We start from the raw sequence: 115,343 nt of genomic DNA, 5'->3' as shown, positions 1-115,343 counted from the left end.
GCGCGCCCGGGGACGTGCCGCCGCTCATGACCACGCACAACGCCGACTTCCTGGCGCGCACCGAGGCCTTCGACCGGGCGGCGGACGTCGTCGAGGTGTGGGCCGACGAGTACCGCCGGGCCTGAGGCTCACGGGAGACATCACGTCGAAGGGGCCGGTCCGCACGGGGTGCGGGCCGGCCCCTTCGACGTACGACCGGGTCAGGCTTCCAGGGTCCGGCCCTCGTGGAGGGCGATGGCCCGTTGCATGGCCTTGCGGGCGCGCGGGGTGTCGCGGGCGTCGTGGTAGGCGACGGCGAGGCGGAACCAGCTCCGCCAGTCGTCCGGGGCGTCCTCGGTCTCGGCCTTGCGGCGGGCGAAGACCTCGTCGGCCGAGTCGCGGTCGATGCGGCCGCCCTCGGTGCGCCGCAGTTCGTCGACGGGCAGTCCGCCCTCGGCGTCGAGCACGACGGCGAGCCGGTTGGCCTTCCGGACGAACTGGGTGTTCTGCCAGAGGAACCAGACGCCGATGACCGGCAGGATGAGCACCGCGACACCGAAGGTGACGGTGATCAGGGTGCCGTTCTGGATGAGCAGCACGCCCCGGCTGCCGACCAGGACGAAATAGACGACCAGGACGGCGGCCGTGATGGCATAGGTGATCTTCGCGCGCATGTCTGCCGGCTAACTGTCGTACGTCCCCGGCTCAGCCGAGGTCGAGGAAGTGTTCCAGGCCGAAGGTGAGGCCCGGGGTGGTCACCACGCGGCGGGCGCCGAGCAGGATGCCCGGCATGAAGCTGCTGTGGTGGAGGGAGTCGTGGCGGATGGTCAGGGTCTCGCCCTCGCCGCCGAGGAGGACCTCCTGGTGGGCCAGGAGGCCGCGCAGCCGGATCGCGTGCACCGGGACGCCGTCGACGTCGGCGCCACGGGCGCCGTCCAGGGCGGTGGCCGTGGCGTCGGGCTGCGGGGCGCTGCCCGCGCGCTCGCGGGCCGCCGCGATGAGCTGAGCGGTGCGCGTGGCGGTGCCGCTGGGCGCGTCCACCTTGTTCGGGTGGTGCAGTTCGACGACCTCGACGGACTCGAAGTACGGCGCGGCGGCCTCGGCGAACTTCATCGTCAGGACGGCCCCGATGGAGAAGTTGGGGGCGATGAGCACGCCCGTCTCCGGGGACGCGGCGAGCGAGGTGCCGAGCTGCGCGAGGCGCTCCTCGGTCCAGCCGGTCGTGCCGACCACGGCGTGGATGCCGTGCCGGACGCAGAAGTCGAGGTTGCCCATCACCGAGGCCGGGGTGGTCAGCTCGACCACGACCTGGGTGCCGGCCTCGACCAGCGTCTCCAGCTTGTCGCCACGGCTCAGCGCGGCCACCAGTTCCATGTCGTCGGCGGCCTCGACGGCTCGTACCGCCTCGGCTCCGATCCGGCCCTTGGCACCGAGGACCGCCACGCGCAGCTTGCTCATTGCTTCGTTCCTTACCGAGACGGGATTTACGCGACCGCGTCGTGCAGTCGGGACGCCTGCTTGTCCTTGACCGGACCGATGACCGCCAGCGAGGGCCGCTGTCCGAGGACGTCCCGGGCGATGGAGCGGACCTCGTCCGGGGTGACCGACGCTATCCGGGCGAGCATGTCGTCTACCGACATCTGCTCGCCCCAGCACAGCTCGCTCTTGCCGATCCGGTTCATCAACGCCCCGGTGTCCTCAAGGCCGAGGACCGTGGAGCCCTGGAGCTGGCCGATGGCGCGGCCTATCTCGTCGTCCGTGAGGCCGTGCTCGGCGACCTGGTCGAGCTCGTCGCGGCACAGCTTGAGGACGTCGTGGACCTGGCTCGGGCGGCAGCCCGCGTAGACGCCGAAGAGGCCGCAGTCGGCGAAGCCCGAGGTGTACGAGTACACGCTGTAGGCCAGGCCGCGCTTCTCGCGGACCTCCTGGAACAGGCGCGAGGACATGCCGCCGCCGAGGGCGGTGTTCAGGACGCCGAGGGCCCAGCGGCGGTCGTCGGTACGGGCCAGGCCCGGCATGCCGAGGACGACGTGGGCCTGCTCGGTCTTGCGGCCGAGGAGCTCGACGCGGCCCGCGGTACGGATGCTGCGCAGGCCGTCGCGCGGGGCGATGGGGGCGGCCGTGGCGTTCTTGAAGGCGCCGGCATTCTCGAAGGCGGCACGGACCTGACGTACGACCTTGTTGTGGTCGACGTTGCCCGCGCAGGCCACGACGAGGTGCGTCGGGTCGTAGTGCTTCTTGTAGAAGCGGCGGATGCGGTCCGCGGTGAGGGCGTTGACGGTGTCGACCGTGCCGAGGACCGGGCGGCCGAGGGGGGTGTCGCCGAGCATCGTGTGCGCGAACAGGTCGTGCACGCAGTCGCCCGGGTCGTCCTCGGTCATCGCGATCTCTTCGAGGATGGCACCGCGCTCGACGTTGACGTCGTCCTCGAGGATGAGCGAGCCGGTGAGCATGTCGCAGACGACGTCGATGGCCAGCGGCAGGTCGGTGTCGAGCACGCGTGCGTAGTAGCACGTGTACTCCTTGGCCGTGAACGCGTTCATCTCGCCGCCGACCGCGTCGATCGCCGAGGAGATGTCCAGGGCGGACCTGCGGCTGGTGCCCTTGAAGAGCAGGTGCTCCAGGTAGTGCGTGGCGCCGTTCAGGGACGGCGTCTCGTCGCGGGAGCCCACGTGCGCCCAGATGCCGAACGTGGCGGAGCGCACGGAGGGGAGCGTCTCGGTGACGATGCGCAGGCCGCCGGGCAGGGTGGTCTTGCGGACCGTGCCGATGCCGTTCGCACCCTTGATGAGGGTTTGGGTACGGGCGACGGCCCGCGCCTCCGAAGAGGTGCGGGCCGTCGTCGTGGAGCTACTCGACGTCACTGGTCGGTGTCGTCCTTCTTCTCATCGTCGCCTTCGCCCTCGATCACGGGGATCAGGGAGAGCTTGCCGCGGGAGTCGATCTCGGCGATCTCGACCTGGACCTTGGAGCCCACGCCGACGACGTCCTCGACGTTCTCCACGCGCTTGCCACCGGCGAGCTTGCGGATCTGCGAGATGTGCAGCAGACCGTCCTTGCCCGGGAGCAGCGACACGAACGCACCGAAGGTCGTCGTCTTCACGACGGTACCCAGGTAGCGCTCGCCGACCTCCGGCATGGTCGGGTTGGCGATCGAGTTGATCGTGGCGCGCGCGGCCTCGGCCTGCGAACCCTGGGCGGCACCGATGTAGATGGTGCCGTCGTCCTCGATCGTGATGTCGGCGCCGGTGTCCTCCTGGATCTGGTTGATCATCTTGCCCTTCGGGCCGATGACCTCACCGATCTTGTCCACGGGGATCTTGACGGTGATGATCCGCGGGGCGTTCGGGGACATCTCGTCCGGCGTGTCGATCGCTTCCATCATCACGTCGAGGATGTGGAGGCGGGCGTCGCGAGCCTGCTTGAGGGCCGCGGCCAGGACGGAGGCGGGGATGCCGTCCAGCTTGGTGTCGAGCTGGAGGGCGGTCACGAACTCCTTGGTGCCGGCGACCTTGAAGTCCATGTCGCCGAAGGCGTCCTCCGCACCGAGGATGTCGGTGAGGGCGACGTAGTGCGTCTGGCCGTCGATCTCCTGGGAGATCAGACCCATGGCGATACCCGCGACGGCGGCCTTCAGCGGCACACCGGCGTTGAGCAGCGACATCGTGGAGGCGCAGACCGAGCCCATGGACGTCGAGCCGTTGGAGCCGAGGGCCTCGGACACCTGACGGATCGCGTAGGGGAACTCCTCGCGGGTCGGCAGGACCGGCACGATCGCGCGCTCGGCGAGCGCGCCGTGGCCGATCTCGCGGCGCTTCGGGGAGCCGACGCGGCCCGTCTCACCGACGGAGTACGGCGGGAAGTTGTAGTTGTGCATGTAGCGCTTGCGGGTCACAGGGGAGAGCGTGTCCAGCTGCTGCTCCATGCGGAGCATGTTGAGGGTGGTGACGCCCAGGATCTGGGTCTCGCCACGCTCGAACAGCGCCGAGCCGTGCACGCGCGGGATGGCCTCGACCTCGGCGGCCAGCGTACGGATGTCCGTGACGCCGCGGCCGTCGATGCGGACCTTGTCCTTGATGACGCGCTCGCGGACGAGCTTCTTGGTCAGCGCGCGGTACGCGGCGGAGATCTCCTTCTCGCGACCCTCGAACTGCGGGAGCAGCTTCTCGGCGGCGATCTCCTTGACGCGGTCCAGCTCGGCCTCGCGGTCCTGCTTGCCGGCGATGGTGAGCGCCTGGGCGAGCTCGCTCTTGACCGCGGCGGTCAGGGCCTCGAAGACGTCGTCCTGGTAGTCCAGGAAGATCGGGAACTCACCGGTCGGCTTGGCGGCCTTCGCGGCGAGGTCCGACTGCGCCTTGCACAGGACCTTGATGAAGGGCTTCGCGGCGTCGAGACCGGCGGCCACGACCTCCTCGGTCGGCGCCTCGGCGCCACCCTGGACGAGCGTGATGGTCTTCTCGGTGGCCTCGGCCTCGACCATCATGATCGCGACGTCGCCGTCCTCCAGGACGCGACCGGCGACGACCATGTCGAAGACGGCGTCCTCGAGCTCGGTGTGCGTCGGGAACGCGACCCACTGGCCGTTGATCAGCGCGACGCGGACGCCGCCGACCGGGCCGGAGAAGGGGAGACCCGCGAGCTGCGTGGACGCGGAGGCGGCGTTGATCGCCACGACGTCGTACAGGTGGTCGGGGTTGAGCGCCATGATCGTGGCGACGACCTGGATCTCGTTGCGAAGGCCCTTCTTGAAGGACGGACGCAGCGGGCGGTCGATCAGGCGACAGGTGAGGATCGCGTCCTCGGAGGGACGGCCCTCACGGCGGAAGAAGCTGCCGGGGATCTTGCCCGCGGCGTACATCCGCTCCTCGACGTCCACCGTCAGGGGGAAGAAGTCGAGCTGGTCCTTGGGCTTCTTGGAAGCGGTGGTGGCCGACAGCACCATGGTGTCGTCGTCCAGGTACGCGACGGCGGAGCCGGCGGCCTGCTTGGCCAGGCGGCCCGTCTCGAAGCGGATGGTGCGGGTGCCGAAGGAACCGTTGTCGATAACGGCCTCGGCGTAGTGGGTCTCGTTCTCCACTAGCGTTTTCTCCTCGTCTTCGTCCCGTCCTGCCCGTGTGGCAGGGGGACGGTGGCGGAGAAGCGCTCCTTCTGGTGCGGGCCGGTCTTCGATCGAAGCACCCGGGGCTGTCGCGCCCGGGGGCCACTACCGAGGACCGGCGGCGATGAGGCGCGCTTCTCCTCGTTCGTTGTCGTGAGATGCCCTACCCGGCGGGTACGGCGTCGTCACGCTGTGTTCGTCCGTGCTGTTTCCTGCGTATTGCGTTGTGCTACCACACTACAAAGCGTCGGTGACACTCCGCACGTAGAGAGCGCCCTCGGCAGCACATACAGCAAAAGGAGCGGTCCCCAGGATGTGGGAACCGCTCCCTTCACGGCGTCTTACTTGGCGCCGCCGGCCGCACCGCGGCGGATGCCCAGGCGGTCGACCAGCGCACGGAAGCGCTGGATGTCCTTCTTGGCCAGGTACTGAAGCAGGCGGCGACGCTGGCCGACCAGGATCAGAAGACCACGGCGGGAGTGGTGGTCGTGCTTGTGGGTCTTGAGGTGCTCGGTCAGGTCCGAGATCCGGCGCGAAAGCATGGCGACCTGGACCTCGGGGGAGCCGGTGTCGCCCTCCTTCTGACCGAACTCGCTGATGAGCTGCTTCTTCGTAGCGGCGTCGAGCGGCACGCTTACTCCTTGTAGTCTCGTGTCTGCCACCGAGTGCCCCTGGTCGAATTCTCAGGGGAGCTTCCGTGACTCGGAAGGCGGGGATCCGCTGGGCGCGGCCTCCAGAGCAGCGCTCCGGGGGTGCGTACACAAACGGCCGTTTCACAGGGTACCAGCCTGGCCGGATACGTCTGTCCGGGTCCGCGAACCTTCCCGGACGGCGTGGACCAGGCCACTAGGGTGACGGCAGAGGTCAGCCATACGTGGGGAAGGGGCCGGCGGAACATGGCCGAGGAAGCGGAGAACGACGTCAGGGCGCGCAAGGAGCGGGAGAAGGACGAGCTCTACGCACTCGACATCTCGGGCGCCGAATGGCAGAGCGCGCCGGGCACCGAGCAGCACGAGGAGCGGGTCGAGATCGCCCACCTTTCCGGGGGCGCGGTGGCCATGCGGTCCTCCCTCGACCCGGGGACGGTCCTGCGGTACACCGAGGCGGAGTGGCGGGCCTTCGTGCTGGGCGCGCGGGACGGCGAGTTCGATCTGGAGCCGGCTCCGCACGCGGGTGGTCTGCCGGCGGAGTAGCGGGACATCGGGAACCGGGGCCGGTGCGGAGAGTCTTCCGCGGCGGCCCTTTTGTCTGCCCGGCCGTACCGCAAGTGCCCTTCCGGGTGCCATTGTTTGTCCGCTTTCGGGCTCAATGGTGAGCGTGCGTAGGCCACTTCTGGGCAGGGTGTGCCGTAACGGGCTGCCGCGGTGCGGTGGACGGGCCTGCCGCGCGAACAGTCATGGTGATTAGGCTGGGACCGGGCGCGACGCCTGAACCCGAGGACGGGGGGCTCGCGTTATCCGGAGAGCCGGTCAATTCGGGCGGTCTCGTACGGACTTCGGGCGGCCTCGGTCGTCCGTGAACGTCAACGGACGACAAGCAGACGGTCGGCCCGGCACGGCTTGCGGGTGCTCGACCACACCAGGAGGAATTGTGAACAGCGATCGGGGCGGGATCCGCGGGGGCTGGGCCACGCCCGGCGATGACCAGTCCGACGCCGAGTCCGCCGTCGAGACGACGGGCGAGTTCACCATCGACTACGCGCCGCCCGCCTGGTACACGCAGAACGCCTCGGACGGTTCCGGGGATTCGGGGGGCACGGACGACTCGGGGGACTCGGACGGTCCGGTGGGCCCGGAGGGCTCCGGGGAGTCCGACGGCCCGAAGGATGCCGAGGGCGTGACGGACGCCGGGGAGCGGCAGGAGTCGCCTGGTTCCGACGCTGCGGTGCCTACGGGTGACCCGGTGGCCTCGGAGGGCGCGCCCGTCGCCGAGGAGGGGCCGACGGCTGCTCCGGTGACCGGATCGGCGCCCGTCGCCGGTCCCGAGGACGGGCCCGCGGACATTCTGCCGCCGGTCGCACCGCCCCATGTCGTACAGCCGCCCGCGACGGCGCCGGCTCCGGTCGGCGAGGTGGGCGGCCCGACCGCTCTGCCGAACCTCCCCGCGGGCGGGGTCCCCGCGCCGTGGACGCCGGCCGTTCAGGCCGCCGCCGTTCCCAGCTCCCCCTCCGACACACAGGATTCCGGGAACGGGGACCTCGAGAGCGGCGCGACCATGCGGTTCTCCGCCGTCGCGCTGCAGCGTGAGATCGCGGAGCGGACGGCTGCCGAGGACGCCGGGGCCGAGGACGCGCCCGTCGCCGGTTCCGGTGGCGAGGACGCCCAGGCCGAAGGACCGGCCGAGACCGAAACCGAGACCGCCTCCGCCGGAGGCGACGACCGGGGCGACGAGGGCACGGTGCCCGGCGAGGACGCGGCCGAGGACGCGGGCTCGCCCGTGGCCCTGGCCCTGGTCCAGCCGGACGACGCCGACCGGTCCGGGCAGGTCGCTCCCGCCGTCCCCGTGGCCGCCCTCGAACCCGCCCCCGCGCCCGTCGTCGATCCCGTGCTCGCCTATCAGTCGCTCGAGGCGGCCTCCCAGTCGCAGCGCGCGGGCGTGACCGACGTTCCGGTGGCCGCCCCGGCCGAGACCGACGACGCGGTCCGTACGGACGCGGGTACGGACGCCGGTACGGACTCGGGTGCGCACGACCCCGCCGCGTACGAGCTTCACGACGCCCCGCTCCAGGACGGTGGGCCTCAGGACACGGTGCCTCAGGACAGCGAGCCCCAGGACGCGGTGCCCGAGGTCCGGCCGCAGGAGCCCGAGGGTGTGCGGGACGCGCCTCCCGCCTGGGCTCCGCCGCCGCTGCCGCAGGGTGGGCTGCCGCCGTTGCCGCCCTCCTACCAGCCCGCGGCCCCCGCACCGGCCCCGCAGTGGCCCGCCACGACGGAACCCGCGTCGGCCCCGCAGGGCCAGGTGCCGCACCAGGCGCCGATGCCGCAGCAGGCACCCGTGGCTCCGGCCCCGGGCCAGCCCTTCCAGCCCCCCGCCGCACAGGCACCGGGCCAGCCCTTCCAGCCTCCGGCGGCACAGCCACAGGCACCGGCTCCCGGCCAGCCCTTCCAGGCCCCCGCGCCGGCACCCGCTCCCGCTCCCGCTCCCGGCCAGCCCTTCCAGCCCCCGGCGCCGCAGTCCGTGCCGACTCCCCCGCAGGCCCAGCCCTCGGCAGCGCCCGCCCCGGCCGCGCCGCAGCAGGGGAATTACGGGTTCCCGCATCCCGGCGCGCAGGACCCGGCGTCCGCCACGCAGGCCGGCTACGGCTTCCCCCAGCCCGGCACGCCCGCTCCCGCGGCCCCGCCCGCCCCGGGCTACGGGTTCCCGCAGCAGGGCACCGCGCCTCAGGACCAGCAGCCGGCTCACCCCGGTGCCCCGCAGGCACCCGGCTACGGCTTCCCGCAACCCGCCCCGGCCCCCCAGCCCGCGTCGGACACCGTTCCGCCACAGCCCCCTGCCCCCGCTCCCGCCCCGGCCCCTCAGCCTGCCTACGGCTTCCCCCAGCCCGGCACCGCACCCCAGGACCAGCAACCGGCCCACCCCGCAACCCCGCAGGCACCCGGCTACGGGTTCCCGCAGCCGGTGCCCGACGCGCCCGCCCCGCAGCCCGGTTACGACCTCGCGCAGCCGCAGGCCGCCCCTGCCCAGCAGCAGCCTCCGTATCAGCCGGGCCCGCCGCCCGTGCAGCAGCAGCCCGTCGCCCCGACCGCCCCCGTGGACCCGCGGACCGGTACCGCCTGGCCGCAGCCCGTGCGACACGATCAGCGGCAGCCGACCAACCCCGGCGCTGCGCCGCTCGGTTACACCGCGGCCGTGGAGCTGTCCTCCGACCGGCTGCTCAACAACAAGCGGCAGAAGGTCAAGAGCGGCCGTCCGGCCGCCGCGCAGTCCCGGTTCAAGCTGGGCGGCAAGAAGGAAGAGGCCGAGCGGCAGCGGAAGTTGGAGCTGATCCGCACTCCGGTGCTCTCCTGCTACCGGATCGCCGTCATCAGCCTCAAGGGCGGTGTCGGCAAGACGACCACGACGACGGCGCTCGGCTCCACGCTCGCCACCGAGCGCCAGGACAAGATCCTCGCCATCGACGCCAACCCGGACGCCGGCACGCTCGGGCGCCGGGTGCGCCGCGAGACCGGGGCCACCATCCGTGACCTGGTGCAGGCGATCCCGTACATCAACTCGTACATGGACATCCGGCGGTTCACCTCCCAGGCGCCCTCCGGGCTGGAGATCATCGCCAACGACGTCGACCCGGCCGTGTCCACGGCCTTCAACGACGAGGACTACCGGCGCGCGATCGACGTCCTGGGCAAGCAGTACCCGATCATCCTGACCGACTCCGGCACGGGTCTGCTGTACAGCGCGATGCGCGGGGTGCTCGACCTGGCCGACCAGCTCATCATCATCTCGACGCCGTCGGTGGACGGGGCGAGCAGCGCCAGTACGACGCTGGACTGGCTGTCGGCGCACGGGTACGCGGATCTCGTCGCGCGGTCCATCACCGTCATCTCCGGAGTGCGCGAGACCGGCAAGATGATCAAGGTGGACGACATCGTCAGCCACTTCGAGACGCGCTGCCGCGGTGTCGTGACCGTGCCGTTCGACGAGCACCTGGCCGCGGGTGCCGAGGTCGACCTCGACATGATGCGGCCCAAGGTGCGCGAGGCGTACTTCAACCTCTCCGCGCTGGTGGCCGAGGACTTCGCGCGGCACCAGCAGTCGCACGGGCTGTGGACCAACGACGGCAACCCGCCGCCGGTGGCCGCGCCGCCGATGCCGGGTCAGTACGTTCCCGGACAGCAGGTTCCCGGACAGTACGCTCCCGGGCAGCAGGTTCCGGGCCGGCCCGCTCCTGGGCAGGTTCCGCAGCCGCCGCAGCCCGGACAGCCGTACGCCCAGCCGGGACAGCCCCATCCGCCGCAGCCCGGTCAGCAGTACCCGCAGGCGCCGGGCCAGGGCTACCCGCAGGCGCCGGGCGAGGGCTACCCGCAGCCGCAGCCGCCCCAGCCCGGTCAGCAGTACCAGCCGGGTCAGGAGTACCAGCCGGGTCAGGAGTACCAGCCCGGTCAGCCCTACCCGCCGCACCAGGGGCAGACCCCTCCGCCTCCGGCGCCCCCGCAGCAGTAGCGGCGACCGGCTCCGTCGAGGGGCCGACCGCCGGGAACCGTGAAGACCCGCACCGTTCACGGACGGTGCGGGTCTTCGCGTATCGGAACGGGCCGGAGACGGACCGGGAAGGGCTACTCCCCGTCGTACGCCTCGATCAGTTCCCGTGAGCGCTTCACATCGTCGCCGATGGCCACCAGCAGGTCCTCGATGGAGTCGAACCTGGCCTGGCCGCGGACGAACGCGAGGAAGTCGACGGCGACGTGCAGGCCGTAGAGGTCGAGGCCGACGCGGTCGATGGCGTACGCCTCCACGGTGCGCTCGGTGCCGTCGAACTGCGGGTTCGTGCCCACGGAGATCGCGGCGGGCATGGCCTCGCCCTGGGCGTGCAGCCAGCCGGCGTAGACGCCGTCGGCGGGGATCGCGGTGTGCGGGAGGGTCTCGACGTTCGCCGTGGGGAAGCCGAGTTCGCGGCCGCGCTGGGCGCCGCGGACGACGACGCCCTCGACACGGTGCGGCCGACCGAGGATCTCGCGCGCGCCCTCGACATCGCCCTCGGCGACGAGGCGCCGCGTGAGGGTCGAGGAGAACGGCTCGCCGCCGCCCGCCTCGCCGGACACGAACAGGTCGACGACCTCGACCTCGAAGTCGTACGTCTCCCCCTGCTCACGCAGGAAGCCGACGTTGCCCGCGGCCTTGTGGCCGAAGCGGAAGTTGGGGCCCTCGACGACCGCCTTGGCGTGCAGCTTGTCGACCAGCACCTTGACCACGAAGTCGGCGGGCGACAGCTTCGAGAACTCGGTGGTGAACGGCAGGATGAGCAGGGCGTCGACGCCCAGTTCGGCCATCAGTTCCGCGCGGCGGTGGTGCGGGGCCAGCAGCGGGGGGTGGCTGCCGGGGCGGACGACCTCGCTGGGGTGCGGGTCGAAGGTGACCACGACGGAGGGGACGCCCAGCTCGTGGGCGCGGTCCACGGCATGCCGGATGATGACCTGGTGTCCGCGGTGCACCCCGTCATAGGAACCGATGGTGACGACGCTGCGCCCCCAGTCCTCGGGGATGTCCTCCAAGCCACGCCAGCGCTGCACTGTGACCGCTCCTTGTCGAACCCGTGTCCATGAATGCCTTATTCGCAGCTCTAAGGGTGCCATGCCGTGCGCTCTCGGCTTGCATCGGCATCAGGCTGTGACCGATCGCTCAGCGCCGCGGTGTGCGGTGCCGAGTGCTTCGGGGTGTGCGGGCGTGGGTCAGGCGGGAGCCCTCGCCCCGGCCAGGCTCTCGATCAGACGGCGCGTGCCGGGGCCCACGAGGACGGACCACTCCTCGGGGGTGCCGGTCACCCAGCGGGCCAGCAGGGTGGCGAAGCCGGGAACGCGGCGGGCCAGGTCGGCCAGGCCCCGGTCGAAGGCGCCGGCCCCGGCCGGGGTGCGGACGAGGAGGAGGCCGACGCGGTGCACCAGCTCGCGGGTGGGTGTCTCCCCCCTGCGGTCGAGGCCGTCGGCGGCGGCTCTCAGCACGGTGTCGAGCACGGCCGGATCCCGCTCGTGCGCCAGCAGCAGGTCGAGCAGTTCGCGCCGCAGCGAGGCCGCCGCCGGGTCTCCCGACGCCCGGTCGCCCGGTGCCCGCCCTCCCGGCGTCGCCAGGACCTGGGCGAGCGCGCTCCGCAGCGGTGTGCCGCACGTCTCCAGAAGTCCGCTGACCAGGGGAAACAACGCTCCTGGAGTGGCGCTGCCGTGATCGATGCGGCGGTCCACGTCGGCGGCCATGTACGCGGCGACTCCCGGGCACAGCTCCACGGTCTCCCGTACGAGTGCGGCGACCGGACGGGCCAGCGCGGGTGTGGTGACGTCCGCGAGGGCGCGCAGCAGCTCGGCCGTGTCGGGGCCGAGCCGCCGCAGCCGGTCGCGGAACGCGGCGAGCACAGGCTCCGGGTCGCTGCCGAGCGCGGCCGCCAGCGCGCTCGCCGGCAGCCGTGGGTCACCGGCCGCGAAGCGTTCCAGAACCCGCGGCAGGCACCGGGCCCGCGCGAGCGGATCCTGTACGAGGATGCCGAGCGCTCCGCCGTGCAGGGCCCGGTCGGCGGGACGGGCGAGCAGGGCGAGAGCCGCGTGACGCAGCGGCTCACGGTCGGCGGGGCCGGCCGCGAACGGTGCCGCGCGCAGTCCATGGGCGACGGCCGCCGCCCGGCGCCGCGGCCGTTCGTCGTGCGCCCACCGCTCGACCGCCCGGCACACGGCGGAGGGTTCCTCCTCGGCCAGCACCGCCAGCAGTTCGTCGCCGCGCGGATGGGCGGCGGCCATCAGGGCCTCGGTCAGATCGTCCGGGGCGCGCCACCGGTGCGCGTACAGCAGTGCCTGCGCGGCCGTCGCCACGGTCGCGTTCGGTGTCGCGGTCAGGGGCCGCTCGTCGTCGAACCAGCGGGTGAGGTGGCGGTGTACGGCGATGGGGTCGGCGGCGAGGAGCCGCGAGACCGTGTCGAGGTGGCGGGGGGCGACGGGGGCCTCGCCCGGGTACGGGGGTTCGGTCGCCGGAGATCTGCGGGGGTCGGCGGCCACCAGGCGCCTGAGCAGGTCGAAGCGTTCCGTGTCCGGGACGGGCAGGGCCACCCAGAAGGGCGGGCCGAATCCGTCCGGCACGCCCCTGCCCTGCTGCCGCCACACCACGATCCGTTCGGTGAGCAGCCGCAGCGCGCCGATGTACGGGGTCGCGTCGGGCACCCGGAGCAGGACGGCCGCGCAGAGGCGGGTGGCCCACCAGAGGGCGTCGCCCGGCGGGGCGGTCGGCGGGTCCGGCGCTTCGGGCGGGGGCAGCAGGTCGTCGACCGCGTGGACGAGGTCCTCGAGGCGGAGCGTCAGTTCCGCGGTCTCCTGCCGGCGGGCCAGCAGGAGCAGAGTCTCGACGACGGGGCCGATCCTGTGACGGGGGACGGGAAGGGCGCCCGCCCCGGAGGCCGGCGTCCCGACGTGCTGTGCCCCGGCGTCGGGAGGGGCGGACCGGACGCGGCGGGCGTTCCGGCGGCCGGGCGCCGTGGTGTCCGTACGCCCGGAGCCGGTGTCGAGGGTGGCGCGTGCGCGGTGGACCAGGCTGTCCAGCGCCGCGTCCAGGTCGAGGTGGGTGCCCTGGATCCAGTCGGCGAGTTCCTCGTGGGCGAAGCGGTAGCCGTCGCCGGCGGGGACGAGGAGTCCTTCGGTGAGGACGGCGGACGCCCAGCCGGTGATGCCGTCGAGGCGTCCCCGGGCGGGGCCCCAGGGGAAGACGCTCTCGAAGGAGGCCCGGTCCAGTTGCCCCTGTCCGGGGCCGAGGCAGCGCCGGGCGGCTTCGTGCACCTGGCCGGAGACCCGGGCGGCGAGCCGGCGCACGGCGGTGCCGCGCAGTCCGTTCGCCGCGGCGAGACGGACCCCGACGCGCAGGCACATCAGGTCGAGGTGAGCGGCGAACACCTCGTCGCGGTCGAGCTGTTCGGCCGGTAGGTCCACGGGCGCGGCCATCACCTCGGAGAGCAGCCGCAGCACCAGGGGACGGCGGGCGTCGGCCGGCACCAGCGCGCCCTCCGGAATCCCGGCACGCGTCCGCGCCGACCGCGCCTCCGCCTCGCTCAGCTCACCGAGCGGCACACAGGCGGGCAGCCCCCCGCCCGCGTCCGGCGCCGAAAGCCGGACCGCGTCCGTTGACGGCGGCGCGCCCACGTCCGTCGGCGACCACCCGTCCCCGTAGGCGGAGTGGGCGGAGTGGGCGGAGTGGGCGGACAACTGCCCGCCGATGTCCTCGGCCGGAGCCGGCCCCCTCCTGACGCCGCATGGCGACACCCTGGAAGCCAATTGCGACACCCCGGAATCCAGCGGAGCCTGCCCACCGGCGTACGCCGACGGACGGCCATCCGCACCCGGCCCCGACTCCCCGTCCAAACCCACGCCCGCCGACGGCGACACGCCCGCGGAGGCGGACGCCGCCTTGGCGGCACGGCCGGACGCCTCCGCGGCCGGGTCCGGTGCCGGGTGGTGCAGCAGCGCGGTGGGGAATTCCGTCCCGGCCCGTTCCCAGTACTCCGCGCGGCAGGCGACGGCGAGCCGGGTGCCGGTCTCCGTCAGCCAGGCCGTCGTCGCCTCCGTCCAGGCCGGGAGGCGGTGGGCGAGTTCGGGGGGCATCTCCTCGGGGCCGTCGAGGAGGAGCAGCAGGGGCCGACCCGCGGCGCGTGCGGGCGCGGCCAGGCGGTCCGGCGCGATGTCGCCCAGTTCGCCGCCGTACCCCTCGGGAGGCAGGACGCTCCTGTCCGTCGGGGAGCGCCGCGCGGTCGGCGCACCGGTGGCCCCGGTGGTCCGGCGGGACGCGGCGACGATCCGCCCGGCGCGCTCCAGGGCCCGGGTCGCGGCGTCGGCCACCGAGGTGTCGTCGGCGCGCAGGTCGGCGCCGCGCAGCCAGAGGGTGGGAGCCGGTTCGGAACCTCGCAGGCGGCGGGCGGCGAGGGCGGCCAGCTCCGTCGTACGGCCGCTGCCGGGCGCGCCGACGAGCCCGAGGACGAGGGCCGGTCCGCGCTCGAAGGACGCGAACTCCCTGATGACATCGGTCCGTTCGACGATCCTCCGGTGCGCGCCCGCGGTTCCGGACGGGGCCGGCGGGCGGGGTCCGTCCGAGCCCACCGAGGTCGCGGTGAGTTCCAGCGCGGCCGCGAGGTTCAGATCGGCGCCGTAGGCGGGCACGGTGGCCGCGTTACGGGCCAGCAGTTCGTTGAGGGGCCCCGCGCCGCCCCGCAGGGGAATGGCGCATCCGGGGGCTCGACGGCCCGCAGTGTCCTCCCCCGGCGCGGTGCCGTCCGGGCCGGCGGGGCGCGGGGCGGTGCCGACGACCGCGACGACGGCGCCGGTGCGGGCGTCGAGGACCGGCCCCCCGGCCGCCCCTCCGCCCGGCCTGAGCGCGTCCGCGCCCGCCGTGCCGATCGCCAACTCCAGTGCGCCGTAAGGGAGATGGGTCGGGCCGGCGACCGGGTACGGCGCGTTGGAGGAGCCCAGCACGCGCGCCTCGCGCCAGCCGCCCGCGGCGAGCCTGACATAGGTGCCGGTCGCGACGCGGTCCCGCACGGTGACGGGGAGCGGGCGGAGGCCGAGGCCTCGGGTGTGGACGAGGGCGAGACCGAGGTCGGGCAGCAAAGTGACGGCGTCGGCGCCCAGCACGCAGGTGCGGCCGCCGGAAGCGTGCAGGACCAGCCGGTCCAGGCCGTCGACGGCCTCGTGGCTGGTGATCACGGTGCCGTGGTGGTCGGCCGCGAAACCCGTGCCGCGTGGCCGGCCGGCCAGATCGCGGACGCGTACGAGGGCGTCGTCCCCCGGCTGTACGGCGTCGTCCGCCGCCTCTTCGTTCCCGGTCCGCGGGCCTCGCCCCGCCATACTCCAACCTCCCCGCCGCGCTCCTGCTCCGACGGTAGGGGCGAGGTGATCAATGGGACAGATCGTGAGGCGAACGCGCCCCCCTCTACTCCCCTGGTTCACTCCGAGCGCCCGCCCGATGGGGTGAATACGGCAGGTCGGGTGGATACACCTTGGGTGGGGGAACCGAGGGGGGACCGTTGAGCGGCGGGCACGAGACCCCGTGACCGCCGCTCCACGGGCGCGATGTCCGCCCGGCCGCGCGCCCGGTGCGGGCGGGCGGTCCTCAGGCGAAGACGGCCAGGCTCTTGGCCTTGCCCTTCTGCTCCTCGACCAGCGCGATGAACGCGCCCTCGGGGTCGAAGACCGCCGTGGTGCCCTTGCCCGCGTACTCGTCGGGCATCTCCAGCCGGACGCCGTTGAGCAGCAGCCGGGCCCGCTTGGCGTCCACGTCCCAGCGCGGGAACGCGGCCGCGGCCGCCTCCGCGATCGGCATCACCGTCAGCTCCTCCTGGAGCTGGTCGAGGGTGCGCGCGGAGTCCAGCTTGTACGGGCCGACGCGGGTGCGGCGCAGGGCGGTGAGGTGACCGCCGACGCCCAGGTCCGCGCCGAGGTCGCGGGCGATCGCCCGGATGTACGTCCCCGACGAACAGACGACGGAGACGACCAGGTCGAGCACCGGGGTGCCGTCCTCGGCGACCGCGTCACGGATGTCGTACACCGCGAACGACGAGATGGTCACCGGGCGGGCCGGGATCTCGAACTCCTCGCCCTCGCGGGCCCGCTTGTACGAGCGCACGCCGTCGATCTTGATGGCGCTGACCTTGGACGGCACCTGCATGATGGCGCCGGTGAGCTTGGCCACCCCGGCGTCGATCGCGTCGCGCTTCACACCGGAGGCGTCGGTCGAGGAGGTGATGTCGCCCTCGGCGTCGTCGGTCAGCGTGTTCTGGCCGAGCCGGATCGTGCCGAGGTACTCCTTCTCGGTGAGCGCGAGGTGCCCGAGGAGCTTGGTGGCCTTCTCGACGCCGAGGACGAGGACGCCCGTCGCCATGGGGTCGAGGGTGCCCGCGTGGCCGACCCGGCGGGTTCTGGCGATCCCGCGCATCTTGGCGACCACGTCGTGCGAGGTGAAGCCCGACGGCTTGTCGACGATGACAAGCCCGTCGGGCGTTTTGGGCTTCTGCGTCATTTAGCCGAGTCGTCCTCGTCGTCCGAGTCGTCCTCGTCGTCCTCGCCCGGCTTCTTGTACGGGTCCGCGTCGCCCGCGAAGGACGCGCCGGCCGAGACCTCGCGCACCTTCTCGTCCGAGGCACGTGCCTTGTCGAGCAGGTCCTCGATGGTCTTGGCGGTGTCCGGCAGGGCGTCCGCGACGAACGTCAGCGTCGGCGTGAACTTCACGCCCGCCGCCGCGCCGACGGCCGAGCGGAGCACGCCCTTGGCGCTCTCCAGACCCGCGGCCGCCTCGGCACGCTGCTCGTCGTCCCCGTACACCGTGTAGAAGACGGTGGCCTCCCGGAGGTCCCCGGTGACCCGGGTGTCCGTGATGGTGACGTGAGTGCCGAGCCGCGGGTCCTTGATCCCGCGCTGCAGCTTCTTGGCCACCACCTCTCGGATGAGGTCCGCCAGCCTCTTCGCCCGCGCGTTGTCGGCCACTGGTCCGTCTCCTTCTTCGCCTTGCGTGTTGCGTCGGTCTTCGTCAGTCTTCGTCGCTGTGGAGTCTGCGTCGTACCGACAGCAGTTCCACCTCCGGTCGCGCCGCGACCAGCCGTTCGCACCGGTCCAGTACGTCGGTCAGGTGCGTGGTGTCCCCGGAGACCACCGCCAGGCCGATCTCGGCCCTGCGGTGAAGGTCCTGGTTGCCCGTCTCGGCGGCACTCACCGCGTACTTCCGCTGGAGTTCGGCGACGATCGGCCGGACGAGAGAGCGTTTCTCCTTGAGCGAGTGAACATCGCCGAGGAGCAGATCGAAGGACAGTGTCCCCACATACATGTGTAACCGGATGTCCCGCCGGTACGGGGTAGACGGCCTGCCAGTGCTTGGCAGGGACATCAGAACCGTACAACGAACCGTCGGCTCGCTCGACGGGGTTTCCGGGCCTGGTCACGCGATTCCCCGCGCCCCCGGAAGGGACGCGGGGAATCGTGTGATCCCGCAAACGCCAGGCTGGCCGGCGGTGACTGCTCACCGCCGGCCAGCCTGGGAACCGCTTTACGAGCGCGGCTTCTCGCGCATCTCGTACGTCGCGATGACGTCGTCGACCTTGATGTCGTTGAAGTTGCCGAGGTTGATACCGCCCTCGAACCCTTCGCGGATCTCGGTGACGTCGTCCTTGAAGCGACGCAGCCCGGAGATGTTGAGGCTCTCCGCGATGACCTTGCCGTCGCGGATGAGGCGCGCCTTGGTGTTGCGCTTGACCTCGCCCGAACGGACCAGGACACCGGCGATGTTGCCCAGCTTGGACGACTTGAAGACCTCGCGGATCTCCGCCGTGCCGAGCTCGACCTCCTCGTACTCCGGCTTCAGCATGCCCTTCAGGGCCGCCTCGATCTCCTCGATGGCCTGGTAGATCACCGAGTAGTACCGGACGTCGACGCCCTCGCGCTCCGCCATCTGCGCCGCGCGGCCCGCGGCGCGGACGTTGAAGCCGATGACGATGGCGTCGGAGCCGGTCGCCAGGTTGATGTCGGACTCGGTGACCGCACCCACACCGCGGTGCAGGACACGGATGTCGACCTCTTCGCCGACGTCGAGCTGGAGCAGCGAGGACTCGAGAGCCTCCACCGAACCGGACGCGTCGCCCTTGATGATGAGGTTGAGTTCCTGCACCAGACCGGCCTTGAGGGCCTCGTCCAGGTTCTCCAGGGAGAACCGGACACCCCGGCGGGCGAAGTTGGCGTTGCGCTCGCGCGCCGCCCGCTTCTCGGCGATCTGACGCGCCGTGCGGTCCTCGTCGACGACGAGGAAGTTGTCGCCGGCGCCCGGGACGTTGGTGAGACCCAGGACCAGGACGGGGGTCGACGGACCCGCTTCCTCGACGTTGTTGCCGTTGTCGTCGAGCATCGCCCGGACACGGCCGTACGCGTCGCCGACCACCATGGTGTCGCCGATGCGCAGCGTGCCGCGCTGGACCAGGACCGTCGAGACGGCACCGCGACCGCGGTCGAGGTGGGACTCGATCGCAATACCCTGCGCGTCCTGCTCCGGGTTGGCCCGCAGGTCGAGCGAGGCGTCCGCGGTCAGGACCACGGCCTCCAGCAGGCTCTCGATGTTGAGGCCCTGCTTGGCGGAGATGTCGACGAACATCGTGTCGCCGCCGTACTCCTCGGCCACCAGACCGAACTCGGTGAGCTGTCCGCGCACCTTGGTCGGGTCCGCGCCCTCGACGTCGATCTTGTTGACCGCGACCACGATCGGCACGTCGGCCGCCTTGGCGTGGTTCAGCGCCTCGATCGTCTGGGGCATCACGCCGTCGTTGGCCGCCACCACGAGGATCGCGATGTCGGTCGACTTGGCACCACGGGCACGCATGGCGGTGAACGCCTCGTGACCGGGGGTGTCGATGAAGGTGATCCTGCGCTCTTCACCGTTGACCTCGGTCGCGACCTGGTACGCACCGATGTGCTGCGTGATACCGCCGGCCTCGCCCGCGACGACGTTCGTCTTGCGGATGGTGTCGAGAAGGCGGGTCTTACCGTGGTCGACGTGACCCATGACGGTCACGACCGGCGGACGGACCACGAGGTCGTCCTCGTCGCCCTCGTCCTCGCCGAACTCGATGTCGAAGGACTCGAGCAGCTCGCGGTCCTCCTCCTCGGGGCTGACGATCTCGAGGACGAAGTTCATCTCGTCCGCGAGGAGCTTCAGCGTCTCGTCGGAGACGGACTGCGTGGCGGTGACCATCTCGCCGAGGTTCATCATCACGCCGACGAGCGACGCCGGGTTGGCGCCGATCTTCTCGGCGAAGTCGGTGAGGGACGCACCGCGCGACAGGCGGACGGACTGTCCGTTGCCGCGAGGCAGCATCACGCCGCCGACCGACGGGGCCTGCATGGCCTCGTACTCCTGGCGCCTCTGCCGCTTCGACTTGCGACCACGACGCGCCGGACCGCCGGGACGGCCGAACGCACCCTGCGTGCCACCACGGCCACCGGGACCACCCGGACGACCGCCGAAGCCGGGACGACCGCCGCCGCCACCGCCGGGACCACCCGGACGGCCGGCGAAACCGCCGCCACCGCCACCGGGACCACCGGGACGGCCGGCGAAACCGCCACCGCCGCCACCGGGACCGGCCGGACGACCGGCGAAGCCGCCGCCCGGACGACCGCCACCGGGACCACCGGGACGACCGCCACCGGCACCCGGACCACGGCCACCGGGGCCGCCGCCGGGACGCGGGCTGCCCGCGGCAGGACGCTGAGGCATCATGCCGGGGTTCGGACGGTTACCGCCGGGGCCGCCGCCGGGACGCGGAGCGCCACCCTGCGGACGAGGCATACCGCCCGGAGTCGGACGGGCACCGCCCGGACCGCCCTGCGGACGCGGAGCGCCGCCGGGACCGCCCTGGGGACGGGGAGCACGGTCCTGGCCGCCGGCACCCTGCGGGCGCGGGCCACCGGGGGCACCGGCGCCACCGGGACGCGGGGCACCGCCCGGACGGGGCGCCTGCGGGCGCGCCATACCGGTGGAGCCACCAGAGGTGAACGGGTTGTTGCCCGGACGGGGACCCGCGGGACGGGCACCACCCGGACGCGGGGCCTGGCCGCCGGGACGCGGAGCGCCCTGACGGTCGCCGCGCTCGGGACGGTCACCACGGCCCTGGCCGCCCTGGCCGGGACCACCGGCCGGACGGGCACCGGGACGCGGGGCCTGGCCGGCGGGACGCGGAGCGCCCGGACGGGGACCCGCGGCGGGAGCCGAGGGGGTCTGCGGCGCGGCCGGCGCCGACGGGGGCGCGGTGAACTCGGCCGCGACCGGAGCCGGAGCCGCCGGAGCGGGCTTCGGGGCCGGCTTGGGACCCGGAGTCGGGCGCGAGCCCGCCGGGGCCGGGGTCACCGGAGCGGCCGCGGGCTTCTCGGCCACGGCCGGCTTGGGGGCCGCCGGGCGCGGGGCGGCCGGACGGGCAGCCTGCGCCGGAGAGGGGGCGCCCGGCTTGGCCGGGGCAGCCTTGCGCGGGGCGGGCTTGCCGCCACCGTTGCCCTGCTGGAGGGCATCTGTCAGTTTGCGTACGACGGGGGCCTCGATCGTCGAGGACGCCGAACGGACGAATTCACCGAGTTCTTGGAGCTTGGCCATGACGACCTTGCTCTCTACGCCGAACTCCTTGGCGAGTTCGTATACCCGGACCTTAGCCACTTCGCTCCTTTTAGGTCCGGGTCTGCGTCCGGACCGTCGCTACTTCATGGGCGTACTCATCGCGTGCTCATCGAGTGCTCATCGCAATCTCGACCTACTTCCAACTCGCGGAATACCAGGCCGCACGGGGGTTCCGTACGACGTGCTTCTTACGGTGTTGCCTGCTCGACGTAGAGGCGCAACGCCGCCGTGTCGAGTGCTCCCGGAGCGCGCAGCGCCCGCGGGATCGCCCGGCGGCGGACCGCCAGATCGAGACAGACCAGAACGGGATGCACGTACGCACCCCGGCCGGGCAGCGTACCGCGATGATCGGGGGCACATTCGCCCTCGACCGCCACGATGCGCAGCAAGTCTCTCTTGGCCGCTCGCTCCCGGCACCCCACACAGGTGCGTTCAGGGCATGCGCGGGCTCGCGTCCGGCCAGACACTCTTAAGTCTACCTCCCCGTACCGACCTCACCCCTTTGGGGCAAGAATCGAACGGTTGTTGTCGTGATGTAAGCGTTGCGCGGGCCGGATCTATTCCCGGTCTATTCCCCGCGCTGCTCGGCCGGCTGCTCGGTGTCGGGACGGATGTCGATCCGCCAGCCCGTGAGACGGGCGGCGAGTCGGGCGTTCTGGCCCTCCTTGCCGATCGCCAGCGAGAGCTGGTAGTCGGGGACCGTCACGCGCGCGGAGCGGGCCGCGAGGTCGACGACCTCCACCTTGGAGACGCGGGCCGGCGAGAGCGCGTTGGCCACCATGTCCGCCGGGTCGTCCGACCAGTCGACGATGTCGATCTTCTCGCCGTTCAGTTCGGCCATCACGTTGCGCACCCGGCCGCCCATGGGGCCGATGCAGGCGCCCTTGGCGTTCAGACCGCTGCGGTTGGACCGGACGGCGATCTTCGTGCGGTGGCCGGCCTCACGGGCGATGGCGGCGATCTCGACGGAACCGTCGGCGATCTCTGGCACCTCCAGCGCGAAGAGCTTCTTCACGAGGTTGGGGTGCGTACGGGACAGGGTCACCGACGGACCCCGGACACCCTTGGCCACCCGGACGACGTACGAGCGCAGGCGCAGGCCGTGCTCGTAGTTCTCGCCGGGGACCTGCTCCTGCACCGGCAGGATGGCCTCCAGCTTGCCGATGTCGACGAGCACGTTCTTCGGGTCGCGGCCCTGCTGGACCACACCGGTGACGATGTCGCCCTCGCGGCCCGCGTACTCGCCGAGGGTCGCGTCGTCCTCGGCGTCCCGCAGGCGCTGCAGGATGACCTGCTTGGCGGTGGTGGCGGCGATCCGGCCGAACCCCGAGGGGGTGTCGTCGAACTCGCGGGCCTCCTGCCCCTCCTCCAGGTCCTCGGGGTCCTCCTTCGCCCACACGGTCACATGGCCGGTCTCCCGGTCGAGTTTCACGCGCGCGCGCCGGCGGCTTCCCTCGGTGCGGTGGTAGGCGATGAGGAGGGCCGACTCGATCGCCTCGACCAGCAGGTCGAAGGAGATCTCCTTCTCCCGCACCAGACCCCGCAGGGCACTCATGTCGATGTCCACGGCTACGCCTCCTCTTCCTTCTTGTCCTTGCGGCTGAACTCGACCTGGACGCGGGCCTTGACGATGTCCCCGAAGGCGAGCCGTCTGGCGGTGGGCTTGCGCCCCTTCACACCCGGCACCTCGACATCGAGACCGTCGTCCTCGACCCGCAGGATCCTGGCGAGCAGTTCGCCGTCCTCCGCCAGCTGGAACTTCACCAGGCGGTCGGTGGCGCGTACGTAATGACGGTGTTCCTTGAGCTCGCGCTCGGCACCGGGGGTTCCGACCTCGAGGGTGTATTCACCCGAACCCATCGCATCGGTCTCGTCGAGCTTCGCCGAGAGCGCGCGGCTCACATCGGCGATCGCGTCCAGGTCGGCACCTTCGTCCGAATCCACGACGACGCGCAGTACACGCTTACGGCCTACGGACTCCACTTCGATCTCTTCGAGATCAAGGCCCTGGGAGCTCACGAGCGGATCCAGGAGTTCTCGAAGCCTCTCGCTCTGGGTCGTGCTCATCCGGGTGACTCCTCGGCCGCGTGTGCTGTTGTGGGTTGGTCGCGTGTCAGCTCAAAGGGTATCCGGTCGCGGAGGGTGTTGCCGTCCACCGGGCGGGTGCCCGCGGCCGGACGGGTGCCCGCCGACCTCCCCGGAACAGCGCCGTGAACAGTTGGAGGAGAGCCGCTGGGCCGTGATCGGCCCATGCGCGGGTACCGTGATCACGGGCAGTTCGCCCATACATTCGTACGAGCCCTCCGAGGACGTCTGCCGTGTCGTTCCCCCTGCCGTCGCGCACCCCGTCGGGTCCGCGCCGAAGGACCCTGCTCGCGGCCGCCGCGGGTGCCTTCGCGCTCGCGGGCTGTTCCGCCGCTCCCGAGTCGTCGAACGACACGACGGGCGGGAGCCCCTCGCTCGCGGACCGGGCCCGGGCCCGCGCGGCCCGGGACAGCATGACGCTCTCCGACCGGTACACCGCGGTGATCGCCGCCCATCCCGGACTGGCGGAGCGGCTCGGCCCGATGCGGGCGGAGGTCGTCCGGCACGCGACGGCGTTCGGGGGCGGCAGCGCGGGGGCCTCGGCGGCGGCTTCGGGGGCCGCGTCGGCGTCGGGGTCGGGTTCACCCACCGCGTCGGCATCCTCGTCCGGGTCCCCGTCCGCATCCGCGCCGGCGTCGGCTTCGGGGTCGGCGTCCGCTTCGAGTCCGGCTTCGGAGTCGGCTTCGGCCGGGGTCTCCCCCGGTGTGGCGGCCCGGCCCAAGGACGCGCTCGCCGACCTCGCCGCCGCCGAACTGAAGCTCGCCGACGAACGGACACAGTCCCTGGTGGACGTCCCCGGCGAACTCGCCCGGCTGCTCGCCTCCGTGGCGGCGGCCGGAGCGGCCCACGCGTTCCTGCTGACGAAGGCGGCGAAGTGAGCAAGCGGAGCAAGACCGAGGAAGCCGAGCTCAAGGCCCTGCAGGCCGCGCTCGGTGCCGAGCACGCGGCCGTCTACGGCTACGGCGTCGTGGGCGCCCGGATCGGCGCGGCCCGGCAGTCGGACGCCCGGTCGGCGTACGACGCCCACCGGGCACGGCGGGACGAACTGACGCGCGCGGTCAAGGACATGGGCGCCGAGCCCGAGGCCGCGTCGGCCGCGTACATGCTGCCCTTCCCCGTGACGGACACGGCCGCCGCCATACGGTTCGCGGCCGAGCTCGAACAGCGCGTCGCCGACGTGTACTCCGACCTCGTGCGCGCCACCGAGGACGACCGGCGGCGCATGGCGGCCGGGGCGCTGCGCGAGGCCGCGGTCCGCGCGGTGCGCTGGAGCGGCGAGAGCGTAGCCTTCCCTGGGCTCGCCGAGCGGGCGGCCTCCCCGTCCGCCACGGCACCCTCGCCGACGTAACGCGACCTGGAAGGAAACATCTCGCGCATGGACTCGCCCCTGGCCTTCGAACCGCCGCAGCGCCTTCTCCGGGCGCTCGGCGAGACCCGCAGGGGCGGGCCGGAGGGCGCCGACGGGACCGACGCGTGGCTGGAGCGCCTGCCCGACCTTGCCCGACGGGCCGTCGCGCTGCGGGAGTTGACCGTGGAGCGGGTGCAGGCGCCGGGCGGGCGCAGCAGTCTGGTCGTCCTGGTGCGCCGGGCGGACGGCACGCCCGCCGTGCTGAAGCTGGCGCCCGAGCGGGCGCGTCCGGAGGCCGAGCGGGTCGCGCTGGCCCACTGGGACGGCCGCGGCGCGGTCCGCCTCCTCGACGCCGACGGCGCGCGGGACGCGCCCGGCACCGATGGCGTCCTGCTGCTCGAACGGCTGCACCCGGACGTCTCCGTGCGGTCGCTGCCCGAGGCGAAGGCCCTGCTGGAGGCGTCGGGGACGCTGCGGCGGCTGTGGGTCGAGCCGCCCGCCGACCCCGTCTTCGAGACCGTCGCGGAGCGGACCGGGCGGCAGGCCGAGGCCATGCGGGCCACCGTGGAGGCCGGAGCGGGTGCCGGAGCGGGTGCCGGGGCCGCGGCCTTGGTCGACGCGGCCCTCACGGCCCGCGAGGAGCTGCTGGCCGGGCCGCCGGAGGAACGGCTGCTGCACGGCACCTTCCGGCAGAGCAAGGTGCTCGCCGGTGAGCGGGTGCCCTGGCTGGCGGTGGGACCGGACCCGGTGGTCGGCGAGTGCGCGTTCGACCTGGCCCGGCTGGTCCGCGACCGGGTGGAGGACCTGATCGCGTCGCCTTCGGGGCCGTCGATCACCCGGCGGCGGATCAAGCGGCTCGCCGAGTCCCTGGAAGTGGACCAGGAGCGGCTGCGCGGCTGGACCCTGTTCCGCGCCGTCGAGTCGGGCGTCCGGGCGGCCCGCGTCGGCCGCCCGCAGGACGCCGAACTGCTCCTGGAATTCGCCGGCTGGCTCTGACCACCGGCCGCCGCGGAGGCGACACCGTGGCGGAGGCAGGTCGTCCTCCGCGCCCGCCCACGCCGCCCCGACCACGGGCTCCTACGCGTCGGCACCGGCGGGAGTGGACAGGGTGCGTGAGCACCCGGGGAGCCCGCACCGCAGGAGCGCCGAGCCGCGCCGCACAACGCCGGAGGCGCCGGGCGGCGCCAGTCCCGCGCGCCGTGCCGCCGCCTGTGCGGAGCGTCGCGGACCCGGAAACGGCCGAGCGGCGCCCCGCATCCCTTCGGTGAGGGTGTGGGGCGCCGCTCGGGTCGTCGGTCAGGCCGTCAGGCGGGCGATCGCCTCTTCGACGGTCAGTTCCTCGCGCTCGCCGGTGCGGCGGTCCTTCAGCTCCACGACGCCCTCGGCCGAGCGGCGGCCGGCGACCAGGATCGTCGGGACGCCGATGAGCTCCGCGTCGGTGAACTTCACGCCCGGGGAGACACCGGCACGGTCGTCGACCAGGACGCGGACGCCGGCGGCGCCGAGCTTCTCGGACACGTCGAGCGCCAGCTCGGTCTGGAGGGCCTTGCCCGCGGCGACCACGTGCACGTCGGCCGGAGCGATCTCCTTGGGCCAGCACAGGCCCTGCTCGTCCGCCGACTGCTCGGCCAGCGCAGCGACGGCGCGGGAGACGCCGATGCCGTACGAGCCCATGGTCACGCGGACCGGCTTGCCCTGCTGTCCGAGCACGTCGAGGCCGAAGGTGTCGGCGTACTTGCGGCCGAGCTGGAAGATGTGGCCGATCTCGATGGCGCGGTCCAGCTTGAGGCCGGCCCCGCACTTGGGGCAGGGGTCGCCCTCTTCCACCACGACGACGTCGAGGTAGTCGTCGACCTCGAAGTCACGGCCGGCCACGACGTTCTTCGCGTGCGTGTTGACCTTGTTGGCGCCGGTGATCCAGGCCGTGCCGGGGGCGACGCGCGGGTCGGCGATGTAGCGGACCTTCTCCAGGCCCTGCGGGCCCACGTAGCCGCGTACGAGGTCGCCGCGGCCCTCGAAGTCCTCGGCCGTGACCAGCTCGACGACGGCCGGGGCGAGGTGCTCGCCCAGCTTGCCGAGGTCGACCTCGCGGTTGCCGGGGACGCCCACGGCCACGATCTCGCCGTCGATCTTGACCAGCAGGTTCTTCAGGGTCGCGGAGGCGGGCACACCGAGGTGCTCGGCGAGCGTCTCGATGGTCGGGGTGTCGGGGGTGTCCAGCTCCTCGACCGCGCCGTGCTCCTCGGAGACGGGCGTGAGCTTGAAGGTCACGGCCTCCGTGTTGGCGGCGTAGTCGCAGGCCGGGCAGTCCACGAAGGTGTCCTCACCCGCGGGGGCGGGCGCGAGGAACTCCTCGGAGGCCGAGCCGCCCATGGCGCCGGAGACGGCGGACACGATGCGGTAGTCGAGGCCGAGACGCGCGAAGATCTTCTGGTAGGCCTCGCGGTGCAGACGGTAGGACTCGGCGAGACCCTCGTCCGTGATGTCGAAGGAGTACGAGTCCTTCATCTGGAACTCACGGCCGCGCAGCACACCGGCGCGCGGGCGGGCCTCGTCGCGGTACTTCGTCTGGATCTGGTAGAGCATGACCGGCAGGTCCTTGTACGAGGCGACCTGATCCTTGACGATCAGGGTGAAGATCTCCTCGTGCGTCGGACCGAGCAGGTACTCGGCGCCCTTGCGGTCCTTGAGGCGGAACAGCAGGTCGCCGTACTCCTCCCAGCGGGCCGAGGCCTCGTAGGGCTCCTTGGGCAGCAGGGCCGGGAGGAGGACCTCCTGGGCGCCGATCGCGTCCATCTCCTCGCGGACCACGCGGGAGATGTTGTCGAGGACCTTCTTGCCGAGCGGCAGCCAGGTCCAGATGCCCGCGGCGTTGCGGCGCACGTAACCGGCGCGGACGAGCAGTTTGTGGTTGAGCGTCTCGGCGTCCGCCGGGTCGTCACGCAATGTCTTGACCATCAAACGGGACATGCGCTGGACCTGGGCCATGGTTCTCGACTCCTGCTGCGTAAGGGTGATGCCTGGAGGTTATCCGGGCAGCGGCCGTCCCCGGAAATCCATTAGGCATGTCGCAGGGGAAGGGGGGCGCCCATCACCGCGTACGGCTTGGGCGCGCTGGGGAACAGGACCTGTCGTGCGAGGTCCTCGTAGCCGAGGGAGCGATACAGGCCACGGGCCGGGCTGTCGATGTCGATCGCGGACAGGATCGAGCGGGGTTCGGCCGCCGTGTCCGTGATGGAGGTGATCAGGGTGCGGCCGACGCCCCGGTTCTGGAACCGGGGGTGGACGTGCAGTTCGGTGATCACGAAGGATTCGTCGAGCCAGCCGTCGTGGCCCTGGCCGCGCAGATACGGCTCGACGACGGTGGACCACCAGTGCGCGCGGTCGTTGGGCATGCCGTAGACGAATCCCACGAGCCGTCCGTCGACGGTGGTGGCGCCGAGCGCGCGGGCCCCCGGGTACGTGAGGTGGCGCAGCACGATCTGGCGGCGTACGGCGATCTCGTCGGCGCCGAGTCCGAAGGCGAGCGCCTGCACGGCGAGCGCCTCGTCGACACGCGCGGCGAGGTCGAGCGGGCCGATGACCACGTCGGCGTCGCGGTGACCGTGACCGTGACCGGGGAAGCGCAGCATGCCGGGAGACTACCTGGCGGACCGTGTGACGCGTGAGGTGCCGACGGGCCCGTGCCGGGCGTCAGAACAGGACACTCATGAACGCGCCGGCCTCCTGGAACCCGACGCGGCGGTACGTCGCCCGGGCCGCCGTGTTGAAGTCGTTGACGTAGAGGCTGACGACCGGGGCGACATCGGCGAGGGCGTAGCGCAGCACGGCGGCCATGCCGGGGGCCGCGAGTCCCCGGCCGCGGTACTCGGGGGCCACCCACACGCCCTGGATCTGGCAGGCCTCGGCGGTCGCGGCGCCGATCTCCGCCTTGAAGACGACGTTGCCGTCCTGGTCGAGACGGGCGAAGGACCGGCCGGAGCCGACGAGTTCGGCGACGCGGGCCTGGTAGAGCAGGCCGCCGTCGCCGGCCAGCGGGGAGACGCCGACCTCCTCGGTGAACATGGCGACGCAGGCCGGCATGATCGTTTCCATCTCGTCCTTGCGGATGCGGCGGACGTACGGATCCGGGGCGATGTCGGGGGGCAGCCGGTCGGTGACCATCAGCGGCTGGTGGGCGCGGATCTCCCGGGCGGGGCCCCAGCTCGGTTCGAGCAGCCGCCAGAGCTGGGCGGTGGATTCGGCGGGACCGACGATCGAGGAGCAGCGGCGGCCGCCGCGGCGGGCTCGGTCGGCGAAGCCGCGTACGGCGCGGGGGGTGGCGCAGATCGGGACGAGGTTGGCGCCCGCGTAGCAGAGGGACTGCAGCATGCCGTCCTCGTACCAGCCCCACATCTCGCCGCCGAGCCGCCATGGGTCGAGCCCGGCGACCTGTACTCGGGAGGTGACGAAGGCGTTCGTCACCGGCTCGCGGCCGAGGACGGCGAGCGCGGCGTCCAGGTCACTCGGTTCGAGGACCCTGGTGGTGGTCTGGGTCAACACGTGCGGGGGCCCTCACCCTGGGATCTGCTGATCTCCGCACTGTACCTGGCGAGGTTGTGCGCCGCCGCCCCTCGCACGGGCGGAGCGATCCCGCCCCGGCCGCGGGGCCCGGCTCCGGCTCCGGCCGGGGGAGGTGCGGGGGCGCAGGCCGGGGCGGGGTGGGGCGCAGCCGGGGCGGGGTGGGCGGTGCGGGACTGTGTGGGGCGGGCCGGGACAGTGCGGGGCGGGGCGGGTCTGCGCGTGCGGGGTGGGGTGGGGACGCACGGCGCGAGACGGTGCGGGGCGAGGGAAGCGAGGCACGGGAAGCAGGGCACGGGAAGCGGGGCAGGACGGCTCGGCGATCTGAAGCGGCCCAGGGCCGGATCCCCGTCGGCCGCGTGCGCCGTCAGCGGGCAACGAGCTGCTGGCCGCCGTCCACGTCGAAGGTCGCCCCGGTGAGCGCTTCGTTGACCATGATGTGCAGGGCGAGCGCGGCCACGTCCTCGGGGCCCACGACCCGTCCGATGGGAAGCGTCCGGCGCAGCTCCTCCCGGCGAGCTTCGAGCCGGTCACCGAGGAGCGAGGCGGACAGGGGCGTGTCCACGAATCCGGGGGCGATGAGGTTCGCCCGGATCGGCGCGAGTTCGAGCGCCAGGTTGGCGGTGAGGGCGGGCAGGGCCGCGGTCATGGCGCCCACGATCGCCATGCCGGGACCGGGCCGACGGCCGCCGGTCCCGCCGATGAAGATCAGGGTGCCTCCGGCCCGTACCTTGTCGCGGCTGCCGAGGGCGACACCGAGGGCCATGGACAGACGCTGGGCGAACGCCCGGCTCGCCTCGGTCAGGTCCATGCCGTCCAGGGGCATGTAGGCGGGACTCCCCGCCGTGAGCAGGATGTGGTCGACCGGGCCGGACAGGTTCTCGAAGAACTCCGCCAGGCGGCCGGTGTCGCTCGCGTCGAAGGCCGCGGTGGCGACCGGCCGGAGTTCGCGCGCCGCTTCCTCCAGACGGTCGGGGTTCCGGCCGACCAGCACCAGGCGGCCGCCGCCCGCGCGCACCTGCCGGGCCGTCTCCCGTCCGATGCCCGCGCTCGCCCCGATCACCACGACCGTCTGGTCGGCGATGTCCGGCGGGCGGGGTGTCACCCGCACTTCTCGATCAGCGGTCATGGTGTGCCTCCTGGGCCGAGCGGTCCGGCCGTGCGGTCGCGTGGGAGGGACGGTGCCGCGCCCTGCCCTTCGTGCGTGCCTGCGGAAACCCGCGCCGGATCCGTGTCGTCCGGCGCACCGACCCATCGTCGCTCCCGGACCCTGCGGGCGCCTGTCGGCGAGCCCACGCGCGGCGCCGGCGGGCGCGTGTCGGCGAGCCCACGCCCGGCGCCGGGAACGCCGGACCACCGGAGCACCGGAGCACCGGAGCACTTGAACGCCAGAAGACCGGAACGCCGGAGGGCGGAAGGACGCCGGGTCACCGGAAGGACCCCGGGAACGGCGAAAGGCCCCCGTCCCCGCACTCGCCGGACGCCCCGTCGGTCCGTTGCCGGATCGCGGGGGTTCGGGGACGCGTGGGGCCCGGGGGCCTCTTGCCGAACTTTCGGGGGCGTCAGCCCGCCACGGAGACCGTCGGCTCGCCGGAGGCGATTCCGTCGGCCTCCATCTGCTCGGCGAGCTTCATCGCCTCTTCGATCAGGGTCTCGACGATCTTCGACTCGGGGACGGTCTTGATGACCTCGCCCTTGACGAAGATCTGGCCCTTGCCGTTGCCGGAGGCGACGCCGAGGTCGGCCTCGCGAGCCTCGCCGGGGCCGTTCACGACGCAGCCCATGACGGCGACGCGGAGCGGGACCTCCATGCCGGTGAGGCCGGCGGTGACTTCCTCGGCCAGCTTGTAGACGTCGACCTGGGCGCGACCGCAGGACGGGCAGGAGACGATCTCCAGGCCGCGCTGGCGCAGGTTCAGCGACTGGAGGATCTGCAGGCCGACCTTGACCTCCTCGACCGGCGGCGCGGACAGGGAGACGCGGATGGTGTCGCCGATGCCCTCGGAGAGCAGGGCGCCGAACGCGACGGCCGACTTGATGGTGCCCTGGAAGGCGGGACCGGCCTCGGTCACGCCGAGGTGCAGCGGGTAGTCGCAGGCGGCGGAGAGCTGGCGGTAGGCGTTGACCATGACGACGGGGTCGTTGTGCTTGACCGAGATCTTGATGTCGTGGAAGTCGTGCTCCTCGAAGAGGGAGGCCTCCCACAGCGCGGACTCGACGAGCGCCTCGGGCGTCGCCTTGCCGTACTTCTGGAGCAGCCGCTTGTCGAGGGAGCCCGCGTTGACGCCGATCCGGATCGGGGTGCCGGTGTCCTTCGCGGCCCGCGCGATCTCCTTGACCTGGTCGTCGAACTGCTTGATGTTGCCGGGGTTGACGCGGACGGCCGCGCAGCCGGCGTCGATCGCGGCGAACACGTACTTCGGCTGGAAGTGGATGTCCGCGATGACGGGGATCTGCGACTTCTTGGCGATGACGGCGAGCGCGTCGGCGTCGTCCTGGGTCGGGCAGGCGACCCGGACGATCTGGCAGCCGGAGGCGGTCAGCTCGGCGATCTGCTGGAGCGTGGCGCCGATGTCCGACGTGCGCGTGGTCGTCATCGACTGCACCGAGACGGGTGCGTCTCCACCCACGGCCACGGTCCCGACCTGGATCTGCCGGGTCTTCCGGCGCTCGGCCAGCTTGGTCGGAACGGACGGCATGCCGAGAGAAATCGCAGTCATCTGCTGTGCAACCCCAAGTTATGGATCAAGGTCCCGGAAATCGTGGGCTCCGGGCTTCGAGATTACGGTACGAGCGCGCCACCGGGCACATCACGCCCCCGGCACTCAAACCCACTCAATGGAAGGCGGCCGGACACCCAGGGTGCCCGGCCGCCACGAACACGGTATGACTATGAGATTTTCACGGGATTTACGACGTCGGCAATGAGGACGAGGACCGTGAAGCACACGAAGATCCCGGCCACCACGTAGGCCACCGGCATCAGCTTCGCCACGTCGAACGGGCCCGGGTCCGGGCGGCGCATGACACGGGCGAGGTTCCGCCGCAGGGACTCCCACAGGGCACCCGCGATGTGCCCGCCGTCGAGCGGGAGCAGCGGGAGCATGTTGAACAGGAACAGGGAGAGGTTGAACCCGGCGACGAGCAGGAGCATCATCGCGACCTGCTGCGACGCGGGGATGTCCAGGGTGAAGACGTCGCCGCCGATACGGGCCGCGCCCACGACGCCCATCGGGGAGTCGGCCTTGCGCGGGCCGTCACCGAAGGCCGCGTCCCACAGGTCGGGCACCTTGCCGGGCAGCGAGACCAGGGACTCGACGCCGTTCTGCATCATGTCGCCCATGCGGTCCACGGACTGACCGAAGGACTGCTCGACGATGCCGGTGGCGGGCGTGAAGCCGAGGAAGCCGGCGTACACGTACTTGCCCTCGACGTAGCCGCCGTTGCCGTCGGTCTTGCTCACCTGGTTCTTGATCAGGTGGGTCTTCAGGGCGACCTGCTGTCCCTTGCGCTCGACGGTGATCGTGACGTCCTTGCCGGGGTTGGCCCGGATGTCGGACTGGAGGGCGGCCCAGTCGTCGACCGGCTTGCCGTCGAACGCGATGATCTTGTCGCCGCCCCGGAGGCCGGCCGCCTTGGCCGGCGCCGCCTTGTCGCCCGCCGCGCACTTCGTGCGGTTCTCGCTCTGCTGGATGACGCAGTCGGAGACCTTGCCGACCGTGGTGGTCTGGGTCTGGACGCCGAACGTCATCATCACGCCGAGGAAGATCGCGACGGCGAGGACGAGGTTCATGAAAGGACCGGCGAACATCACGATCACGCGCTTCCACGGCTTGCGCGTGTAGAAGAGGCGGGTCTCGTCCCCGGGCTGGAGTTCCTCGAAGGCGGCCGACCGGGCGTCCTCGATCATGCCCCGGAAGGGGGACGTCGAGCGGGCCTCGATCCGGCCGTCCGGGCCGGGCGGGAACATCCCGATCATGCGGATGTAGCCGCCGAGCGGAACGGCCTTGATGCCGTACTCGGTGTCGCCCTTCTTGCGCGACCAGATGGTCGGGCCGAAGCCGACCATGTACTGCGGCACCCGGATGCCGAAGAGCTTGGCCGTCGACAGATGTCCCAGCTCGTGCCACGCGATCGAGATCAGCAGGCCGACCACGAAGACGACTATGCCGAGGATCATCATCAGGGTCGTCATGCACGAGCCTCCGCGATTGTCGTCTGTGCTGTCAGTTCACGGGCCCGGGCCCGTGCCCAGGTCTCCGCTTCGAGGACGTCCGCGAGGGTCAGGGAAGTTCCCGTACGCGGTGTGCCGTGTTCCTCGACGACCCGGGTGACAGTCTCCATGATCCCGTTGAACGGCAGTGTGCCGTTCAGGAACGCGTCCACGCACTCCTCGTTGGCGGCATTGAACACCGCCGGGGCCGTACCCGCGAGCTGCCCCACGTGCCGGGCGAGTCCCACCGACGGGAAGGCGTCGTTGTCGAGCGGGAAGAACTCCCAGGTCGACGCCTTCGTCCAGTCGAAGGCGGGCGCCGCGTCCGGGACGCGCTCGGGCCAGCCGACGCCGATGGCGATGGGCCCCCGCATGTCGGGGGGCGTCGCCTGGGCGATCGTCGAGCCGTCCGTGAATTCCACCATCGAGTGGACATACGACTGCGGGTGCACGACCACCTCAATGCGGTCGAAGGGAATGTCGTAGAGGAGGTGCGCCTCGATGACTTCCAGTCCCTTGTTGACCAGGGTCGCGGAGTTGACGGTGATGACCGGGCCCATGGCCCAGGTGGGGTGCGCGAGGGCGTCGGCCGGTGCCACGTTCGCCAGCTCCGCCTTCGTACGACCCCGGAAAGGGCCACCGGAGGCGGTCACCACGAGCTTGCGCACATCGGCGCGCGTACCGGAGGCCAGTGCCTGGAAGAGGGCCGCGTGCTCGGAGTCGACCGGGATGATCTGGCCCGGCTTCGCCAGCGCCTTCACCAGCGGGCCACCGACGATGAGCGACTCCTTGTTGGCGAGCGCGAGGGTGCGGCCCGCCTCCAGCGCGGCGAGGGTGGGCGCGAGGCCGATGGAGCCGGTGATGCCGTTCAGGACGGTGTGACAGTGCGACGCGGCGACCTGGGTGGCCGCGTCCGGTCCGGCGAGGATCTCGGGAAGGGTCTCACCGGGTGCGTACCGGGCGGCGAGGGCCTCCCTGAGCGCCGGGACGGCGTCCTCGCGCGCCACGGCGACCGTCCGTACCCGCAGCCGGTGGGCCTGCTCGGCGAGCAGGGCGACCCTGCCGCCGGCGGCGGACAGCGCGGTGACCCGGAACCGGTCGGGGTTGCGCAGCACGAGGTCGATGGCCTGGGTGCCGATCGATCCGGTGGATCCGAGGATCACGACATCCCGGACTCCGTTCACGGGGTCGAAGACGAGATGCGGATCGGCGAGGGGGGCTGGACTGTCGCTCATCCCCCCATTGTGGCCGCAACGCGGCGGCCGGAGGACCGGGCGTCCCTCATTCCCGCCGTCCGCCCACGTGACCGGTGGTGCCCGGACGCGCCGAGGGGGCTTCGGCGGAGAGGCGGAGAGCGGGCGGCCCGTGCGGGCCCGCGGTGGGCGGCAGCTGCCCGCGGGGGTGGCGGCAGGGCCGTCCGCTCCGCCGATCCGCAGGTCAGCGCTTGCCGCGGCGCCCGGAGGCGGGCCTCGGCGGCCGGGCGCGGGCCGTCCGCCGGCGGGGCCGGGAACGGCCGGCGCGCTGCCGGGCGGCGGCGCGGGGGTGAACACGCCTTCGGCCGCGCCGTCGGCCGTGTCGGGTGCCGGCACGGTAAGGGGGAGAACCACCGGGGCACGTGGTGGAGGTCCCCGTCCCCCGTCGCGTCCGTCGCCGCGTCCGTCGCCACGCACGGATGCGGCGGCGGCGAGCGGGGCGGCGGACAGGACGAGTGCGCACCACCGGGGAGAGCGTCAGCGAATGGGCCGGTGGACGTTCTCCCTGGTGCTGGCGCCCGGTGTGGCGTCGGCGATCCAGGGACCGTCGCCGGACGGGTCGAGGACGCCTTCCTCCAGCCAGGTGTAGGTGCCGGACAGGACGCCCTTGACGACCTTGCGGTCGATGTCGTCGGTGTTGCTCCACAGCCGTCCGAAGAGTTCCTCGACGCGGATGCGGGACTGGCGGCAGAAGGCGTCGGCGAGCTGGTAGGCCTCGCGCCCGTGATCGCCCTTCTTGCGCAGGTGTTCCGCCCGTACGCAGGCCGCGCTCATCGCGAAGAGCTCGGCGCCGATGTCGACGATCCGGCCCAGGAAGCCCTGCTTGGTCTCCATGCGGCCCTGCCAGCGCGACATCGCGTAGAAGGTGGACCGGGCGAGCTTGCGGGCGTTGCGCTCCACGTACCGCAGATGCGTCGAGAGGTCCACGTCCTGGTCGAACTCGCTGTACGAACGCGGGAGCTGGCCCGCGCCCGCCACCAGTTTCGGCAGCCACTTGGCGTAGAAGACACCGGCGTTCGCGCCCGCCTTGGCCTTCTCGGAGAGGGTCTTGTCGGGGTCGATGAGGTCGCCGCCGACCGAGAGGTGGGCGTCGACGGCCTCCCGGGCGATCAGCAGGTGCATGATCTCCGTGGAGCCCTCGAAGATGCGGTTGATGCGCAGGTCGCGCAGGACCTGCTCGGCGGGGACCGCGCGCTCGCCCCGGGCCGCCAGCGACGCGGCCGTCTCGAAGCCCCGGCCGCCGCGGATCTGGACGAGTTCGTCGGCCATCAGGCAGGCCATCTCGGAGCCGTACAGCTTGGCGAGGGCGGCCTCGATGCGGATGTCGTTGCGGTTCTCGTCGGCCATCTGCGACGACAGGTCGAGCACGGCCTCCAGCGCGAAGGTGGTGGCCGCGATGAAGGAGATCTTGGAGCCGACGGCCTCGTGGAAGGCGACCGGCTTGCCCCACTGCTCACGCACCGACGTCCACTCGCGGGCGATCTTCAGGCACCACTTGCCCGCGCCCACGCACATGGCGGGCAGGGAGAGGCGGCCGGTGTTGAGGGTGGTGAGGGCGATCTTCAGGCCCGCCCCCTCGGGTCCGATGCGGTTGGCGGCGGGCACGCGCACCCGGTGGAAGCGGGTGACGCCGTTCTCCAGGCCGCGCAGACCCATGAACGCGTTGCGGTTCTCGACGGTGACGCCCTCCGAGGCGGCCTCCACCACGAAGGCGGTGATGCCGCCCTTGCGGTCCTCGGACTTCGGGACGCGCGCCATGACGACGAGGAGGTCCGCGACGACGCCGTTGGTCGTCCAGAGCTTCACCCCGTCGAGGATGTAGTCGTCGCCGTCCGGCACGGCGGTCGTGGCGAGCCGCGCCGGGTCGGAGCCGACGTCCGGTTCGGTGAGCAGGAAGGCGGAGATGTCGGTACGGGCGCAGCGCGGCAGGAAGACGTCCCGCTGCTCCTGGGTGCCGAAGAGCTTCAGCGGCTGGGGCACGCCGATCGACTGGTGGGCGGACAGCAGCGCGCCGAGCGCCGGGTTCACCGAGCCGACCAGGGCGAGGGCCTTGTTGTAGTACACCTGGGTGAGGCCGAGCCCCCCGTACTTGGTGTCGATCTTCATGCCGAGGGCGCCGATCTCCTTGAGCCCCGTGATGGTCTCGTCCGGGATCCGTGCCTCGCGCTCGATCCGGGCGGAGTCGATCTTCGTCTCGCAGAAGTCCCGCAGTTTGGCCAGGAACTCCTCGCCGCGCAGCGTGTCCTCGTCGGCCGGGAGCGGGTGGGGGTGGATCAGGTCGAGCCGGAAGCGGCCCAGGAAGAGTTCCTTCGCGAAGCTCGGCTTGCGCCAGTCCTGTTCGCGCGCGGCCTCGGCGACCTGCCGGGCTTCGCGTTCGGTGACTGTGGGCTGGTGGGGTGTGGCGGACATGAGGCTCACCTCGCCGCGAATAGGGATCTTGGGACAGTCCATTACCGACCGGTTCTACTCGATCGTATTTACCCGATTCCGGATGACCCCACCAGTCCTCGCGCAGCGTTCGGCCCGATGCGCTCCCCTACGAACCGGCCACGGGCGTTGCGCCGGAGGCCCGCTTCGGGAGACGGTCTGGATGCGCCGAACGGGGGAGGTGCGGCTCGGCCGTCGACAGGTGCGCCACGATCGGGGATCACCGGCGCGCCGCGGCCGGGATCGTCGTGGCGCCACGGCCGGGAAATCACCGTCGTACCGAGGTCGGGAAAACACTGTCGAAGCGCTTCGACAGCCTATGGACACGATTCCTCCACGGGGCTAGTGTCGAGCCACCCTCATTCGCCCCGATCGGTACCGCGCGCACTGTCGAAGCGCTTCACAAAACTGGGAGAGCTGGATGGTCACCCTCGCCGAGGTCGCCCAGCACGCCGGAGTCTCGGCGAGCACGGTGAGCTATGTCCTCAGCGGCAAGCGGTCCATCTCCGTGACCACCCGGCAGCGGGTCGAGCGGAGCATCCAGGAACTCGGCTACCACCCGAACGCGGGCGCCCGCGCCCTGGCGAGCAACCGGTCCAACATCATCGCGCTGATGGTCCCGCTGCGCACCGACATGTACGTACCCGTGATGATGGAGATCGCCATCGCCGTGGCCACCAGCGCCCGGACCCACGGTTACGACGTCCTGCTGCTCACCGGCGAGGAGGGGCCCGACGCGGTGCGCCGGGTCACCGGCAGCGGACTCGCCGACGCGATGATCCTGATGGACGTCGAACTCGACGACGAGCGCATGCCGTTGCTGCGCGCGACGGACCAGCCGTCCGTGCTCATCGGGCTCCCCGCCGACACCACCGGTCTGACCTGCGTCGACCTCGACTTCGGGGCGACGGGCGCGCTGTGCGCCGAGCATCTGGCGCTGCTCGGTCACCGTGACATCGCTGTCATCGGCGAGGCGCCCGCCGTCTACGAGCGGCACACCGGCTTCGCCGAGCGGACGCTCGACGGACTCCGCGCCCGCTCCCGGGAGTTGGGGCTGCGTGTGTTGCACCGGCCCTGCGAGGGCGGCTACGACGCGATGGCCCTCACCCTCGCCCGCGTCTTCGACGAACGCCCGGGCACCACGGGCTTCGTCGTGCAGAACGAGTCGGCGGTCGAGCCGCTGCTCGCGCTGCTGCGCCAGAAGGGCCGTGCCGTGCCCGAGGACGTCTCGGTGATCGCGATCTGCCCGGACCAGGTCGCCACCCAGGCCTCGGTGCGGCTGACGTCGGTCGCCATTCCCGCGCAGGACATGGGCCGCCAAGCCGTCGAGCATCTGATCGCCAAGCTCGAAGGCCGCGGCAAGGACGAAGTCGTACTGCTCGCACCCGAGTTGACGGTGCGGGCGAGCACGGGACCGGCGCCGGCCGCTCCTTGAGCCGCTCCCCGTCGGGCGCCCGCCCGGTCGGCACCGCCGTCGCGAAGCTCTCGCGAACCTCCTCCGCCGGACACCGCTGTCCGCGTGCTCTCCCTGTGCCGCTCTGTCCGTATCCCGCTTCAGGACCCGCTTCAGGACCCGCTTCAGGAGCATCCACGTGAATCAGTCCGCCGCAGTGCAGCCCCAGGTCGGCCTCGCGCAGTCCTCCCCCACCGTCGGCACGTTCCGTGAACGGGACGGCGCGCTGGAGTGGAGCGGCCGCACGGAGACCGTCCGGATCGAGCCGTGGGGTCCCGACGCGGTGCGGGTCCGCGCCCGGCTCGGCGGCCCCCTGCTCGAAGGGCTGCCCGGAGCACTGCTCGACGAGTCGCGGGACACCGCGAGCACACTGGAACTCAGCGGCGGCGAGGGCCGGTTGACGGTGGGTGCGCTGACCGTCGAGGTGAGCGCCGAGGGCCTGATCCGCTTCACCCGGACCGCGGACGGCGGTGAACTCCTCGCCGAGGAACGCGCCCACTTCTGGTGGCCCGGATCACGGCTGTACACCCCGACCGGCAACGGTCACCACCGGCTGGAGCAGCGCTTCGCCGCGTACGACGGCGAGCGGCTGTACGGCCTCGGGCAGCACCAGCACGGACTGTTCGACCAGAAGGGCGCGGTCCTCGACCTGATCCAGCGCAACGCCGAGGTCACCGTGCCGGTGCTCACCTCCAGCCGCGGCTACACCCTCCTGTGGAACAACCCGGCCATCGGCCGGGTGGAGCTCGCGGGCAACGGCACCCGCTGGGTCGCCGACTCGGCCCGGCAGATCGACTACTGGATCACCGCGGGCACCCCGGCCGACGCCCAGCGCCGCTACAGCGCGGTCACCGGCCGGACCCCGATGCTGCCCGAGTGGGCGGCCGGGTTCTGGCAGTGCAAGCTGCGCTACCGCACCCAGGACGAACTCCTGGAGGTGGCACGGGAGTACAAGCGCCGGGGGCTGCCACTGTCGGTCATCGTCTGCGACTTCTTCCACTGGACCCACCTGGGCGACTGGAAGTTCGACCCGGCCGAGTGGCCCGACCCCGCGGCCCTGCAGGCCGAACTCGCCGGTCTCGGCGTCAAGCTGGTCGTGTCCGTCTGGCCGTCGGTCTCACCGCTCTCGGAGAACCACGCGCTCATGGAGCAGCGGGGCTGGTTCATCGGCACCGAGTACGGGCCGATGGCGCACGCCGACTGGCCGGACAAGCAGGTCGCGTCCACGGTCCAGGTGGCCTTCTACGACGCCACGAACCCCGAGGCGCGTGACTTCCTGTGGTCGCGGGTGAAGGACAACTATCTCGATCCGTACGGCATCTCGGCCTTCTGGCTGGACGCCTGCGAGCCGGAGCTGAAGCCGAGCTTCTCCGAGAACCTCCGCTATCACGCGGGCCCGGGGCTCGAAGTGGGCAACCTCTATCCGCGCGAGAACGCCCGCACCTTCTACGAGGGCCTGCGCGCCGCCGGGGAGACCGAGATCGTCTCCCTCAACCGCTCGGCCTGGGCGGGCAGTCAGCGCTACGGGGCGGCCCTGTGGTCGGGCGACATCGGGACCGACTTCGCGACCCTGCGGCGGCAGATCGCCGCGGGGCTCAACACCGCGCTGTCCGGGATCCCCTGGTGGAACACCGACATCGGCGGCTTCCACGGCGGCGACCCGGACGACCCGGCGTACCGCGAGGTCATGGTGCGCTGGTTCCAGTTCGGCGCGCTGTCGCCGCTGATGCGGCTGCACGGCTTCCGTGACCCGGGGCTGCCGCTCGGCCCGGGGATGACCGGCGGCCCGAACGAGGTCTGGTCGTACGGCGAGGAGGCGGGTGCCGTCATGGAGGAGTACCTGCGCCTGCGGGAACGTCTGAAGCCGTATCTGCTGGAGGTGATGCGGGAGGCCCACGAGGAGGGGCTGCCGGTGATGCGCCCGCTGCTCCTGGAGTTCCCCGGCGACCAGGCGGCCTGGTCGGTCGACGACGCCTACCTCCTCGGCCACGATCTGCTGGTCGCTCCGGTCCTCACCGCGGGTGCGACGGCCCGTACGGCGTATCTCCCGGCGGGCGCGCGCTGGACGGACGCGTGGACCGGGCAGTCGTACGAGGGGGGCGCGTCCGTGACGGTGGACGCGCCGCTGGACCGGATCCCGCTGTTCCTGCGGGACGGCGCACGGCTGCCCGTGACGGGCTAGGGGCTCTCCCGAAGGTGCGGCCGGCTCCTCACGGGGGACCGGCCGCGCCCGCACGTTCGGCTCAGCTGCTGCTGACCGTCAGGTTGTTGGTGACGAAGTCGAGGCCGCCCGCCGACGAGGTGATCTCGAAGCCGAACTGCACGTCCCCGATGGTCGCGGCGCTCGACATCCAGCCCTTGGTGTTCGCGATCCACTTCAGGACGGGGAGGATGTTCATGGTTCCGGAGGTGGAGTCGGCGCTGCGCAGGAACGAGAAGACGTCGTTCGCGCCGTTGTTGCCCTTGTAGACGGTCCAGGTGTTGCCGCCCAGTGTGAGCGTTCCCTGCGAGGTGCCGAGCGCGCCGACGGCTCCGTTGTAGTTGACCCAGAGCATGATCTCGTGGGCGTAGCCGGTGTCCCAGATGTCGTACGAGGTGTTGTACGCGCCGGAGGACGGGACGGTGACGTTGTAGTTGCTGGTGAGGGAGGACAGTCCGGCGATCGTCTTTCCCACGTACTTCTTGGAGTTGGGGTAGGACTTGATGCCGCCGGTGTTGGGGTGGTCGGCCCAGACTCCCCAGTTGGTGCCGGAGTTGGCCCAGACGCACTGGCTGCCCGCACCCGAGCCCCAGATGTTGTTGTAGAGCGTGTAGCCGTTCAGGGTGGTGTTGCCCCACTGGTCGCAGGAGGACCAGACGGCGGCCTGGGCGGGGGCCGAGGCGAGGCCGATCGTGGCTCCGAGCGCCAGCGCGGGGGCGATCAGGGCTTTGGTGATCCTTTTCAGCGTGCGTGGTGCCATGGCTTTCCTTCCATGGGTGGGGGGATGTGCGGGGGGCTACCGCGGCTTCAGGGTGAGGACGCGGTCTTCTCCGGCGCTCAGGGAGAGCGGTCGCGCGCCGGCGGAAGTCCGGAGTTCGATGCGGCAGGTGCGGCCCGGCCGCAGGACGACGGTGGCGCCGTCGGGGGTCCAGGTGAGGTCGGCCTCCGCGCCGAACCTCGTTCGGAGGCCCCGGAGTTCGCCGTTCGGCAGGCTCGCGGGGAGCGCCGGGAAGAGGACGAGCCGCCGCGGGGTGGACTGGAGAAGTGCCTCGATGACGACGGCGGGCAGGGTGTGGGCGGCGTCGGCGTTGTAGACGTGGCGGTTCGGGTAGTGGCCGCTCATCAGGGAGACGTGGAAGTAGTCCCCGGCCAGGACGTTGTCGAGGGCCCGCGCCACCCGCCCGGCGTCCCGCAGCCTGGCGGCCACCAGGGCGTGGTGGAGGTGGCCGTGCGCCGAGTCGTTCTCGGCGCCGCGCAGTTCGAGGGCGCGACGGGCCGCGGCGGCGAGGCCGGGGGTGTCGTAGGGATTGATCTCGTCGAGGGGCCAGACGCCATAGAGGTGGCTGAGGTGCCGGTGGTCGTAGGTGTCGTCGAGTCCGGGCCAGGCCCATTCGGCCAGCGCTCCGTCGGAGTTGACCCGGTGGGGCGGCAGCCGGTCGGCGAGCGCGAGCCGGCGTTCGGCGTCGGGGCCCGGGTGGTAGGCGGCCGCCGTGCGCAGGGCGTGGCGGGCCGCCGAGAGGTCCATGGCGGCGTTGACGGTGATCCAGCCCGCGTTCGCGGGACGGTTCTCCGGGGAGTAGGACGGCACGATCACCAGGTGGCCGTCCGCGTCGGTCCGGGTGAGGAAGTCCTCGTAGAAGCGGGCGGTCTCGGCGAGGGCGGCGGCGAGGCGCGGGTCGCGGCCGCCGTGTGTCTCGTCGTGGTCCACGAGGGGTTTGAGCAGCCAGTCGGCTCCCGCGGTCCACACGTGGAGCGGGTAGGCGCGGCTGAGGTGGCGGATGTGTCCCGACTCTCCGTCGGTGTGGGCGGGGGCGACGACGCCGCGGGCGCCGAAGACGGCTCGGGCGTTGTCCCGCCAGTGCGGCAACTGGCCGTGGACCAGGGCCGCGTGCGCCTCGGTGACCTCGGGGAGGGCGGCCGCGGCGGCCGACGCGGTCTGCAGATTGAGGTTGGCGTCCGTGGTGAACGCCCCGGACCAGGCGGTGTCCCAGTCACCGGTCCACAGGCCCGTCAGCCGTGGCGGGAGCGTGCCGGACGCGGACAGCAGGTGGTACCGGCCGGCCGCGAAGAGCCGTTCGAGGAGAGCGGGGCTCTTCGGGCGCAGGACCAGCTCCGATCCTGGCAGTGCCCGTTCGGCGGGATCGGCGCCCAGGTCGAGGGTGACCCGCAGATAGGCGGCACGGTGGAGGGCGGTGTGCCGGGCGAGCAGGTGGGTGTACGCGTGCTCGATGTCCTCGGGGCCGCCGGGACGGGCCTCGGGCAGCAGTTCCCGCAGCGCGCGGAGCTCCGCGAGGGCGTCCGGGTCCCCCCGGTGCCGGCGCACCCGGGTGAGCAGGAGCATCGAGCGGGCGCCGTCGACCCGAACGCCGGGTAGGGCGGGACGGACGGTGCCGTCCGTGACGAGGAGGGTGACCCCGGTGTACGCCAGGTCGCTGCCCGGATAGCGGGCGCGCAGGGTGAGCAGGGCGCCCTCGGGGGTGTGGACGGCTCCGTGTTCCACGGCCAGGTCCGCGGGCGCTCCCGGCAGCCGGTGGTCCAGCGTGACCTCGGTCGCGGGGCCGGGGGCCCTCACGTACTGCGTGATCACGTCGTCGGCGCGGGAGACGAACACCTCGGCGCGCCGGTCCCCGCTCACGGCGCGGACGACGCCGGTGGTGAAATCGCTCTCGCGCCGGTGGCCGCGCGGTTCCTCGGCGGGGCGGCGCAGTCGCACCTGGAACGCCGGGTGGAAGGGCTGTACCCACAGCAGCGGCCGGCCGTCGGTGAAGTCCTCGCCGGCTGCCACGTCTCCGGCGAGCAGCCGGTCCTGTACGTCGGCGAGGCGGGCGGCGAGCTCGGGCGGGCGGGCCTCCGAGCTGCCGTTCGGGCGGACCAGACGGTGATGGTTGACGATGACCCGGTCGTCGTCCGGATCGCCGAACACCATGGCGCCGTGGGTGCCGTTGCCGCTCAGGAAGGCGTCCTCCCAGCGGGCGGCGGGCCGGGGTTCCCAGGTGCCGTGGACGGGGGCGGAGCCGTGGCCGCCCTGCGTCGCGGGCCGGTCCGGGTGGGGGCCGGGGCGAGCCTGTCCGGTCATGGGGCGAGCACCGCCGCTCCGTACCGCTCCAGTCGTACGGAGTCCCGCACGGACGCGCCGCCGAGCAGGTCGCGGTGGTTGCCCGGCACCTCGACGGTCACCGGGGCGCGCCCGTGGTTGAGCAGGAAGAGCAGGTCGCCGCGCCGGACGGCCTCGACGCCCTCGGGCAGTCCGTCGAGCACCGCCCGGACGCCGGCGCTCAGGGCCGCCCGCGCCAGCAGGGCACGCAGGGCGGCCGGTTCGGGGAGCGTGGAGAGGTAGCGGGCGGTGCCCCTGCGGAACACGGCGGGCCGTCCGTCCAGTTCGCCGCCGCGGTACCGCGCCTCGACCGCCGCCGCGTCCTCGGCCTCGATCTCCTCGGACCAGAGCGTGCCGGTGAAGCCGTCGCACGCCACCTTCTCCCCCGCGTCCAGCGGCCACCATTCGTGCAGGGTGCGGATGCCGAACAGCGCGCGCAGCCGCTCGTCCATGCCGCCCGGCCGTACCCGGTCGTCCTCGTCGGCGACGCCGGTGAGGAAGCCGCAGACGAGCGTGCCGCCCGCTCGCGCGTAGGCGAGGAGGTTCTCGACGGCGGTGTCGGTGAGCAGGTAGAGCTGGGGCACGACGACCATCCGGTACGCGGAGAGGTCGTGCTCGGGATGGGCGAACGCGGTGGTGAGGTGGGCCTCCCACAGGGCGCGGTGCCAGGCCCGTACGACCTCGGCGCAGTCGTTCTCCGCGGACAGCCGGCCGTCGTGCTCTCCCGCCCACCAGGAGTTCCAGTCGTGCAGGACCGCGATGTCCGCCTTCACCTGAGCGTCCCTCACATGAGGTGCGAGGGAGGCCAGTTCGGCACCGATCTGTTTGATCTCCTGGAAGGTGCGGCCCCGCTCCCCCGCGTGGCCGATCATCCCGGAGTGGAACTTCTCGGCGCCCTGCCGGGACTGCCGCCACTGGAAGTAGCAGACGGCGTCGGCGCCGCGCGCCACGGCCTGGAGGGACCACAGCCGGTTCAGCCCGCGCGGCTTGGGGTGGTTCACGCCGCGCCAGTTGACCGCTCCGGCGGCCTGTTCCATGAGCATCCAGGAGCCGCCCGCCGCCTGCGAGCGCGTCATGTCCTGGATGAGCGCGCCGTGCTGCGCTCCGAGGGGGTCGCGCGGGTCGGGGTAGAGGTCGACCGAGACGACGTCCTCCTCCCCGGCCCACCGCCAGGCGTCCTGGCCGACCCACATCGGCATGAAGTTGGTGGTCACCGGGGTGCCGGGGCTGTGGCGGCGCACGATGTCCCGCTCGGTGGTGTAACACTCCAGGAGCATGTCGGAGGTGAACCGCTTGAAGTCGAGGGCATGCGTCGGGTTCTTCATGTAGTGCGCGTGACGCGGCGGGATCACCTCGTTCCAGTCGTCGTAGCCCTGGCCCCAGAAGGCCGTGCCCCAGGCCGTGTTGAGCGCCTCGACGGTGCCGTATCTGTCGCGGAGCCAGCGCCGGAAGGCGTCCGCCGCCTCGTCGCCGTAATCGACGGTGCAGTACTCGTTGTTGATGTGCCACATGATGAGGGCGGGGTGGCTCGCGTAGCGGGCGGCCAGGTCCTCGGTGATCGCGGCGGCACAGCGGCGGTAGACGGCGCTGGAGTGCGAGAAGTGCTGCCGCGAGCCCCACCATTCGATGCGGCCGTCCTCGTCCCGGGGCAGCGTCTCGGGGTGCAGCCGGCCCATCCAGGGCGGCGGCGAGGAGGTCGGGGTGGCGAGCACGACGCCGACGCCGTGCTCGTGCATCAGGTCCATGACCCGGTCAAGCCAGCCGAACTCGCGTGCTCCCGGGCGTGGTTCGAGTCTCGCCCAGGAGAAGACGCCGACGGTGACGGAGTTGACGCCGGCCTCCTTCATGAGACGGACGTCCTCGTGCCAGGCCTCCTCGGGCCACTGCTCGGGGTTGTAGTCGCCGCCGAACAGGACGCGGCCCCGGGTGGCCGTGCTCAGACTCGGCCGCCCGGTCTCTTCGCCGGTTCCGCGGGGCGTGCGCATGAGCCACCTCGATCGGGGTGAGGGAGTGGTCCGCCGCGGCCGGCCGCCGGTCAGGAGCGGGTCGGCCGCGGCGAGCTGGAGAGGCGGAGCGGGGCGGGCCCGGCGATGCCCCGGCGAGGCGTGGCGGCCGGGTCAGCCCTTCACGGCGCCGGTGAGCATGCCCTTCTTGAAGTGCCGCTGGACGAAGGGCGAGAGGACCGCGACGGGCAGCAGCGCCATCACCATGACGGCCATCTGGATGGCGAGCGGGGACAGTTGGCCGGTGTTGATCTGGGTGGCGAGGCCGACCGGCCGTTCCTGCTTCTGCACCAACTGGATCATGACGTTCTGCAGCGGCATCATGTCCTGGTCGGTCAGGTAGATGGAGGCGTTGAACCAGGCGCTCCAGTAACCGACCGCGTAGAACAGCGAGATGACCGCGAGGACCGCCCGGGAGAGCGGCATCACGATCCGCCACAGGATGCGCCAGTCGCCCGCGCCGTCGATGCGGGCGCTGTCGACGAGTTCGGGCGAGATGCCCATGAAGAACGCCCGCAGCACCAGGATGTTGAACACGCTCACCGCGCTGGGGAGGATCAGCGCGAGATAGGTGTCGGTGAGGCCGAGCGCCTGCACCAGCAGATAGGTGGGGATGAGGCCGGCGCCGAAGAACATCGTGGCGAGCAGGAGCATCAGGAACCAGCGGTGGCCGAGCGACCCGATCCGGGACAGACCGTACGCGCACAGCACCGAGACCGCCATGCTGAACAGGGTGCCGGCCAGGGTCACACCGATGCTGACGAGCGCGGCGCGCTGCACCTGGCCGCCGGTGAGCAGTTCCTGGTACGCGACGAGGGTGACGCCCTTGGGGACGACGACCAGGCCGCCGGCCGCGTCGATGGTCCTCTTCGACTGGAGACTGGTGACGACGACGATCCACAGCGGGAAGAGGATCGCGAAGGCGGCGAGGGTGAGTGCGATCCCCTTGCCCGCGAGGCCCGCCCTGGACGGCTCCTCCTCCCAGGGCGGCCGGGGCGGCGCCGCCCAGCGGGCGGGCCTGTCGCGCGGTGCCCGCGTCACGGCGGTCATTTCTCGTACACCCCCTGCTCGCCCATGAGGTGGGCGACCTTGTTCGCGGTCAGGACGAGCCCCAGACCGACCACCCCCTTGATCAGTCCGGCCGCCGCGGCGTAGCCGAAGTCCTGGTTGCGGATGCCGTTCCACCACACGTAGGTGTCGAGGACCTCGGAGGCTCCGGGGCCCACCGCGTCGCGCTGGAGCAGGAGCTGCTCGAAGCCGACGGTGAGCGCGTCGCCCACGCGCAGCACCAGGAGCAGGGCGATCACCGGGCGCAGCGCGGGCAGGGTGATGTGCCACATGCGGCGCCAACGTCCGGCCCCGTCCATGGCGGCGGCCTCGTACAGGTCGGGCGACACGGACGACAAGGCCGCGAGGAAGACGATGATGCCCCAGCCCGCGTCCTTCCAGACGCCCTCGGCCGTCACCAGGAATTTGAAGATCCCCGGGTCGGTCATCAGGTCGATTCCCTGGTGGCCGTGGCGGCGCAGGGTCTGGGCGATGATGCCCGCCCCTCCGAAGATCTGCTGGAAGACGGTGACGACGAGGACCCAGGAGAAGAAGTGCGGGAGGTACATGACCGCCTGGGCGACGGCCCGGACCCGGGGCCTGACCACGCTGTTGATGAGGAGGGCGAGGGCGACCGGGATCGGGAAGTAGAGCACGAGCTGGAGGAGGAACAGGACGAACGTGTTCTGCACGGCGTGCCAGAACTGCGAGTCCGCGAAGATCCGCTGGAAGTTCTCCAGTCCGGTCCAGGGGCTCTCGAAGATCGCGACGAAGCCGTTGTCGCTCAGGTACGGGTCGTAGTCCTGGAAGGCGACGACGTTGCCCAGCACCGGTATGTAGGTGAAGACGAGCAGCAGCGCGACCGCGGGCAGCGTCATCAGGATCAGGGTGCGGTCACGTCGGAAGCGCAGCCGGAAGGCCGGCTTCCCCGCACCCTGTCCGGCGCTCCCGGCGGCCCGCCGTCCGGTCGCGCCGTCCGGCGGGTTCCCCTCCGGCACCTGTTTGCCCGCCCTGGCCCCGGCCCTGCTCCGGGGCACCGTGCTGTGGGACACGGACTTCTCCTTGCCTCAGTTCCGGGTCACTTGGCCGCGGAGCCGTTGGCGTCGAGCAGCTTCTTGTACCAGGCGCGCAGGTCGTCGCCGCCCTTCTGCTTCCAGTCCGCGACGGCCTGCTGCATGTCGGCGATCTTCTTGCGGCCGCGGACGATGTCGTCCTCGAGCTGCTCGAAGTCGTTGGCGAGGTTGGTCCACCGGCTGGGCTCGGTGATGGTCAGGCCGTAGAAGGAGGACTTCTTGGTGAAGGAGCCCATGCGCTGCTGCCACTCGACCTGGAGCCTGGCGATCTCCGGCAGGTCGGGGTGGGCGAGGTAGGCGGCCGGGTCGCCGGTGTAGTCGTAGGCGCCGTTGACCTCGTTGGTGCCCTTGGTGGTCTTGGTGGGCAGACCGTTCTTGACGGTGTAGTCGGTGCCCTCGACGCCGTAGACCGTCAGCATGTACTCCTTGGTGCCGTACGGGGCGGCGCAGAAGTCGGCGAGCGCGAGGAAGTCCTTGATCTGCTGCTTGGACGCCTTCTTGCTGACGAAGGTGAAGATGCCGGCGGGCTGGGTCGCCCAGAGGGTGGGGTCGCCGCCGTCGGGGCCGAAGATGTCGAAGGCGCCCATCTCGAAGCCGGCCTTCTGGGTGCGCTGTTCGGCCGTCGAGCCGTACCAGTACGACAGGTCGCCGTTGAAGACGAGGGACTGGCCGGCGGTGAACCGGTTGGACGCGTCGCCCTTGACGGCCTTGGCGTCGGGGTGGACGACACCCGCCGCGTACAGCTTGCGCGTCCACTCCAGGGCTTCGAGGTACTCGGCGGTCTCGATCCGGTTGACGAGCTTGCCGTCCCGCAGGTCCCACCACAGGGCCTTGTCGCTGCCGTTGAGGACGCCGTAGATGTTGAAGGCCGTCCACTTGAGGTCGTCGCAGGCCCACACCTTCGCCTTGGCGTCGGTGGCCTCCTTCGCCCAGGCCAGGAACTCGTCGGGCGACTTGGGGAGGGTGTAGCCCTTCGCGGCGAAGACGTCCTTGCGGTAGAAGGGCGCGATGTTGGTGACGTACGAGGCCGGCATCGGGATCGCGCGCAGCCGGCCGCCGAAGATGGAGCGCTGCCAGGCGTCCGTGGGAACGGCCGCGAGGTTCGGGTAGGTCTTGACCTTGTCGCCCGACAGATACGGGCCGAGGTCCGCGAACTTGGCGTTGATCGCGCTCGGTATCCTGCCGTTCAGGTTCCAGCCCGGGACGACCACCACGTCCGGGATGTCGCTGGAGGCGAGGACCGCGCCCAGCTTCTCGTCGTAGGTGTTGCCGTCCTGGTTCTGCCAGGTCGCCTTGATGCCGATGGCCACGTTCATGGCCGTGTAGTAGGCGTTGTCGCCCGTCGGCGGGGTGCCCCAGAACGGCGACATGATCTTCAGGTCGCCGCCCGCGCCCAGCTTCTTCGGGACGGACGTCTTCAGCGCGTCCAGGTCGATCGCCCGGGTGAACCCGGCCGCCGATCCGTTCTTGGACGGGAGGTCGGGCGTGACGACGCTCGACGCCACGAACGCCGGAAGGATCTTCTGGGCGTCCTTCCCCGAGGTGGTGCCGTCCTTGCTGCCGTCCTGTCCTCCGCCGCAGGCGGCGAGCAGGGGCGTTCCGCCCGCCACGGCGGCCGCTGCGACCGCCGTGGAGGCGAGGAAGCTTCTCCGGCTGGGGGCGGATGTGGCGGAGTTCGGCGTCATTGCGTCAACCCTTCATGGCGCACAGCAGGACACCCGGCGGTGGAGCCGTCGGCTGCGGTGTCTTGAGTGGAGCTGCCTGAGCCGAAGCGGTCCTCGGAGGACTGTGCCCCGGGAAGAGGGAAGTCCGACAATCGAAGCGCTTCGATGTTGCTGCGAGGTTAAGTGAACGCCTGGGGGTGCACAAGGGTCGATCCCAAGATTCCTCCGGGACGACGGGCAACAGGGCGTGTCCGTGCGGCACTTGACCTCACTGGCGGGAAACAGAGGTGGTCCGGTCACGTGTCTTGACACCCACCCTGTGGTCGATCGAGCATCGAAGCGCTTCGAAAGACCTTCGATGCCCCACCGCGAAGGGATCACCACGTGCCCGCAGAGACACCACCCCTGCCGCCCTTCCGCGACGCGAGCCTGTCGTTCGCGAAGCGCGTCGACGACCTGCTGACGCGGCTCACACTGGAGGAGCGCATCGCGTTCCTGCACCAGTACGCGCCCGCCGTCGACCGGCTCGGGATACCCGCCTTCCGCACCGGCCAGGAGGCGCTGCACGGGGTCGCCTGGATGGGGCCGGCGACGGTGTTCCCGCAGGCAGTGGGGCTCGCCGCGACCTGGAACACGGAGCTCGTCCGCCGGATCGGGGAAGCCGTCTCCTCGGAGGCGCGCGCGATGCGCGCCCGCGACGACCGCGTGGGGCTCAACGTCTGGTCCCCCACGGTCAATCTGCTGCGCCACCCGCTGTGGGGCCGCAACGAGGAGGGCTACTCGGAGGACCCGTCGCTCACCTCCGCCATCGCCACCGCGTACACCCGCGGGCTGCGCGGCGACCACCGGGTCTACTGGCGTACGGCGCCGGTCCTCAAGCACTGGCTCGCGCACAACAACGAGACGGACAGGGACACGTCGTCCTCCTCCGTCCGGCCGCGCGTGCTGCACGAGTACGACCTGCGCGCCTTCCGCGACACCGTGTCGGCCGGCGCCGTCGCCGGGGTGATGCCCGCGTACAACCTGGTCAACGGCCGCCCCAACCACGTCTCGCCGTACCTGCGCGAGCATCTGCGGGCCTGGACCGACCAGGAGCTGCTGGTCTGCTCGGACGCGGGCGCGCCCTCCAACCTGGCCGACTCCGAGGACTACTTCGACACCCACGAGGAGGCGACCGCCGCAGCCCTCCTCGCCGGCGTCGACAGCTTCACCGACCACGGCACGGACGGCTCGCGGATCACCGCACGCGTCCGGGGCGCCCTGGAGCGAGGCCTGCTGACCGAGGCCGACATCGACACCGCGGTCCGCCGCCAGCTCGCCGTGCGCTTCCGCCTCGGCGAGTTCGACCCGGACCTCGACCCGTACGCGGAGACCGGGGAGTTCGACACGCCCGCCCACCGCGCGCTCGCCCTCGAAGCCGCGGAGCAGGCGGTCGTCCTGCTCGAGAACGACGGTCTGCTGCCCCTGCGCCCCGGCCTCCGCCTCGCCGTCGTCGGACTGCTCGCCGACGAGTGCAAGCTCGACTGGTACAGCGGCACCCTCATCCACCGGTCGACACCGCTGGAGGGCCTGTACGAGCGTTTCGGCGCCGAGCGGGTGGACTTCGCCGAGGGCGTGGACCGCGTACGACTGAGGACCGCGTCCGGCGAGTATCTCGCGGTGCCCGCCGTGGAGGACGCGCCGGAGGTGACGCGGGGTGCCGAGGGCGCCCTCGATCCGGCACTGCTCGCGGGCCGCACCGACCTGCCCCCGCTGACCACCGACACCGTCGGCACCGAACTGGCGCTGATCGACTGGGGCGGCGGCGTCCTCACGCTCCGCGCCCCCGACGGCCGCTACCTGTCGGTCGCCGACGACGGGTTCCTCCGCGCCTCCGCCGATCAGCCGGGCGGCTGGGTCGTCCAGGAGACCTTCCGGCTGGAACCCTCCGCAGCCCATCGAAACGGCCACCTCCTGAAGCACCTCGGGACGGGCGGACACGTCTGTGTCGCCGCCGACGGCGTGAAGGTTGCCGGGCGGGACGCCCGGGAGGCCGAGATCTTCGAGGTGGAGTTCACCGAACGCGGTGAGGACGCCGTGGCGCGCGCCGCCGCCGCGGCCGACGTGGTCCTCGTCGTCGCGGGCAACGACCCGCACATCAACGGCCGCGAGACCGAGGACCGTACGACGTTGCGGCTGCCCGCCCACCAGGAACGGCTGCTGGACGCGGCCCGCGCGGCGAACCCGGACACCGTGCTGGCGCTGGTCTCCGCCTACCCGTACGCGGTCGACCGCACCGGTCCGCGCGCCCTGCTGTGGACCGCGCACGGCGGCCAGGCTGCGGGCACCGCGCTGGCCCGTGTCCTCGCCGGGGACGTCTCCCCCGCAGGACGGCTTCCGCAGACCTGGTACGCCGGGGACGGCGACCTGCCGGGCCTGCTCGACTACGACGTGATCGGCGGACGGCAGACCTACCTCTACTTCGAGGGGACTCCGCTCTACCCCTTCGGGCACGGGCTGTCCTACGCCTCGTTCGCCTACGCGGACCTGCGGGTCCTGCGGGAGGGCGACGCGCTGACCGTCTCCTGCGCCGTGACGAACACCGGGGCCGTGACCGCCGACGAGGTCGTCCAGCTCTACACCCGGGCGGTCGCGCCGTCCGTGCCCCGCCCGCGCCGCGCGCTGGCGGCGCACCGCCGCATCCGGCTCGCTCCGGGCGCCTCGACCGGCGTCACCTTCGAACTCCCGCTCTCCGCGCTGGAGTTCTGGGACGTGGCGTGCGGGCGCCGACGCCTCGAACCGGGCGCGTACGACCTGCTGGTCGGGGCGTCCAGCGAGGACATCCGCCTGGTCGAGACCGTCGAACTCGACGGCGAACCCGGCGCGTTCCGCCCGGTGCGCGAACGCGGCCTGGACGCGGCCGACTTCGACGAGCAGGCCGGCATCGCGATCGTCGACCGTACGAAGTCGGCGGGCGACGCGGTGACCACGGTGGACGGCGGCTCCGGCGAACTCCTCTACCTGGGGTGCGACTTCGGAACGGGCGTCGGCCGTGTCGCCGTGGAGGTCGCGGGCGAGGGCGTCGTGGAAGTGACGCTGGCCGACGGACCGTCGATCCGGTTGGCGCCTCGGGACTCCGGGCCGGCCGCCGGAGAGCAGTCGGGCTCCGGACCGGCCATCGGCGAGGAGCCGGGTTCCGGACCGGCCATCGGAAAACAGCCGGGCCCCGGGCCGGTCGCCGAGGTGTCGGCGAGCGGGGCGGGCGGGCCGTACGACTACCGCGTCCTCACCGCCGCGTTCACCGCCGACGGTGTGCGCGACGTCCGCCTCGGACTGCGCGGCCGGCTCCGGCTCGCGCACGTCGGCTTCTCCGGTTGAGGGTCCGGAGAAGCCGGCACAGGGGCCCGGCACCGGAAGGCATCGGTGCCGGGCCCCCTCTCCGACGACGTTATCTGAAAACGATTGTCACTAGACACGCCGTTTTCGGTCACGTCCGACAGCCTCGGGCCGAACTCCCTCGCCCGGGACGGAAAAGCGGACGGCCCGAGCCCCCGCACAGTGTGGGCTCGGGCCGTCGGCCTCGGATGGGTCTCCGTCAGAGTGCGAGACCCGTCAGCACGAGCACACGCTCGTAGGTGTAGTCGTCCATCGCGAACTTGACGCCCTCACGGCCGACACCGGACTGCTTGGCACCGCCGTACGGCATCTGGTCGGCGCGGTAGGACGGGACGTCGCCGATCACGACGCCGCCCACCTCCAGGGCACGGTGCGCGCGGAACGCGGTCTGCAGGTCGTGCGTGAACACGCCGGTCTGGAGGCCGTACTTGGAGTTGTTGGCGGCCTCGAAGGCAGCCGCCTCGCCGTCCACCTTCTGCACGGTCAGGACCGGTCCGAAGACCTCCTCGCAGGAGATCGTGACGTCGGCCGGGACGTCCGCGAGGACGGTCGGGGCGTAGGAGGCGCCGTCGCGCTTGCCACCGGTGAGCAGCGTGGCGCCGGCCGCGACGGCCTCCTCCACCCAGGACTCGACACGCTCGGCGGCGGCCTCGCTGACCAGCGGGCCGACATCCGTCGTGGCGTCGGACGGGTCGCCGGTGACCTGGGCCTCGACGGCGGCGACGATGCGCGGCAGCAGGCGCTCGTACACCGCGGCGTCCGCGATCACGCGCTGCACCGAGATGCAGGACTGGCCGCCCTGGTAGTTGGAGAAGGTCGCGATCCGGGTCGCGGCCCAGTCCAGGTCCGCGTCGCTCGCGAAGTCGGCGAGGACGACGGCCGCGCCGTTGCCGCCCAGCTCCAGGGTGCAGTGCTTGCGCGGCACCGAGTCCATGATCGCGTAGCCGACCGTCTCGGAACCGGTGAAGGAGATGACGGGAAGGCGCTCGTCCTGGACCAGGGCGGGCATCTTGTCGTTGGCGACCGGCAGGATGCTCCAGGAGCCGGCGGGCAGGTCGGTCTCGGCCAGCAGGTCACCGAGGATCAGACCGGACAGCGGGGTCGCGGGCGCCGGCTTGAGGATGATCGGGGCACCCGCGGCGATGGCCGGGGCGACCTTGTGGGCGCACAGGTTCAGCGGGAAGTTGAAGGGCGCGATGCCGAGGACGACACCCTTGGGGAAGCGGCGCGTGAGAGCCAGTCGGCCCTGGCCGCCCGCGTCGGTGTCGAGGCGCTGCGCCTCGCCGCCGTTGAAGCGGCGGGCCTCCTCCGCGGCGAACCGGAACACGGACACCGCGCGGCCGACCTCACCGCGGGCCCACTTGATCGGCTTGCCGTTCTCGGCGGAGATGAGCTGGGCGATCTCCTCGGTGCGCTCGGCCAGCCGGCGCGAGACGTGGTCGAGGGCGGCGGCGCGTACGTGGGCCGGGGTCGCGGCGAACTCGTCACGCACGGCGTACGCGGCGGCCACGGCCTCCTCGACCTGGGCCTCGGTGGGCACGCTGACCTGACCGACGAGGCGGCCGTCCCACGGCGAGGTGACGTCGAAGGTGGTCTCGCCGGTGGCCTGGCGGCCGGCGAGCCAGAAGGCGTGGGTGGAAGTCATTTTGCGAGTCCCGGCCCTTCCGTATGGGGTGACGATGGGGATGTTCCTGCTGTTTTCCTGCTGGTGCTGCTCTCCCGACCACGGTAGGGCCGCGACCGGCACGGGGTGTTTGTCCGACGCGTAGCAGTCGGGGGGTGGGATACGCCGGTTTGGACTGATCGGCAGGAGTCCGATCGAGCCTCTTCCTCGAGGGAGCGCCGCGCCGAATCCCCCTGGTCCGCGGGGGAGCGCCGAGCCGGGTCCCTGGCCCCCGAGGGGGCGCCCAGCCAAATCGCCCTGGCCCGCTGATCCTCGCGTGGGCCTCGTCCGACCCTCGTCCGGTCCTCGCGTGGTCCTCGTCCGGTCCTCGCGGTGGCCGCCGTCAGCGGCCGGGCGCATTCACTCCCCGGGTGCGGCCGTGGTCTTCAGGGCCAGCCAGAGTTCCATCCGGACGTCGGGGTCGTCCAGGGAGCGGCCGAGGATCTCCTCGACCCTGCGCATCCGGTAGCGCAGCGTGTGCCGGTGGACACCCAGGTCGGCGGCCGCCGCGTCCCACTGCCCGTGCCGGGACAGCCAGGCCCGCAGCGAGGCGACGAGGTCCCCGCGGCCGGTGGCGTCGTGATCGTGGAGGGCCCGCAGGAGCCCGTCGGCGAACGCCCGCACGGCGTCGTCCGCGAGCAGCGGCAGTACGGACCCGGCCGCCAGGTCCTCGTGCTCGACGAGGACCCTGCCCCGCCGCCGGGCGACGGACAGGGCCTGTTCGGCCTGCTTGTAGGCGGCTCGCGCGGCGATCGGTCCGGCCGGGGCCGAGAGCCCGACGACGAGTTCGTCCTCGTCGCCCGCGGCCCCGGCGGGCTGTTCTAGCGGGACGGCCCGCGCGGACTCCAGTCCGGCCGCGTAGTCCCCGCAGGCCGCGACGGCGGCACCGCCGTCCACGGCGAGCACGACCAGCCGTCCCCCGTCGGGCACGACGAGCACGGACTCCCCCGAACGCACGGCGGCGGATTCGACGACCTCCGCGAGGCCGCCCAGCGGATCGCCGTTGACGTCGGGCACGGCGACGGGGGTCTTGGCGGGCGCGGCGGCACTCACGCGCGCGTGCCCGTCGGCGTGCGCCCGGCCGGCCGGCCCGGACACCGACTCGGCGATGATCAGCCGGAAGGGGGCGTCGAGCAGTTCGCCGTACAGGTCTCCGGCGACGGCCCGCGCGTGGTCGGGTTCCCCGGCCAGCAGCATCCCGAGCACGGCCGCGCCGATCCGCTGCTCGGCAGCGTGCAGGGACCGCGAGCGTTCGGTGGTCAGGGTCAGCAGGGCGATGGCCGAGTGCACGGCGTAGCGCTCGGCGGTGCCGAGGGCGCCGGCGGTCCCGACGGCGAGCGCGGCGCGCGGCCTGCGTCCCGTTCCGAGGGAGTGCAGTTCGACGCGGTCCTCCCCGCCCACCACGGAACTCGCGGGGGCGGGCCGTTCACGCAGCCGCTCCACGTCCGGGGTGAGCCGGCCGGCGCGGCGTCCCGCCCAGTCGGGTGCGGCGGCGACGACGGCGCCGGACGCGTCGTAGAGCGCCGCCCATCCGTCGACCTGCCCGGCGAGTGCGGCGAGCAGTCCCTCGGGGCCGTCGCTCAGGGCCTGCTTGGTGAGCTCGCGCTGGGCGGCGAACCCCGCCGTGACGGCCCGGTACTGGTCCGCGGCGATGGCGGCGGACACGGCCTTGCTGATGGCGAGAAAGGGGGTGCGCCGGGGCACTTCGAGGAGCGGCAGTCCCTCCTCCTCGGCCGCGTCGACGAGGGCCTTCGGGATCTCGTCGTAGTTCACCCCGACGGCGAAGCCGATCCCGACCACTCCGGCGTCGGCCAGCCGCTTCACGTACCGCCGCATGACCTCGGGATCGTCCGCGTCCAGCTTGAGCGCGGTGATCAGCAGCAGTTCCCCGCCCTCCATGTACGGCACGGGGTCGGCGAGCTCGCTGACATGGGCCCAGCGGACGGGCACGTCCAGACGGTCCTCGCCCGCACGCACCGTGAGCTTGAGCGCGGAGTGGTGGACGAGCGAGGCGAGCGTGGGGGGCATGGGGCCTTCAGGTCGGTGTGAGCTCGGTGATCTCTGTGATCTTTTGGCCGCGGCGTATGAACGGCCTGTGTCGATTCTGCCTCACCGTACGGTCGCCGTGTGCGTTCATCCCCATACGCCCTGGTCAGCGGGTCGGTATGCCCTTGCGCCCCGCCGACCCTCCGCCCTCTCTCCCCGCGTCCGGCCGGCCCTCAGCCCCGCAGGTCCACCAGCAGCGGCGGGGCGTGCTCCCCGTCCACGCTGGTCAGCGACAGTACGGCGTGGCCGGGCGGGACCGCGTGGGCCAGTTCGGAGGCGGACCAGCGCTCCCGCTCGACCTGACGCACGGTCACGGCGTCCGTGGTCACCGCCTTGCCGGTCACCAGCTTGCGCAGCGCGTGGATGGCCCGGGTCATGGGCTGGTCGGCGAAGACGGTGTGCTTGGCCACATCGCGTGTCTCCACCCACTCGGTGCCCCAGGACTCGGCGAAGCGGCCGCCGTCCCAGGTCGTGACGCCGGAGAAGGCCATGCGGCAGCCGACCGCGCCGTACAGCGGCCCGTGCAGGGCCTCGGGGATGTCGCCGATGGACCGCAGGGCGAGGACCACTCCGGCGTTGTGCGCCCGCAGGCCCTGGATGCGGCGTACGGTCTCGGCGGTCAGGGCGCCGGTCGCGTCGTCGAGGACCAGACAGGCGAAGTGCCCGCGCCGGTCGCCGCCTCGGACGACGGCGGCGAACTGGGCGAGCAGGAGCCGGGTGACGAGCTGCGACGCCTCTTCGTAGCCCCGTTCCGGCAGGTCGACGCGGACGCGCAGCGGATGATGGGCCACCGCCCGCAGCGAGAACGGCCGGGCGCTCGTGCCGGAGCCGAAGAAGTCCGCGAAGACCGGCCGGTCCAGCAGCGCCAGCCGGTCGGCGAGTACCGGGCCCGGGTCGTTCGGGCCGCCGCTCTGCCGCAGCCGTGCCTCCAGTTCGCGGAGCATCGCGGGGTGGCCCCCCGCCGACAGGTCCTGCCGCAGGGGCTCCAGCAGCGCGGGCACTCCGTCGAGCAGTTCGCGCAGCACGGGGATCGTGGGGAACCTGCCGTGGACGGCCCGGTAGGGACCGAGCAACTGGGCCAGGGCCGTGGCGGCGCGCCGGACGTCGACGCCGTCGACGCTGCCGACCAGGCCTTCCGCGAGGAACGCGGCGGCCTCGTCGGCGTCGGCGCAGTCGGCGTAGAGGTCCAGGTCGTGGACCGACTCGGGGTCGCCGAGCTTCACGACGACGTCGTACGAGGCATCGGGGCCGACCGGCGTCCCGGCGGCGGCCACGACGACGACGGCGCAGCGCGCGGTGAGGGCCTGGAGCCCGAGGGATTCGGCGACGGGTCCGACGAGGTGGCGTGTCTTCCCGGAACCGGCCGGTCCGACGGCGAGGAGGGAGGTGCCGAGCGTCGCCGGGCCGAGGGCGGTGCCCGCTCCGGAGTAGGCGAGCGGGGTGCGTTCCCTGGCGACCCACCGGCCGAGCCGCACCTGGCCCGCGAGGAGGTCGTGGGAGGCGGCGCGGACGGGCAGGTCGCGGGCTCCGGAGGGATGGGTCCAGGCCGCGGCGCCGCGGCGCAGCACGGTGTCGCTGAAGACGCCGAGCTGTCCGTCGCGCTTGGCCCTGGTCCAGGCGCGCAGGATCCTCGCGCAGTCGACGTCGTTCATGCGTTCGGTCAGTATTTCGGAGGACAGCAGTTCCGCCGCCTTGTGCTGTCCGGTCGCCCTCAGTTCGGGCCATTCCGCCGGGGGGCCGGACGGCTCCTCGGGTGCGGGCGGGGACGCCGCCGTGGTGCCCGTCGCGGGCTGCCGGGAACCTAGGCGTTCCTTGACGAGGGGCCACCAGCCGCCGAGCTTGGCGAAGGGCAGCAGGACCAGCACGGTGATCAGCGCTTCGACGCCGTAGCTGACCACGAGTGACGCAAACACGTCACGTCCGCCGGCGATCAGCGCCACCAGGGACAACACCGGATCGACGATCGGCAGTGGGTCCCACCCGACGCCGGGAAAGGCGCTCGGCCAGACGAACGTCAGCGTCAGCAGGGCCGCCAAGGCCGCGATGAGGGCCCGGCCCGGCTGCGCGCGCTGTACGACGAAGTGCTGGGCGATCTCGCGCCAGCTTCCGAGGCGCCCCATCACGTAGACCAGCGCGGCGAAGAAGAGACCGTCGTAGACGATGCGGGCGTCTTCGCCCTGCCAGGTCCTCGGGGCCGTCGTCCCGCCCCACCACCAGCCCTCCGGCGTGAACAGTTTCAGCACGACCAGTTGGTAGGGGACGTTCCCCCGGCGCCACAGGGACCAGACGACGAGCCCGAGCACCAGAGGGATCAGCAGGCCGACGACCGTCACGGAGGGCAGGCGCCGGCGCTCCTTGGACTCGCGGGGGGCGACGTATCCGTACCGCCAGATCCCGAGGGCGGCGTCGGGGCGGGGCGCGTTGAGCCAGTCGCGCACGGCGGGGCGGGCCGCCGGCGGGCCCGGCGGCAGGGGCGGCGGGCCCGAGGGCCTGGGCGGAGCGCTCCCGGGGACGGCCCCGGGGGGTGCGGCCGGGCGAGGCACGGGATCGGCATGCGTGCCACGTGCGTCGCGCGTACCGTCGAAGTCCATCGTGTGCGCCCCCCTGACCAGCCAGTCCGCCTGTCGCTCTCAGGCCAATCTAGTGGTCCCGCGGGGCGAGTTCACCGTTTACGCGGCCGGGCCCGCGGGGGGCCGGGAGGACCGCGCCTCCACTCCTCTATGTCCATCACGGACAACGGATTCCTCCGACAACGCCCACATGGCGCATGCCGAGCCCCCCTCCTCGGCTCTAGCCTGCGAAGAAACAAGGCAAGCGTCCGAAAACCCCCCGCCCGGACCGCCCCGCATCCGCCGGGGACCGTCCGGTTCGCAAGATCATCAGGGAGCCCCTCATGACCGCACTTCCGCAGGAGCGCCGCGTCGTCACCGCCATCCCCGGCCCGAAGTCGCAGGAGCTGCAGGCCCGCCGCACCGCCGTGGTCGCGGCCGGTGTCGGGTCGGTGCTCCCCGTCTTCACCACGCGCGCCGGCGGCGGGATCATCGAGGACGTCGACGGCAACCGCCTCATCGACTTCGGCTCCGGCATCGCCGTGACGTCGGTCGGCGCGAGCGCCGAGGCCGTCGTGCGCCGGGCCTCCGCCCAGCTCCAGGACTTCACCCACACCTGTTTCATGGTCACGCCGTACGAGGGGTACGTCGCCGTCGCCGAGGCGCTCGCCGAGCTGACCCCGGGCGACCACGCCAAGAAGTCCGCCCTGTTCAACTCGGGCGCCGAGGCCGTCGAGAACGCCGTCAAGATCGCCCGCGCGTACACCAAGCGCCAGGCCGTCGTCGTCTTCGACCACGGCTACCACGGCCGGACGAACCTGACGATGGCGCTGACCGCCAAGAACATGCCGTACAAGAACGGCTTCGGTCCGTTCGCGCCCGAGGTCTACCGCGTGCCGGTCGCCTACGGCTACCGCTGGCTGACCGGCCCGGAGAACGCCGGCGCCGAGGCGTCCGCCCAGGCCATCGACATGATCAACAAGCAGATCGGCGCCGACAACGTCGCCGCGATCATCATCGAGCCGCTGCTCGGCGAGGGCGGCTTCATCGAGCCCGCGAAGGGCTTCCTGCCGGCCATCAGCCAGTTCGCCAAGGACAACGGCATCGTCTTCGTCGCGGACGAGATCCAGTCCGGCTTCTGCCGCACCGGCCAGTGGTTCGCCTGCGAGGACGAGGGCATCGTCCCGGACCTGATCACGACGGCCAAGGGCATCGCGGGCGGTCTGCCGCTCGCCGCCGTGACGGGCCGCGCCGAGATCATGGACGCCGCCCACTCGGGCGGTCTGGGCGGCACCTACGGCGGCAACCCGGTGGCCTGCGCCGGCGCGCTCGGCGCGATCGAGACGATGAAGGAGCTCGACCTCAACGCCAAGGCGAAGCACATCGAGTCGGTCATGAAGACCCGCCTCGGCGCCATGGCGGAGAAGTTCGACGTCATCGGCGAGGTCCGCGGCCGCGGCGCCATGATCGCCATCGAGCTGGTCAAGGACCCGGCCACCAAGGAGCCGAACCCGGAGGCGGCCGGCGCGCTCGCCAAGGCCTGCCACCAGGAGGGCCTGCTGGTCCTGACCTGTGGCACCTACGGCAACGTCCTTCGCTTCCTGCCCCCGCTGGTCATCGGCGAGGACCTCCTGAACGAGGGTCTCGACATCATCGAGCAGGCCTTCGCCCGCATCTGACACGGACGGCGCCGCGGCACCGCGCCCCCCGAATCCGCCCCCCGGGCGGATTCCGCCGGGGACGCGGTGCCGCGGCGTTCCCGTGGGGGCGTGTGAAGAAGGTGTGCGAGGTGGATGGCGGGACGCGAATCCGTCTGTCGGAGGCGCACCCCCTGCCGTAGGTTCTAACCAGATCAGGGATACACCCGCCCGCAGGGGACTGTGGGCTGCACCGGGCCGAGGCCACCCCAGCTTCGCCCTGGTCGTGCCCTCGCGCACACACCCGGAGCTTGCGGCTCCGGTTCTCCTCACCGATCGGACAGTCGCCCGCCCCAAACCCCCCGGGGCGCGCGACATTCCGGTCCGGGCGGCCGCCTCGGAACCACCCCCCCTGTTCCGGGGCGGCCGACTCCTTCTCCGGCCGGCTCCTCGGCCCCGCTCGGCCGCGGGCCTCTTCCTTCCTCGTGTTTCCGGTCCTCCCCCGTCGGTGACGGGCGGGCCCGTGCCGTGGCGGCTCCGGACGATGGCAGGCTGTCCCCCATGTCCCGCACGCCTCTTCTGATCGGCCTGCCCGGCCTGTGCTTCCTGCTCATCACCTGGCAGGTCGCGGCGGACGGCCCGCTCGTGAGCCTGGACGAGCGGCTGAGCGGCGGCCTCGTGCACCCGGACCGGTTCTCCGAACTGCTCGCCGACCTGGGCAGCGTCCAGGTGGCGGTCCCGGTCCTCGCGCTGGCACTGCTCCTCGTCGCCCTGCGGAACCGTGCCACCGGTCTGGACCGATGGTGGCTGCCCCCGGCCGCCGCCGCGGTCCTGATGCTTCTCGTCGCCGCGGTGATCGTGCCCCTGAAGGAACTCGTCTCCCGGCCGGGCCCCCCGGTCATGGGGCCCGGCACCGGTTTCTATCCCTCGGGACACACCGCCACCGCCGCCGTCGCGTACGGCGCGGCAACCCTGCTCCTCCTCCCCCTGCTCCGCACCGCGGGCGCCCGCGGTGCGCTGCTGTGCGTGTGCGTGGCCCTGAACGCGGCCGTGGCCTTCGGCCTGGTCCGGCGCGGCTACCACTGGCCACTGGACGTGGTGGCCAGTTGGTGCCTCTGCGCGGTACTGCTGTCGTCCCTGTGGCTCTTCGTCAGCCGAAGTACGCGTCGAAGTTCCGCGAGAACTCCCAGCCTCCGAACCGGTCCCAGTTGACCGACCACGTCATCAGACCGCGCAGGCCCGGCCAGGTGCCGTGGGTCGCGTACGAGCCGCAGTCGGTCTTCTTCGTCAGGCAGTTCAGGGTCTTGGTGACCTCGGCCGGGGCGACGTAGCCGTTGCCCGCGTTGGTGGTGGCCGGCATGCCGATCGCGATCTGGTCGGGACGCAGGGGCGGGAAGACGTTGTTCGCGTCGCCCGCCACCGGGAAGCCGGTCAGCAGCATGTCGGTCATCGCGATGTGGAAGTCGGCGCCGCCCATGGAGTGGTACTGGTTGTCGAGGCCCATGATCGACCCGGAGTTGTAGTCCTGGACGTGCAGCAGGGTCAGGTCGTCGCGCAGGGCGTGGATCACCGGGAGGTACGCTCCGGCGCGCGGGTCCTGGCCGCCCCACTTCCCGGTGCCGTAGTACTGGTAGCCGAGCTGGACGAAGAACGTCTCCGGGGCCATGCTCAGGACGAACTTCGAGCCGTACTTGGCCTTCAGGGTCTTCAGGGCCGAGATGAGGTTGACGATCACCGGGGTGGTCGGGCTCTTGAAGTTCGTGTCGCTCGCGTCGAGGGAGAGCGAGTGGCCCTCGAAGTCGATGTCCAGGCCGTCCAGGCCATAGGTGTCGATGATCTTCGAGACCGAGGAGACGAAGGTGTCGCGGGCGGCCGCCGTGGTGAGCTGGACCTGTCCGTTCTGGCCGCCGATCGAGATCAGCACCTTCTTGCCGGCCGCCTGCTTGGCCTTGATCGCGGCCTTGAAGTCCGCGTCGCTCTCGACGGTGGGGCACTCGGTGACCGGGCAGCGGTTGAACCGGATGTCGCCCGAGGTGACCGAGGTCGGCTCGCCGAAGGCCAGGTCGATCACGTCCCAGCTCGCGGGCACGTCGGCCATGCGCGTGTAGCCGGCGCCGTTGGCGAAGCTCGCGTGGAGGTAGCCGACGAGTGCGTGCGCGGGCAGGTCGGAGGAGCCTCCGCCGCCCCCGCCCGAGCCCGCGGAGGTGGTCGCGGTGACGGTCGCCGACTTCGCGGACTCGCCCGCGCCGTTGGTCGCGGTGACCTGGAAGGAGTACGCGGTGGATGCCGTGAGCCCGCTCACGGTGGCCGAGGTCCCCGTGACGCCCTGGACCTTCGCCCCGTCGCGGTAGACGGAGTAGCCGGTCGCGCCGGACACCGCCGCCCAGGACAGGCCGACCGACGAGGACGTGACCGTACCGGCGGTCAGTCCGGTCGGCGCGGCCGGCGGCTGTCCCGCGTCGACGCCGGGGCCGGTCAGCGAGAGGTCGTCGGCCCAGTAGGAGCCGGTGCCGTACCAGCCGTGCGTGTAGATCGTGACCTGGGTGGTGGACGCGCCGGTGCGGAAGGTGGTGCCGAGCTGCTGCCAGTCGGCGGCGGACGGGGTCCAGGTGCTGACGTCGGTCGTGCCGGTGCCGGTCGCGCCCAGGTAGACATAGCTGCCGCGGACGTAGCCGGAGAGGCTGTACTGCGCGTCCGGCTTCACGGTCACGGTCTGCGAGCACTGCGCGTAGTCGCTACCGGCCGGGGTCGCCATCATCGCCGAACTGCCGCTGTGAACGGGTGAGTTGACGATCGTGGAAGCCGTGCAGGTCCAGTTGCCCAGACCCGACTCGAAGCCGCCGTTCCTGGCCACGTTCACGTCGGCCGCCTGGGCGGTGGCGGAGAGCGCCACCAGGCCGGGTACGGCCAGGAGGGTGGCCGCGCAGGCGGCGAGCAGCCTCCGGCGACGGTGTGCGAGGGGTCTGTCGTGTCTGGTGGGGGCCATGAGTGCCTCCGGGCATGGGGGAGTTGGAGGATGGAGCGCGCGCCCAACTTGGTCCAGACCAATTCGGTTGTCAAGACCCCTGGCGGGCAACGGAGTTCGCACGGCCGCCCCGGACTCCCCCGCACCGGCGCGGGCTCCCCTCACGCGCCGTTCCCCGACACCGGCGCCGGTGCTCCCCTCACGCGCCGCTCCCCGGCACCGTCGCAGGCCCCTTCACGCGCCGCTCCCCGACACCGCCGCCGCCTCCCTCACCTGCGCCGGTCCCCGTCACCGGCGAGGCCCGCCGCGGCCTCGTGCATGGCCAGTTCGAGCAGGGCCGGATCCGTGAGCGTGCCCGAGCCGTCCGGCGCGACGAGCCAGCGGACCCCGGCCGTCGACCGTCCCGGGTAGGGCACCACGATCCAGGTACCGGGGCCCGCCGTGCGCACGCCCGTGCCCAGCCACCTGGCGGCGGTGCCCGCGGGCACGAAGAAGCCCATCCGGGCGTCGCCGAAGTCGACGAGCACCGGCCCGGGCTGGTCGAGCACCCGGGTCAGGACGTCGAGCGTCGGATAACCGAGCTCGGCCGGCAGGATCAGGACGTCCCAGGCCTTTCCCGCCGGCAGCAGCGCGACCCCGCGGGGGCTGCGCTCCCATTCCCAGCGGCAGGCCTCGGGGTCCGGTGCCACGGATGCCAGCCACTCGACCGCCGCCTTGGGCCCTGTCATGACGGAACCTCCCTCTCGTGTCGACGCGGGTCGCGTCACAGAGGAGAGGGAGGTCCGGGCGGTTCATTACGCGGGTTCGGGCGGTGAATTGAAAAGAATTCAGTTCACCGGGCCGCCACCGGGACATGTCCGAGGCGCGCGGCCCTGAAGGGTGTCGCGGAGGGCCGTGTCCGGCCTAGCTGTCGAAGCCGAGGCCCAGTCTGTCCATCGTCTTCAGCCACAGGTTGCGCCGGCCGCCGTGCGTGTCGGCGCGGGCCAGCGACCACTTGGTGAGCGCGATGCCGGTCCAGGCGAACGGCTCGGGCGGGAACGGCAGCGGCTTCCTGCGGACCATCTCCAGCTCGGTGCGTTCGGTGCGCTCCCCGGCGAGCAGGTCGAGCATCACCTCGGCGCCGAACCGGGTGGCGCCCACGCCGAGGCCCGTGTAGCCGGCCGCGTAGGCGACCTTGCCCTGGTGGGCGCTGCCGAAGAACGCCGAGAACCGGGAGCAGGTGTCGATCGCGCCGCCCCAGGCGTGGGAGAAGCGGAGGCCCTCCAACTGCGGGAAGCAGGTGAAGAAGTGCTCGGCGAGCTTGGCGTACGTCTCGGGACGGTCGTCGTACTCGGCGCGCACCCGGCCGCCGTACGGGTAGATCGCGTCGTACCCGCCCCACAGGACGCGGTTGTCGGCCGAGAGGCGGAAGTAGTGGAACTGGTTGGCCGAGTCGCCGAGCCCCTGGCGGTTCTTCCATCCGACGGAGGCGAGCTGGTCGGCCGTGAGCGGCTCGGTCATCAGCGCGTAGTCGTAGACCGGGACGGTGTACGGGCGGACGCGCTTGACCAGGTTCGGGAAGATGTTGGTCCCGAGGGCCACCCGGCGGGCGCGGACGGAGCCGTACGGCGTGCGGACCGCCATGCCCGCGCCGGACGGCTTCAGGTCGAGGGCGGGTGTGTGCTCGTACACCCGCACGCCGAGCTCCACGCACGCGCGCTTGAGGCCCCAGGCCAGCTTGGCCGGGTGGAGCATGGCGACCCCGCGGCGGTCGTGCAGCCCGGCCAGGAAGGTCGGGGAGTCGACCTGTTCCCGCACCGCCGCCGTGTCGAGGAACTCGACGCCGTCGGCCAGACCCCGCCGCTCCAGCTCCTGGTGCCACTCACGCAGTTCGGCCGCCTGGTGCGGCTCGGTGGCGACGTCGATCTCGCCGCTGCGCTCGAAGTCGCAGTCGAGGGAGTAGCGGGCGACGGCCGCCTCGATCGCGTCGAGGTTGCGGGCGCCCAGCTCCTCCAGCTTCCCGATCTCGTCCGGCCAGCGGGTGAGCCCGTTGGCCAGACCGTGGGTGAGGGAGGCGGCGCAGAAGCCGCCGTTGCGGCCCGAGGCGGCCCAGCCCACCTCGCGCCCCTCCACCAGGACGACATCCCGCCCGGGGTCGCGCTCCTTGGCGATCAGCGCGGTCCACAGTCCGCTGTAGCCGCCGCCGACGACGAGCAGGTCGCAGGTCTCGGCACCGGTGAGCGCGGGCTCGGGGTGGGGTTTGCCGGGGTCGTCCAGCCAGTACGAGACCGGCTGGACGTCGGAAAGGGATTTCGTCCACTGATTACCACGGGTCATGGCGCTCGGGGCCATGATTTCAACTCCCTACAGAGGTGACAGGCGTTATGCCTTCTGCCTGTTCCGGCGATTTCCGATGATCATTCCGGACAGGACGAACAGTACGGCGACGAGGAACATGGCCGTGCCGATGACATTGATCTGAACGGGTGTTCCGCGCTGTGCCGAACCCCAGACGAACATGGGGAACGTGACGGTCGAGCCCGCGTTGAAATTGGTGATGATGAAATCGTCGAAGGAGAGCGCGAAGGCGAGCAGCGCGCCCGCGGCGATTCCGGGGGCCGCGATGGGCAGGGTGACCCGAAGGAACGTCTGCGCCGGGCCGGCGTAGAGGTCCTGGGCGGCCTGTTCCAGCCTCGGGTCCATCGACATGACGCGGGCCTTGACGGCCGTCACGACGAAGCTGAGGCAGAACATGATGTGGGCGATCAGGATCGTCCAGAAGCCGAGCTGGGCGCCCATGTTGAGGAACAGGGTGAGCAGCGAGGCGGCCATGACGACCTCGGGCATCGCCATCGGCAGGAAGATCAGCGAGTTCACGGCGCCGCGTGCGCGGAAGCGGTAGCGGACGAGCGCGAAGGCGATCATCGTGCCGAGGACGGTGGCCCCGATCGTCGCCCAGACGGCGATCTGGAGGCTGAGTCCGAGCGAGCCGCACATGTCGGCGACGCCGCACGGGTCCTTCCAGGCGTCCGTGGAGAACTGCTGCCACTCGTAATTGAAGCGTCCCTTCGGTTTGTTGAAGGAGAACACGGTGACGACGACGTTGGGCAGCAGCAGATAGGACAGCGTCAGCAGTCCCGCGATGACGACGAGATGGCGCTTGAACCAGGTGACGAAGGGCATTTAGACCAGGTCCTCCGTCCCGGACCGGCGGATGTAGACCGTGACCATGAGGAGAATCGCGGCCATGAGGATGAACGAGAGCGCGGCGGCCGTCGGATAGTCCAGGATCCTCAGGAACTGGGTCTGGATGACGTTGCCGATCATGCGTGTGTCGGTGGAGCCGAGGAGTTCGGCGTTGACGTAGTCGCCGGCCGCCGGGATGAAGGTGAGCAGCGTGCCGGAGACCACGCCCGGCATCGACAGCGGGAAGGTGACCTTGCGGAAGGTCGTCCAGGGCCTGGCGTACAGGTCGCCCGCGGCCTCGTGCAGCCGGCCGTCGATGCGCTCCAGCGAGGTGTAGAGCGGCAGGATCATGAACGGCAGGAAGTTGTACGTCAGACCGCACACCACGGCCAGTGGTGTCGCGAGGACGCGGTCGCCCGCGGTCCAGCCGAGCCAGTCGGTGACGTCGAGGACGTGCAGGGTGTTGAGCGCGCCGACGACGGGGCCGCTGTCGGCGAGGATCGTCTTCCAGGCCAGGGTGCGGATCAGGAAGCTGGTGAAGAAGGGCGCGATCACCAGGATCATGATCAGGTTGCGCCAGCGGCCCGCGCGGAAGGCGATCAGGTACGCCAGCGGGTAGCCGAGCAGCAGGCACAGGACCGTGGCGGCGGCCGCGTAGGAGACCGAGCGCAGGAACTGCGGCCAGTACTCGGCGAGCGAGTCCCAGTAGGTCGCGAAGTGCCAGGTGACCTTGTAGCCCTCCTCCAGGGAGCCCGTCTGCACGGACGTGGAGGCCTGGTAGATCATCGGCAGCGCGAAGAAGACGACGAGCCACAGGAGTCCGGGCAGCAGCAGCCAGTACGGGACGAGGCGGCCCCGCTTCTTCGGCGGCTTCGGCTCGGGCCGCGGCGCGAGGGGTGGCGCTTCGGCCTCGGTGACGGTGGCCATCAGGCGGCCTCCTCCTCGGCCGTGTCGACACCCGCGTCGATGTCCTGGGCCGCGTCGAGGCCGAAGGTGTGCGCCGGGCTCCAGTGCAGGACGACGTCCGCGCCGGGGACCAGCCGGGAGTCCCGCTCGATGTTCTGGGCGTAGACCTCGAACTCGGGGCAGACGGCGCTGTCGATGACGTACTGCGTGGAGACGCCGATGAAGCTGGAGTCGGCGATCTTGCCGGTGATCCGGTTGCGGCCGGCGGGTATCGCGCCCGCGTCGTCGGCGTGCGTGAGGGAGATCTTCTCCGGGCGGATGCCGACGAGCACCTTGCCGCCGGTCTGCGCCGGGGCGGAACATCGCGCCCGGGGCAGCACCAGTTTGCCGCCGCCCGCCTTGAGGACGATGTCCTCGCCGCTCCTGGTGTCGACCTCGGCCTCGATGAGGTTCGAGGTGCCGAGGAAGTTGGCGACGAACGTGGTCTGCGGGTTCTCGTACAGGTCGGCGGGCGAGCCGAGCTGCTCGACACGGCCCGCGTTCATCACGGCGACCGTGTCGGCCATGGTCATGGCCTCCTCCTGGTCGTGCGTGACGTGGACGAAGGTGATGCCGACCTCGGTCTGGATCCGCTTGAGTTCGAGCTGCATCTGGCGGCGCAGCTTGAGGTCGAGTGCGCCGAGCGGCTCGTCCAGGAGCAGCACCTTGGGGTGGTTGATCAGGGCGCGGGCGACCGCGACACGCTGCTGCTGGCCGCCGGAGAGCTGGTGGGGTTTCTTGCGCGCCTGCTCGCCGAGCTGGACGAGGTCGAGCATCTCCTCGACCTGCTTCTTGACGCTCTTGATCCCGCGCCGGCGCAGGCCGAAGGCGACGTTCTCGAAGATGTCCAGGTGCGGGAAGAGCGCGTAGGACTGGAAGACGGTGTTCACCGGCCGCTTGTACGGCGGCAGGTGTGTCACCTCCTGGTCGCCGAGGTGCACGGTGCCGGAGGAAGGTTCCTCCAGACCGGCGATCATGCGCAGGGTGGTGGTCTTGCCGCAGCCCGAGGCGCCGAGCAGGGCGAAGAAGGAGCCGTGCGGCACGGTCAGGTCGAGTGGTTGTACGGCGGTGAAGCCGTTGTCGTAGGTCTTGCTGATCCCGGTGAGGCGGACGTCGCCGCTGTTCTCTGTCGTCATGATCGTCACGCCCCTGTGAGCTTCGCGAACTTCTCTTCGTAGGCCGTCTCTTCCTTCTGGCTCAGCGCCCGGAAGGAGTGTGACCTGGCCTGCATGGCCTTGTCGGGGACGATCAGCGGGTTGTTCGCCGCGTCCTGGTCGATCTTGGCAAGGTAGGGCTTCACGCCTTCGACCGGCGTCGCGTAGTTGATGTACGCGGCGAGCTCGGCGGCCTGCTGAGGCTCGTAGTAGAAGTCGATCAGCCGCTCGGCGTTCGTCTTGTGACGCGCCTTGTTGGGGACCAGCAGGTTGTCCGTCGACGTCATGTAGCCGCTGTCGGGGATGACGAAGTCGACGTCCGGGCTGTCGTTCTTGAGCTGGACGATGTCGCCGGCCCAGGCGACACAGGCCGCGATGTCGCCCTTGGTCAGGTCGGACGTGTAGTCGTTGCCCGTGAAGCGGCGGATCTGGCCCTTGTCGACGGCCTTCTGGAGCCGGGCGACGGCCGCGTCGAAGTCGTCGTCGGTGAACTTCGACGGGTCCTTGCCCATGTCGAGCAGGGTCATGCCCATGGTGTCGCGCATCTCGGACAGGAAGGAGACGCGGCCCTTGAGCTTCGGGTTGTCGAGGAGGTCGGAGACCGACTTCACCTCGATCCCGTCGAGCGCCTTCTTGTTGAAGGCGACGATGGTGGGGATGCCCTGCCACGGGTACGAGTAGGCGCGTCCCGGGTCCCAGTCGGGGTTGCGGAACTGCGGCGACAGGTTGGTGTAGGCGTGCGGCAGGTTGGACGGGTCGAGTTTCTGCACCCAGCCCAGGCGGATCACGCGCGCGGCCAGCCAGTCGGTGAGGACGATCAGGTCACGGCCGGTGGGCTGACCCGCGGCGAGCTGCGGCTTGATCTTGGCGAAGAACTCGTTGTTGTCGTTGATGTCCTCGGTGTACTTGACCGAGATGCCCGTCCGCTTGCGGAAGGTCTCCAGCGTCGGGTGGTGCTTGCCGCTGTCGTCGAGGTCGATGTACTCGGTCCAGTTGGAGAAGTTGAGGGTCTTCTCCGTGGCCGAGTGGTCCTGGGCGGACGTGCCGCCCTGGGTCCTGCCCGCCGCGGGGATCCCGCAGGCGCTCAGCGCCCCGAGTCCGCCGACGGCCAGCGCGCCGCCCGCCGAGGCGCGCAGCAGTGAACGACGGGTGAGGGACGCCCTGCCGTTCCGGAAGCTGCGCCGCATGGCGGCCAGTTGCACCGGGGACAGGCGTTCGGGCTCGTACTGCTCCATGCTCTGGTGCCCTTTCGAGAGGGTCGCGGCCGTGGTCGCGGCCTGGTCTGCCACAGGGCCGTAGCCGGTGAACGCGCTACGGCCGGTCCCCGAAGACCGTGCGGTGCCAGTCCTTCCTGGCGACCGCGGTGTTGTCGAACATGACGTGCTTGACCTGTGTGTACTCCTCGAAGGAGTAGGCGGACATGTCCTTGCCGAAGCCGGATGCCTTGTAACCGCCGTGCGGCATCTCGCTGATGATCGGAATGTGGTCGTTGACCCACACGCAGCCGGCCTTGATCTCGCGGGTCGCGCGGTTGGCCCGGTAGACGTCACGGCTCCAGGCGGAGGCGGCCAGTCCGTACGGGGTGTCGTTGGCCAGCGCGATGCCCTCGTCGTCGGTGTCGAAGGGCAGCACCACGAGCACCGGGCCGAAGATCTCGGCCTGCACGATCTCGCTGTCCTGCGCGGCGTCGGCGACGAGCGTGGGCGCGTAGTAGGCGCCGCTCTTGAGTTCTCCCTGGGGAGCCTCGCCGCCGGTGACCACGCGCGCGTAGCCGCGGGCCCGGTCGACGAATCCGGCGACGCGGTCGCGCTGGGCGTGCGAGATCAGCGGGCCGAGGTCGGTGCCGGTCGCGAACGGGTCGCCCACGCGGACGGTCGCCATCAGGGCGGCGGTGCGCTCGACGAACGCGTCGTAGAGCGGCCGTTGCACGTACGCGCGCGTGGCGGCCGTGCAGTCCTGGCCGGTGTTGATGAGCGCACCGGCGACCGCGCCGTGCACGGCGGCCTCCAGGTCCGCGTCGTCGAAGACGAGGAAGGGGGCCTTGCCGCCGAGTTCCAGGTGGAGGCGCTTGACGGTCGAGGTGGCGATCTCGGCGACGCGCTTGCCGACGGCGGTCGACCCGGTGAAGGACGTCATGACGACGTCGGGGTGGCCGACGAGGTGTTCACCGGCCTCCTTGCCCAGACCCGTGACGATGTTGACGACACCGTCCGGGATGCCCGCGTGGGTGGCCGCCTCCGCGAAGAGCAGGGAGGTCAGCGGGGTGAGCTCGGCGGGCTTCAGCACGATCGTGTTGCCGGCCGCGATCGCCGGGAGGATCTTCCAGGCGGCCATCTGGAGCGGGTAGTTCCAGGGCGCGATGGAACCGACGACCCCGATGGGCTCGCGGCGTACGTACGAGGTGTGGTCGCCGGAGTACTCGCCGGCCGACTGGCCCTGCAGATGCCGGGCGGCGCCCGCGAAGAACGCGGTGTTGTCGATGGTTCCCGGGACGTCGAACTCGCGGGTCAGCTTGAGGGGCTTTCCGCACTGCAGCGACTCGGCCTGGGCGAACTCCTCGGCGCGCTCGGCGAGCACGGCGGCGAACCGGTGCAGCGCGTCGGACCGCTCCCCGGGGGTGGTGGCCGCCCAGCCGGGGAAGGCCGCGCGGGCGGCCGCGACCGCCGCGTCCACGTCGGCGGTGCTCGCCAGCTCGTACGTGTACACCTCCTCGCCGGTGGCGGGGTCCACGACCGCGTGCATACGACCGGAGGTGCCCTGGGTGAGACGGCCCCCGATGTACTGCGCGCCGTCCGCGAGACGGTCCTGCGCCTGGAAGCGATGGCCCGGATTGTGCATGTCGCTCTCCTCCGCCGTCCTCCCCGTCGAAACGGGGGTCGGCGTAGCTCCAGCTCGATTTGAGTGCCGATCCTGGCAGAGCAAAGGGACTCCAACAAGTGATTCCGTTGTTGCCTTTTGGTTACGCGACGGAATCCTTTGACCAGGTGTCGAGTCCTCCCGGAAAAGGCGGGACGGTGTGTCAGTGGTGCGTGCCAAAGTGGCATGCATGGGGAAGATCGATACACGGGACGCACTGGTCACTGCCGTCGCGTCGGGGACGCCGGTCAAGTACCTGCACTTCTGGGGGCACCGCCCGGGGCCGGACGGCCGGGTGGGACCGAGCTGTCTCAGCCAGTGGTGGCCGTCACCCTTCGTGGCCGAAGGGGTCTCCTACGCGACGGCCGAGCACTGGATGATGGCGTCCAAGGCGCGCCTCTTCCGCGACGCCGAGGCCGAGCGGCAGGCGGTCGGCGCCGCGAACCCCGCGCTCGCCAAGAAGGCCGGGCGGCTGGTGCGCGGCTTCGACGAGACCGTCTGGCGGCGCGAGCGGTTCCGGATCGTCGTCGAGGGCAGCGTCCACAAGTTCTCCGCCGACCCCGGCCTGCGGGCGTTCCTGCTGGGCACGGGCGGGAGGGTGCTGGTCGAGGCGAGCCCCATGGACCGCGTCTGGGGCATCGGGCTCGCCGCGAACGACGACGGCGCCTTCGACCCCCGCCGCTGGCGGGGCGAGAACCTGCTGGGCTTCGCCCTGATGGAGGCACGCGAGCGGCTGCGCGCGGCGGACACGTCCGCGGAGGCGAGCCCCTAGAAACCGCGCCGGGGGCGAGCCCCCGGGGGCGGGGACGGTCCGCGGCCGCCGGGGCGAGGGCCCCGGAGGTGGCGGTTCCCGGATGCGGCAGCGCCCCGACCGGCCAAAACTGTGCGTGTGACTGGCATGTACGCAGAGGAGAACCACACCCCGTCCACCGCGCCCCGCGCGCCCCGCCAGTCTCTGGCGCTGGCGGCGATGCTCTTCGCGGTGGCGATGACGTTCATCGACCAGACGATCGTCTCCATCGCCGCGCCGGACATCGTCCGCGAGCTCGGGCTCTCGACGTCCGGCATGCAGTGGGTGGTGAACGCCTACCTGCTGTCGCTGGCCGCCTTCTTCGCCCTCGGCGGACGGCTGGCCGACCTGCTCGGGCCCCGCCGGGTCGTGGTCGTCGGCACCCTGGTCTTCGTCGTCTCGTCGGTGCTGTGCGGCTGTGTGCCCAAGGGCGACTTCGCCCAGACCTGGCTGATCATCTTCAGGGCGACCCAGGGTCTGGGAGCCGCCCTCCTGTTCCCCGCGGCACTCGCCGTGGTCGTGGCCGTGTTCCCGGTGGAGCGGCGCGGCCGGGCGCTGGCGCTGTTCTTCGGGCTGTCGGGAGCGCTGACGGCCATCGGCCCGCTGCTGGGCGGCTGGCTCACGTCATGGACCTGGCGGGCGATCTTCTGGGTCAACGTGCCCGTCGCCGTGGTGGCCCTCGTCCTGACCGTGCTGGCGCACATCCCCGACCGGCGGCGCGACGAGTCGCTGGACGTCGTCGGGGCCGTGCTCATCGCCGTGGGCATGGGAGTGAGCGTGCTCGGCTTCCAGCAGGCCGCGTACTGGGGCTGGGGCAGCGTGGCGACCTGGGCCTGCATCGTGGGCGGCCTCGTCGTCCTGGTCCTCTTCTGCCGCTACGAACGCGACCGGCGCCATCCGCTGGTCAACCTGGCGGTCTTCCGGGACAAGGCGTTCACCGTTGACTCCCTGGTGCTCTTCTTCGCCATGCTGGCCTTCGTCCCGGTCTTCTTCTTCGCCTCGGTGTACGCGCAGGTCTCGCTCAGCGCCTCGCCCAACCAGGCGGCGCTCTATCTCCTGTACTTCTTCGTGGGCTTCGCGATCGCCTCCCAGTGGGGCGGCCGCATGCTCGACCGGAAGGGCGCCCGGCCGGCCCTGAAGATCGGCACCATCGTGGGCGCGGTCGGGTTCTACCTCTGGGCCGGCAAGCTGACCGACCTGTCCATGCACGACCAGTGGCCGTACGTCGCCCTCGCGGGAGCCGGGATCGGGTTCATCCTGGCGCCCGCGTCCACCGACGCCGTCAACCGGTCCATCGGAGCCTCCTACGGCGAGGTCACCGGCATCACCCAGACCGTCCGCAACTACGCGGCCAGTGTCGGGCTGGCCGTCTTCGGGACCGTCCTGACGCACAGGATGACGGACAAGGTCGTCTCGACGCTCACGTCCCACGGCCTGTCGTCGGCCAGGGCCCACGACGTCGCCGACGACATCGCCCAGGCCGTCACGGGCAACGCCGACGCAAGCCGGCCGACGGGCACGGGCGCAGCCGCCTCGACCATGCGCGAGGTGATGTCGGACGTACGGATGGACTTCGCCGAGGCCAATCAATACGTCTTCTACGGCATGGCGATCGCGCTCGCCGTCGGCTTCTTCTGCGCCCTGCGCCACCCCGGAGGCCGGGGAGGCACGGCGGAGGACCCCGAGGGCAAGGCGGAGGGCCCCGGGGGCAGGACCGGGCAGGAGAAGCCCCCGGCGGCCGGCTGACACCGCCGCCGGAGCGGTCCGCGGGGGCGGCGGCCGCGGACCCGGGTCACCGCACCTGTCGCGTCACCAGGGAGGTGGAGAAGCCGTCGTCCCCGCCCGTGTCACCGCCGCCGTCGTCCGGGGCGTAGACGACGACGAGGACGAACACGGCGACGGCGAGGACCAGCCCGACGGCTCCGCAGATGACCCCGGCCAGCGCCTGCCCGGCGTTCGTGGCCTCGCCGCGACGCGCCTTGGCCCCGCCGACCAGCCCGAAGATCACGGCGAGGACGCCCAGCACGATCGCCAGCGGCCACACGATGAAGAGGACCGCCGTGATGATGCCCAGCACGAGCCCGGCGGTTCCGAGCCCGTTGCTCGGCATGGGCCGGCTCAGGGGCCAGCCGTATCCGGGCGCGCCCGGATGGGCGGCACCCGCGGGAAAGCCCGGGTACTGCGGGTAGCCGTGGCCGTACGGGAGGCCGGGACCGCCGGGGGCGATCGGCGGCGGCGGGACGGGCTCGCCGGGAGAGGGCTGCGGGTAGGGGGTGCGGGCCGCCGGGGGCGCGAAGGGGTTGTCCCAGGGACCGCCGGGGTTACCGGGTCCGGGCGGGGCCGGCGCGCCGGGCAGCGAGGTGATCGTGGGAAGCCCGTACGCCGGAGGGGGCGCGCCGCTCCCCCGTACGGTTCTGCCGGGCGAGGCGATCTCCTCGGGCGGGGCCCAGGGGTCGAACTCGGATCGCGGGCCGGTGTCGGGCTTCCCGAGGGACACCCGGGCGTCGGGTCCGGGGGCGGCGAAGGGGCCGGTGCCCTGCGCGGGCACGGAGCCCGCGGGCGCCACGCCGAAGGTCCCGCCCGTCGGGGGTACCGCGCGCCCCGCTCCGTCGTCGAACGCCCTGTCCGCCCACCGCGCGGTCTCCTCGGCCCCGAAGACAGGTCCGCCGCCGGGACCACCGCCCGAGCCGCCTCCCGAACCGCCGTCCGCGGTACCGCCCGAGCCTCCGCCCGGTCCACCGCGCGACCCACGGTCCGGTCCGTCGTCGCTGCCTCCGTCCGACGGAGGTGCCGCCCGGCCGGGGCCGGCGGCGTGTGCCGTGTGATCGGGGCCGGCCGCGGACACCGCGTGGTCCGAGCCGGCCGTGGGTATCGCACGGTCCGGACCGGCCTCCGACGCGCGCTCCGCCTCGGGTGCCGCGTCCTCGACGGGACCGTAACCCGGCACGGTGCCCGCGCCGGACGGTCCACGCCCCTCGGGGGACCCGTCGCGCTCGGGCACCGGGGCCGACCCGCCCGGTGGAGCCCACGCACCCGCGCGTGGCGCTGTCGGCCTCTGGGCGTCGTCGGACATGGGCGAGTCCCCTCTCTCGTACGTTCCGTCATGCTACGGCCCGGGCCATGGGCGGCGGATCTCCGTCGTACGACGGCCCGCTCGTCCCGCGTGGGGTGCACCGGGCCCGGACGGCGGTGGCCGCCTACGATGATCCCGAACCGTCGATCAGCCGATCACCCGCGTCCGGACCGAAACGGCCCAGGGACGCCGTTCCGGGGAGGAACCCGTTGACCGAGCACATCACCGCACGCGACGACGCCCGCGACCTGCGCACCTTCATCGCCGGGCTGCCCAAGGCCGAACTGCACGTCCACCACGTCGGCTCCGCCTCCCCGCGCATCGTGTCCGAGCTCGCCGCCCGCCACCCCGACTCCCGGGTGCCCACCGACCCCGAGGCGCTGGCGGACTACTTCACGTTCACGGACTTCGCGCACTTCATCGAGGTGTACCTGTCCGTCGTCGACCTCATCCGCACCCCCGAGGACGTACGGCTGCTGACGTACGAGGTCGCCCGCGACATGGCCCGTCAGCAGGTGCGCTACGCGGAACTGACGATCACTCCGTGGTCGTCCACCCGGCGCGGAATCGACGAACGCGCCTTCATGGACGCCATCGAGGACGCCCGCAAGGCCGCCGAGGCCGACCTCGGTGTCGTGCTGCGCTGGTGCTTCGACATCCCCGGCGAGGCCGGTCTTGAGGCCGCCGAGGAGACCGTGCGGCTCGCGACCGACGACCGGCTGCGGCCGGAGGGGCTCGTCTCCTTCGGACTCGGCGGCCCCGAGATCGGTGTGCCGAGGCCCCAGTTCAAGCCCTACTTCGACCGCGCCCGCGCCGCCGGACTGCGCTCCGTGCCGCACGCCGGTGAGACGACGGGCCCGGAGACGGTCTGGGACGCGCTGAACGTCCTCGGTGCCGAGCGCATCGGCCACGGCACGAGTTCCGCCCGGGACCCGCGACTGCTCGCCCATCTCGCCGAGCACGGCATCGCGCTGGAGGTCTGCCCGACCTCGAACATCGCCACCCGCGCCGTCCGCACCCTCGACGAACACCCCGTCAAGGAGTTCGTGGCGGCCGGGGTGACGGTCACCGTCAACTCCGACGACCCGCCGATGTTCGGCACCGACCTCAACACCGAGTACGCGGTCACCGCCCGCCTCCTCGGGCTCGACGAGCAGGGCGTCGCCGAGCTCGCCAGGAACGCGGTGCACGCGTCGTTCCTCGGCGAGGCGGAGAAGGCCGGACTCGCCGCGGAGATCGACACGTACGCCGCGACCTGGCTCGCGCTCTGACCCGGTCACAATGGCCCCATGCGCACCGTGACCGCCGTCGCCCACCGCGGCGACCCCTATCGCGTCCGTGAGAACACGGTCGACTCGCTGCGTTCCGCGCTCCACCGGGGCGCGGACGCCGTCGAGATCGACGTACGTCTGACACGCGACCGTGTACCCGTCCTGCTGCACGACGCGACGCTCAAGCGTCTGTGGGGACACGACCGGCCGCTGAGCTCGCTCTCCGGCGACGAGGTGCGCGGACTCACGGCGGGCGGTGTGCCGACGCTGGCGGAGGCCCTCGGGGCGACCGTCGACAGCAGGGTCATGGTCGATCTGCCCGGAGCGGTGGACGTGCGGGTCGCGCGCGAGATCGTGGACGTGGTGCGGGCGTGCGGGGCCGGGGAGCGGGTGTACTACTGCGCGGCGGCCCCCGCCATGCTGGCGGTGCGGGCCGCCGACGCGTCCGCGGAGATCGCGCTGACCTGGACGAGCCTGGCCCCGCCGCGCCCGGGCCTGCTCGACGTCGTACGCCCGCGCTGGCTCAACTACCGCTTCTCGCTGGTGAGTCGCGATCTCGCGGCCCGCGTCCACCGCGGCGGGCACCTGCTGTCCGTATGGACGCCGGACACCCGCCGCGCCATGCGCCGCCTGCTCGACGCGGGGGTCGACTCGATCACGACCAACCGCATCGACGCGCTGACCGCCCTGCGCAGGGACTGAGTCGACGGTCAGCCGGCGGGCGCCGGCACGGGAACCGGTCCGGCACCGAGCGCTTCCAGGCGCTTGATCTTCTTCCGTACGGCGTACAGCGGGATCACCCCGAAGATCCCGAAGGACATGTCGATCACTGTCCACCAGAAGGGAATTCCGCGGATCGGTCCGCAGATCAGGGCCAGCGGGACGATGCCGGCGCAGGCGATCATCCCGAACTCGACGACCCAGATGTTGCGGACCGGATCGCGGTACGGACCGTAGAACGCGACCGCGATGACGAGATGCGCGAACGCCAGCCAGTCCGTTCCGTAGAGCAGGAAGGGGTATTCGGCGTCGGCGGTGTCGAGGCCGCGGCTCACGCGTTCGATCCAGTCCATCAGGACGGGCAGGTGTTCCGGCACGGACAGGGCCCGGAGCAGGTCCTCGGTCCAGTGCAGTTCGTGCACCAGCGGGAAGGCCGTGGCGCCACTGAGCACCAGGCTGACGACGAAGAAGGCAAGCCACACACGGATGCCCCGGAGCAGGGCGGCTCTGTCGCTCATACCGGGAGCGTACGCCCCGACTTGAACGTGTTCAAAACCGCCCCCGTCCGGGGCACCGGTGGCTCAGGCGCCGCTCTCCCGCAGCATGTCCTCGCGCTCGACGAGCTTCACGCGCTCGCGGCCCTGCGGCTCGCCCAGCGCCTTCTCGGCGGCGTCGAGCTTGTACCAGCCCTCCCACGTGGTGAAACGGACGTCCCGCTCGCCGAGGAAGGCGTCGACGGCCGCCGGCTCGGGCGAAGTGGGCGTGAGCAGACGGCCGTTCGCGTGGTCGTCGAGCAGGCTCGCGACCGTCTCGTTGGCGTCGCCCTTGGTGTGACCGATCAGACCGATGGGGCCGCGCCGGATCCAGCCGGTGACGTACGTGGAACCCAGGTGCTCGCCCGAGTCCTCCAGCACCCGGCCGGCCGCGTCCGGCACCGTGCCCGACTCGACGTCCCAGGGCAGCTTGGGCAGGCTGTCGGAGAGGTAGCCCACCGCGCGGTAGACCGCGCTGACGTCCCAGTCCTTGAACTCGCCGGTGCCCTTGACGTTCCCGGTGCCGTCGAGGGCGGTGCGCTCGGTGCGCAGGCCGACGACCTCGCCGTTCTCGCCGAGGATCTCGGTCGGCGACTCGAAGAAGTGCAGGAACAGCTTGTGCGGCCGGTCGCCGGTGTCGCGGATCGCCCAGTTCTCCAGGGTCTTGGCGACCATGTCGGCCTGCTTGTTGCCGCGCCGGGTGGCGATCGAGCCCTCGTCGTAGTCGATGTCCTCGGGGTCGACGACGACCTCGATGTTCGGCGAGTGGTCCAGCTCGCGCAGCTCCATCGGGCTGAACTTCGCCTGCGCCGGGCCGCGGCGGCCGAAGACGTGGACCTCGAGGGCCTTGTTGGCCTTGAGCCCCTCGTACACGTTCGGCGGGATCTCGGTGGGCAGCAGTTCGTCCGCGGTCTTGGCCAGGACGCGGGCTACGTCCAGCGCGACGTTGCCGACGCCGAGGACGGCGACCTTCTCGGCCTCCAGCGGCCAGGTGCGCGGGACGTCCGGGTGACCGTCATACCAGGAGACGAAGTCCGCCGCGCCGTACGAGCCGTCGAGGTCGACACCGGGGATGTCGAGGGCACGGTCGGCCGTGGCGCCGGTGGAGAAGATCACCGCGTCGTAGAAGGCGCGCAAATCGTCGAGGTTGATGTCGCGCGGGTAGTCGACGTTGCCGAAGAGGCGGATCTGGGGCTTGTCGAGCACCTGGTGCAGGGCGGTGATGATGCCCTTGATCCGGGGGTGATCGGGGGCGACGCCGTAACGGATGAGACCGAACGGGGCCGGCATCCGCTCGAACAGGTCGATGGAGACACCGGGCTCGACGGCCACTGCGGATTTCAGCAGCGCGTCGGCGGCGTAGATTCCGGCGGGGCCGGCTCCGACAATGGCTACCCGCAGAGGGCGAGGCATGATCAGATTCCCTTCGAGCAGGGGCAGGGGACTCGACGGGAAGCCTAAACTGAGGCAAACCTAAGTCAGTAGGCGGGTCCGGGCTATGACCTCATAAGACTGACTTATGGCTACTCAAAGGACCGCTTTATGGGCGGCGATCACCCCTGCCGTCGGCCCCCTTGGACAGCCACCGCCGGCCCCCGGGACGGTTGCGCCGGCCCCCTGGACCGTCACCGCTGGTCCTCCCTGGACGGGGTGGGAACGGCCCCGGTCCGGGCGGCGGACGGCCGGGCGGTCGCGGGCGCGGACGCCCGCGCGGACGCCTGCGTCGCCGACGGGGTGCGGGTGAGCGTGGGGACGGCGGTCGTCCGGGCCGTGGGCACGGTACTGGGTGCCGGCGTCCGGCGCGAAGGGCCGCTCCCGCCGGGTCGGGGGCTGACCGGCCCGGGCGAGACCGACGGAGTGGGCTCGGCCGTGGGGCTGCTCGCGGGCGGCGGGGCCAGCGGGACCACCGGGGACACGGGCGCCTCCGGCGCGGCCGACCGGAGCGGCAGCACGACGAGAGCGCCGAGGGCGCACGCCACGGCGGCCCCTGCCACGGCGCGCAGCAGCCGGCGACGGGCCGCGCCCCGGCGGATCGCCTCGTAACGGCCGGCCGGTGGCGAGAGGTACTCGGACGGGGGCCGCATGATGACGGCGAGCGGGTCGTCGGGGCCGAAGTCCGGACCGTCGTCAGAGTGTGTGATCAAGACTTCTCCTCAGGTGGGCGCGGAGCATCTCGCGGGCCGCGTGGAGATCGGCCTTGATCGTTCCTTCCTTGCGCCCGGTCAGCGCGGCCACCTCCCGGATCGGCATGTCAGCGTAGTAGTGCAGCAGGATCGGGACGCGCAGCCGTTCGGGCAGCGACTGCACGAGCAGGCGTACGGAGGGATCGGTCTGCTCGTTCGGCGGGCCGACGGCGACCTCGGCGGTGGCCCGGTGCACGGCCCTGCGTTCGCGCTCCAGCTTGCGCCAGTGGTCCCGGACGAGGTTGGCCGCCGTGACGTACAGGAATCCCCGCGGCTCGGCCACGGAGGTCCAGCGGGACCAGAGCCGGGTGAACGCCTCCGAGGCGATCTCATGGGCCGTCCCGTCGTCGTCGACGAGACGGCGGCACCAGCCGGCGAGGCGCGGGTAGAGGGCGGCGAACAGCTCGGACGCCGCCTTCTCACGGGACCCTTTCAACATTCTCCATGGTCGTGACGGTGGCGGGAGCGGACGATCCCGGGCCGCGGGGGTACGGTCCCGCGGCCCAGGATCCCGGACAGCCGGCCGGGGGTCAGTGGCTCGCGGACGTCAGCGCCGCGAACACGATCACGTTGTCGCGGTAGCCGCTCCCGGAGCGGGGACCTCCGCAGGTGATGAGCCGCAGCTCCGGGCGGTCCACGTCGCCGTAGACCGCGTCCGAGGGGAAGTCGGCCTTGGCGACGGTACGGACGTCGTCGACGGTGAACCCGGCCGCTCCGCCGTTCTCCAGGCGCACGACGATCCGGTCGCCGTGACGCAGGCGCGCGAGGTGACGGAAGACGCCGTCGCCGTACGGGCCGACCGTCACGTGACCGAGGATCACCGACGGACCCTTCTGACCCGGCGTCGGCGAGTACCGGTACCAGCCGGCCCGGTCGTGTGCCGTGACCGGCGGCACCTGCACGCCGCCGTCCGGGGCCAGTCCGAGCCGCGTCAGCGGGGTGTCGACCCCGATGGCCGGTATCCGCAGCCCGACCGGCACCGAACGCGCCATCGCGCGCGCCGGCTTCACGGCGGGCCGCGAGGCCGTGGAGCCGCCGCCGGGCCGTGCGGTCGCGGGTGTGCCGCCGGGCCGCGGGTGCGCGGACGAAGTGGCCGGGTGGCCGCCGCACCCCACGAGCAGCGCGGCCGCCGCCGTGGCGACGAACGCACGCCTGGAGAGGGACTTCATTCCCCGGTCGCCCGCCGACGGCGTACGGCGAACACGCCAGCGCCCAGGGCGAACACGGCGGCGGCGCTCCCGCCGACGAGCCCGGCCGCCGGGCCGGAGGACGAGGTCGCCGCCGGTGCCACGCCGGTGTCGGGCGCTCCGTTCGGCCGGACGGATACCTGCCGCGAGGACGGCGCCCGCGTCGGCGCGGCGCTGGGGACGGCGGACGGCGCCCGCGTCGCGGTGGGGCTCGCGGGGGCGGGGGCGGTGGTGGGACTCGCGGAGGCCGGGGCCGCGGTGACGCTCGGCCGGGTCGAGGGGCGCGGGGAGGCCCCGTCGGCGAACGCGGGCACCGTGCCCACCAGCACGGCGGTGCACGCGAGTGCCGTGGCACTGAAGACGGTTCGGCGCATGGATCGCTCTCTTTCGTCGGTCCGCCCGCCGGTGGGAACGGCGGGCCGGTTACGGATCGAGCGGAGAGACGAGCGGGCGGCGGACGGGGTTGTAAAGAACGGGCAAAGGCGCCGCGGGAAAGGGGATTCGGCCGCGACCGGGACGACCCGCTCCCGTACCGGCGCCGCGCGGCCGGAGCGACCCGCTCCCGCCCAACCTCACCGTCGGCCGGGGCGACCCGCTCCCGTCCGGCCCCAACTTCGTTCAGGGCGCTCGGTGTTGTCGCGACGACAGAAGTACGAGGTCTGGTTCGCCCTGGAACAGGGGCAGTTGTACGGCCGGGGCCGAACCCTGTAATGCCCGAGTAACGGCGTCTGCCTAGCGTCCGGGCTCCCCCCATCCCGTCCTGGAGGAGCACCCCCGATGCACCTGCCCCAACCGCCCCGGCGCAGAGGCGCCGTCTGGGTGGCGGCCGCCTTCACCGCGACCGCCCTGCTGACCGCGCCCGTACCGGCCCTCGCCGCCGACGGCACCCCGTCCGCCAAGGTCGACTCCGCGCTCTCCACCGCCGTGGCCAAGGGCGGCGAGGCGACCTTCTTCGTCGTCCTGAAGGACCAGGCGGATCTGTCCGGCGCCCGCAAGCAGAAGTCGCACGCGGCGAAGGCCAAGGCCGCGTTCAAGGCGCTGCGCGCGAAGGCCGAGGCCACCCAGACCTCGCTCACGTCGTTCCTGGACAAGGAGAAGGTCGGTCACAAGGACTACTGGATCGCGAACGCGGTCCAGGTCACCGGTGACCAGGAGCTGGTGAACGCGCTGGCCGCGCGTCCGGACGTCGCGAAGATCGTCAAGGAGCAGCACTACAAGCTCGACGACATCGAGACGGCGGACGGCAAGGTCACCAAGTCCCGCACCGCCTCGAAGGGTACGGACTCCTCCGCCGCCGGGGACGACACCCCGGAGTGGGGCGTCGCCGACATCAACGCCGACGACGTGTGGAACCAGTACGACGACCGCGGCGAGGGCATCGTCATCGCCAACGTCGACTCGGGCGTGCAGTACGACCACCCGGACCTGGTCGCGCAGTACCGCGGCAACAACGGTGACGGCACCTTCACGCACGACTACAACTGGTACGACCCCACCGGCGAGTGCGGCACGAGCGCCGCCCCGTGCGACAACAACGGCCACGGCACCCACACGATGGGCACGATGGTCGGCAAGCACGGCGTCGGTGTCGCGCCGAACGCGAAGTGGATCGCCGCCAAGGGCTGCGAGTCCTCCTCCTGCTCGGACGAGTCGCTGCTCGCGGCCGGCCAGTGGATCCTCGCGCCGACCGACCACAACGGGCAGAACCCGCGCCCCGACCTCGCCCCGAACATCGTCAACAACTCCTGGGGCGGCGGCGACACGACGTTCTACCAGGACATCGTCGAGGCCTGGAACTCCGCGGGCATCTTCGAGGCGTTCGCCGCGGGCAACGACGGTGACGGCAAGACCTGCTCCACGGCCCACGCGCCCGGATCGCAGGCCCCGTCCTACGGCGTCGGCGCCTACGACTCCACCGGCAAGATCGCGTCGTTCTCCGGCTTCGGCCCCTCGCTGGTCGACGGGTCGATGAAGCCGAACATCTCGGCTCCGGGCGTCAACATCCCCTCCACCTGGCCGGGTTCGTCCTACAACACCATCTCGGGCACGTCGATGGCGACCCCGCACGTCGCGGGTGCCGTGGCGCTGCTCTGGTCGGCGGCCCCGTCGCTGATCGGCGACATCGACGCGACGCGTGCGCTGCTGAACGAGGGTGCCCGTGACATCGACGACACGCACTGCGGCGGCACCGCCGGCATGAACAACGTGTGGGGCGAGGGCAAGCTCGACATCCTCGCCTCCGTGGACAAGGCCCCGCACACGGCGGCCACCGTCACCGGCAGGCTCACCGACAAGGCGACCGGCGCGGTCCTGCCGGGCATCACGGTGAAGGCGGTCGACACCGCCGGCTCCACACGGACGGTCACCACCGGCGCCGACGGTTCGTACCGTCTGCCGCTGCCCGCCGGCACGTACTCCTTCGCGTTCTCCGGCTACGGCTACGCCGACGGCTCGGTCACCGGCGTCACCTTCGCCGACAGCCAGGCCTACACCCAGGACGTCGCGCTGGACCCGGTGCCCTCGCACAAGGTCTCCGGCACCGTCCTGGACGTCACCGGCAAGGCGCTGGCGGGTGCCACGGTCGAGCTGAACGGCGCTCCGCTGGACGCCGTCACCACGAACGCCAAGGGCGCCTACTCCTTCGCGAAGGTCGCCGAGGGCTCCTACAGCCTGGCCGTGAAGCCGGCCGTCCCGGTCCTGTGCAACGGTGTCTACACCGGCGCCGCCGCCGTCGGCACCGCCGACCTGACCAAGAACGTCCAGGTCCCCAACCGCACCGACAAGTCGGGCAACTCCTGCGCCCCGGCCACCTACGCGTGGATCCCGGGTTCGAAGAAGGTCGCGCTGTCCGGTGACGAGGACTCCGCCCCGGTCGCGCTGCCCTTCCCGGTGAAGCTGTACGGCGTCTCGTACACCTCCGCCTCGGTCACCACCGACGGTCTGGTCAACTTCCTGTCCTCCCGCGTCGGCGACTACAGCAACACCGCGCTGCCGACGACCGGCGTGAACGGCGTCAAGGGCTTCATCGCCCCGCTGTGGGACGACCTGACCCTCGACAAGAAGTCGTCGGTGCAGACCGCCACGACCGGCACCGCGGGCAACCGCAGGTTCGCCATCGTCTGGAACAACGCCGCCTACGCGAACGGCACTTCGGGCCGCTCCACCTTCGAGGCCGTCTTCGACGAGGCCACGGGCGCCGTGACCCTCCAGTACCAGTCGGTCCCCGACAAGGGCGCGGGGGCCACCGTCGGCATCGCGAACCAGGCCGGCACCGACGCCCTCCAGTACGCGTACAACCAGTCCGTGATCGCCGACGCCACCGCGATCCGCTTCACTCAGGGAGCCAAGTGATGAGCGCCCACCACTCGCGGCGGGCCCTGCGGCTCGCCTCCGCCCTGGTCGCGGCGGGCCTGTGCCTGACCGCCGCCCCGCAGGCCCTGGCCGACGACGGCGACAGCGGTTCGCCGATCAAGCTGACCAGCGCCGAGGCGAAGACGCTGGCCGCCAACGTGACCCTCGACCCGTACGTCGAGGCCCAGGACACCACCGGTACGAAGACGGACGACGGCTCGGCCGCGACCGACCCGGGCACGGACTCCGGCTCCGGCTCCGGCTCCGGCTCCGGCTCGAAGCTGGACGACACGTCCACGGACGTCGGCGCGACCACCAAGGTCACCATGACCGCGAAGTCCACGCTGGAAGGCGTGCGCGGCATGGGCGCCACGGTGCCGATCGGCAAGAACGGCGACTACTTCTCCGTCAACAGCATGGGCTACGTGCAGCGCCACGCCGCCGACGGAAGCCAGACGTGGGCCCGCACCAGCAGCTCGTTCTTCACGGACTGGCAGGTAAAGCCGCTCCAGGTGTGGCGGGTCGAGCCCTACCCGGCGCAGATCCTCATGGGCTACAACGCGGTCTCGCCGTTCTCGGCCCACTCGGACTCCGGCTACTCGGCCGGCGACCTGACCGGCGACGGCGTACCGGACCTGGTGTTCTCGGCGCTGGTCGGCGCGAACCCGTACCCGCGGCCGTTCTCCTCGCCGGGCTCGTCGCTCAGCACCGGCACGTTCGTGACCGTCCTGGACGGAAAGACCGGCGCCACCGTCTGGTCGAAGCTCTACAACCGTGCCTCCATGGTCAAGATCGTCGACGGCACCCTGCTGGTCGCCGACGCGCCCCGGTTGAGCAGCGACGCGAAGGTCCCGGCCGACGCGACCCTCACCCTCACGGGCATCCGCTTCTCGTCCGCGGACGGCAAACTGACCCCGGCGCAGACGTGGACGTACGACACCAAGGAAGCCCGGTACGGGAACTGGGGCGACATCCAGGACCTCGGCAAGGGCAAGGTCGCCGTCTCCTGGAACCTGGGCCAGGCCGACGGCGTCGACGCGCGCGGCCGCACCCTCGTGCTCGACACCGCCGACGGCTCCGTCGCCTGGCAGACCGACACCATGCTGTACAGCCGCCAGCTCCGCCTGGACGCCGGCCGCAAGCGGCTCGTCACGATCGAGCAGACGGACGCCACGAACGGGGTGCGCTACGAGGTCGCCTCGTACGACCTGAAGACCGGTGACCGCGCCACCCTGGACAGCCGCGTCAACGTGGTGCCCACCGCGCTGACCGTCGGCGACCTCGGCGCCAAGGCCGGCGACGAGTACGCGGTCGCGGAGTCCTCGTTCGACGAGAACCTGTACGTCAACGCCAGCACGATCCGGGTGCTCGACGGCTCCGACGCGGGCAAGCCGCTCTGGTCGAGCACGACCAAGCGGGACGCGGCCAACAGCCACGACGGACCCAGCGTCTGGGGCCTGGGGGTGGCCGACGGCACGCTGGTCACCTCCGCCCAGGACGACCGCGAGGTCAACGCCCCGGACAACCGCGGCGGCTCGCGCTACGCGTCCCTGACCGTGTTCTCCGGCAAGGGCACCGTCAAGTGGCAGAGCAAGGGTGTCGCCGCCGCGCCGATGTACCAGGACGTCTACAGCGACGCCCAGGGCACGCACGTGCGCGTGGTCGACCAGGGGCAGAACATCCGTACGTTCAAGCTGGGCAACGGCAAGGCGGAGGATGTCACGCCGCTCCAGGGCGACATCGCCTACGCCAAGGGCGCCGACCTGGACAAGGACGGCAAGAACGACCTGATCATGGGCGGTTCGTCGAACGGAGTATGGGCCTACTCGGGTCCGTCGCTCGTCGGCGGCGGCAAGCCGGAGAAGCTGTGGCAGGCCACCATGCCCGGCGCCGTCCACGACATCGAGACCGGTGACGTCAACGGCGACGGCAAGACCGAGATCGTCGTCGCGGCCGACACCGCGACGGTCGTCCTCAACGGGAAGACCGGCAGGACGATCGCCACGATCGACGCCCCCGAAGGCCAGTACGTCCGCTCGACGCAGCTCGCCGACCTGAACGGCGACGGCGAGCTGGACCTCCTCGTCCCGACGGACGCGCTGCGCGCCTACTACGGCGACGGCCACGCCATCTGGGCGTACAGCGCGCCCAAGGACGCGGGCGAGGTGCGCTTCGCCGACACGTCCGTCAACGACGGCCAGGTGTACGCCTCGTACGCCGGCCTCGACGCGTGGCAGCTGACCACGCCGGTGACGAACGCGGTCGCGCTCAACGCCAAGACCGGCAAGGTCCGCTGGTCGGTCGCGCCGAAGGCGCCGGACACCGCGGTCGGCGGCGTCCGCACCGCGATCCCGAATGAGGGTGTCTTCGCCTCCAAGGAGATCCCGTACGCCGACGGGCACGCGGTGGTCTACCTGTGGGCGGTGAACGCGCCCATCAAGTTCGACTCCGGCACGCTCAGCCCGCAGAACTACTTCGAGATCCGCGACGGCCGCACCGGCGAGGTGCTGCACTCGGGCATCTCGGGCGGCATGTGGACGCACAACAGCTACTTCGCCAAGGACGGGGCGCTGTACGAGGGGGGCACGGCGTCGTTCCGCCGGTACCGGGCGGACGGCGACGACACGACGCAGTTCGTCTTGCCGCAGTCGTACGGCGGTGGCTTCATGACGGGCCCGGGCGGGCGCGAACTCCTCGTCGCCGGCAGCGAGGCCGGTCTGGACCTCTGGGACCCGAGCATGTTCGAGTCCGAGGACACCTGGGCCCCGTCCGTCGGCGGCATCCCCGCGCTCAACGGCGCCCGGAACTACTTCGCGGGCGACCTCGACGGCGACGGGGTCGACGAGGTGCTGTCGCTCAACAGCGACGACACCGGCCGCGACCGTGCCGCCGGCGAGTTCGGCGGCGGCTACCTGCTGACCGACAACGGCATCCACCAGGTCACCACGTACAAGCTCTCCTGAGCCCCGTACGGCACAGACCGCGGGGAACCGGCTGGTAGAGGGAGCCGGCCGGCTCTCCGCGACGAACCCCCCGGGCCACGCCCGGGGGGTCTCGGCATGCTCGGTTACTCTGTCGCCCTGATGAACGCACGCCAGACGAACGGGACGGAACCCGAGGCTCCGCTGTTGCGTCTGCACCTTTTCGGCGGGTTCCGGGCGACCCGTGACAGCGGCCCCGAACTCGCCGAACGCTGGCCCCGGCCCGGCGCGCGCGCTCTAGTGAAACTGCTCGCCGTCGTCCCCGGCCACCGGCTCCACCGCGGTCAGGCCATGGACGTCTGCTGGCCCGACGCCGACGCGCAGGCCGCCGCGGGCAGCCTCCGCGTCGCCCTGCACGCCGCCCGCCACGCCCTCGAACCCGAACTCGCCAAGCGCGCCGCCTCCTCGTACCTGATCTCCGACGGCGCGCTGCTCCACCTCGACCCGGCCGCGGTGTGGATCGACGCCGACGACGCCGAGGCAGCCGCGAGGGCCGCCCTCGCCGACGGCGGAGTGGACGAACTGACCGACGCGCTGGGCCGGTTCACCGGTGAGATCCTGCCGGAGGACCGCTACGCGAGCTGGGCCGAGGAACGGCGCGGGCAACTCGCCCTCCTGCGGGAGCAGGTGCTTCTCCGGCTCGCCGAGGAGCACCTGGACCGGGGCGCCGCCGCCGAAGCGGCGGCCGTGGCCGAACAGGTCCTCGCCCTCAGCCCGGCCGAGGAACTGGCCCACCGCGTGCTCATCGACGCCCTGCTGCGCCAGGGGCTGCGCCGCCAGGCCGTACGCCAGTACCACGCGTGCCACGAGGTCCTCTCGGCGGAACTGGGCGTACGGCCCGGACCGGAAACGGAACGGCTGCACCGGGCCGCCCTGGCCGCGGCACCCGCCCCCGTCCCCACCGCCCCGCCGCTCCCCGCCCTGCTGCGGACCACCCGCACCGAGCCGCCGCTGCGGGGCCGGGACGCCGTGCTCGAACGGCTCCTCGCGGCGGTCGGGCCACCCGTCACCCTGCTCAGCGGCGAGGCGGGCATCGGCAAGACCCGACTGGTGAGCGAGGTCGCCCGGCGCGCCGCCGCGGACGGCACGGCCGTGCTGTGGGGCGGCGGCCAGGACGCCGAGGGGCACACGCCGTACGGGGTGTTCGCGGAGGCGCTGGAGGGCTGGCTCGCCGAGCACAGCGCCGCCGAGCGGGCCCGGGTCGGCTCCGAGTACCCCGAACTGGCCTCGTTCCTCCCGTCGCTGGGACAGGTGGGAACCTCCGGTGAGCGCAGTCCGGAGGAGGAACGGGACCGGCTGTTCCGGGGCATCACGGCGCTCCTCGGCGACCTCGCCGCGGCCCGTCCGGTGCTGGTCGTCCTCGACGATCTGCACGCCGCGGACACGGGCTCGTACCGCCTGCTCGGCCATCTGGCCCGCCGGGCCGCGGAGCGGGACACGGCCCTGCGGTTCCTGGCGACCTACCGCGAGGAGGAGCTGCCCGACGGCGACGCGCGCCGATCGGCCGTGGCGTCCCTCCTGCGCCGGCGTCACGGCGTGCGCGAGGAGCTGAGCCGGCTCGGCAAGGAGGCGTGCCTGGCCGTCGTCCGCGACGCGGCCGCGGACCTCTCGCGGGAGGACCGGGTCCACCGGGTGTGGGAACTCTCCCTCGGCAACCCGCTGTTCGCCCTCGAACTCGCCCATGGCCTGGCCGGCGAGGACGACGGGGGTCTCGCTCCCGAAGGTGTACGGGGGCTGGTGGCCGACCGGCTCGTACGGCTCGACGCGGACGCGCGCCGCGTCGTCGAGGCGCTCGCCGTGGCGGGCGGCGACACCGCGCTGTCCGAACTGCTCGACGTCGCCGAACACGGGCTGCACCCCCCGGTGGCCGGGGCCGCGGCGGCCGACGCCCTGGAACAGGCCATCGCCGCCTCGCTCGTCGAGGAACGGCCCGTCGTGGTGGCCGGGCGGTCCGAGGAAGGGGTGGCCTTCCGACATCCGCTGGTCCGGCTCACCTGCTACGAACAGCTCGCGGGGGTCCGTCGCCGGCAATTGCACGCCGCGTTCGCGCAGGCGGTCAGACGGCGCCGTCCCGACGCCGTCGACACCCTGGCCTCCCACTTCGCCCGCGCCGACGACCCCCGCGCGGCCGAGTACCTGCGCCGCGCGGCGGAGCGGGCCGCGGCCCTGTACGCGAACGACACCGCCGACCGCTACTACCGCGACCTGGTGGCCCGGCTGGACGTCGACGCGGCCCGCGCCCGGCTCGCGCACGCCCATGTCCTGCGCAGGATGGGCCACTTCGAGCAGGCCGCCGACGCCCTGCGGCTCTCGCTGGCGGAGTTCGAGCGGCGCGAGGACCGTGACGATGCCGTCCTCGCCGCGGCACTGCTCGCCGAGACCCTGGCCAGGACGAGCGCACCGGCGGCCGCACGCCGCACCCTGCGGGAGCACCCGGTGACCGCGGAGACCGGAGCGGAACCGGCCGCCACCCACTTCCTCGCCCTGTCCGTGGTCCGCTGTGTCCAGGGGCGGTACACGGCCGGGCACGAGGCCGCCGGGCAGGCCCTGACCGCGGCGCGGAACGTGCCGGGAGCGTCCGGCCAGCGGCTGGTGGCCCGCGCCTTCGCGATGCAGGCCGCCAACCTGGGGCTCGCCGGCCGCTTCGACCAGGCGCGCGAGGCCGGCGACCAGGCGCTGGCACCGGCCGAGGCCTACGGCGATCCGACCCTGCTCGGCTCGGTCCTGTCGATGCTGCGCGAGAACGCGCGGCGCGCGGGAAGACTGCGGGAGGCCGTCGCCATCGGAACCCGCGCGCTCGGCCTCGCCGAACGGTCGGGCGATCCGACGGCCGCCGCGTTCGAGCGCGGGAACCTCGCGGAACTGCGGCTGCTGCTCGAAGAGCCCGGGCCGGCCCTCGCCCTCGCGGAGCAAGCGGTCGCGGGCGCGGAGGCGTACGACGGCTGGTGCCTTCCGTACGCCCTCGCGACCCTGGCCCGCGTACGGGTCTGCGCGGGCGCGGCGGAGCAGGCGGTGCCCCTCCTGGACCGCGCGGAAGGAGTCGCCACCGAGCTCGGAGACCGGCAGGCGGAGCACGAGGTGCGCACGGCGCGCGCCGAACTCGCCCTGCGCACCGGCCACCCGGACCAGGCGCTGCGCGCCCTGGCCGGTCACACCGACGACGCGCCGGTGCTGGTGGCCTGGGCGGAGCTCCTGTCGGGGCGGGCCGAGGCCGCCCTGCGGCTCGCGTGCGCCGAAGCGGCCCGGGCCGAACGGACCGGGGAACGCCTCAGGGAGGTGGAGGCACGGATCGTCCTCGGCGCCTCGCTGTCGCGGCTCGCCCCGGCGCGGGAGGCCGCGAAGGAGCTGACCCGGGCCGAGTCGCTGGCCAGGGCGCTGCCCTACCCGGCCGGGACACGCCGGCTGGCACGGGCCCGGGCCCTGCTGCGCGAGCCCTGACCCCGGCCCGGCCCCCGGTTCACAGGCCGGCTATCGCGTTCCAGCGCTTGGCGAACTCCGTGCGTTCGGCGGCGGTGATGTCGCGGGCGATCGCGAGGCGCTTGCGCATGGTCGCGTCCGGGAAGATCAGCGGGTCCTCGGCGAGGGCCGCGGTGTCCTCGTCCTTGGAGGAGGCGAGGACGTCCTGGGCGGCGGGGACCGGACAGACGTAGTTGACCCAGGCGGCCAGCTCGGCGGCCACCGCCGGCTCGTAGTAGTAGTCGACGAGCTTCTCCGCGTTGCCCTTGTGCCGGGCGAGGTTGGGGATCATCAGCGACTCGGCCCACAGTTCGGCGCCCTCCTCGGGGACGACGAAGCGGATGTCGGGGTTGTCGGCCTGGAGCTGGATCACGTCGCCCGAGTAGGCCTGGCAGGCGAGCACGTCCCCGCTCGCGAGGTCCTTGATGTAGTCGTTGCCGGTGAAGCGGCGGATCTGCCCGCGGTGCACCTGCTTCTCGACCCGGTCGCACACCCGGTGGAAGTCGTCGGCCCGCCACTTCGTGATGTCGACGCCGTCGGCCTGCATGAGCAGCGCGAACGCCTCGTCCAGGCCGGAGAGCAGGGTGACCCGGCCCTTGAGGTCGTCGGCCCACAGATCGGACACGTGCCTGATCTCGCGGCCGAGCTTGCGGCGGTTGTACGCGATGCCGGTGATCCCCGACTGCCACGGCACCGAGGACTTGCGGCCGGGGTCGAAGGCGGGCGAGCGCAGCAGCGGGTCCAGGTACTTGGTGACGTTCGGCTGCCGGGACCGGTCCATCTCCTGCACCCAGCCGAGCCGGACGAAGCGGGCGCACATCCAGTCGCTGATGACGATGAGGTCGCGCCCGGTCCGCTGGTGGTTCATCAGGGACGGGCTGATCTTGCCGAAGAACTCGTCGTTGTCGTTGATCTCCTCGACGTAGTCGACGGAGATCCCGGTGCGCTTCTCGAAGGCCTCCAGTGACGGCCGCCGGGTCGTGTCCTCGTCGTCGGTGTCTATGTACAGCGGCCAGTTTGCCCAGGTCAGCCGCTTGTCCGAGGCGGAGAGGTCGGCTCCGGCCCGGTCGCCAGGTGCCACGTACGCGGCCGGTACCCCGCATCCGGCGAGGGCTCCGAGCGCGGCACCGCCGCCCAGGGCGCGCAGCAGGGACCGGCGGGACAGCGTCGAGGTCTTCCGATTCACGGGCACGCGCGAAGCATGCCGACCCGGGCTCGTTCCGGACAATGGACGCTGCGTCGATCAGTCGCCCGCCGACCCGACACCCTGTCGATCCGTTTCCGGGCGTCCCGAGAACTCCGGGCGCGGGACCGCCGGCCGTCCCCGGCCCGGCTCCCTGTCCGGATCCGTGTCCGGATCCGTGTCCGGATCCCGGCTCGTGGAGGACGCGGGCGGCACGCACGGCGGGAAAGTGACCCGTACCGACAGGCCGCCCTGGGGGCGCGGCCACGCCTCGACCGTGCCGCCATGGGCGGTGGCGACGGCCGTGACGATGGACAGACCGAGCCCCAGTCCCTCGCGGGGGCGGCCCTGCCCGTGCGGGCGCGTCCGGGGCCGCGCGCGGGTCCGTTCCGTGCCGAGCCGCCGGAACGGCTGGAAGAGTCCTGCCACCTGGTCGCGCGGGATCACCGGGCCCGTGTTGTCGATCCGCAGGACCGGGAACCCCGCCTCCGTCCCGGTCCACAGACGGACCCAACTCTCCCCGTCCCCGCGGGTGTTGTGCCGTACCGCGTTGTCCGCGAGGTTGACCACCAGACGCTCGATCAACTGGGGGTCGCCCAGCACGGGCGCGGAGCCGAGGTCGGCCCGTACGACCGGCGCGCCCGGCTCGGAACCGCCGTCCGGCAGCAGGTCCCGCACCGTCTCGGCGAGGTCGACGAACTCCCCGCTCCGCAGCCCGCGTTGGCTGCGGGCGAGGGTCAACAGGGCGTCGATGAGGCGCTCCTGTTCCTGTCCGGCGGCCCGGACGCGCAGGCACGCGGCCCGCAGGCTCTCCACCGACGCGCCGGGGTCGGCGAGCGCGACGTCCACGATCGCCTGCTGGAGCGTGAGAGGCGTGCGCAGTTCGTGCGACGCGTTGGCGACGAACTGCTTCTGCGCCTCGAACGCGCCCTCCAGCCGCCCCAGTACGTCGTCGAAGGTGTCCGCCATCGCCTTGAGTTCGTCCTCCGGTCCCGGCACGGCCAGCCGCTGACGGAGGTTGTCCGCGGAGATCCGCCGGGCGGCGGCGGTCATCGTACGCAGCGGGGCGAGGACCCGTCCGGCCATGATCCATCCCAGGGCCACGGAGGCGAAGGTCATCACGGCGAGCGCGACGCCCGCCTCGACGAGCAGTTGGTGCAGTTGATCGGCGCGCAGGGCTTCGGCGTACGTCGTGAGCGCCGGCGGATCGGGGACGGTGGTGGTGAGGCCCTGGCCCGCGGGCATCCCGGCTTCGACGGACGAGACAACGCCCTTGGAGGGCGCGGACCGCGACGCCAGGAGGTAGGTGAAGCCGAGCAGGGCCGCGCCCGCGGCCATGAACAGGGCACTGTAGAGCAGGGTCAGCCGCCACCGGATGCTGCGCGGCGCCAGCCGCCACCGAACCCCGCCGAGCCCCGGCCGCCGAGGGCCCCCGAGACTCCGCCACCGACCACCACCCGATGCCCACCCCTCCGGCCCGGGCCGCGGGCCGTGCGGGGACGGCCGGTTCGGGCTCGCGGACGCGTCGGTCATGCGATGCGGTATCCCGCCCGGTCCACCGTCGCGATCAGCGGCGGCTCCCCCAGTTTGCGGCGCAGCCGGCTCACCGTGACCTTCACGGTCTGGCTGAAGGGGTCGGCCGCCTCGTCCCAGGCCCGCTCCAGGAGTTGCTCGGTGGAGACCACGGCACCCTGCGCGGCCAGCAGGAGTTCGAGCACGGCGAACTCCTTCGGGCTGAGGGCGAGGCCCGAACCGCCCCGGGTCGCCTGTCGGCGCGCCGGGTCGAGCCGCAGTTCGCCGCGGACCAGGACAGGAGGCAGCGCGGGCTGCGCACGGCGCGCCAAGGCCCGTATCCGTGCGACGAGTTCGGCGAACGCGAACGGCTTGGAGAGATAGTCGTCGGCGCCTAGGCCGAGTCCCGTGACCCGGTCGGCCACGGTGCCGGACGCGGTCAGCATCAGCACCCTCGCGCGGCTGCCGCCCGCGGCCAGCGTCCGGCACACCTGGTCGCCGTGGACCCCGGGCAGATCACGGTCGAGCACGACGACGTCGTACCCGTTGACGGTGGCGCGCTCCAGCGCCGTGGGCCCGTCCAGCGCGAGATCGACCGCCATGCCCTCGCGGCGCAGTCCGGCGGCCACGGTCTCGGCGAGCTCTTCATGGTCCTCGACCACCAGCACACGCATGGCGGTCAGTGTGACGCGCGGGCGGTTACACGGGGATAAGCGCTCCTGCACGGGGCCCCTCCGCCCCCGGGAGCCGTGTCGGGCCCTGTCGCGGCGCCATAAGGACGACCGTTCCCGTGCCGTAACCGCCCCCCGGCTTGGCTGGAGCCCAGCACGGCACCGCGTATCCCGTCACGACCGCCGAAGCACGGCTCGTGACGGACGCCGGTGCGTCACCGTGCGCCGTCGCATCCGAACCGGCGGCTCCGCCGCCCGCCCCATGGAGGAAGCCCATGCGTGCACTGGCCACCCGGCCACAACGACTCGCCCTGGCCTGCGCCTTGATCTCGGCCGCCACGCTCGGGACCGTCAGCGCCTCGGCCGCCACGGCCGCCTCGGCGTCCGACAGGACCACCGTGACCACCACGACCACGGGGACCGCCGGCTCGCCCCGGCTCACGCGGCACGACGGGACCGGCGAACCGCCCAGGGGCGGCCTGCCCGCGGGCGGAGCCCTGCCGGTCATCGCGTACCGGCCGACCTCGCACGCTCCCGGCGACGTGAACACCGCCAACGACGCGTTCGCGGCCTGCATGCGCGACCACGGCCAGAAGTACTTCCCGGTCTTCCACGCCTCGGAGGACAAGCGGGGCCGCGTCCGGTTCGACGTGCGGATGAAGGCGGACAAGGCGTTCGACCCGGCCTCGAAGAGCTACCGGACCGCGCAGAAGGCGTGCGCGCCGATCCTGAGGCAGGCCGGCATCACCTTCTCGACCGGATCCGGGCTGCCCCCGACGACCTTGCCCGGCAAGCCCGGCAAGGGGTCCGCGGGCGGCTCCGGCGAGCTGCCCGGTTTCCACACGGAGAAGGGTGAGCCGGGCGCGCCCGACGAGCCGTCGCTCTCCGGCGTGACCGAGAGCGCCTGAGCCTGCACCCAAAAAAGCGGGGAGAAAAAGGGGGAAACAGGGGGATGAGCGTGGCCCCGGACGGGATCGACTCCCGTCCGGGGCCACGTTCGCGCCCGGTGTGCCGTCAGCCGTCCAGCGACGTCATCACGTGCTTGATGCGCGTGTAGTCCTCGAAGCCGTAGCCCGACAGGTCCTTGCCGTAGCCGGACTTCTTGAAGCCGCCGTGCGGCATCTCGGCGACCAGCGGGATGTGGGTGTTGATCCACACACAGCCGAAGTCGAGGGACTTGGACAGGCGCATCGCGCGGCCGTGGTCCTTCGTCCAGACCGAGGAGGCCAGCGCGTAGTCGACGCCGTTGGCCCACTCGATCGCCTGGGTCTCGTCCGAGAAGGACTGGACGGTGATGACCGGGCCGAAGACCTCGTTCTGGATGATCTCGTCGTCCTGCTTCAGACCGGAGACGACGGTCGGGGCGTAGAAGTAGCCCTTGTCGCCGACCCGCTGACCGCCCGCCTCGACCTTGGCGTGCGCGGGCAGCCGCTCGATGAACCCGGCGACCTGCTTGAGCTGGTTGGGGTTGTTCAGCGGGCCGTAGAGCACGTCCTCGTCGTCCGGCTGACCGGTCTTCGTCTCGGCGGCGGCCTTGGCCAGCGCGGCGACGAACTCGTCGTGGATGGAGTCCTGGACGAGGACGCGGGTGGCGGCCGTACAGTCCTGGCCGGCGTTGAAGAAGCCCGCGACCGAGATGTCCTCGACGGCCTTGGGGATGTCGGTGTCCTCGAAGACGACGACCGGGGCCTTGCCGCCCAGCTCCAGGTGGACGCGCTTGACGTCCTTGGACGCCGACTCGGCGACCGAGATGCCCGCGCGGACGGAGCCGGTGATCGACGCCATCGCCGGGGTGGGGTGCTCGACCATCGCGCGGCCGGTGTCGCGGTCGCCGCAGATGACGTTGAAGACGCCCTTGGGCAGGATGCCGCCGAGGATGTCGGCGATCAGGACGGTGGAGGCCGGGGTGGTGTCCGACGGCTTCAGGACGACCGTGTTGCCCGCCGCGAGAGCCGGGGCGAACTTCCACACCGCCATCATCATCGGGTAGTTCCACGGCGCGACCTGGGCACAGACGCCCACCGGCTCACGACGGACGATCGAGGTCATGCCCTCCATGTACTCGCCGGCCGAGCGGCCTTCGAGCATGCGGGCGGCACCCGCGAAGAAGCGGATCTGGTCGATCATCGGGGGGATTTCCTCGGACCGGGTCAGACCGATCGGCTTGCCGGTGTTCTCCACCTCGGCCGCGATCAGTTCCTCGGCCCGCTCCTCGAACGCGTCCGCGATCTTCAGCAGGGCCTTCTGACGCTCGGAGGGGGTCTTGTCCCGCCACTCCGGGAAGGCCGCGGCGGCGGCCGCCATCGCGGCGTCCACGTCCGCCTGGCCGGAGAGCGGCGCGGTCGCGTACGCCTCGCCGGTCGCGGGGTTGACCACCTCCGTGGTCCGTCCATCGGCGGCATCGCGGAACTCTCCGTCGATGTAATTGCGCAGACGACGCAGCTCGGTGCTCACTGCCCGGCCCTCCTGTCGGATGTCCAAACGGCCCAGGTGTCCACTACCTGAGATGCCTGGACCCCACCCTAATCCGTGACTCCGCGTTTTCAACACCCCCGAACGGCCCAGAGCTGCGAAATCCGCAAGACACGTACCCGCAAACAACGAATTTCATCGCCCGAACCTTGCGGAACTGTCGATACGTCGTGCACAGTGGGGTCGTGGCCAGTCGAAGCGCGGAACCCAGGGACTCCCGCGAGTCCAGGAACGGCGGTCCCCAGTTGGACACCGTCTCCCTCGCCATCATCGAGCAGCTCCAACAGGACGGACGCCGCCCGTACGCCGCGATCGGCAAGGCCGTGGGCCTCTCCGAAGCCGCCGTGCGCCAGCGGGTCCAGAAGCTGCTCGACCAGGGCGTCATGCAGATCGTCGCCGTCACGGACCCGCTCACCGTGGGATTCCGTCGGCAGGCGATGGTCGGCGTCACGGTCGAGGGCGACCTCGACCCGGTGGCGGAAGCGCTGGCTGCCATGTCGGAAGTCGAGTACGTGGTGATGACCGCGGGCTCGTTCGACATCCTCGCCGAGATCGTCTGCGAGGACGACGACCACCTGCTGGACGTCATCAACAAACGCATCCGGGCCCTGCCCGGGGTGCGCTCCACCGAGAGTTTCGTTTACCTGAAGCTCAAGAAGCAGACCTACATGTGGGGAACCCGATAGCCGTGAGCACCAAGGACCTCAGCAAGACCGCGTACGACCACCTGTGGATGCACTTCACCCGCATGTCCTCGTACGAGAACGCGCCCGTTCCCACCATCGTCCGTGGTGAGGGCACCTACATCTACGACGACAAGGGCAAGCGCTACCTCGACGGTCTCGCGGGCCTGTTCGTGGTCCAGGCCGGCCACGGCCGCCGGGAGCTGGCCGAGGTGGCCGCCAAGCAGGCCGCCGAGCTGGCCTTCTTCCCCATCTGGTCCTACGCCCACCCCAAGGCCATCGAGCTGGCCGAGCGCCTCGCGCACCACGCGCCGGGCGACCTGAACAAGGTGTTCTTCACGACGGGTGGCGGCGAGGCCGTCGAGACCGCGTGGAAGCTCGCCAAGCAGTACTTCAAGCTGCAGGGCAAGCCGACCAAGTACAAGGTCATCTCGCGTGCCGTCGCCTACCACGGCACGCCGCAGGGCGCCCTGTCCATCACCGGCCTGCCGGCCCTGAAGGCCCCCTTCGAGCCGCTGGTCCCGGGTGCCCACAAGGTCCCCAACACCAACATCTACCGCGCCCCGCTCTTCGGCGACGACCCCGAGGCCTACGGCCGCTGGGCCGCCGACCAGATCGAGCAGGAGATCCTCTTCGAGGGCCCGGAGACCGTCGCCGCGGTCTTCCTGGAGCCGGTGCAGAACGCCGGCGGCTGCTTCCCGCCCCCGCCCGGCTACTTCCAGCGCGTGCGCGAGATCTGCGACCAGTACGACGTGCTGCTGGTCTCGGACGAGGTCATCTGCGCCTTCGGCCGCCTCGGCACGATGTTCGGCTGCGACAAGTTCGGCTACGTACCGGACATGATCACCTGCGCCAAGGGCATGACCTCGGGCTACTCCCCGATCGGCGCGTGCATCGTCTCCGACCGTATCGCCGAGCCGTTCTACAAGGGCGACAACACCTTCCTGCACGGCTACACCTTCGGCGGCCACCCGGTCTCCGCGGCCGTGGGCCTCGCCAACCTCGACCTGTTCGAGCGTGAGGGCCTCAACCAGCACGTGCTGGACAACGAGGCGAACTTCCTGAAGACCCTGCAGAAGCTGCACGACCTGCCGATCGTCGGCGACGTCCGCGGCAACGGCTTCTTCTACGGCATCGAGCTCGTGAAGGACAAGGCCACCAAGGAGACCTTCACGGACGAGGAGTCGGAGCGCGTGCTCTACGGCTTCGTCTCCAAGAAGCTCTTCGAGTACGGCCTCTACTGCCGCGCCGACGACCGCGGTGACCCGGTCATCCAGCTCTCGCCGCCGCTGATCTCCGACCAGTCGACGTTCGACGAGATCGAGGGGATCGTCCGCCAGGTGCTGACGGAGGCGTGGACCAAGCTCTGATCGCACCCCGCTGATCCCCGGCCGCGAGCCCGGCCCCGCCGCGTCCCCACGGCGGACCGGGTCTTCCGTCCGACTGATCAACACCGGCCCCGGTGGCGCCCGTTCGAGTGAGAATGGGCGGCCCGGGGCCGCGTGCTGTCCGGCCTCCCGGCCTCGACTCCTTAGCGTGCCCTGTGACCGATCGGCCCTGCCTTCGTTCCCCCGTCCGGGGGACCGAGCGACCTCGAAGAGATCGCCGGGCACGGCACATCAGCTCGGAACGAGGTGTACGCGATGGTGGCCCCGCCTGACAACGACGTGCTCTGGGCGCGCGCCCTGCACGTCAAGCACAACGGCTCGCCCGCGCTCAGCGGTGTCTCGCTCGGCATCCGCGAGGGCGAGATCCTCGCCGTCTGCGGCCCGCGCGGCAGCGGCAAGACGACCCTCCTGCGGTGCCTGTCCGGCCAGCTCCTGCCCCAGCAGGGCGAGGTCTGGTTCAACAGCACGCCCGTGCACACCATGGGCCCGCTCACCCGCGAGCGGCTGCGCCGCGACCGGTTCGGCTGGATCGACCCGGTCCCCACCCTGATCCCCGAGCTGAACGCCTGGGAGAACACCGCCCTCCCGCTGATGCTGCGCGGCTGGACCCGCCGGGCCGCCAAGACCGCCGCCCTGGAGTGGCTGGAACGCCTGGACGTCGGCCGCTGCGCCCGCAAGCGCCCGCACGCCCTGCTCCAGGCCGAACGGCAGCGGGTGGCCGTCGCCCGCGCCCTCGCCCCCACCCCCACCGTGCTGTTCGCCGACGAGCCGACGGCCCCGCTGCACCGCGCCGACCAGACCCAGGTGCTGCGCACGCTCACCTCGGCCGCCCGCTCGCACAACATCACCGCCGTCCTCGCCACCCACGACCCGGACACCGCGGCCCTCGCCGACCGCACGGTGTCGCTGCTCGACGGACGGCGTGTGAACACCGTCCACCTGCCCCCCGTCACCGAGGCGGAAGGCCGGGCCGCGTGCTCGCTCTCCGTCTAGCCCGCGGGGGCCACCCCCTCGTCCAGCTCCGCCGTCTCCTGGTCGCCGCCGCCTCCGCGGGCACCGGGTTCCTGCTGCTGTGCACGCTGGGTTACGCGATGAGCCACCCGGACGCCTCGGCCGCCGGCGCGCTGCGCCTGGCCTGGTGCGTCGTGCCCCTCGCCGCCACGGTCTACTTCGCCGTCGCGGTCGCCCGCACCGACCCCGCCACCCGGCCCCGGCCCGGCCTGTCCGCCGTCGGTCTCGGGCCCGGCCGGCTGATGGCGATCTCCGCCGCCACCACCGCCCTGTCCACGCTCCTCGGCTCGTTCCTCGCCCTGCTCCTCTTCCTCCACCTGCGCGGCGACCTGGCCGCCGTCCCCTTCGGCGGCGCCGCGGCGGACTTCCTCGCCTCCGGCCGGTCGCTGCCCCTGCCTGCGGCGCTCACGCTGCTCGCCCTGGTGCCGGTCGCGGCCTCGGGCGCGGCAGCCGTTTCCCTGCGTCCCCGGGGCGGCCGTCCGGTGCGCGCCGCGTGGTCGTACGGCCGCACCTGGATGTCGGCGCGGCAGAACGCCGTCGCGAGCAATCCACGGACCGCCGTGCGCGGTACCGGACGGCCGGCGGGCGGCATCCCCGCCACGCCCGCGCCGTTCACCGGGCCCGGCGGGCCCACGGGCCTCGCGACGGCCGGCCCGGCCGAGGGTCTCACCGTGACCGGCACGAGCGGGGGTCTCACCGTGACCGGTACGGGCGACGGGTTCCAGGACGCGTCGGCGGCCGCCGACGGCGGCGCCCCGCCGGGACCCGACGCGCCGGCCCCTTCCCCGAACGGCTCCGGCGGCCCCGACTTCCACTGGACCGCCGAGGCGTTCGCTTCCGGGGAGACCGGGACGACGGCGGCGGAGGACCGCCGGGCCGCGGTCGCCCACGGGACGCCCGCCACGTACGAGCGGACGGACCTGCCGTCGTTCGTGGACATGGACATCGACATCGACATGGACGCGGTGTACGGGGACACCCGTCCGCCGTACGAGGTCGCGGGGGTGCCCGGGGCGCGCCCGGACCCGCGCCGGGTCGCCGAGGCCGGCTCCGGCGGGCTGCCGCCCGCTCCGGGCTACCCGAACGGGCTCCCCTGGGGCGCGGCCACGCTGGCGGCCGGGCTGGCCGTGGAGACGTACGCGAGCCGTTCGGGACCCGCCACCGCGCTGTGGCTGCCCGGCGGATTCGTCGGCGGTCCGGCCGGGGTGCTGCTCGGCTGGGTGCTGACGGCGGTCGGTCTGGCCCTCGCCGGGCCCGCGATCACCTATCTGTGCGGATGGCTGCTCCAGGCCGTACGTCCCGGCGCGCTGCGGCTGCTGGCCGGGCGGGTGCTCCAGTCGGAGGCGCGGCGTATCGGGCAGCCGCTGGGCGTGGTGTGCGCGGTGGCGTCGGGCGTGTTCGCCATGACGACGCTGTACACCGGCGCCCGGCCCGCCTTCGGTCCGCTGACCACGCTGGGCGCGCTGCTGGTCGCCGGGTGCACGCTGCTGACGCTGGCGACCGCCGCCGTCGAGGCGCGGCAGGCCCGGGCCGACACCACGGCGGCACTGCTGCGGCTGGGGGCGCCCGCCACCCTGCTGCGCGGCGCGGCGGCCCTGCGCGCCGGGGCGCTATTCGTCGCGTTCGCCCCGCTGACCTGGGCGGTCGCCGAACTGGCCGCGCTTCCCCTGATCCGCTGACCGGCCCGCGGAGCACTCCGCGCGATGTTCGGGAAAAGGGGTCCGCGCCGGGCGATGAGTTCCGGGCGGACCCCCGGTCTATCCCTGCGAACGGCACACCACCGACGGGAGAACCTTCTATGTACCAGCAGATGATCTTCGTGAACCTGCCCGTGTCCGACGTCGCCGCCTCGAGGAAGTTCTTCACGGAGCTCGGCTACTCGATCAACCCCCAGTTCTCCACGGACGACTGCGCCTGCGTGGTGATCAGCGACACGATCATCGCGATGCTGCTCGGCAAGGAGCGCTACGCGGACTTCACCAAGAAGGAGATCGCGGACGCGACGAAGACCAGCGAGGTGCTGCTGTGTCTGAGCGCCGAGAGCCGCGAGAAGGTCGACGAGCTGGTCGACGCCGCCATCGCGGCGGGCGGCTCGGGGACCGGCGAGGCACAGGACCAGGGCTTCATGTACGGCCGCGCCTTCGACGACCTGGACGGCCACACCTGGGAGGTCATGTGGATGGACCCGGCAGCGGTCCAGGGCTGACCCCCACTCACCGAGCCGGGCGCGCGGCACAGGGGTCCGCGCGCCCGCCCCCCTTTCAGCTGCGCGACAAATTCCCTCCCCTCCAGCCCACCTCCCAGGGCCAAATCTCAGCCTCAGGGGCAAATTTCAGCCCCTCCTCCCCCCCGCCTCACAGGGGCAAATTTCAGCCCTCAGGGGCGAATTTCAGCCCCTCCGGCGTTTGAGGAGCGGGGTCCGGGGCGGAGCCCCGAGGTCGGGACGGGCAGGGGCGGAGGGGGCGAAAGAAGGCCGGAACAACCCCGGGGGCCGGAGCGGGGCGGAGGTCCAAACCCCGGTGTCCCCCGGGCGGCAGCCCCTAGCATGGGCGGGATGCTGCCAACCCCCCTTCACGCCCCGCACGACCGCGAGATCGAATCCCTCGCCGAGTTCGACGAGGTCGTCTCGACGGCCGGCTCACTCGCCGGGTTCCGCGTCCAGGCCGTCGACCTGACGGCCCGTACGGCGGACCTCCTGTCCGTGGACACGGCCGGCGCCGTCTTCCTCGGCTGCCCGATGGAGTCCGAGGCGGCCGAGCGGGTCCGGCTCTCCGGCGCCCTCGTCTTCCCGCCCGTACCGGGCCTCCCCCTCGACCCCTACCGGGGTCATCTCTACTCGCCCGACGAGCTCTTCGCCTCGCTCGACGCGGGGTACGAGTCGACACCCGACGCCCGCGCGTACGCCTGGTTCCAGCGGACCAAGGCCGACGGCGACATCTTCGCGTCGATGGTGCGCGCGGTCCACGACGACTCCGTCTCGGACGCGCTCGACGAACTCCTCACCGGCGTACAGGTCGTGGGCGTGATGGGCGGCCACGCGATGGCACGCGGCACGGAGGCGTACGCGGGGGCCGCGCGCCTCGGCCGCACCCTCACGCGCTCCGGTCTCATGGTCGCCACCGGCGGCGGCCCCGGCGCCATGGAGGCGGCGAACCTCGGCGCGTACGCGGCCCCGTTCGACGACGGCATGCTCGACGAGGCCCTGCGCATGCTGGCCGCCGTCCCGTCGTTCACCCCCTCCGTCACCGACTGGGCGCGCGCGGCGTTCGAGATACGTGAGCGCTGGCCCTCGGGCGGCCCCTCGGTCGGCATCCCCACCTGGTTCTACGGGCACGAGCCGCCGAACGCCTTCGCCGCGCACATCGCCAAGTACTTTGCCAACGCGACCCGCGAGGACGGGCTGCTGGCCCGCTCGAACGCGGGGGTCGTCTTCCTGCCGGGCGCCGCCGGGACCGTACAGGAGATCTTCGACAACGCGACCCCGAACTACTACGGATCCAGGGGCGAGCCGACCCCCATGGTCCTGGTCGACCGGACGCACTGGACCGAGAAGTACCCCGCCTGGGGACTGCTCACGTCGCTGGCCAGGGAACGGGCGATGGAGTCGCGGATCGCCCTCGTCGACGGCGTCGATGACGCTCCGGAAGCACTCAAACACCTGGGACGCTAACAACTCGGCAAAGCCAACAACGAGGCAGCGCCTACGCATTGACAGCACTTAGGTCGCGCTTATAGACCTGTGAGACTCCTGGGGGCGTTGTTGCTGGAAAGATCGCAGCAAATCCCCCCACACCCCCCGCAGTTGCGCAACCTGTGAAGGGCAATCGTGTCCATATCTCGACGCACCGCACGTACCGTGCGAATCCTCGGCGTTGCCTCCGCCTCTGCCGCGCTCGCGCTCGGCGTCGCCGGCAACGCACTCGCTTGCACCATCGGTGACTTCGACGCCGTTGCTTCCTGCGACGGCGCGAAGGCCGTCGTCACCGTGTCCGACACGGACCGTTCCGCCAACAAGGCCACCGTCACGATCTTCCTCGAAGACAAGCAGGTCGGCTCCGGAGACGTCACCGGCCAGAAGGACGGCAAGGCCTCCGTCGCCATCACGCTGACGGAGGACTGGGTTCCCGGGGGCAAGTACCGGGCCCACATCGATGTCCCGACCCGCGTCAACGCGGACACGGATGTCAAGTCGGTGCCCTCCGAGGCCTGCGCCCCGAAGTCGGAGTCGCCGTCCCCGTCGGCGAGCCCGGAGCCTTCGGAGTCCACCCCCTCGGACACCCCTTCGGACTCGGCGACCCCGTCCGACTCGGAGAGCAGCGCCGCTCCGGCCACCCCGGGCGACAACCAGCCGTCCGCCGCCGCCGGTGAGTCCAACCTCGCCGAGACCGGTGCGAACTCCAACACCCCGATGATCGCCGGTATCGCCGGTGCGTTCGTCGTCGTCGGTGGCGGAGCGGTCTACTTCGGCATGCGCCGCCGTGGCGCCTCGAAGGCGAGCTGACCCGCTTCCCGAACGACCGTGTGGCCCGCCCCCGTCGAGGGGGCGGGCCACACGCCTGTCCGGGCACCGCGCTCGACCGGCGTGCCGCGCCGGCCCTTTCCCGGGGATCACGCCCCGAGGACGACGACCTCGCCCGCGTCGAACTCCACCCCGACCACGTCTCCGGGTTCCGGCGCGTCCCGCAGCGCGCACGCCGCCTCCAGCGCGGGCGCGCCCTCCGGCTGCAGCCGTACGGCGACGTGCGTGCCCCGGAAGGTGCGTGCGGCGACCGTGCAGCGCAGCCCGTCCGCCGCGGCCCCGAGCCGCACACCGGCGGGCCTTACGAGGAGCGTTCCGGGCCCCTGCGGGGCACCCTCGGGCACGGGGACCTTGCCCCACGGGGTGTCGGCGGCACCGGCGCCCACCGTCGCCTCGACCACGTTGTCGAAGCCGAGGAAGCGGGCCACGAAGGCGTCCGCGGGCCGCTGCCAGACATCGAGGGGCGTACCGGACTGGGCGATCCGCCCGTCGCGCATCACCACGACCCGGTCCGCGAGCGCGAAGGCCTCGCCCTGGTCGTGCGTGACGGCGAGCACGGTCGTGCCCAACGCGCCGAACAGTTGGCGGAGCTCGACGACGAGCCGTTCGCGCAGCGAGCGGTCGAGCTGCCCGAGCGGTTCGTCGAGCATCAGCAGCCGGGGGCTCGGGGCCAGGGCACGGGCCAGCGCCACGCGCTGCTGTTCGCCGCCGGAGAGCGAGACGACGGCGCGGTCGCGGGCTCCGGGCAGACCGACGAGGTCGAGCAGCTCCCCCACCCGGGCCGCCTGCCCGCTCTTCGACGTGCCGTGCATCCGCAGCCCGAAGGCCACGTTGCCGCCCACGTCCCGCTGCGGGAAGAGCTGGTGGTCCTGGAACATCAGGCCGACGCCCCGCTTGTGCGCGGGAACACCCCCCTGGTCCTGTCCGTCCAGCACCACCCGGCCCGCGTCCAGCGGCTGGAGTCCGGCCACCGTCCGCAGCAGCGTGGACTTGCCGCTGCCGCTCGGCCCCAGCACGCAGACGATCTCGTGTTCGGCGACATCGAGGTCGACGGCGTCGAGCACGGCCCGCCCGCCGAAGCGTACGGTCGCGCCCTCAAGGCTCAGCAGCATCTAGAACTCCCCGGTCCGGTCGGTCCGTACCCGTTCCAGCAGCAGCAGCGCCACCGCGCACACCACCATCAGGATCGTCGAAAGGGCCATCGCCTGGCCGTAGTTGAGATCGCCCGCGCGCCCGAGCAGCCGGGCCACCGCGACCGGGAGTGTCGGGTTGTCGGGCCGTGCGATGAAGACGGTCGCGCCGAACTCCCCGAGGGAGACGGCGAAGGCGAAGCCGGCCGCGATCAGCAGGGCCCGCCGCACCATCGGCAGATCGACCTCGCGCCACACCCGCCACGGCGACGCCCCGAGGACGGCAGCGGCCTCCCGCAGCCGCCCGTCCACCGCCCGCAGCACGGGCAGCATGGTCCGTACGACGAAGGGGACGCCGACCAGCGCCTGTGCCAGCGGCACCAGGATCCAGCTCGCGCGCAGGTCGAGCGGCGGCTCGTCCAGGGCGATCAGGAACCCGAAGCCCACGGTCACCGCGGACACGCCGAGCGGCAGCATCAGCAGGGCGTCGAAGCCGCGCATCAGCCGGCCGGCGCGCCGGGTGAGGGCGGCTGCGGCCAGACCGCCGATCAGCACGGCGATGGCGGTGGCGGCGAGCGCGTACTCCAGGGAGTTGCCGACCGCCTCGATCGGGGCGACGAGGAAGACGCCTCCGTCGTCGTCGGCCAGGGCCCGGTAGTAGCCGAGTCCCGGGGCGTCGAGGGACCGTTGGACGAGGACCGCGAGCGGCAGCACGAGCAGCACCGCGATGCTCACGAGCACGCCCGCGAGGAGCGCCCACTGTCCGCCGCCACGGGGTCGGCGCGCGGTGGTGTCGGGGGCCACCAGACGCAGGGCGGTCTCCCGTCGTCGTACGGTCGCCGCGTGCACGGCGAGGATCGCGCCGACGGCGACGAACTGGACGATCGTCAGCACGGCCGCCGTCGTGAGGTCGAAGATCTCGGAGGTCTGCCGGTAGATCTCGACCTCCAGGGTCGAGAAGGTCGGGCCGCCGAGGATCTGCACCACCCCGAACGAGGTGAAGGTGAAGAGGAAGACCATGAGGGCGGCGGCGGCCACGGCGGGCCCGAGCGCCGGCAGCGTCACCCTGCGCCAGGCGGCGAGGCGCGAGGCCCCGAGCACGCGCGCGGCCTCCTCCTGGCGCGGGTCGAGCTGTGACCAGAGCCCGCCGACGGTCCGTACGACCACGGCGTAGTTGAAGAAGACGTGCGCGAGCAGGATCGCCCACACGGTGGTGTCCAGGCGTACGCCCCACAGGTCGTCGAGCAGTCCGCCCCGGCCGACCAGCGCGAGGAACGCCGTGCCCACGACCACGGTCGGCAGCACGAAGGGCACCGTCACCACGGCCCGGAGGATCTGTTTGCCCCGGAAGTCGAAGCGGGCGAAGACGTACGCGCCGGGGAGCGCGACCAGCAGCGTGAGCGCCGTCGAGGCGAGCGCCTGCCAGGTGGTGAACCACAGCACGTGCCGGATGTCGGAGCGGGTCGCGACGTCCCAGACGCGGCCCAGTTGCCAGCCGCCGTCCACGTGGAGCCCGCGCGAGACGATCGCGGCGACGGGATAGGCGAAGAAGACCGCGAAGAACGCGACGGGCAGCGCCATCAGGGCGAACCGCGCCGCGTTCTGCCCGCGGGCCCGGCGCGGAGCCCGGTCGGCGCGGTCCCGCCCACCGGGCCCGGCCGGTCCGGCGGTCCTCTCGGGACCGCCGGCCTTCACCGTCCCGTCGGCGGCTACTTCAGTACGAGCGAGGTCCACGACTTGACCCACTGGTCGCGGTCGGCGGCGATCTTCGCGGGCGTCAGGGTCTGGGGATCCTTGGCCTGCGGACCGTACTGGGTGAACTCGGCCGGCACCCGCGCGCCCTCACGGACCGGGTAGACGAACATGTTGAGCGGCATGTCCTCCTGGAACTCCTTGGTGAGCAGGAAGTCCAGGAGCGCCTTGCCGCCCTTGGCGTTCTTGGCGTTGCTGAGCAGGCCCGCGTACTCGACCTGCCGGAAGCAGGTGCCGTCCGCGACGCCGGTCGGGGCCGTGGCGGGCTTCGGGTCGCCGTAGATGACCTCGGCGGGCGGCGAGGAGGCGTACGAGACGACGAGCGGCCGGTCGGCCTTGGCCTTCTTGCCGCCGGCGGACCCCGAGAACTCCTCGTTGTAGGCCTGCTCCCAGCCGTCCACGACCTTGACGCCGTTGGCCTTGAGCTTCTTCCAGTAGTCCTGCCAGTTCGCGTCGCCGTAGTGCGCGGCGGACCCGAGCAGGAAGCCGAGGCCGGGCGAGGAGGTGGCGGCGTTCTCGGTGACCAGGAGGTTCTTGTACGCGGGCTTGGCCAGGTCGTCGAAGGAACGCGGCGGCGTCAGCTTGTGCTCGCTGAACCAGGCCTTGTCGTAGTTGACGCAGATGTCGCCCGTGTCGATGGGCGTGACCCGGTGCTTGTCCTGGTCGGTCCGGTACTCCGGCAGGACCTGGTCCGCGCCCTTGGCCTCGTACGGCTGGAAGAGCCCGTTGTCGAGCGCGCGGGAGAGCAGGGTGTTGTCGACGCCGAAGAAGACGTCGCCCTGGGGGTTGTCCTTGGTCAGGATGGCCTTGTTCACGGCCTGCCCGGCGTCGCCGTCCTTGAGGACGCGCACCTTGTAGCCGGACCGCTTCTCGAAGTCCGCCAGGACGCTCTTCGACACGAGCCACGAGTCGTGGCTGACGAGCGTGATCGTCTTCGAGTCGCCCGAGCCGGTGGCGTCGGACGAGCCGCACGCGGACAGCACGGGCAGCGCGACGAGACCGAGCCCGACGGCCGTGACCGCGAGTCGTCTGCCGCCGCTGGTGTTGGTGATCACTGATTCCTCCTGGGTGACCAGGAAGAGACGCGGCCCTGCCCGGGACCTCTGACGGTTCCCGGGCAGGGCGCAACAGCTTGAGTAATGACCGAACTTCCTACCCAGAATGACCTGGGCAAGGTTCAGAGGGTCTGCGGTCTGTCCCGCACTCTCAGCGCTGTGGCGCTCCCCTGTCGGAATATGAAGATGTCGGACGGTGAGGATGCCGGGTCATCACGACATCGAACGACGAAGATGACGAAACAAACCGACTCGGTTCAGACTACCGCTCGGTCGCGGCGAGCTGACCACACGCTCCGTCGATCTCCTGACCACGGGTGTCCCGGACGGTGACCGTGACGCCGTGGGCGGCGATCGCCTCGACGAACGCCTTCTCGTCCTCGGGCCGCGACGCGGTCCATTTCGAGCCCGGGGTCGGGTTCAGCGGGATGAGGTTGACGTGGACGGGCTTGCCCTTGAGCATCCGGCCGAGCCGGTCGCCTCGCCAGGCCTGGTCGTTGATGTCGCGGATCAGCGCGTACTCGATGGACAGACGGCGCCCGGACCGGTCCGCGTATCCCCAGCCGGCGTCCAGCACCTCGCGCACCTGCCACCGTGTGTTCACGGGGACGAGGGTGTCGCGCAGTTCGTCGTCCGGGGCGTGCAGGGAGATCGCGAGCCGGCATTTGAAGCCCTCGTCCGCGAACCGGTTGATCGCGGGAACCAGACCGACCGTCGAGACGGTGATGCCGCGCTGCGACAGCCCCAGCCCGTCGGGCTCGGGGTCGGTGAGGGCGCGGATCGCGCCGACCACCCGCTTGTAGTTGGCGAGCGGCTCGCCCATCCCCATGAAGACGATGTTGCTCAGCCGCGCGGGACCCCCGGGGATCTCGCCGTCACGCAGCGCCCGCATCCCGTCGACAATCTGGTGCACGATCTCGCCCGTCGACAGGTTCCGGTCGAGGCCGGCCTGTCCGGTGGCGCAGAACGGGCAGTTCATCCCGCAGCCCGCCTGCGAGCTGATGCACATGGTCACCCGGTCCGGGTAGCGCATGAGGACGGACTCGACGAGCGTGCCGTCGAAGAGCCGCCACAGGGTCTTGCGGGTGGTGTCCTGGTCGGTCGACAGGTGCCGCACGACCGTCATCAGCTCGGGAAGCAGCGCTTCCTGGAGCTTGCCGCGCGAGGCGGCCGGGATGTCCGTCCACTCGGCGGGGTCGTGCGCGTACCGGGCGAAGTAGTGCTGCGAGAGCTGCTTGGCACGAAACGGCTTCTCACCGATCGCGGCAACCGCCTCTTTGCGCTCGGCAGGCGTGAGATCGGCAAGGTGCCGCGGCGGCTTCTTGGCTCCGCGCGGCGCGACAAAGGTGAGTTCTCCGGGTGCAGGCATAACCCTTCCAGTGTCGCAGATCATCCGCGGGGCCCCAGGCCAGAGAGGGGTGGGGGCGGTCACCCCTGGGCAGTCCCTGGCAGCTTCTGTCGACCTCGCACGGCCCAGGGACGGCCCAGGGACGATCTTGGGCGAGGCCCCTGACCAACCACGAGCGAGGGCAGGGAAGAGTAGGGGCGGTCGCGGGGCATCAACACCCGCAACCGCCCCCGATGGACTGACGATCAACGATTGATCGGAATCTCGTAGACGATCTCGCAGTAAGCGACGGGCACCACGATGTCCGCCGTCTCGACGGGCCGTCCGTCGTCGCTGTAGTACGTCCGCCGGATGTGCGTGACGAGCGCCGCCTTCTGGATGCCAAGCAGCGATGCCTCCTCGGCGGTCGCCGTCCGCGGCTCCGGCTGCTCCACGGCATGACTGACGGTGACCCCGATGGCAGCCATCCGGTTCACAACACCCGCCCCGGCATGCGGCCCTCCCTCGGGGAGGACGACGAGAGAGCCGGCCGTGAGGTCGTACGGCTCCCAGCTCGTCGAGAGCTGCACCGGCTTGCCGTCCGCCAGGAACTCGTACGTGGTCCGGACGCACAGCTCGCCCTCGGCGATCCCGAGCCGCGCGGCGATGTCGGCGGGCGCCGGCACCTTGGCGTCGGTCCGGCTCTCCCAGTCCCCCGCCCTGCCGATGTCTCGCATGTCGGCCCGGAAGGGCGACCCGTCTCGCCGCTCCCGCGCCGCCGACCGGACCACTCGCACCCGCTGCCGGGGTTCGGCGACATACGTACCTGATCCGGCCCGCCCCTCCAGCAACCCCTGGGAGATCAGCAGCTCCTGCGCCCGGCGCACCACGTTCTCGCCCACGCCGCACTCCTGGCCGATCTGGGCGCGAGAGGGCAGACGGTCGCCCGGCTCCCACACGTGCTCCGCGATCCGGCGCCGGAGTTCGTCGGCGATGCGGAGATAGGGCGGCTGCTCAGGCATATGGAAAATCTAGTCCACTAGCCCTAATCTAGTTAACTAGCTTCACTGAAAGTGATCGCTGGTGACGGAGGCTGTCCTGTGCCCGCTTCGGGAGTTAGCGCGGCGGCCATCGCCGCCCGGCTGTCCGCCCTCGGGCTTCCCACGCGAGTGGAGGAACACCGCCGTCACTCGTCGGTCGAAGCGGAGGTGCCGGACGGGATCTCCGCCGAGTCATGGCGGGAGGTCCTGGACGTGGTGGCCGAGGCCGATCGGTTCGGACTCCTCGCCACCAGCTTGAACGGCCGCACCCTCTGGGCGGTCGTACGCAAAACGGTCCCCACGACGGGCGATGTCGGGGGACCGGGCCATCAGCGATAGGAGCTGACCAGCGTGCTCAACCGTATCCGCCGCGCCACATCCCTCACCAGGGCGCGTCACTCCGCAAAAGGCAGGCATCGCCGCGGCTTAACGGCCGCCCACCCGCCGACCGCTTCCGCCTTCTCGGCGTCCGCTGACGCGACGACGGTCATCCTGAATCGGGCCTCCACCGACGAGGACCACCGTCACTCGCCCGCGACTGATGACGTCGCACTCGTCCGCCCGTACTTGCTGGCCTGGGAGAAGCGCGTCCGGACGCGCTCGGTGGTCGTCGCTCCCCACCTGCCGATCCACGCGTGGTCGGTCCTCGCGGGGGTCCGCTGATGCCCTCGATGTCCTCAAGGCCGTCTCGCCGATATCTCCGCATCACGGACGACCCGGCCACTCCCTACCGCTCGACCGCCTGCCGCATCGGCACGCACCCCGCCTGCATGGAGTCCTCCCCGGCCTCGGCACCGGCCGGCCTTCCTGTGATCTACGAAGCGTGCGACTGCCCATGCCACCCGACAGCCGACCGAACCCCTCCCTCGGAGGTGGAGCGATGAACCCATGGGCTCCCGGCGGCGCACTGGTCGGCAGCATCGAGGTCACCGCGGCCACCGTGCAGCGCGGCGACGTCATCCAACTCGGCGGCCGTGCCTGCCGGGTGAGAGACCTCTTTCAACTCCCCCAAGGGGCGAAGCAACTGGTCTTCGAGTCGGGCGAACTGCTGACCATCCACGCGCGCAGCCGGCTCCTCGCCGTGCGATCACTGAGAAGGCGGTGACCGGTCCGTGCCTTCTCGCCATCACGACATCGCCGACGACCTCCGCCGCCAGATCGCGACCGGCCGCGTCCAGCCCGGTGAACGTCTCCCGTCCGAAACCGACTTGGCCGACCGGTACAAGGTCAGCACGCTGACTCTGCGCAGCGCCCTCGCCGCACTACAAGGGGAAGGCCTCGTCGAGAAGATCCACGGCAAGGGCAACTTCGTCCGCCGCCCCTTTCGCAAGATCACGTACGTCGGCGGCTGGGGAACCCTGGACCCGTGGACCGCCGCCGAAGCGGCCCTGCGCGTCACCGTTCGCACCACCACGGTCCAAGCGCACGGCCATCTCATGGCCCTGCTCGATGTGCCCATGGGCAGTCCCGTCGCCGAGGTCTCGTGCCTCAGCTTCGAAGAAGCGTCACCGCACGGACTGGCCCGCATCTACATCCCGCGCGACCTGGCGCCGGCCGGCGCACTCGACGACGAATCCGCATACGGAGAAGAGATCAAGAGATTCGCCGTTCTTGGTCCTGCGCCGACCGCCGTCCGGGAGACGGTATGCACCCGTCCAGCGACACCAGACGAAGCATCGGCCCTTCGGATCGGCTCCACCGTGCCAGTCCTCGCCATCACGCGCACCGCGACCGACTCCACTGGACGTGTTGTCGAGGCCGCGCTGCTGGTCTTCCCGGGTGACCGCATCGACGCGGTCTTCACCACCCACCACGTGATCGACGAGAGGCAGACGCAAGGATGACGGCACAAGGCGAACTGCGGCTCCTCCCGTGGTCGGGCCCCGGCGGGAACCCCTGCTACTTGAGCACCGACGACCGGGACGGCTTCATGTCCCGCCTGGCGGACAACATCGAATCGGTCCAACTCGGCACGGCCGAAGAGCTGCTGGAGCGAGCCTCCGAAACACTCGACGACCAGGACGCGGACCCGGAGGAAAAGCGCCGACTGGCCAAGGAACTGACCGGAGCCCTACGAGACGTCCTCCGCGTCGCAATCAGCCGCGGCCACCTGCTGACGGTGAACGAACGGACCAGCATCTGAAGAAGCGTTCGCACAACGGAGCCTGTAGCTGACGCTCATTCCTTCTGCACGAAGAGGGGAGCCCTAAGATCGACCAGGCTCCCCTCCCCCTCGCGCTGGTCGGCCGTTCCAGAACACATCGCACACCGACGAGGTGACGAACCCCTTCCTGCGGCTGTCTGAACCTCAGCCGACGAAAGTCAGCCACGACGGAGGGTGCGCCGACGGGTCTGCGCCTCGGTGGATCGTCCACTGAGGTCCGGCGCCGACCGCTGCTGTTCGCGCTCGTTGGTGTCAGCCGCTGGTGTCAGCCGCCATGCGCTGTCTTCGCGGGCGTGGCTCTTCTCGTCGGCCTGGAGCATCGGTTCGAAAGATCCTAGTCGGGTAGCAAGCTGAATCCGAGCAACACAGCGGCCTCGACGCGTACCGACCCAGGAGCGAAGACACCGTCAGATTCAGGATCGCCTCCAAGGCGACTCCCATGACTGCGTAGCCCGACCGACTCCGGGTCAACGTCCTGAATATGCACTACAGGGCCAAGCCGCACACCGCAGGCATCCGCGTAGACCTCAGCCTTGCGTCGCGCAGCCCCGACTGCCCTGCGGCGGGCTTCGTCCCGGAGCGCGGGCTTGTCAAGCACGTCGAAGTGCACCTCGTCGACGCGGTTGGCGCCAGCCCGGACGGCGTCCTCTATCAGAAGTTCGAGCCGATCAAGGGCTTCAGTCTGCACGGTGTACGTCGCCTCGCAGCGATAGCCCAGGAACGTCCGGTCCGCGCCGTAGCCCTTGAATTCCGACTTGAGGACGAGGCGTGATCCGGATACGTCGGAGTCGGGTATTCCATGCTCTCGCAGCACAGTACGCAGCCTGACAACTGCTGCTCCAGCCTGTTCAAAGGCTTCTTTGGGTGTCGGCGCCACGAGGTCAACCGCAAGTTTCGCCTGGGCGAGCCGGGGCTCCGCCGACACGTTCCCTGCACCGAGCACGCTGAGCCCCCAGGGCTCCTTGATCTCTGCCATTCGAGGATCGAATCAGTAACGTCCCACCGCCGCAACAGGCTTGAAAACCGTCGTGGCGCGAGTCACCGTGGGTTCATATCCCACACCCACCGCAGGTGAACGGCTCCTGACTAGGTAAATCGGTCAGGGGCCGTTCTCGTGCCTGCTGCCCGCCAACGACCGTGGTTCCCCGTTGTTCCCCGACCGAACGGGCACGAGAGGCACGTCGTCTGGCGATCTCTAGACGGCGAGCAGCAGCGAGGCCAGGACCGCGCCGCCAACGAGGATCACGGCACCTCCGCTCGCAGCGAGGGCGAGCGCAAGGCCGAGTGCTTCCTCGCCTTCGCCGGCATCGCTGGCACCCTCATCTGCTATCGCCGACTTATCCAATAGGACCAGCTCTCAGCTGTTCCTCAGTACCAGGGGGACCACCCGTAGTGCCGGACCTCTGCCGGAGCGATGTCCCAGGAACCATGCGCGAGTTCCCCGGGTTTGCCAAACGATGCCCAGCTCAAGAGCGTATCGCCAGCGAACTGCGCGCCTCTCTCGAACGAGAAGTCGGCCCAGCATATGTAGCCCGTAGGGCAATACCACCAACTCAAGTCCCGCTCTACAGCGCACGTCTCCAGCTCCGCGTCCAGCTCGACCGGCACGCGGCCGATCAGGCGGATCCCCTCACACGTGACCTGGGGACCACGCAGCCCATCGACGAGCACGCAGGTCAAACCCACACCTTCGATGAAGTAGCAGTTCACGGCAGGCCGACGCTCGTCCGACTCGGCCCTGCGGAACTCGACTCGCCACTGCGCACGCTGCGGGTTCCAGCGCTCGATCTCGCACTCCTCGGAGACAAAGCCATGCCCCGCCATGATCGTGACCGCTTCATATCGATCGACCCCGAAGCTCAGCGGTCCAACCATCTGGCGAGGAACGAATCCCCACGGCTCCCGGTCCGAATCCGCGAGCACCGCCCCATAATCCGTGTCCACCACGCCATGATCGCTCACGCGACGCAGTCTGCTCAATCCGATCGAATGGCACAGAGAAAGAACCCTGGTTCGGCTCCCTGCCCTACCCCTTCTCGCAGCCAGTCAAGACAACCTTTTAAGCCGTCCAGTCGCCCTTCCCCACCACTCACCCCGGCTCCCATCCCGTCTGCCGTCGACCCACACACCGTGGAGCGGGCGTGGTTCAGGGCGTCAAGGTGGAGCGCCCTGCCGGACGAACGACTGTGAGGATGGGTCGTGGCATCGCTCGGCGGCCTG

Annotated in this window: 87 protein-coding genes, 1 pseudogene and 1 riboswitch (1 of these 89 running past the window's edge); of the genes and pseudogenes, 30 read left to right on the top strand and 58 right to left on the bottom strand. The window is 71.7% G+C overall.

The genetic code is table 11. From position 1 onward, the window contains the following. Window positions 1-125, top strand: the end of a protein-coding gene (locus ACIQ7M_RS37035; protein WP_403652512.1) for a hypothetical protein. The gene continues 433 nt to the left of window position 1, outside the view; only the last 125 of its 558 coding nucleotides appear in the window; its start codon lies beyond the left edge, outside the window; it ends in the stop codon at window positions 123-125. Between the two features lie 75 nt (window positions 126-200). Here ACIQ7M_RS37035 and ACIQ7M_RS37030 read toward each other — a convergent pair whose 3' ends face one another. The 5 genes from ACIQ7M_RS37030 to rpsO form a co-directional block, all read right to left on the bottom strand. Beyond that, window positions 201-653, bottom strand: coding sequence for a hypothetical protein (locus ACIQ7M_RS37030; RefSeq protein WP_355767967.1), 453 nt, complete (start codon window positions 651-653; stop codon window positions 201-203). A 31-nt stretch (window positions 654-684) separates the two neighbouring features. Then, window positions 685-1,437 (bottom strand): 4-hydroxy-tetrahydrodipicolinate reductase, encoded by a 753-nt coding sequence (gene dapB, locus ACIQ7M_RS37025; protein WP_386987958.1) that lies wholly within the window; start codon window positions 1,435-1,437, stop codon window positions 685-687. A gap of 26 nt (window positions 1,438-1,463) precedes the next feature. Beyond that, on the bottom strand, window positions 1,464-2,843 hold the full coding sequence (locus tag ACIQ7M_RS37020; protein ID WP_403652508.1) for a M16 family metallopeptidase: 1,380 nt from the start codon (window positions 2,841-2,843) through the stop codon (window positions 1,464-1,466). Continuing rightward, window positions 2,840-5,056 (bottom strand): polyribonucleotide nucleotidyltransferase, encoded by a 2,217-nt coding sequence (locus ACIQ7M_RS37015; RefSeq protein ID WP_355767976.1) that lies wholly within the window; start codon window positions 5,054-5,056, stop codon window positions 2,840-2,842. Before ACIQ7M_RS37015 ends, ACIQ7M_RS37020 begins: the two co-directional genes overlap by 4 nt. A 362-nt stretch (window positions 5,057-5,418) precedes the next feature. Next, window positions 5,419-5,709 (bottom strand): 30S ribosomal protein S15, encoded by a 291-nt coding sequence (gene rpsO / locus ACIQ7M_RS37010; RefSeq protein ID WP_081219736.1) that lies wholly within the window; start codon window positions 5,707-5,709, stop codon window positions 5,419-5,421. A gap of 264 nt (window positions 5,710-5,973) precedes the next feature. On the opposite strand from rpsO, the gene ACIQ7M_RS37005 reads away from it, so the two are divergent. Further along, window positions 5,974-6,270, top strand: a complete 297-nt coding sequence (locus tag ACIQ7M_RS37005; RefSeq protein ID WP_355767979.1) for a DUF397 domain-containing protein — start codon at window positions 5,974-5,976, stop codon at window positions 6,268-6,270. A gap of 397 nt (window positions 6,271-6,667) precedes the next feature. Next, a complete protein-coding gene (locus ACIQ7M_RS37000; protein WP_403652503.1) occupies window positions 6,668-10,237 on the top strand; it encodes an SCO5717 family growth-regulating ATPase in 3,570 nt (1,189 codons plus the stop codon). Between the two features lie 113 nt (window positions 10,238-10,350). Here ACIQ7M_RS37000 and ACIQ7M_RS36995 read toward each other — a convergent pair whose 3' ends face one another. The 9 genes from ACIQ7M_RS36995 to rimP form a co-directional block, all read right to left on the bottom strand. Then, a complete protein-coding gene (locus ACIQ7M_RS36995) occupies window positions 10,351-11,304 on the bottom strand; it encodes a bifunctional riboflavin kinase/FAD synthetase (RefSeq protein ID WP_355767986.1) in 954 nt (317 codons plus the stop codon). 159 nt (window positions 11,305-11,463) lie between these two features. Next, the gene (locus ACIQ7M_RS36990; protein WP_403652500.1) at window positions 11,464-15,597 is read right to left on the bottom strand and encodes a serine protease; all 4,134 of its coding nucleotides are present in this window, start codon (window positions 15,595-15,597) and stop codon (window positions 11,464-11,466) included. A 265-nt stretch (window positions 15,598-15,862) separates the two neighbouring features. Beyond that, complete coding sequence (gene truB / locus ACIQ7M_RS36985) at window positions 15,863-16,768, bottom strand: tRNA pseudouridine(55) synthase TruB (protein ID WP_355767990.1); 906 nt, start codon at window positions 16,766-16,768, stop codon at window positions 15,863-15,865. After that, window positions 16,765-17,232: a 30S ribosome-binding factor RbfA gene (rbfA, locus tag ACIQ7M_RS36980; protein WP_355767993.1), complete on the bottom strand. Its 468-nt coding sequence runs from the start codon at window positions 17,230-17,232 to the stop codon at window positions 16,765-16,767. The genes truB and rbfA overlap by 4 nt, the downstream gene beginning before the upstream one ends. A gap of 43 nt (window positions 17,233-17,275) precedes the next feature. After that, entirely contained in the window at window positions 17,276-17,569 is a 294-nt protein-coding gene (locus ACIQ7M_RS36975) for a DUF503 domain-containing protein (protein WP_355767996.1), read from the bottom strand. A 219-nt stretch (window positions 17,570-17,788) separates the two neighbouring features. After that, entirely contained in the window at window positions 17,789-20,935 is a 3,147-nt protein-coding gene (gene infB / locus ACIQ7M_RS36970) for a translation initiation factor IF-2 (RefSeq protein WP_355765225.1), read from the bottom strand. Between the two features lie 149 nt (window positions 20,936-21,084). After that, on the bottom strand, window positions 21,085-21,363 hold the full coding sequence (locus tag ACIQ7M_RS36965) for a YlxR family protein (RefSeq protein WP_355765228.1): 279 nt from the start codon (window positions 21,361-21,363) through the stop codon (window positions 21,085-21,087). A 101-nt stretch (window positions 21,364-21,464) separates the two neighbouring features. Then, window positions 21,465-22,463, bottom strand: coding sequence for a transcription termination factor NusA (gene nusA / locus ACIQ7M_RS36960; RefSeq protein WP_355765230.1), 999 nt, complete (start codon window positions 22,461-22,463; stop codon window positions 21,465-21,467). 2 nt (window positions 22,464-22,465) lie between these two features. Beyond that, complete coding sequence (gene rimP / locus ACIQ7M_RS36955) at window positions 22,466-22,963, bottom strand: ribosome maturation factor RimP (RefSeq protein ID WP_328447446.1); 498 nt, start codon at window positions 22,961-22,963, stop codon at window positions 22,466-22,468. A gap of 251 nt (window positions 22,964-23,214) precedes the next feature. On the opposite strand from rimP, the gene ACIQ7M_RS36950 reads away from it, so the two are divergent. From ACIQ7M_RS36950 to ACIQ7M_RS36940, 3 genes are read left to right on the top strand one after another with little or no spacing between them, the layout of a single operon-like run. Beyond that, on the top strand, window positions 23,215-23,859 hold the full coding sequence (locus ACIQ7M_RS36950) for a hypothetical protein (protein ID WP_403652492.1): 645 nt from the start codon (window positions 23,215-23,217) through the stop codon (window positions 23,857-23,859). Beyond that, window positions 23,856-24,329 carry a ferritin-like domain-containing protein gene (locus tag ACIQ7M_RS36945; protein WP_355765239.1) on the top strand — a complete coding sequence of 158 codons (474 nt, stop codon included), beginning with the start codon at window positions 23,856-23,858 and terminating at the stop codon, window positions 24,327-24,329. The genes ACIQ7M_RS36950 and ACIQ7M_RS36945 overlap by 4 nt, the downstream gene beginning before the upstream one ends. A gap of 39 nt (window positions 24,330-24,368) precedes the next feature. After that, entirely contained in the window at window positions 24,369-25,325 is a 957-nt protein-coding gene (locus tag ACIQ7M_RS36940) for an aminoglycoside phosphotransferase family protein (protein ID WP_403652524.1), read from the top strand. A gap of 300 nt (window positions 25,326-25,625) precedes the next feature. Here the strand turns inward: ACIQ7M_RS36940 and ACIQ7M_RS36935 are convergent, their stop codons facing one another. From ACIQ7M_RS36935 to ACIQ7M_RS36900, 8 genes are all read right to left on the bottom strand, one after another. Further along, window positions 25,626-27,317 (bottom strand): proline--tRNA ligase, encoded by a 1,692-nt coding sequence (locus tag ACIQ7M_RS36935; RefSeq protein WP_386988017.1) that lies wholly within the window; start codon window positions 27,315-27,317, stop codon window positions 25,626-25,628. 71 nt (window positions 27,318-27,388) lie between these two features. Then, window positions 27,389-27,961 carry a GNAT family N-acetyltransferase gene (locus ACIQ7M_RS36930; protein WP_403652488.1) on the bottom strand — a complete coding sequence of 191 codons (573 nt, stop codon included), beginning with the start codon at window positions 27,959-27,961 and terminating at the stop codon, window positions 27,389-27,391. A gap of 61 nt (window positions 27,962-28,022) precedes the next feature. Then, window positions 28,023-28,871, bottom strand: coding sequence for a GNAT family N-acetyltransferase (locus ACIQ7M_RS36925; RefSeq protein WP_403652485.1), 849 nt, complete (start codon window positions 28,869-28,871; stop codon window positions 28,023-28,025). Window positions 28,872-29,256: 385 nt separating this feature from the next. Continuing rightward, on the bottom strand, window positions 29,257-30,018 hold the full coding sequence (locus ACIQ7M_RS36920; RefSeq protein ID WP_389848028.1) for an SDR family oxidoreductase: 762 nt from the start codon (window positions 30,016-30,018) through the stop codon (window positions 29,257-29,259). Window positions 30,019-30,451: 433 nt separating this feature from the next. Beyond that, entirely contained in the window at window positions 30,452-31,609 is a 1,158-nt protein-coding gene (ispG, locus tag ACIQ7M_RS36915) for a flavodoxin-dependent (E)-4-hydroxy-3-methylbut-2-enyl-diphosphate synthase (RefSeq protein ID WP_355765253.1), read from the bottom strand. 170 nt (window positions 31,610-31,779) lie between these two features. Then, a complete protein-coding gene (locus tag ACIQ7M_RS36910; RefSeq protein ID WP_386988008.1) occupies window positions 31,780-33,084 on the bottom strand; it encodes a M50 family metallopeptidase in 1,305 nt (434 codons plus the stop codon). Next, window positions 33,081-34,337, bottom strand: a complete 1,257-nt coding sequence (dxr, locus tag ACIQ7M_RS36905; protein ID WP_355765258.1) for a 1-deoxy-D-xylulose-5-phosphate reductoisomerase — start codon at window positions 34,335-34,337, stop codon at window positions 33,081-33,083. The genes ACIQ7M_RS36910 and dxr overlap by 4 nt, the downstream gene beginning before the upstream one ends. A 495-nt stretch (window positions 34,338-34,832) precedes the next feature. Beyond that, entirely contained in the window at window positions 34,833-36,764 is a 1,932-nt protein-coding gene (locus ACIQ7M_RS36900; RefSeq protein ID WP_403652479.1) for an acyl-CoA dehydrogenase family protein, read from the bottom strand. Between the two features lie 439 nt (window positions 36,765-37,203). On the opposite strand from ACIQ7M_RS36900, the gene ACIQ7M_RS36895 reads away from it, so the two are divergent. Both ACIQ7M_RS36895 and ACIQ7M_RS36890 read left to right on the top strand, forming a co-directional pair. After that, window positions 37,204-38,217, top strand: coding sequence for a LacI family DNA-binding transcriptional regulator (locus tag ACIQ7M_RS36895; RefSeq protein WP_355765262.1), 1,014 nt, complete (start codon window positions 37,204-37,206; stop codon window positions 38,215-38,217). 157 nt (window positions 38,218-38,374) lie between these two features. Next, window positions 38,375-40,417 carry a TIM-barrel domain-containing protein gene (locus ACIQ7M_RS36890; protein WP_403652476.1) on the top strand — a complete coding sequence of 681 codons (2,043 nt, stop codon included), beginning with the start codon at window positions 38,375-38,377 and terminating at the stop codon, window positions 40,415-40,417. A 61-nt stretch (window positions 40,418-40,478) separates the two neighbouring features. On the opposite strand, the gene ACIQ7M_RS36885 is transcribed toward ACIQ7M_RS36890, so the two are convergent. The 6 genes from ACIQ7M_RS36885 to ACIQ7M_RS36860 form a co-directional block, all read right to left on the bottom strand. Then, window positions 40,479-41,195 (bottom strand): hypothetical protein, encoded by a 717-nt coding sequence (locus tag ACIQ7M_RS36885; protein ID WP_403652473.1) that lies wholly within the window; start codon window positions 41,193-41,195, stop codon window positions 40,479-40,481. A 36-nt stretch (window positions 41,196-41,231) separates the two neighbouring features. Next, window positions 41,232-43,511, bottom strand: coding sequence for a glycosyl hydrolase family 95 catalytic domain-containing protein (locus ACIQ7M_RS36880; RefSeq protein WP_403652470.1), 2,280 nt, complete (start codon window positions 43,509-43,511; stop codon window positions 41,232-41,234). After that, the gene (locus ACIQ7M_RS36875; protein WP_403652467.1) at window positions 43,508-45,514 is read right to left on the bottom strand and encodes a beta-galactosidase; all 2,007 of its coding nucleotides are present in this window, start codon (window positions 45,512-45,514) and stop codon (window positions 43,508-43,510) included. Before ACIQ7M_RS36875 ends, ACIQ7M_RS36880 begins: the two co-directional genes overlap by 4 nt. A 132-nt stretch (window positions 45,515-45,646) precedes the next feature. Continuing rightward, window positions 45,647-46,582, bottom strand: a complete 936-nt coding sequence (locus tag ACIQ7M_RS36870) for a carbohydrate ABC transporter permease (protein WP_403652464.1) — start codon at window positions 46,580-46,582, stop codon at window positions 45,647-45,649. Continuing rightward, entirely contained in the window at window positions 46,579-47,631 is a 1,053-nt protein-coding gene (locus ACIQ7M_RS36865) for an ABC transporter permease (protein ID WP_403652461.1), read from the bottom strand. Before ACIQ7M_RS36865 ends, ACIQ7M_RS36870 begins: the two co-directional genes overlap by 4 nt. Window positions 47,632-47,657: 26 nt before the next feature. Then, a complete protein-coding gene (locus ACIQ7M_RS36860; RefSeq protein ID WP_403652457.1) occupies window positions 47,658-49,337 on the bottom strand; it encodes a Tat pathway signal sequence domain protein in 1,680 nt (559 codons plus the stop codon). Window positions 49,338-49,700: 363 nt separating this feature from the next. Here ACIQ7M_RS36860 and ACIQ7M_RS36855 point away from each other — a divergent pair, with 363 nt between their 5' ends. Beyond that, entirely contained in the window at window positions 49,701-52,673 is a 2,973-nt protein-coding gene (locus ACIQ7M_RS36855) for a glycoside hydrolase family 3 C-terminal domain-containing protein (RefSeq protein WP_403652455.1), read from the top strand. A 217-nt stretch (window positions 52,674-52,890) separates the two neighbouring features. Here ACIQ7M_RS36855 and ACIQ7M_RS36850 read toward each other — a convergent pair whose 3' ends face one another. The 3 genes from ACIQ7M_RS36850 to ACIQ7M_RS36840 all read right to left on the bottom strand — a co-directional run bounded on the left by ACIQ7M_RS36850 (window position 52,891) and on the right by ACIQ7M_RS36840 (window position 58,991). Next, window positions 52,891-54,336, bottom strand: coding sequence for an aldehyde dehydrogenase family protein (locus tag ACIQ7M_RS36850; RefSeq protein ID WP_355762695.1), 1,446 nt, complete (start codon window positions 54,334-54,336; stop codon window positions 52,891-52,893). A gap of 378 nt (window positions 54,337-54,714) precedes the next feature. Next, window positions 54,715-56,382 (bottom strand): PucR family transcriptional regulator, encoded by a 1,668-nt coding sequence (locus tag ACIQ7M_RS36845; protein WP_403652452.1) that lies wholly within the window; start codon window positions 56,380-56,382, stop codon window positions 54,715-54,717. 191 nt (window positions 56,383-56,573) lie between these two features. Next, entirely contained in the window at window positions 56,574-58,991 is a 2,418-nt protein-coding gene (locus ACIQ7M_RS36840; RefSeq protein ID WP_403652449.1) for an ATP/GTP-binding protein, read from the bottom strand. Window positions 58,992-59,293: 302 nt separating this feature from the next. Here ACIQ7M_RS36840 and gabT point away from each other — a divergent pair, with 302 nt between their 5' ends. Continuing rightward, window positions 59,294-60,628: a 4-aminobutyrate--2-oxoglutarate transaminase gene (gabT, locus tag ACIQ7M_RS36835; protein ID WP_355762686.1), complete on the top strand. Its 1,335-nt coding sequence runs from the start codon at window positions 59,294-59,296 to the stop codon at window positions 60,626-60,628. A 201-nt stretch (window positions 60,629-60,829) separates the two neighbouring features. Then, window positions 60,830-61,798, top strand: coding sequence for a phosphatase PAP2 family protein (locus ACIQ7M_RS36830; RefSeq protein WP_403652445.1), 969 nt, complete (start codon window positions 60,830-60,832; stop codon window positions 61,796-61,798). On the opposite strand, the gene ACIQ7M_RS36825 is transcribed toward ACIQ7M_RS36830, so the two are convergent. From ACIQ7M_RS36825 to ACIQ7M_RS36790, 8 genes are all read right to left on the bottom strand, one after another. Beyond that, the gene (locus ACIQ7M_RS36825) at window positions 61,737-63,572 is read right to left on the bottom strand and encodes a chitinase (protein WP_403652442.1); all 1,836 of its coding nucleotides are present in this window, start codon (window positions 63,570-63,572) and stop codon (window positions 61,737-61,739) included. The two genes, ACIQ7M_RS36830 and ACIQ7M_RS36825, sit on opposite strands and share 62 nt — an antisense overlap. Window positions 63,573-63,820: 248 nt before the next feature. After that, window positions 63,821-64,279, bottom strand: coding sequence for a hypothetical protein (locus ACIQ7M_RS36820; RefSeq protein WP_355762678.1), 459 nt, complete (start codon window positions 64,277-64,279; stop codon window positions 63,821-63,823). Window positions 64,280-64,454: 175 nt separating this feature from the next. Further along, entirely contained in the window at window positions 64,455-65,882 is a 1,428-nt protein-coding gene (locus ACIQ7M_RS36815; protein ID WP_403652438.1) for an NAD(P)/FAD-dependent oxidoreductase, read from the bottom strand. Window positions 65,883-65,912: 30 nt separating this feature from the next. Continuing rightward, window positions 65,913-66,713 carry an ABC transporter permease gene (locus ACIQ7M_RS36810; protein WP_355762673.1) on the bottom strand — a complete coding sequence of 267 codons (801 nt, stop codon included), beginning with the start codon at window positions 66,711-66,713 and terminating at the stop codon, window positions 65,913-65,915. Then, window positions 66,714-67,643, bottom strand: coding sequence for an ABC transporter permease (locus tag ACIQ7M_RS36805; protein ID WP_355762670.1), 930 nt, complete (start codon window positions 67,641-67,643; stop codon window positions 66,714-66,716). Then, a complete protein-coding gene (locus ACIQ7M_RS36800; protein ID WP_355762668.1) occupies window positions 67,643-68,797 on the bottom strand; it encodes an ABC transporter ATP-binding protein in 1,155 nt (384 codons plus the stop codon). The genes ACIQ7M_RS36805 and ACIQ7M_RS36800 overlap by 1 nt, the downstream gene beginning before the upstream one ends. A gap of 5 nt (window positions 68,798-68,802) precedes the next feature. Beyond that, window positions 68,803-70,050, bottom strand: a complete 1,248-nt coding sequence (locus ACIQ7M_RS36795) for a spermidine/putrescine ABC transporter substrate-binding protein (protein WP_403652433.1) — start codon at window positions 70,048-70,050, stop codon at window positions 68,803-68,805. A 76-nt stretch (window positions 70,051-70,126) separates the two neighbouring features. Next, window positions 70,127-71,653: a gamma-aminobutyraldehyde dehydrogenase gene (locus ACIQ7M_RS36790; RefSeq protein ID WP_403652430.1), complete on the bottom strand. Its 1,527-nt coding sequence runs from the start codon at window positions 71,651-71,653 to the stop codon at window positions 70,127-70,129. A gap of 208 nt (window positions 71,654-71,861) precedes the next feature. Between ACIQ7M_RS36790 and ACIQ7M_RS36785 the strand changes: the two genes are divergently transcribed. Then, the gene (locus ACIQ7M_RS36785; protein WP_403652428.1) at window positions 71,862-72,443 is read left to right on the top strand and encodes an NADAR family protein; all 582 of its coding nucleotides are present in this window, start codon (window positions 71,862-71,864) and stop codon (window positions 72,441-72,443) included. Window positions 72,444-72,569: 126 nt separating this feature from the next. Then, window positions 72,570-74,207 carry an MFS transporter gene (locus ACIQ7M_RS36780; protein WP_403652521.1) on the top strand — a complete coding sequence of 546 codons (1,638 nt, stop codon included), beginning with the start codon at window positions 72,570-72,572 and terminating at the stop codon, window positions 74,205-74,207. A gap of 46 nt (window positions 74,208-74,253) precedes the next feature. Here the strand turns inward: ACIQ7M_RS36780 and ACIQ7M_RS36775 are convergent, their stop codons facing one another. Continuing rightward, complete coding sequence (locus ACIQ7M_RS36775; protein WP_403652425.1) at window positions 74,254-75,462, bottom strand: DUF4190 domain-containing protein; 1,209 nt, start codon at window positions 75,460-75,462, stop codon at window positions 74,254-74,256. 188 nt (window positions 75,463-75,650) lie between these two features. On the opposite strand from ACIQ7M_RS36775, the pseudogene ACIQ7M_RS36770 reads away from it, so the two are divergent. Continuing rightward, a pseudogene (locus ACIQ7M_RS36770) lies at window positions 75,651-76,805 on the top strand (adenosine deaminase). An 18-nt stretch (window positions 76,806-76,823) separates the two neighbouring features. Then, entirely contained in the window at window positions 76,824-77,507 is a 684-nt protein-coding gene (locus ACIQ7M_RS36765) for a glycerophosphodiester phosphodiesterase (RefSeq protein ID WP_403652422.1), read from the top strand. 8 nt (window positions 77,508-77,515) lie between these two features. Here ACIQ7M_RS36765 and ACIQ7M_RS36760 read toward each other — a convergent pair whose 3' ends face one another. The 6 genes from ACIQ7M_RS36760 to ACIQ7M_RS36735 form a co-directional block, all read right to left on the bottom strand. Beyond that, complete coding sequence (locus ACIQ7M_RS36760) at window positions 77,516-78,043, bottom strand: hypothetical protein (protein ID WP_389848071.1); 528 nt, start codon at window positions 78,041-78,043, stop codon at window positions 77,516-77,518. Window positions 78,044-78,106: 63 nt separating this feature from the next. After that, window positions 78,107-79,471, bottom strand: coding sequence for an FAD-dependent oxidoreductase (locus ACIQ7M_RS36755; RefSeq protein WP_355762650.1), 1,365 nt, complete (start codon window positions 79,469-79,471; stop codon window positions 78,107-78,109). Between the two features lie 212 nt (window positions 79,472-79,683). Next, the gene (locus tag ACIQ7M_RS36750) at window positions 79,684-80,202 is read right to left on the bottom strand and encodes a hypothetical protein (protein WP_403652417.1); all 519 of its coding nucleotides are present in this window, start codon (window positions 80,200-80,202) and stop codon (window positions 79,684-79,686) included. Beyond that, window positions 80,186-80,677: an RNA polymerase sigma factor gene (locus tag ACIQ7M_RS36745; protein WP_355762701.1), complete on the bottom strand. Its 492-nt coding sequence runs from the start codon at window positions 80,675-80,677 to the stop codon at window positions 80,186-80,188. The genes ACIQ7M_RS36750 and ACIQ7M_RS36745 overlap by 17 nt, the downstream gene beginning before the upstream one ends. A 94-nt stretch (window positions 80,678-80,771) precedes the next feature. Beyond that, a complete protein-coding gene (locus ACIQ7M_RS36740) occupies window positions 80,772-81,410 on the bottom strand; it encodes a class F sortase (RefSeq protein ID WP_403652414.1) in 639 nt (212 codons plus the stop codon). Beyond that, a complete protein-coding gene (locus ACIQ7M_RS36735; protein WP_386981819.1) occupies window positions 81,407-81,802 on the bottom strand; it encodes a sortase-dependent protein in 396 nt (131 codons plus the stop codon). Before ACIQ7M_RS36735 ends, ACIQ7M_RS36740 begins: the two co-directional genes overlap by 4 nt. Before the next feature lie 403 nt (window positions 81,803-82,205). Between ACIQ7M_RS36735 and ACIQ7M_RS36730 the strand changes: the two genes are divergently transcribed. The 3 genes from ACIQ7M_RS36730 (at window position 82,206) to ACIQ7M_RS36720 (ending at window position 91,198) form a co-directional block, all read left to right on the top strand. Next, the gene (locus ACIQ7M_RS36730; protein ID WP_403652411.1) at window positions 82,206-84,779 is read left to right on the top strand and encodes a S8 family serine peptidase; all 2,574 of its coding nucleotides are present in this window, start codon (window positions 82,206-82,208) and stop codon (window positions 84,777-84,779) included. Then, window positions 84,779-87,742, top strand: coding sequence for an FG-GAP-like repeat-containing protein (locus ACIQ7M_RS36725; protein ID WP_403652408.1), 2,964 nt, complete (start codon window positions 84,779-84,781; stop codon window positions 87,740-87,742). Before ACIQ7M_RS36730 ends, ACIQ7M_RS36725 begins: the two co-directional genes overlap by 1 nt. Before the next feature lie 120 nt (window positions 87,743-87,862). Beyond that, on the top strand, window positions 87,863-91,198 hold the full coding sequence (locus ACIQ7M_RS36720; RefSeq protein WP_403652405.1) for an ATP-binding protein: 3,336 nt from the start codon (window positions 87,863-87,865) through the stop codon (window positions 91,196-91,198). 19 nt (window positions 91,199-91,217) lie between these two features. Here the strand turns inward: ACIQ7M_RS36720 and ACIQ7M_RS36715 are convergent, their stop codons facing one another. The 3 genes from ACIQ7M_RS36715 to ACIQ7M_RS36705 all read right to left on the bottom strand — a co-directional run bounded on the left by ACIQ7M_RS36715 (window position 91,218) and on the right by ACIQ7M_RS36705 (window position 94,585). Next, window positions 91,218-92,408: a PotD/PotF family extracellular solute-binding protein gene (locus ACIQ7M_RS36715; RefSeq protein ID WP_403652402.1), complete on the bottom strand. Its 1,191-nt coding sequence runs from the start codon at window positions 92,406-92,408 to the stop codon at window positions 91,218-91,220. Between the two features lie 51 nt (window positions 92,409-92,459). Beyond that, entirely contained in the window at window positions 92,460-93,737 is a 1,278-nt protein-coding gene (locus ACIQ7M_RS36710; RefSeq protein ID WP_403652399.1) for a sensor histidine kinase, read from the bottom strand. Window positions 93,738-93,928: 191 nt separating this feature from the next. Beyond that, window positions 93,929-94,585, bottom strand: coding sequence for a response regulator transcription factor (locus ACIQ7M_RS36705; RefSeq protein WP_355762623.1), 657 nt, complete (start codon window positions 94,583-94,585; stop codon window positions 93,929-93,931). Between the two features lie 272 nt (window positions 94,586-94,857). On the opposite strand from ACIQ7M_RS36705, the gene ACIQ7M_RS36700 reads away from it, so the two are divergent. Next, window positions 94,858-95,490: a hypothetical protein gene (locus ACIQ7M_RS36700; protein WP_403652396.1), complete on the top strand. Its 633-nt coding sequence runs from the start codon at window positions 94,858-94,860 to the stop codon at window positions 95,488-95,490. Between the two features lie 106 nt (window positions 95,491-95,596). Here the strand turns inward: ACIQ7M_RS36700 and ACIQ7M_RS36695 are convergent, their stop codons facing one another. Next, window positions 95,597-97,036: a gamma-aminobutyraldehyde dehydrogenase gene (locus ACIQ7M_RS36695; protein ID WP_403652393.1), complete on the bottom strand. Its 1,440-nt coding sequence runs from the start codon at window positions 97,034-97,036 to the stop codon at window positions 95,597-95,599. Between the two features lie 188 nt (window positions 97,037-97,224). Here ACIQ7M_RS36695 and ACIQ7M_RS36690 point away from each other — a divergent pair, with 188 nt between their 5' ends. The 7 genes from ACIQ7M_RS36690 to ACIQ7M_RS36660 all read left to right on the top strand — a co-directional run bounded on the left by ACIQ7M_RS36690 (window position 97,225) and on the right by ACIQ7M_RS36660 (window position 104,637). Beyond that, on the top strand, window positions 97,225-97,740 hold the full coding sequence (locus tag ACIQ7M_RS36690; protein ID WP_355762614.1) for an Lrp/AsnC family transcriptional regulator: 516 nt from the start codon (window positions 97,225-97,227) through the stop codon (window positions 97,738-97,740). Then, entirely contained in the window at window positions 97,725-99,107 is a 1,383-nt protein-coding gene (locus ACIQ7M_RS36685) for an aspartate aminotransferase family protein (RefSeq protein WP_355762611.1), read from the top strand. Before ACIQ7M_RS36690 ends, ACIQ7M_RS36685 begins: the two co-directional genes overlap by 16 nt. A gap of 273 nt (window positions 99,108-99,380) precedes the next feature. After that, window positions 99,381-100,118 (top strand): ATP-binding cassette domain-containing protein, encoded by a 738-nt coding sequence (locus ACIQ7M_RS36680; protein WP_355762608.1) that lies wholly within the window; start codon window positions 99,381-99,383, stop codon window positions 100,116-100,118. Next, window positions 100,100-101,815, top strand: coding sequence for a hypothetical protein (locus tag ACIQ7M_RS36675; protein WP_403652388.1), 1,716 nt, complete (start codon window positions 100,100-100,102; stop codon window positions 101,813-101,815). The genes ACIQ7M_RS36680 and ACIQ7M_RS36675 overlap by 19 nt, the downstream gene beginning before the upstream one ends. A 119-nt stretch (window positions 101,816-101,934) precedes the next feature. Beyond that, window positions 101,935-102,342, top strand: a complete 408-nt coding sequence (locus ACIQ7M_RS36670; protein WP_355762603.1) for a VOC family protein — start codon at window positions 101,935-101,937, stop codon at window positions 102,340-102,342. Window positions 102,343-102,690: 348 nt separating this feature from the next. Next, window positions 102,691-103,806, top strand: coding sequence for a Rossmann fold nucleotide-binding protein (locus tag ACIQ7M_RS36665; protein ID WP_355762600.1), 1,116 nt, complete (start codon window positions 102,691-102,693; stop codon window positions 103,804-103,806). A gap of 186 nt (window positions 103,807-103,992) precedes the next feature. Next, entirely contained in the window at window positions 103,993-104,637 is a 645-nt protein-coding gene (locus tag ACIQ7M_RS36660) for an LAETG motif-containing sortase-dependent surface protein (RefSeq protein WP_403652383.1), read from the top strand. 107 nt (window positions 104,638-104,744) lie between these two features. Here the strand turns inward: ACIQ7M_RS36660 and ACIQ7M_RS36655 are convergent, their stop codons facing one another. The 5 genes from ACIQ7M_RS36655 to ACIQ7M_RS36635 all read right to left on the bottom strand — a co-directional run bounded on the left by ACIQ7M_RS36655 (window position 104,745) and on the right by ACIQ7M_RS36635 (window position 110,941). After that, window positions 104,745-105,767 carry an ABC transporter ATP-binding protein gene (locus tag ACIQ7M_RS36655; RefSeq protein ID WP_355762594.1) on the bottom strand — a complete coding sequence of 341 codons (1,023 nt, stop codon included), beginning with the start codon at window positions 105,765-105,767 and terminating at the stop codon, window positions 104,745-104,747. Continuing rightward, entirely contained in the window at window positions 105,768-107,519 is a 1,752-nt protein-coding gene (locus tag ACIQ7M_RS36650; RefSeq protein ID WP_403652380.1) for an ABC transporter permease, read from the bottom strand. Beyond that, on the bottom strand, window positions 107,495-108,592 hold the full coding sequence (locus ACIQ7M_RS36645; protein WP_386988607.1) for a thiamine ABC transporter substrate binding subunit: 1,098 nt from the start codon (window positions 108,590-108,592) through the stop codon (window positions 107,495-107,497). Before ACIQ7M_RS36645 ends, ACIQ7M_RS36650 begins: the two co-directional genes overlap by 25 nt. Before the next feature lie 76 nt (window positions 108,593-108,668). Continuing rightward, a riboswitch (TPP riboswitch) is annotated at window positions 108,669-108,774 on the bottom strand. 80 nt (window positions 108,775-108,854) lie between these two features. Continuing rightward, window positions 108,855-109,961, bottom strand: coding sequence for a 23S rRNA (adenine(2503)-C(2))-methyltransferase RlmN (rlmN, locus tag ACIQ7M_RS36640; RefSeq protein WP_328671765.1), 1,107 nt, complete (start codon window positions 109,959-109,961; stop codon window positions 108,855-108,857). A gap of 224 nt (window positions 109,962-110,185) precedes the next feature. After that, the gene (locus tag ACIQ7M_RS36635; RefSeq protein ID WP_403652375.1) at window positions 110,186-110,941 is read right to left on the bottom strand and encodes a GntR family transcriptional regulator; all 756 of its coding nucleotides are present in this window, start codon (window positions 110,939-110,941) and stop codon (window positions 110,186-110,188) included. A 78-nt stretch (window positions 110,942-111,019) separates the two neighbouring features. Here ACIQ7M_RS36635 and ACIQ7M_RS36630 point away from each other — a divergent pair, with 78 nt between their 5' ends. From ACIQ7M_RS36630 to ACIQ7M_RS36615, 4 genes are all read left to right on the top strand, one after another. Next, on the top strand, window positions 111,020-111,298 hold the full coding sequence (locus ACIQ7M_RS36630) for a hypothetical protein (protein WP_403652372.1): 279 nt from the start codon (window positions 111,020-111,022) through the stop codon (window positions 111,296-111,298). 541 nt (window positions 111,299-111,839) lie between these two features. Next, on the top strand, window positions 111,840-112,064 hold the full coding sequence (locus ACIQ7M_RS36625) for a hypothetical protein (protein ID WP_403652369.1): 225 nt from the start codon (window positions 111,840-111,842) through the stop codon (window positions 112,062-112,064). Window positions 112,065-112,071: 7 nt separating this feature from the next. Then, complete coding sequence (locus ACIQ7M_RS36620) at window positions 112,072-112,803, top strand: GntR family transcriptional regulator (RefSeq protein WP_403652366.1); 732 nt, start codon at window positions 112,072-112,074, stop codon at window positions 112,801-112,803. After that, window positions 112,800-113,102, top strand: coding sequence for a hypothetical protein (locus ACIQ7M_RS36615; RefSeq protein ID WP_403652363.1), 303 nt, complete (start codon window positions 112,800-112,802; stop codon window positions 113,100-113,102). The genes ACIQ7M_RS36620 and ACIQ7M_RS36615 overlap by 4 nt, the downstream gene beginning before the upstream one ends. Window positions 113,103-113,281: 179 nt before the next feature. Here the strand turns inward: ACIQ7M_RS36615 and ACIQ7M_RS36610 are convergent, their stop codons facing one another. The 3 genes from ACIQ7M_RS36610 to ACIQ7M_RS36600 form a co-directional block, all read right to left on the bottom strand. Continuing rightward, complete coding sequence (locus ACIQ7M_RS36610; protein ID WP_403652360.1) at window positions 113,282-113,443, bottom strand: hypothetical protein; 162 nt, start codon at window positions 113,441-113,443, stop codon at window positions 113,282-113,284. A gap of 14 nt (window positions 113,444-113,457) precedes the next feature. Further along, window positions 113,458-114,099, bottom strand: coding sequence for an SIMPL domain-containing protein (locus tag ACIQ7M_RS36605; protein WP_343325101.1), 642 nt, complete (start codon window positions 114,097-114,099; stop codon window positions 113,458-113,460). A gap of 392 nt (window positions 114,100-114,491) precedes the next feature. Next, on the bottom strand, window positions 114,492-115,085 hold the full coding sequence (locus ACIQ7M_RS36600) for a hypothetical protein (RefSeq protein WP_403652357.1): 594 nt from the start codon (window positions 115,083-115,085) through the stop codon (window positions 114,492-114,494). Window positions 115,086-115,343 lie beyond the last annotated feature (258 nt).

It is taken from the genome of Streptomyces sp. NPDC096324, assembly GCF_044763015.1.
Lineage (GTDB): Bacteria > Actinomycetota > Actinomycetes > Streptomycetales > Streptomycetaceae > Streptomyces.
This window is presented reverse-complemented; position numbering and strand designations above follow the sequence as displayed.

Bases quoted from the DNA above. Each gene is read 5' to 3' on its own strand.
- ACIQ7M_RS37030 (WP_355767967.1), bottom strand. From the start codon at position 653: ATGCGCGCGAAGATCACCTATGCCATCACGGCCGCCGTCCTGGTCGTC.
- dapB (WP_386987958.1), bottom strand. From the start codon at position 1,437: ATGAGCAAGCTGCGCGTGGCGGTCCTCGGTGCCAAGGGCCGGATCGGA.
- ACIQ7M_RS37005 (WP_355767979.1), top strand. From the start codon at position 5,974: ATGGCCGAGGAAGCGGAGAACGACGTCAGGGCGCGCAAGGAGCGGGAG.
- ACIQ7M_RS36990 (WP_403652500.1), bottom strand. From the start codon at position 15,597: ATGGCGGGGCGAGGCCCGCGGACCGGGAACGAAGAGGCGGCGGACGAC.
- truB (WP_355767990.1), bottom strand. From the start codon at position 16,768: ATGACGCAGAAGCCCAAAACGCCCGACGGGCTTGTCATCGTCGACAAG.
- ACIQ7M_RS36975 (WP_355767996.1), bottom strand. From the start codon at position 17,569: ATGTATGTGGGGACACTGTCCTTCGATCTGCTCCTCGGCGATGTTCAC.
- rimP (WP_328447446.1), bottom strand. From the start codon at position 22,963: ATGAGCACGACCCAGAGCGAGAGGCTTCGAGAACTCCTGGATCCGCTC.
- ACIQ7M_RS36935 (WP_386988017.1), bottom strand. From the start codon at position 27,317: ATGGCCCAGGTCCAGCGCATGTCCCGTTTGATGGTCAAGACATTGCGT.
- ACIQ7M_RS36930 (WP_403652488.1), bottom strand. From the start codon at position 27,961: ATGCTGCGCTTCCCCGGTCACGGTCACGGTCACCGCGACGCCGACGTG.
- ACIQ7M_RS36920 (WP_389848028.1), bottom strand. From the start codon at position 30,018: ATGACCGCTGATCGAGAAGTGCGGGTGACACCCCGCCCGCCGGACATC.
- ispG (WP_355765253.1), bottom strand. From the start codon at position 31,609: ATGACTGCGATTTCTCTCGGCATGCCGTCCGTTCCGACCAAGCTGGCC.
- ACIQ7M_RS36910 (WP_386988008.1), bottom strand. From the start codon at position 33,084: ATGACGACCCTGATGATGATCCTCGGCATAGTCGTCTTCGTGGTCGGC.
- dxr (WP_355765258.1), bottom strand. From the start codon at position 34,337: ATGAGCGACAGTCCAGCCCCCCTCGCCGATCCGCATCTCGTCTTCGAC.
- ACIQ7M_RS36900 (WP_403652479.1), bottom strand. From the start codon at position 36,764: ATGTCCGCCACACCCCACCAGCCCACAGTCACCGAACGCGAAGCCCGG.
- ACIQ7M_RS36895 (WP_355765262.1), top strand. From the start codon at position 37,204: ATGGTCACCCTCGCCGAGGTCGCCCAGCACGCCGGAGTCTCGGCGAGC.
- ACIQ7M_RS36885 (WP_403652473.1), bottom strand. From the start codon at position 41,195: ATGGCACCACGCACGCTGAAAAGGATCACCAAAGCCCTGATCGCCCCC.
- ACIQ7M_RS36880 (WP_403652470.1), bottom strand. From the start codon at position 43,511: ATGACCGGACAGGCTCGCCCCGGCCCCCACCCGGACCGGCCCGCGACG.
- ACIQ7M_RS36875 (WP_403652467.1), bottom strand. From the start codon at position 45,514: ATGCGCACGCCCCGCGGAACCGGCGAAGAGACCGGGCGGCCGAGTCTG.
- ACIQ7M_RS36870 (WP_403652464.1), bottom strand. From the start codon at position 46,582: ATGACCGCCGTGACGCGGGCACCGCGCGACAGGCCCGCCCGCTGGGCG.
- ACIQ7M_RS36860 (WP_403652457.1), bottom strand. From the start codon at position 49,337: ATGACGCCGAACTCCGCCACATCCGCCCCCAGCCGGAGAAGCTTCCTC.
- ACIQ7M_RS36850 (WP_355762695.1), bottom strand. From the start codon at position 54,336: ATGACTTCCACCCACGCCTTCTGGCTCGCCGGCCGCCAGGCCACCGGC.
- ACIQ7M_RS36845 (WP_403652452.1), bottom strand. From the start codon at position 56,382: ATGCCCCCCACGCTCGCCTCGCTCGTCCACCACTCCGCGCTCAAGCTC.
- ACIQ7M_RS36840 (WP_403652449.1), bottom strand. From the start codon at position 58,991: ATGGACTTCGACGGTACGCGCGACGCACGTGGCACGCATGCCGATCCC.
- gabT (WP_355762686.1), top strand. From the start codon at position 59,294: ATGACCGCACTTCCGCAGGAGCGCCGCGTCGTCACCGCCATCCCCGGC.
- ACIQ7M_RS36825 (WP_403652442.1), bottom strand. From the start codon at position 63,572: ATGGCCCCCACCAGACACGACAGACCCCTCGCACACCGTCGCCGGAGG.
- ACIQ7M_RS36820 (WP_355762678.1), bottom strand. From the start codon at position 64,279: ATGACAGGGCCCAAGGCGGCGGTCGAGTGGCTGGCATCCGTGGCACCG.
- ACIQ7M_RS36815 (WP_403652438.1), bottom strand. From the start codon at position 65,882: ATGGCCCCGAGCGCCATGACCCGTGGTAATCAGTGGACGAAATCCCTT.
- ACIQ7M_RS36810 (WP_355762673.1), bottom strand. From the start codon at position 66,713: ATGCCCTTCGTCACCTGGTTCAAGCGCCATCTCGTCGTCATCGCGGGA.
- ACIQ7M_RS36805 (WP_355762670.1), bottom strand. From the start codon at position 67,643: ATGGCCACCGTCACCGAGGCCGAAGCGCCACCCCTCGCGCCGCGGCCC.
- ACIQ7M_RS36800 (WP_355762668.1), bottom strand. From the start codon at position 68,797: ATGACGACAGAGAACAGCGGCGACGTCCGCCTCACCGGGATCAGCAAG.
- ACIQ7M_RS36795 (WP_403652433.1), bottom strand. From the start codon at position 70,050: ATGGAGCAGTACGAGCCCGAACGCCTGTCCCCGGTGCAACTGGCCGCC.
- ACIQ7M_RS36790 (WP_403652430.1), bottom strand. From the start codon at position 71,653: ATGCACAATCCGGGCCATCGCTTCCAGGCGCAGGACCGTCTCGCGGAC.
- ACIQ7M_RS36785 (WP_403652428.1), top strand. From the start codon at position 71,862: ATGGGGAAGATCGATACACGGGACGCACTGGTCACTGCCGTCGCGTCG.
- ACIQ7M_RS36780 (WP_403652521.1), top strand. From the start codon at position 72,570: ATGTACGCAGAGGAGAACCACACCCCGTCCACCGCGCCCCGCGCGCCC.
- ACIQ7M_RS36765 (WP_403652422.1), top strand. From the start codon at position 76,824: ATGCGCACCGTGACCGCCGTCGCCCACCGCGGCGACCCCTATCGCGTC.
- ACIQ7M_RS36760 (WP_389848071.1), bottom strand. From the start codon at position 78,043: ATGAGCGACAGAGCCGCCCTGCTCCGGGGCATCCGTGTGTGGCTTGCC.
- ACIQ7M_RS36755 (WP_355762650.1), bottom strand. From the start codon at position 79,471: ATGCCTCGCCCTCTGCGGGTAGCCATTGTCGGAGCCGGCCCCGCCGGA.
- ACIQ7M_RS36740 (WP_403652414.1), bottom strand. From the start codon at position 81,410: ATGAAGTCCCTCTCCAGGCGTGCGTTCGTCGCCACGGCGGCGGCCGCG.
- ACIQ7M_RS36735 (WP_386981819.1), bottom strand. From the start codon at position 81,802: ATGCGCCGAACCGTCTTCAGTGCCACGGCACTCGCGTGCACCGCCGTG.
- ACIQ7M_RS36730 (WP_403652411.1), top strand. From the start codon at position 82,206: ATGCACCTGCCCCAACCGCCCCGGCGCAGAGGCGCCGTCTGGGTGGCG.
- ACIQ7M_RS36725 (WP_403652408.1), top strand. From the start codon at position 84,779: ATGAGCGCCCACCACTCGCGGCGGGCCCTGCGGCTCGCCTCCGCCCTG.
- ACIQ7M_RS36720 (WP_403652405.1), top strand. From the start codon at position 87,863: ATGAACGCACGCCAGACGAACGGGACGGAACCCGAGGCTCCGCTGTTG.
- ACIQ7M_RS36710 (WP_403652399.1), bottom strand. From the start codon at position 93,737: ATGGCCGCGGGCGCGGCCCTGCTCGGCTTCACCTACCTCCTGGCGTCG.
- ACIQ7M_RS36705 (WP_355762623.1), bottom strand. From the start codon at position 94,585: ATGCGTGTGCTGGTGGTCGAGGACCATGAAGAGCTCGCCGAGACCGTG.
- ACIQ7M_RS36700 (WP_403652396.1), top strand. From the start codon at position 94,858: ATGCGTGCACTGGCCACCCGGCCACAACGACTCGCCCTGGCCTGCGCC.
- ACIQ7M_RS36680 (WP_355762608.1), top strand. From the start codon at position 99,381: ATGGTGGCCCCGCCTGACAACGACGTGCTCTGGGCGCGCGCCCTGCAC.
- ACIQ7M_RS36670 (WP_355762603.1), top strand. From the start codon at position 101,935: ATGTACCAGCAGATGATCTTCGTGAACCTGCCCGTGTCCGACGTCGCC.
- ACIQ7M_RS36665 (WP_355762600.1), top strand. From the start codon at position 102,691: ATGCTGCCAACCCCCCTTCACGCCCCGCACGACCGCGAGATCGAATCC.
- ACIQ7M_RS36655 (WP_355762594.1), bottom strand. From the start codon at position 105,767: ATGCTGCTGAGCCTTGAGGGCGCGACCGTACGCTTCGGCGGGCGGGCC.
- rlmN (WP_328671765.1), bottom strand. From the start codon at position 109,961: ATGCCTGCACCCGGAGAACTCACCTTTGTCGCGCCGCGCGGAGCCAAG.
- ACIQ7M_RS36635 (WP_403652375.1), bottom strand. From the start codon at position 110,941: ATGCCTGAGCAGCCGCCCTATCTCCGCATCGCCGACGAACTCCGGCGC.
- ACIQ7M_RS36625 (WP_403652369.1), top strand. From the start codon at position 111,840: ATGAACCCATGGGCTCCCGGCGGCGCACTGGTCGGCAGCATCGAGGTC.
- ACIQ7M_RS36615 (WP_403652363.1), top strand. From the start codon at position 112,800: ATGACGGCACAAGGCGAACTGCGGCTCCTCCCGTGGTCGGGCCCCGGC.
- ACIQ7M_RS36610 (WP_403652360.1), bottom strand. From the start codon at position 113,443: ATGCTCCAGGCCGACGAGAAGAGCCACGCCCGCGAAGACAGCGCATGG.
- ACIQ7M_RS36605 (WP_343325101.1), bottom strand. From the start codon at position 114,099: ATGGCAGAGATCAAGGAGCCCTGGGGGCTCAGCGTGCTCGGTGCAGGG.